Genomic DNA, 115343 nt, shown 5'->3' with positions numbered 1-115343 from the left:
CCGCGGCGAAGGACTCGGCGGTCGCCAGCCCGATCCCCGTGCCGCCGCCCGACACCACGATCCGTCGTCCCATTCCCGGCCTCCCCGTACAACTTGTTGAATTCAAGTCATATTCGTGAACAGACGCTAGGGAGTAAGCCCTTTCCTGTCAATGGCCGCACGGGGCGCGGCCACGACCCGGCATACGGACGGCCCCGCGAACTTTATGGCGGTTCGGGCGTTACCAGGCGACATATCGGGCACTCGGGTTCCGGAGCGAATTGACCGCAGGAGGCGATCATGACAGAACCGACCCATGCGACCATGGAGTCCCATCCGGACATCCTGGCGATGCGGGAGCGCCACACCTGGGCCGAGCAGGCCGCGACCACGCCCGCGGCCCAGGCCGTCGAAGCGATATCCCTGATCACCGGTCTGTACCTCGCCGCTTCCCCCTGGATCGTGGGTTTCAACGGCATGATGACCTTGGCCGTGACCAACCTGATCACCGGAATCGCTTACGCCCTGCTCATGGGCGGCTTCGGCCATGCCTATGAGCGCACCCACGGCATGGCCTGGGCCGCCGCGCTGCTGGGCGTCTGGGCCATCATCGCGCCGTGGGTGGTGTCGGGAAGCGTGGCCACCACGCGCACCATCATCAGCAATGTCGTCGCCGGCGCCGTCGCCCTGGTGCTCGCGCTCGCCGCGAGCTCGATGGCGAAGACGGCCACCCCGGCCCGCCGGAGCTCGGCCGCCCGCCCGGGGCGCTGACGGCCCGGGACAGAACGGAGGCATGCGATGACCGAGCCCTACCGTTCCACCCCGTCCCAGGCGGAAGGCGAGCGCGAGAACGAGGCACCCGGGCGCACGGTCCACCCCGATGTGCCGGTGTCGACCCCTTCACAGGCGGAAGGGGAGCGCGAGGAGGAAGAGAACGAGCGGAAGAAGTAGCAGAACACGAGGGCTGGGATCCCCAAGGCTCGCCCCGGTGCCCGGGCCGGGCCGGTGACGGCGGTCGCCGGCCCTCCTCGACAAGGAGGAGCCGCCGTGGAAATCGGTGTATCGACCTTCGTCACCGACCAGGGAATCGGGCCCGCCCCGCTGGGGCGAGCCCTCGACGAGCGGGGCTTCGACTCGCTCTTCATCGCCGAGCACACCCATATCCCGGCGGACCGCCGTACGCCCTACCCGGCGGGCGGGGAGCTGCCGGAGATGTACTACCGCACGCTCGACCCGTTCATCGTGCTGGCCACCGTCGCCGCGGTCACCGAGCGGCTGCTGCTGGGGACGGGTATCGCCCTGGTGGCACAGCGGGACCCGATCATCATGGCGAAGGAGGTGGCCTCGCTCGACCTTGTCTCCGGCGGGCGCGCCGTCGTCGGGATCGGCATCGGCTGGAACCGCGAGGAGATGGAGAACCACGGGACGGACCCGGCCACGCGAGGCCGTCTGGTGAACGAGCGGCTGCAGGCGATGCGCGAGCTGTGGACACAGGAGAAAGCCGAATTCCACGGGGAATTCGTGAACTTCGACCCGGTGTACCTCTGGCCCAAGCCGGTGCGGCGTCCGCACCCGCCGATCTATGTGGGCGGGGGCGAGGGCGCCTTCGAGCGGATCGCCGCCCTCGGGGACGGCTGGCTGGCCAACGCGTCGTCGCCGGAGCAGCTGGCCCCGCAGATCGAGCGGCTGCGGAGCGTGGCCGGCCGGGACGTGCCGGTGACGGTGTACGCGGTGCCCGCCTCGCCCGAGGTGGTCGAGGGATACCAGCGGCTCGGCGTGGAGCGGGTCCTGTTCTATCTGCCGACCGTGCCGGAGCGCGAAACACTCGGCCATCTCGACACGATGGCCCAGGTCGCCGCCCGGTTCCGGTGAGCCGCCCGGAGTCGCGGTGCCCACGATGACGAGCGCCGGTGCGCGGGAGCGCTTCGCGCGGACCAGGGTGGCCCGGCTGGCGACCGCCGGCGCCGGGGGCCGGCCGCATCTGGTGCCGGTGGTGTTCGCGCTGACCGGTGACACGGTGGTGACGGCGGTCGACCACAAACCGAAGCGCTCGCAGCGGCTCAGACGCCTGGACAACATCCGGGCCAACCCCGCCGTGTGCCTCCTGGTGGACGGCTATGACGAGGACTGGGACCTGCTGTGGTGGGCGCGGGCCGACGGCAGGGCCCGCGTCCTGCCGCCCGCCGAGGAGCCCGCCGCCTCCGCTGAGGAGTCCGCCGCCTCCGCCGCGTACGTCCGGCTGCTGGCCGACAAGTACCCGGCGCAGTACGCGGACCGGCCGCCGCGGGGGCCGGTCGTGGAGATCGCGGTCGACCGGTGGAGCGGCTGGCAGGCCACCGGGGGCGGTTCGGCCTGAGGCCGCCCGAGAACACCAGCGCCACCAGCGCCGTCGGCGCCACCAGGCGAAGAGTCCCGTCCGGGGAGAGGATGGTGGTGTCGGGTACGGCCTTCGGTTCCATCGAGGAGGTGGACGGCCATGAGTTTCTCCTCCGACGACGCACACGGCCCCGAGCAGCGGCGCGAGCAGCCTTACGGCGCCGAGCCGCGGCGCGAGCAGCCCTACGGCGCCGAGCAGCGAGGTGCGGAGCCCTACGGCACGGCTCAGCGAGGTGAGCGGCCTGCGGAGGCCGAGGCCCCGTTCGCCGGTGCCCTGGGGATGTTGTCCAATGCCGCCTGGCAGGTCCTGGTGACCACGGGCCTCGTCGCGATCGCACTGGGCGTCATGGTGCTGGCCTGGCCGGGGAGCACCCTGGCGGTGCTCGGCGCGCTGTTCGGTGCCTATCTGCTGATCACCGGGATCTTCCAGCTGGCGGGGGCCTTCGGCGCCCATGTGCCGGGGCATCTGCGCGTGCTGAGCTTCATCAGCGGCGCCCTCGCCGTACTGCTGGGCCTGCTCTGCTTCCGGGGACCGGCGCAGTCCATCCTGCTGCTGGCCCTGTGGATCGGGTTCGCCTGGCTGCTGCGGGGCGTCATGCTCACCGCCGCGGCCGTCTCCCACGAGGGGCTTCCGGCCCGCGGCTGGCAGATCTTCTTCGGTGTCATCAGCATGCTGGGCGGCATCATCCTGATCGTCGCGCCCTTCGGCTCGATCGCGGCGCTCGCCGTGGTGGCCGGCATCTGGCTGCTGGCGCTGGGAGTGATCGAGGTGTTCCACGGGGTGCAGCTGCGGGTCGCGCTGGGCCACCACCCCCCGCGCGAGGCGGAACGCCGCCCGCACTTCCCGCGGTTCCGGCCGCATCCCCAGCCGTAGCCCTTGTCATGGCTCTCCCCGCGCGTCTCCCCCGCTGTTAGCCTCTGAGGCAGCAACCGGTTGTCATGCGGTGACCGGATCGGGGGCACAGCGAGGGGTGGGCCATGGTACGGAAGGGCGGCGGCAACGGCGGGGGACGCAGCACGATCCGGGATGTCGCGGCCCGCGCGGGGGTGTCCGCGTCCACGGTGTCCCGGGTGCTGGGCGGTGTGTACCCGGTCAGCACGCAGACGCGCGCCCGGGTGATGCGGGCGGTCCGCGATCTTGACTATGTCGCCGACGCCCACGCCAAGGCGGTGGCGGGCGCCGGCACCCCCACGCTCGCGTTCGTCCTCGACGACATCACCGGCCCGTCGTTCGCGCACATGGCACACGGCGTGGAGCGCGAGGCGGCCCGGCTCGGCCATCTGTGCCTGGTGTGCAGCACGGACGGAGACGCCGACCACGAGCTGGAGTTCATCGAGATGATGCGCGCCCAGCGCGCCGCCGCGGTGATCCTGGTGGGCGGCGCCGCGGACACCCCCGACTACCGCCGGCGCATGGGCCGTATCGCCGAGTCGCTGGCCTCGGCCGGCTCACGGCTGGTGCTGTGCGGGCGGCCGCCGCTGGACCCCGGCACCCCGGCGTCGGTCATCGAGTACGACAACGAGAGCGGGGCCTACGCGCTGTGCTCCCACGTCCTCGCCCAGGGCCACCGGCGGGTCCTCTTCCTCGGGGGCGGACCGGAGAACACCGCGGCCCAGGGGCGCGAGCGCGGCTATCTGGCCGCGCACCGCGCCCGGGGCCTTGATCCGGACCCTGCGCTGCGGCTGTCCGGCGACTTCACCCGTGACTCGGGCCACCGTCTGATGCGCGGGGCCCTCGATACGGGGCTGGAGTTCACCGCCGTGGTGGCCGCCACGGACATGGTCGCGGCGGGGGCGCTCACCGCGCTCCACGAGGCGGGGCTGCGGGTACCCGACGAGGTGTCGCTCGCCGGGTACGACGACATCCCGTTCGCCCGGGATCTGCACCCGCCGCTGACCACGGTCCATGTGCCGTACGAGGAGCTGGGCCGGCTCGCCGTCCGCACCGGCCTGGGCAGAACACCGGACACCCCGGACGAACACCTGCTCCTGGGCACCCATGTGGTGATCCGCGACTCGGTGGCCCCGCCGGCGAGGGCGGCGCTGTGACCGCCCCCGCGCACGGGGGCCGCCCAGGCACCCGCTCCACCCTGATGTCCCGTGCCCTGCGCTGGTTCGAGTACCCCGCCCACCTCGCGGTGCTGAACCTGTGCTGGCTGCTCGCGTCGCTGCCCCTCATCACCTCGTACGCCGCCGGAATCGCGCTCCACTCGGCCCTGCGGGCGTGGCACGAAGAGGGTGAGAACCGAGTGGCGGCGTTCTTCTTCCGGGAGTGGCGGCGAGTCCTCCGGGGCTCGTTGCCGCTGGCGGCTGCCGGGCTGGTGTCGCTCCTCGGGCTGTGGCTGTCCGGCTCGTTCTGGCTGGGCGCTCCCGGGCCGTTGCTGGTGTTCGCGACCGCGGCACTGGTGCCGGTCGCCATCGTGGTCACGGCCGTGCACATCACCGTGTTCGAGGTGGCGGCGCGGCGTCCGCAGGCGCCGCCGCGCGACTGGGTGCTCGCCGGTCTGCGCCTGGCCGTGACACGGCCGGGCCGCTGCGCCTGTGCGGTGCTGCTCTGCGCGACCTGGGGGGCCGTACTGTGGCGGCTGCCGACGCTCGCCGCCCTGTGGGGGATCAGCGTGCCCGCGCTGGTGCTGCACCGGCTGTTCGCCGGGATCCCGACGGATCATCCCGGCTGGTCCCGCAGCGCTTAGAAAACGGTTGCCGAAATCCCAGGCAGGCCTCTTGTCCTACTACTGAGTTCTTTTTATGCTCGCCGCGACAACCGGTTTCTATCCCTCATCCCCTAGTACGCGGAGGACACCGCTATGCGCAACGCAGCGCGAGCGCGGCGGGCAGCTGCGGCGCTTGCGGCCCTCATGGGGCTGCTGGGCGGCCTCACCGGATGCGCCGACCGCTCCACCCCACCGGGCCGCTTCAAACCCGATCGCGATCCGGCCCAGGTGACGGGCACCCTGCGGTTCCTGACACCCGGCTATCCCACGACGCCCGCCGGCAAGGCGGCTCTGCAGAAGGTCATCGACACCTTCCACGAGACCTATCCGAAGGTGAAGGTGGAGACCGACCTCGCCTCCTGGCTCCACCTCAACGAGAAGGTCACCACGTCCGTCGCCGCCGGGGACCTGCCCGATGTGATGGTCACCGGGGTCGGCTGGATCCCGCCGTTCGCCGACAAGGGCGCCTTCGCCGACCTGGGCTCGTTCGGGCTCACCCCCAGAACACTGGCCCAGCGGGTACGACCGGGCTTCGTCCCGCCCGCGGTCCACGACGGAAAGGTGTACGGGGTCCCCAGCATCGGCGGCGCCAAGGTCATCGCTTATCGCAAGAGCATGTTCCGGGCGGCGGGGCTCGACCCCGCCAAGCCGCCGACGACGATCGCCGCACTGCGCGCCTACGCGAAGAAGCTGACCGTACGCAAAGGCGGCAGGCTGGTGCGCTCGGGGTTCGACTTCTGGGTGAACCCCACCCAGCACCAGTACACCCAGGACTATCTGACCTTCCTCAAGGCGACGGGCGGATCCCTCTACACCGCGGACGGCTCCGCGGCGTTCGACGGCTCCAGGGGCGTGCGTGCCCTCGAAGCCATGGACGACCTGATGAACACCGACCGAGCGCAGGACTTCGCCACCGGCGCCACGGACGGCAGCCCCATGGTCCTTTCGGGGCGGGCCGCGATGGGCTTCATGGGCGCGTACGTCGACTGCGACGACAAGACGGGTGTGGGCCGGAAGGTCTGCGACGACCTCGGGTTCTTCAACATCACCGACGCCGAGCAGGCCATGTTCATGGGCGGCCAGATCGTCTCGATCTCCTCGCGCACCCACCTCCCCGGCGCGGCCTACCAGTTGCTGAAGGTCCTCACCTCCCCCGAGGCGGAGCAGGACCTGGCCAAGCTCAACCTGGCCATTCCCGCGTCCCGGGCGGCGCAGGGCTCCGCCGTCGAGAGGTCGAATCCGGCGAGCCGGTTCGCCGGCCGGAACACCGCGTACTCGGCGTACGCCGGCGGCGCTCCCAACTGGCTGCAGCTCCAGGACGAGTTCGCGCCCGCGCTGGACGAGGCGCTGCTGCGCCGTCGCTCGCCCAAAGAGGCGCTCACGTCCCTCGCGGAAAAGGCAGGTTCGATGTGACCCGGATCGATATCGGCGCCGTCCCCGGCACCGCGCAGCGCTCCCGCCCCTCGCCGGCGCGCGCCCCACGCTACGGCACGGCGTCCCGGGCGCTGACCCGCGGCCAGCGCCGCGCCGGCTGGCTGCTGCTCACCCCCGCGCTCGCCCATATGAGCGTCTTCATCGCCGTACCGGTGCTGATGGCGCTGGGTTTCAGCTTCTTCCGCTACGACTTCCTGCAGGCTCCCGAGTGGGTCGGGCTCGACAACTACCGGACACTGCTGGACGACGACCGCTTTCACACCGCGCTGTGGAACACCACGCTCTACACCGTCGTCGTGGTGCCCGTCGGCATGGCCCTGGCCCTGCTCATCGCGCTCGGACTGGACCAGAAGATCAAGGCCCGCGGCTTCTTCCGCACCGCCTACTATCTGCCTCATATGACGGCGACGGTGGCGATCGCCGTGGTCTGGTTGTGGTTGCTCGATCCGAACCTCGGTGCGCTCAACAACTTCCTCGCCCTGTTCGGCATCGCGCGTACCAACTGGCTGGGCTCCACTGAATGGGCGCTTCCCGCGATCATGATCCTGGGCATCTGGCAGGGCCTGGGCACCAAGATGGTGATCTACCTCGCCGCCCTGCAGACCGTGCCACGCGAGCTGAAGGAGGCGGCCCAGCTCGACGGCGCGAACCGCTGGCAGGTCTTCCGCGCGGTCACCTGGCCATCCATCGCCTCCGCGAACCTGTTCGTGCTCGTCACCTCGGTCATCTTCTCGTTCCAGGTCTTCGAGCAGGTGTACGTGATGACGCGCGGCGGCCCCATCAACAGCACCCTCGTCCTGACGTACGACATCTACCTGAACGCCTTCACGCGGCTGAAATTCGGCTACGCCTGTGCGGAGACCGTGGTCTTCGTGCTGATCATCGGCGTCGTCACGGCCGTCGTGATGCGACTGGCCAGGGGAGCCCGCGATGACTGACCCGACCGCCGCGCCCACCGCGCGGTCATCCGCACCGACCATGCCGCCGCGGGCGCGCACCACGTGGATCCCGCGCGCCGTGCTGTACACCGTCCTGTCGCTGGGCGCCGCCGTGATGCTCGTCCCGTTCCTCTGGATGATCCTCACCGCGCTCAAGCCCGCCTCCGAGCTCGGCAAGGGGACGTGGCTGCCGCACGACGTGCGGTGGGAGAACTTCGTGGACGCCTTCAAGGCCGCGCCCTTCGACGTCTACTTCCGCAACAGCCTGATCATCGCCGTCGCCCAGACGCTCATCACCGTCGTCCTCGCGACCGCCGCGGGCTACGCCCTGGCGCGCACACCGATCCGCGGGCGTACCGTCATCTTCGGGCTGACGGTAGCGATGATCATGGTCCCGGTGTACGTGATCCTGATCCCCCGTTTCCTGATCGTGCGGTCGATCCCGTTCTCCGGCGGCAACGACTGGCTGGGACAGGGCGGCATCGGCTGGCTGGACAGCTGGTGGGCGCTGATCGTGCCGGGTGCGCTGGCACCGCTGTACGTGTTCCTGGCCCGCCAGTTCTACGTGGACCTGCCGGCCGAGCTGGCCGACGCGGCCCGCCTCGACGGGCTGTCGGAGGTCGGCATCTGGGCCCGTGTGATGACGCCGCTGATCAAGCCGGCGGTCATCACCATCGCGGTGTTCCAGTTCCAGTCGTCCTGGAACGACTTCCTGTGGCCGCTGCTGGTCACCCGGACCGATGAGATGCGCCCGATCCAGCTCGGCCTGGCGGTGTTCAGCCACGCGGACATCGAGGTGCAGTGGAACTTCCTGATGGCGGGTACGGCCCTGGCCACTCTGCCGATGATCGCGCTGTTCCTGGTGGCCCAACGGTACTTCGTCGAGGGCATGGCCTCGGCGGGGTTGAAAGGCTGACGGCTGGGGGGCCGTCAGGACGCGCCGACCCGGGCGGCCCAGCCGCCCGGGTCGCTCGTCCGAGCGCTCAGCGCGCCGTGCCACCGATCGCGGAACTGGGTCCGGAGCGGGACTTCACGATCGACGGCACCTGGGCGGCGGGGTCGAGTGTGTAGTGGTAGTACGTCTTCGGGTCGAAGGCCGTTCCGCCGCTTTCGTTGCGGCCGGTGGTGTTCGCGAAGACGCTGCCCCGTTGGACCAGGGAGGCGGTGGCGTCCTTGATCACCGGGTTCTTCATGCCCTCGAAGTAGCTGTTCTCCAGCACCATCTTCGTGTTGCCGCGGGCGTAGTTGCCGTACGAGGAGTTGATGGTGGTCCCCGGATCGTCCTGCAGGTAGTTGTTGTACAGATGCGCGTGCGCGACGTTGTCGGTGGACGGGTTGCGCTGTTCGGTCTCGTGGAACCAGTTGTGGTGGATCGTGATGTCGGCGGTCGTGTTCTCCGTCCAGCCGATGCCGAACGCCTTGTTGTGCTGCTGCAGCCGGTTCCATGACACCGTGAGGCAGGTGGTGTCCTTACGGCTGTCGATCAGGCCGTCGGCCATGTGCCGCAGGTCGTTGTGGTCGATCCACACATGGTGGGCGCCGTCCATCTGGATGGCGTCCCAGTCGTGGTCCTTGTCGTTCCACGTGCCCTCGTAGGAGTCGCGGATCGTCAGGTTGCGGATGATGACGTTGTGCACGCCCTGGCCGAGGAAGAAACCGCCGCCGACGATCTGGCCCGCGGTCCCCGAGCCCACGATCGTCTTGTTCGAGGCGACCTTGATCTCCTTGCCCTTCGGGTCCATGGTGATCGCCCCGGCCACCACGATCACATACGGCTCGGCGGCCGTCGCGTACTTCTCCAGATCGGCGAGCGTACGGACGGTCACGGTCGCCCCGCCCCGGCCGCCGTAGGTGCCGTTCTGTCCCAGCGCGTTGACCGAGGCGAAACCGTCGGCGGCGTCATCGGCCCACGCCGCCGCGCTCGTCGTCAGCTCCGCCCGCGCCCCGGCGTCGGCCCGTGCGAAGGCCCGGCCGTCCGCGAGACCGGCCGCCGCGCCCAGGGCCAGGGCCAGTCCCGCCGTCAGGCCGAACCTGCCCCAGACCCTGCCGCGCCGCGCGTTGTGCCGCTCGGCTTCCATGGCCACCTCTTCCACAGCTCGGGGGATGTCGTCCATGCCCCTGTCGCCGCCGCGGGCCGAGAGGTTGCCCCATCGCGTCATCGGGCTACTCCGCGTCGGGGGGCTGCCATTCGATCATCAGAATCGTGGCGTCGTCGCTGAGTTCGTTCTTCCCCTGGTCGAGGATGGCGTGGATGAGCAGGCGCAGCACTTCCGAGGCGGTTTGCCCCGCGGCCGTCGACCGGATGACGTAGTCGGTGAAGCGCTCCAGGCCGAACTGTTCGCCTCCCTCGTCGCGCGCTTCGACGACCCCGTCGGTGTAGAGCAGGATCTGGTCCCCGGGTTCGAGCGCCGTCTCGTGCACCTGGCGGCGGTCGCCGGACATGCTGGCGGGCAGGCCCAGCGGCGGTTCGGGGGGCCGTGCCAGCGCCTTCTGGTGCAGCCGGTGGCGGCGGATGAGCAGCGGCGCCGGATGGCCGCAGTTGCACCAGCGCAGCACGCCGGTGGGCATGTGCAGCTGGGCGAAGATGCCGGTGCAGAACTGGTCCGGCAGCCACCGTGACAGCGCCTCGTCCACGCACGTGACCAGCCGCGCCAGGTCCGCGCCGGTGCGCCGGGCGTTGCGGCAGCCCGCCATGGCCACGGAGGTGGTGAGGCCGGACGCCAGATCGTGGCCCATGGCGTCGAGGATCGTGGCGTGCAGGATGTCCTCGGTGAACGAGTGGTCGAAGGCGTCGCCGCCCAGCTCGTACGCGGGCTCCACGACCGCGGTCGACACCACCCGGCCGGTGCCGATCGAGCGCGGCGGCAGAAACGCCCGCAGCATCTCCGTGTGCAGTTGCATGGGCCGGGTGCGGGTGCGCTGCGCGATCGTGTCGATGTAGGTGCGCTTGGAGATGACGATCAGGGCGAGGAGCGAGGCCAGCGCCCGGCACCGCCAGAGCCTGTGCCCGTCCAGGGTCTTCATCGAGAAGCGCACGAGGCCCAGCCGCTCCCCCGCGTTGATCAGCGGCAGCCATACGACCAGACCGCCCGCACCGTCCTCGGCCACCCGCAGGGAGTCCGTACGGTACGCCCAGCCGGCCAGGGTGCCGTCGACCTCCAGCTCTTCTTCGCCCTCGGCCAGCGGCAGCAGCCGCCTTTGCTGGAGATCGATGAGAAACACGACGACCCGGCCCAGGCCCATGGCCGTGACATAGCGGTCCAGGACCTCGGGGAGCTCCGCGGGGGACGCCTCCTGGGAGGTCCTGACCAGCTCTTCCAGCAGGGCTTCCGCGGTTCCGGCCGATACCGACGCTTCCGCGCCCACCATAGGGTCAACTGTACGGAATCCCGCTCAGGCGGGCAGGCGCGGCACGCTGTCGACGAGGCGGCGGGTGTACGCGTGCGCCGGGTCGCCCAGCACCTGCGCGGTGTCGCCCTGCTCCACGATGCGGCCGCGCTCCAGGACCGCGGTGCGCTCGCACAGGGACGCGACCACCGACAGGTCGTGGGAGACCATGACGATCGTCAGGCCCCGCTCCTGCTGCAACTCGGCCAGCAGGTCGACGACTTTGACGCGGGTCGTGACGTCGAGCGCGCTGACGGGTTCGTCGGCCAGCAGCACCCGCGGGTCGCACACGGTGGCGCGGGCGATCGCGATGCGCTGGCGCTGTCCGCCGGAGAACTCGTGCGGATAGCGCCGTGCGGCGTCGGCCGGCAGCCCGACCCGCTCCAGGGCCTCGGCCACCTTGGGCACCGCCGTACGCCTGCTGTCGATGCCGAGCGAGCGCAGCGGCTCGGCCACGGTGGCGCCCACGCGGCGGCGGGGGTCGAGCGAGGAGTACGGGTCCTGGAAGACGCACTGCACGCCGGCTCGGAAGCGGCGCATCAGCCCGGTGTCGCGGGGGCGCAGCGCCTCGCCGTCGAAGCGCACGGTGCCGGAGGTGGGCCGGGCGAGCCCGAGCAGCAGGCGCAGCAGGGTCGTCTTGCCCGCGCCCGACTCGCCGACCAGGGCGAGGCTGTGGCCTTCCGCCACGGCGAGGGACACGTCCTCGACGACGGGGGCGGCGCTCCCCCGGTAGCGCAGCGCGACGTCGTCCAGTTCCAGTACGGGGGTCGTCGCGTCCACCGCGGGGGTCATCGGGCGCTCCTCGGGGCCAGGGCCGACTCCAGCCGTCGGGCGCTGGTCACCAGCGCCCTGGTGTACTCCTCGCGCGGCGCCCGGACGATCTGGTCGACGGTGCCCTCCTCCACGGCGCGGCCGTCCTTCATGACCAGGGCCCGGTCGGTGACCTTGGCGACGACGGCCAGGTCGTGGCTGACGAACAGGACCGCCATCTCGTGTGTCCGTACCAGGGTGTCGATCAGGGCGAGCATGTCGGCCTGCACGGACACATCCAGCGCGGTGGTCGGCTCGTCGGCGATGAGCAGCTTGGGCTCGCAGGCCAGCGCCATGGCCAGCGCCACGCGCTGGCGCTGGCCGCCGGAGATCTCGTGCGGGAAGGCGCGGGCGATGCGGTCGGGCTCGGGCAGCCGCACCTGCTCCAGCGCCTCGGCGACGGCCCGTTTGAGGGCGCCGCCGGTCAGTCCCCGCCTGCTGCGGAGCGGTCCGGCGATCTGCCGGCCCACCCGCATCAGCGGGTCGAGCGCGGTCAGCGGCTCCTGGAAGACGATGGCGGCGTCCCGGCCGCGGATGCCGGTGAGCCGTTTCTCGCTCGCGCCGACGATCTGGGTGCCGCCCAGCTCGACGCTGCCGGTGGCGGTCATGCCCTCGGGCAGCAGCCCGAGGACGGCGAGGGTGGTCAGCGACTTGCCGGAGCCCGACTCGCCGATGACGCCGAGCCGTTCGCCGGGGGCGATGGACAGCGAGAGGTCGTCCACGAGGGTGCGCCCGTCCGCCGTGCGGACGGTGAGGCCGCGTACGTCGAGGAGGGTCATGCGCGCCTCCGCCGGGTCGCCGGGTCGAGGGTGTCGCGCAGGCCGTCGGCGATGAGGTTGACGCCGATGACGAGCAGCACGAGCAGGATGCCGGGGGCGAGCGCGCCCGCCGGGGCGGTGGTGAAGGTGGCCTGGGCCTCCTGGAGCATGCGGCCCCAGGAGGCGCTGGGCGGCGGGGCTCCCAGGCCCAGATAGGAGAGCCCGGCCTCGGCCAGGACCGCGAGCCCGAACTGCAGCGCCAGGTTGACCACGAGGGTGGGCCAGATGTTGGGCAGGACGTGTCCGGCCACGATGCGGGGCCAGGAGGTGCCCGAGGTGCGGGCGGCCGTGATGTAGTCCTGCGCCAGGACCCGTTTGACCAGGATGCGCACCAGGCGGGCCACGACCGCGCTCTGCGCGATGCCGATCGCCAGCACGGCCGACCCCAGGGTGGCCGAGCGGGCGGCGACGATCAGCATGGCGAGCAGCAGCGTCGGGAAGGCGATCAGGATGTCGAGGAAGGCGGAGAGCGTGTCGTCGAGCCAGCCCTGGGCGAACGCGGTCAGCACGCCCAGGGTGACCCCGGCCGCGGCGGCGATGAGGACGGAGCCGAGCCCCGCCTCGACGGCGATCCGGGAGCCGGTCATCACTTGCGTGAACAGGTCGCGGCCGAGCTTGTCGGTGCCCAGCAGGTGATCGGCGGCGGGGCCGGTGAGCCGTCCGCCGGAGGTGTCGTCGGCGGCGTACGGGAGCCAGAACAGGGAGACGAGGGCGAGCAGGAAGATCAGGCCGGCCAGCGTGCAGCCCACGATCAGGGTGGAGGACCGCTTGGCCGGGGGCTTGGCCGGGGCCTCGGTCGAGACCCTGGCCGGGGAGGTCGTGTGCGTCATCGGGAGCCTCCCGAGAGCCTGCCCCGCAGCCGCGGGTCGATGATCCGCTGGACGAGGTCGGCCGCGAAGCCGATCAGCAGCACCGCGAGCGTGGAGACGAACAGCACGCCCTGGATGACCGGGTAGTCGTGCTGGGCGATGCCGGTCGCGAGCATCGAGCCCAGGCCCGGCAGCGCGAACACCGACTCCACGACGACCGCGCCGAGCAGCGTGGACGCCAGCTCGATGCCGAGGATCGAGATCACCGGCACGGAGGCGTTGCGCAGCCCGTGCCGCCACATGGCACGCCCGAACGAGGCGCCCAGGGCCCGCGCGGTCCGCAGATAGTCGCTGCCCAGCACGTCGAGGGTGGCCGAGCGGACGTACCGGGTCAGCGAGGCGCCCATTACCAGCGCGATCGTGACGACCGGCAGTACGAGCGAGCGGATCGCCTCGGCGGGCTCGGCCCAGCCGTCCTGGGGGAAGCCGCCCGCGGGCAGCCATCCGGCGTTCAGGGCGAAGACGGCGATGAGGATCATGCCGAGCCAGAACACCGGGACCGCGATGCCCAGCTGCGACACCCCGCTGAGCAGCGCCCCGTACCAGGTCCGCCGCTTGTACGCGGCGATGAACCCGGCCGGCACGGCGATGAGCACCGCCAGCACGAAGGCCGCGAGCGTCAGCGGGATGGTGACGTTCAGCCGCGAGGAGACCTCGGGCCCCACCGGCAGCGAGCTGACGAACGAGGTGCCGAGGTCGCCCCTGGCCAGCTGCCCGATCCAGTGGGTGAACTGCTCGGGCAGCGGCCGGTCGGAGCCGATGGAGTGGCGTGCCGCCGCGATCTGCTCGGGTCCGGCGCCCACTGAGGTGAGCGCGTTGGCGGGGTCCCCGGGCAGCAGGCGCAGCAGCACGAACAGCACCACGCTCGCGAGCGCCAGCGACACCAGCAGGAAGGCGAGGCGGCGCAGGAGGTACCGCGCCATCAGCCCTTCTTCTTGATGTCGTAGGCGAAGAACTGCGAGTTGAGGCCGTTGACGGGGTAGCCGGAGAGCTTGCTGTTCGCGACGACGATCTGCGGGTACAGGTACAGCCAGTCGCTCGCCGCGTCCTCGGCGGTCTTGCGGTTGACCTTCTTCAGCAGCTCGGTCTGCGCGGCCGTGCTCGGCGCCTCCTCCGCCTGCTCCACCCAGCGGGTGACCTGCTTGTTGTCATAGCCCCAGTAGAAGTCGGGGTTGCCGTACCAGACCAGGTCGCGGTCGTTGACGTGCTCCTGGAGGGTGGCGGTGAAGTCGTGGTTCTTGTAGACCTTCGTGTACCACTCGTCGGGCGTGATGGTGTTGATCTTGACGGTGATGCCGACCTTGGCGAGCTGCGACTTGATGAAGGTGGCCGCGGTCGGGTGCGGGTCGTAGTTCGGGGTGTCGAGGGTGAAGGTGAAGCCGTTCCCGTAGCCGGCCTCCTTCAGGAGCTTCTCGGCCCGGGCGGTGTCATACGCGTTGACCTTGGTGAGGTCTTCGTACCAGGGGTCGGTGGGCGGCACCATCGAGCCGATGAGCTTGCCGTACCCGCCCCAGACGGACTCCAGCAGCTTCTTGTCGTCGATGGCGGAGGACACCGCCTGGCGGACCCGGGCGTCGGTGAACGGCTTGGCCTTGTCGTTGAAGGCGAGCAGCAGCTTGGTGGTCGAGTCGCCGTCGTTGACCTTGTAGTTCTGGTTGTTCTTGAACTGGTCGAGGGCGTCGGGCGACTGCTCGCTGGTGACCACGTCAACCGCGTTGGTCAGCAGCGCGTTGTTCAGCGCCGAGGCGTTCTTGTAGTAGTGGAAGACGACGGCCTTGTTGGCGGCCGCGCGGCCCCAGTAGCCGGCGAACCGGTCGAGGCTGAGGGCCGAGCCGCGGGTCCACTTGTCCAGCGTGTACGGTCCGGTGCCGTCCTCGTCCGTCTTGAGGCCCTTCGCCTCGGAGTTGACGATCCAGACGTAGGAGAGGTTGTAGACGAAGGAGATCGACTTCTTCGAGAGCGTGACCTTCACGGTCTTCGCGTCGGGCGTGGCGATGTCCTTGATGACCTCGAGGTTGGACTTGCGGGCGGACTGCGAGTCCTTCGCGAGCACCTTCTCCAGGCTGTACTTGACGTCCTGGCTGGTGAGCTTCTTGCCGCTGTGGAACGTCACGCCGTCGCGCAGGGTGAAGGTGTAGGTGAGCCCGTCGCCGCTGACCTTGTAGTCCCGGGCGAGCAGCTTCTCGACCTTGCCGTCGTCGGTGAGCCGGAACAGCCCTTCGTAGACATTGCCGGCCAGCGCCTCGGTGACGCCCTGGCCGCCGCCCGCGGTGTTGTCGAGGTTCTGCGGTTCGTAGAGCGAGCCGACGTTGACGGTGGCGTCCTTGTCGTACGCCCCGCCCGAGGCGCTTCCTCCGTTCGAGCCCCCGCCGCAGGCGGTGAGGGTGAGGGCGAGGGTGGCGGCCGTGGCACCGCCGTACAGGGCGGACTTGGTGATGTTCATGGAGGGGTGTGCTCGTTTTCTGCGGAGGTGTGCCGCGGAGGTGTGTGCCGCGGAGGGGATCAGTGCTGCGCGGGGAAGCCGTCGCGGAAGACCGGGCGCTGCTCACCGGCCTCGACGGGCAGGTGGAAGCGGTTCTGCCGCGGCGGCATCGGACAGTTGTACTGGTCGGAGAATCCGCAGGGCGGCACGAAGGCGCGGTTGAAGTCCAGGCGGACCCGGCCCGGGTCGGCGGTGCGCTCCACGAAGAGGAAGCGCCCGGCGCCGTAGGTGGTGTCGCCGTTGGTGGGGTCGCCGAAGACGAGCAGCAGGGTGCCGTCGTCGTCGAAGGCGCTGAGCGTGTAGTCGCGGCCGTCCACGGTGAGCGCGATATCGCCGGGCACCACCAGGTCGCGGGTGCCTCCGTTGTCCCGGATGTGTTCGAACGCGACGCGCCGGGCGCCCGGCACCGGGTGGTACGAGGCTTCGAGGACCCACGCCGGGTCGTACGGGAAGGCGTCGATGCGCTCGAAGTGGCGGATGGCCGGCGACCGGGCGTCCCAGAAGCGCAGGCCGTGCTCGGGCTCGCCGGTGACCAGGTCGGTGCGGGCGAGGGTGGTGACGGTCACCTGCTCCGGCTGTCCCGCGCGGGCCGCGTCGAGGTCGGGGCGCTCCCCGGCCGGCAGCCAGCGGGTCTCCACGAGGGCCAGGTTGCCGGTGGCGGAGGTGACCGAACTCCGGCGCCGTGCGCGCCAGGCGTCCCAGTCCGCGGCGGGGTCCGCGGACGGCTGGTCGGCGGTCGGCTGGTCCGGGGTGGCGGAGGTGCGGGTCACAGCGGGTGGCTCATTCCGGAGTGTGTCACGCCTCGATGATCACGCTGCGTGAAGAATCCAAAGGAGCTTCTTTATGGCCCATAAGTCTGCCTAATGTCAAATTCACGCCACATGGCGAGATCACCGCGGCGCGCACGGCGTGCGGACGGCGAGATCGGCGAGGCTTTGTCCTGGAACAGGAGAAAGTCACCGGCGATTCCAGCGTAAGTTCTTCCCACGCCGGACAAGCACTGCTACGTTCCCCGTGAAAGCCCGGACAATGGCATGCCGATGACGGCGGGAGGGGCAGTGTGAGGCGCATGACGGCACGACCCGCGAACGCCCATCAGGCGCGTCTGCTGCGCCTGCTGCGCGACGGGGGACCCACCTCCCGGGCGCAGCTGGGCGACCGGATGGACCTCTCGCGCTCCCGGCTGGCCGTGGAGGTCGACCGGCTGCTCGACACCGGGCTGGTGATCGCCGACGGGCTCGCCGCCTCCCGCGGCGGGCGCCGCTCGCACAACATCCGCCTCGCCCCCACGCTGCGCCTGCTCGGCGTCGACATCGGCGCCACCTCGGTCGACGTGGCCGTCACCAACGCCGAGCTGGAGGTGCTCGGCCACCTCACCCAGCCCATGGACGTGCGCGAGGGCCCGGTCGCGGTCTTCGAACAGGTCCTGGCGCTGGCCGCGAAGCTGCGGGCGTCCGGTGTGGCCGAGGGGTTCGACGGGGCCGGGATCGGGGTCCCTGGCCCGGTGCGCTTCCCCGAGGGGGTGCCGGTCGCGCCGCCGATCATGCCCGGGTGGGACGGCTTCCCCGTACGGGAGGCGCTCAGCCAGGAGCTGGGCTGCCCCGTCATGGTGGACAACGACGTGAACCTGATGGCGATGGGAGAGCAGCAGGCGGGCGTCGCACGCTCCGCGAAGGACTTCCTCTGCGTCAAGATCGGCACCGGCATCGGCTGCGGCATCGTGGTCGGCGGCGAGGTCTACCGCGGGACCACCGGCAGCGCGGGCGACATCGGCCATGTCCAGGCCGAACGCGACGGCCGGCCGTGCGCCTGCGGCAACCGCGGCTGCCTGGAGGCCTACTTCGGCGGCGCGGCGCTCGCCCGTGACGCCGAGGCGGCCGCGCGGGAGGGCCGGTCCGCCGAGCTCGCCGCCCGGCTGGAGGCCGCCGGGAGCCTCGCCGCCACCGATGTGGCCGCCGCCGCCTCGGCCGGCGACGGCGCCGCGCTCGACCTCATCCGCGACGGCGGCACCCGCACCGGCCAGGTCCTCGCCTCGCTCGTCAGCTTCTTCAACCCCGGCCTGGTGGTGATCGGCGGCGGGGTGACCGGCCTCGGCCACAACCTGCTCGCCGCCATCCGCACCCAGGTCTACCGCCAGTCACTGCCGCTGGCCACCGGCAACCTCCCCATCGTGCTGGGCGAACTCGGCGCCGTGGCCGGGGTCATCGGGGCGGCCCGCCTGATCAGCGACCACCTCTTCTCCCCCGCCTGACCCGACGCACCACCCGCACCCCGAGCACCACCCGCACCCCATAGCACCGCACGCGCGCGCGTGAACCGCGCGAGCGCCACGTCCCGTACGACGCACCACGCGCACCACCCAACCCCCCGCCGTTCCGCGCTCAGCCCTGCCCACTCACCGGCGCACCGCCGAGGAGGCCCGCCATGGCACCGCCCGAACCGCCACCACTGCTCACCATGTCCGCCATCGCCAAGTCCTTCCCCGGCGTACGGGCCCTCGACGGGGTCGACCTCGACGTCGAAGCGGGCGAGGTCCACTGTCTGCTCGGCCAGAACGGCGCGGGCAAGTCCACCCTGATCAAGGTGCTGGCCGGGGTCCATCAGCCCGACCACGGCGAGATCCGCTGGCAGGGCCGCCCGGTGCGGCTCAAATCGCCGGTCGCCGCCATGCGGCTGGGCATCGCCACCATCCACCAGGAACTCGACCTGGTGGAGGGGCTGTCCGTGGCCGAGAACGTCTTCCTCGGCCACGAGCTCGCCACCGGGGGCTTTCTGCGCCCCCGCTCGGCCCGCGCCGCCACCGCCGGCCTCCTCGCCCGCCTCGGCCACCCGGAGATCGCCCCGGACGCGCTGGTCGGCACGCTCTCCGCGGCCGGACAGCAGATCGTCTCCATGGCCCGCGCCCTCTCCCACGACGTACGCCTGATCGTCATGGACGAGCCGTCCGCGGCCCTCGACCCCGACGAGGTGGACAACCTCTTCCGCATCGTCGGCGACCTGACCGGGGACGGCGTCGCCGTCGTCTACATCTCCCACCGGCTGGAGGAGATCCGCCGCATCGGCGACCGCGTCTCCGTCCTCAAGGACGGCCGCGTCGCCGCCCGTGGACTGCCCGCCCGCACCACCCCGACCCGCGACATCGTCGCCCTGATGACCGGCCGCGACGTCGAGTACGCCTTCCCCGAGCGGGCCGCGGGGGCCGCGGACCCCGGCGGCGGCCCGCCCGTGCTGCGGGTCGAGGGGCTGGCCAGGGCGGGCGAGTTCGAGCCGCTGGACCTGGAGCTGCGCCCCGGCGAGATCGTGGGCCTGGCCGGCCTCGTCGGCTCCGGCCGCTCGGAGATCCTGGAGACCGTCTACGGGGCCCGGCGGCCGACCGCCGGCCGTGTCCTCGTCGACGGGCGCCCGCTGCGCCCCGGCAGCGTCACCGCCGCCGTACGCGCCGGGCTCGGCCTCGCCCCCGAGGAGCGCAAGGCGCAGGGGCTGCTGATGCTGGAGTCCGTCACCCGCAATGTCTCGGTCTCCTCGCTGGCCCGCTTCTCACGCGCCGGATGGCTGGACCGCGGGGCCGAACGGGCCGCGGCCCGCGAGGCCGTACGGGATCTGTCGCTGCGCCCGGACGACCCCGAGCGCCCGGTGCGCACCCTCTCCGGCGGCAACCAGCAAAAAGCCGTGCTCGCCCGCTGGCTGCTGCGCGGCTGCCGCGTGCTGCTGCTGGACGAGCCCACGCGCGGGGTCGACGTGGGCGCCCGCGCCGAGCTGTACGCCCTGATCCGCCGCCTCGCCGACGACGGCGTGGCCGTCCTGCTCGTCTCCAGCGAACTGCCCGAGGTCCTGGGCCTGGCCGACCGGGTGCTGGTACTCCGCGAGGGCCGCGTCGTACACACGGCCCTCGCGCGGGATTTGGACGAATATCGCGTCCTCGACCTCGTGGTGACTCCGCTCCCCACCTGAAGGAGGGGGCTTCCAACCCGAAGGTTGCGGTCCAGCCCGAACCGTCCCCTCACGGGGCGTAATTATCCTATCACAGACGGGAGCCCGTCGTGCTGAACCAGCCCGGGGGACGGCCGGGGTCCGCCGCCCCCACAGACTCCGTCCCCGAGTCCACCGCCACGCTCACCAAAGAGAGCCCGCCGGGAGCAGCGGCCCGTCCGCCGGCCCGCCGGCCCGCCGGGGGCGGCCGGCTGCGGGCGCTCGTCGATCTGCGCAATCTGTCCCTGCTCGGGGTCCTCGCGGTGCTGGTGGCCGTGGGCGGCTTCACCAAGCCCGACGAGTTCCTGACCACCGGCAATCTGCAACTCGTCCTCACCCAGGCGTCCGTGATCGGCGTCGTCACCGTCGGCATGACCTTCGTCATCACCAGCGGCGGCATCGACCTGTCCGTGGGTGCGATGGTCGCCCTGGCCTCCGTCTGGGCCACGACGCTGGCCACCCAGGACTTCGGGCTCGGCGGCATCCTGATGTGCGCGGTCCTGGTCGGTCTCGGCTGCGGCCTGGTCAACGGCGTGCTCGTCGCGTACGGCGGCATGGTCCCCTTCATCGCCACGCTCGCCATGCTCGCCTCCGCCCGCGGCCTCGCGCTGCATCTCAGCGACGGCAGGACGCAGGTGGTCACCGTGCAGCCGGTCCTGGACCTGGGGCTGCCCGACTCGTATGTGCTGGGCGTCCCGCCGCTGGTGATGATCTTCGCCCTGGTCACCGTGGTCGGCTGGCTGGTGCTGAACCGCACGACCTTCGGCCGGCGCACCGTCGCCGTCGGCGGCAACGCGGAGGCCGCGCGGCTCGCGGGCATCGACGTCAGGCGGCAGCGCCTGCTGCTGTACCTGCTGTCCGGACTGTGCTGCGGCATCGCCGCGTTCATGCTGATCGTGCTGACCGGGTCCGGCCAGAACACCAACGGCAACCTCTACGAACTCGACGCCATCGCCGCCGCGATCATCGGCGGCACGCTGCTCAGCGGCGGCCGGGGCACCATCACCGGCTCCGTCCTCGGCGTCCTCGTCTTCACCACCATCACCAACCTGTTCGCCCTGAACAACCTGCAGAGCGATGTCCAGCAGATCGCCAAGGGCGCGATCATCGTCGCCGCCGTCCTGGTCCAGAAGGGTCGTACGAACCATGAGGGATAACCCGCGCACTCCCGCCAACTCACCGATGAGCACCAGCCGGAGAAACCTGCTGTTCGGCACCGCCGCCGCGGGGGCCCTCTTCGCCGCCGGCTGTACCAGCAACGAGAACAACGACGACAACGACAACAGCAGGCAGGCCGCGAACGCGGCCGACACCAAGCCCGGCAAGAAGGTCACCATCGGCTTCGCCGGCCCGCAGGCCGACCACGGCTGGCTCAACGCCATCAACCAGCAGGCCAAGCGGCGCGCCAAGGAGTACGAGGACGTCACCCTCCAGACCACCGAGGGCTCCAATGACACCGCCCAGCAGATCGGCCAGATCGAGACGCTGATCAACAAGAAGGTCGACGTCCTGGTCATCCTGCCCGCCGACGGCAAGGCGCTCACCCAGGTCGGGCTGAAGGCGATGAGGGCGGGCATCCCCGTCGTCAACCTCGACCGGGTCTTCGCCTCCCCGCAGGCGTACCGCTGCTGGATCGGCGGTGACAACTACGGCATGGGGCTCAACGCGGGCCGCTACATCGGCGAGCAGCTCAAGGGCAAGAAGAACGCGAAGGTCGTCGAGCTGGCGGGCCTCGACAACCTGGAGCTGACCAGGCAGCGCACCAAGGGGTTCGACGACGCCCTGAAGAACTACCCCAACATCGAGAAGGTCGGCCGCCAGGCCGCCGAGTTCACCGTCGAGTCGGGCCAGGCGAAGATGGCCCAGCTGCTGCAGGCGCATTCGAAGTTCGATGCGCTCTGGAACCACGACGACGACCAGGGCGTGGGCGCCGAGCGCGCCATCCAGCAGGCCGGTCGGGACGACTTCCTCATGGTCGGCGGCGCGGGTGCCAAACGCGCCATGGACGCGATCAAGGCCGACAACACCGTGCTGAAGGCCACCGTCCTCTACCCGCCGACGATGGCCGCCTCCGCCATCGACCTGGCCCGCGCGCTCGGCCAGGGCAAGGGCGTCGGCGGACTGGCCGAGCTGGAGATCCCGGCGTCCCTGACGCTCTACTCCGCCGTGGTCACCAAGGACAACGTCGACGACTACCTGCCCACAGGTTTCAGCTGACCGGCCCCGTCGGCCTGAACCGACCCCTGATCTGACCCCTGATCCCCCAGAGAAGGACCCCAGAGAAGGAGTCCCATGCAACATCCTGCGGAAACTACGAAGCCCACTCTCGGCGTCGGCATGGTGGGCTACGCCTTCATGGGCGCCGCCCACTCCCAGGGGTGGCGCACCGTGGGCCGCGTCTTCGACCTGCCCCTGCGCCCGGCCATGTCCGCCGTCTGCGGCCGCGACCCGGACGCGGTGCGGGCCGCCGCCGACAAACACGGCTGGGCCGCCGCCGAGACCGACTGGCGCGCCCTGATCGCCCGCGACGACGTACAGCTCGTCGACATCTGCACACCCGGCGACAGCCACGCCGAGATCGCGATCGCCGCGCTGGAGGCGGGCAAGCACGTGCTGTGCGAGAAACCCCTCGCCAACTCGGTCGCCGAGGCCGAGGCCATGGTGGCGGCGGCGCGGCGGGCGCGGGAGCGCGGGCAGGTCGCGATGGTGGGGTTCAACTACCGCCGTACGCCCGCGATCGCGCACGCCCGCCGCATGGTGCAAGGCGGGCGGCTCGGGGTGCTGCGCCACGTACGGGTGTCGTATCTGCAGGACTGGCTCGTCGATCCGGAGTCCCCGCTGGTGTGGCGGCTGCGGCGGGAGCACGCGGGCTCCGGCGCCCTCGGCGACCTGGGCGCCCATATCGTCGACCTGGCGCAGTATCTGGCGGGCGAGCCGCTGGTCGGGGTCTCGGCGCTGACCGAGACCTTCGTACGGGAGCGGCCGCTGCCCGCCGGGACGGCGACCACCGGCCTCGGCGGCCGGGCGGGCGACGGGGCGCGCGGGCCGGTCACGGTCGACGACGCGGCGCTGTTCAGCGGGCGGCTGGCCTCCGGGGCGCTCGCGTCCTTCGAGGCCACCCGGTTCGCGGCGGGCCGCAAGAACGCGCTGCGGATCGAGCTCAACGGCGAACGCGGCTCGCTCGCCTTCGACCTGGAGCGGCTGAACGAGCTGCACTTCCACGACCACACCGAGCCCGCCGCCGACGCCGGGTTCCGCCGGATCCTGGTCACCGAGCCGGAACACCCGTATCTGGAGGCGTGGTGGCCGGCCGGCCACGGCCTCGGTTACGAGCACACCTTCGTCCACCAGGCGCGCGACCTGGTGCTGGCCGTCGACGCGCGGTCCGAGCCCGAACCGTCCTTCGCGGACGGGCTGCAGGTGCAGCGGGTGCTCGCCGCGGTCGAGGAGAGCGCCCAGAAGAACTGCGTCTACACGCCGGTACCCGCCTGAGGAGGCCCCGCATGCCCCGACAATTCACTCTCTTCACCGGACAGTGGGCCGATCTGCCACTGGAGGAGGTCTGCCGGCTGGCCCGCGACTTCGGCTACGACGGACTGGAACTCGCCTGCTGGGGCGACCACTTCGAGGTGGACCGGGCGCTCGCCGAGCCCGGCTATCTGGACGGGCGGCGGCAGCTGCTGGAGAAGTACGGGCTCCAGTGCTGGGCCATCTCCAACCACCTGGTCGGCCAGGCCGTGTGCGACTCCCCCATCGACGAGCGCCACCAGGCCATCGTGCCGGGCCGGATCTGGGGCGACGGCGACCCGGAGGGGGTGCGGCGGCGGGCGGCGGCCGAGATGGCGGACACCGCGCGGGCCGCGGCCGCCTTCGGGGTCCGAACCGTCGTCGGCTTCACCGGCTCGTCCATCTGGCATCTGGTGGCGATGTTCCCGCCGGTGCCGCCGCACATGATCGACCGCGGCTACGAGGACTTCGCCGAGCGCTGGAACCCGGTCCTGGACGTGTTCGACGCGGAGGGGGTGCGCTTCGCCCACGAGGTGCACCCGAGCGAGATCGCGTACGACTACTGGACCACCCACCGCGCGCTGGAAGCGGTCGGCCACCGCCCCGCCTTCGGGCTCAACTTCGACCCCAGCCACTTCGTCTGGCAGGACCTCGACCCGGTCGGCTTCCTGTGGGACTTCCGGGACCGGATCTACCACGTGGACTGCAAGGAGGCGCGGAAGCGGCTGGACGGCCGCAACGGCCGGCTCGGCTCGCATCTGCCCTGGGGCGACCCGCGGCGCGGCTGGGACTTCGTCTCGGCCGGGCACGGGGACGTGCCGTGGGAGGACGTGTTCCGGATGCTGCGCTCCATCGGATACGACGGGCCGGTGTCGGTGGAGTGGGAGGACGCCGGGATGGACCGGCTGCAGGGCGCGCCCGAGGCGCTGAAGCGGCTGAAGGCGTACGACTTCGACCCGCCGGCGGCCTCCTTCGACGCGGCCTTCGGCGGCGGGAACGGCTGAGGGGCGGCCCGGGGGCGTCGGGGGCAGGGTGGGGCCAGGGTGGGGAAGGGCCGCCCGTGCGGGGGGCACGGGCGGCCCTGAGGCCGTTCCTCAAGTCCGATGGCTCACCATGGTGACAGCGGCCGGACGCTGTGCCGCCGCGCCCCTGCGCCCCCGAGCCGGAAGAAGACCGCGCCCCATGACCATCCGCGTCCTGCTCGCCGACGACCAGACCCTGCTGCGGGCCACCTTCCGGATCCTGATCGACTCGTGCGAGGACATGGAGGTGGTGGCGGAGGCCGCCGACGGCGGCCAGGCGGCCACGCTGACCCGTGCGCACACCCCTGACGTCGTCGTCATGGACATCCGCATGCCCGGCACCGACGGCCTGGCCGCGACCGCCACGATCTGCGCCGACCCGGCGCTGTCCGCCACCCGGGTGCTCATCCTCACCACCTTCGAGACCGACGAATACGTGGCGCGGGCGCTGCGCGCGGGCGCGAGCGGCTTCCTCGGCAAGGACGTGGGCGCCGACGAACTGCTCGCCGGCATCCGCACCGTGGCCTCCGGCGACTCCCTGCTCTCCCCGGTGGCCACCCGCACCCTGATCACCCGCTTTCTCGCCGCCCCCGACCCCGAACCGCCGCTGGCGCCGGGCGAGCTCCTGGCCTCGCTCACCGCCCGCGAGCGGGAGGTGATGGCGCTGGCGGCCGAGGGGAAGTCCAACGCCGAGATCGCCGAGGTGCTCGTCGTCAGCCCGCTGACCGTACGCACCCATGTCCAGCGGGCCATGAACAAGCTCGGGGCGCGGGACCGCGCCCAGCTGGTCGTCATCGCCTACCAGTCCGGTCTTGTGCGTCCCGCGCCGCCGCGCGAGGGGTGCTAACCGTTCAGGCCGAAGAAGGTGATGGCCCGGGCGGCCATGCCGGGGAGCGGGAGGTTGTGTGCCCCGTTCTGGATGCTGATGGCCTCGACGGGGGCCCGGTCACCGGTGGCCCCGTAGCGGGTGCGGGTCCAGTTGGTCTGCGGACTGTCCGTACTCGCGGGTGTCTGGCTCACCCCGAGGACATTGGTCCACTGCTTGATCTCCTCACCGAAGTTCGGGTAGCGCAAGGTGGTGTCCGCGGTGCCGTGCCACAGCTGCATCCTCGGCCGGGCGCCGGTGTACCCGGGGTAGGCGCCGCGGGCCTGATCGCCCCACTGCTGCGCCGTCTTGATGATGGTGCCGTTGGCGCAGGCGGTGTTCCAGCCCGATCCGTCCGTGGTGGCGAAGCAGCCGAAGGGCACGCCCGAGAACGCGGCGCCCGCCTTGAACACGTCCGGGTAGTCGCCGAGCAGGACGTTGGTCATCATGGCGCCCGAGGAGGCTCCGGTGACATAGACCCGGCTGGGGTCGGCGTTGTTGTGCTGCAGGACGTAGCGGACCATCGACACGATGCCCACCGGGTCGCTGCCCCCGTCGTGGCGCAGCGCCTGCGGCGAGGAGACGTCGAAGCAGGAGCCGCTGCGGGTGGCGGACGGGTAGATGACGATGAAGCCGTAGCGGTCGGCCAGGGAGGCGAACTCGGTGCCCGAGTAGAACGCGGGGCCCGAGCCCGTGCAGTAGTGCACCGCGACGAGGACCGCGGGGCGCGCGGCGACGTTGTTCGGCACGTACCGGTACATCCTGAGGTTGCTCGGGTTGTTGCCGAATCCGGTCACCTCGGTGAGCGAGGCGGCCGCCGCGGGAGTGGGCGTCAGCAGGAGCAGCGAGGCGAGCAGCGGCAGGATGCCGCCGAGTAACGCCGCGAGCACGGACCTGGGTGTTCTGCGTCGCCTTCCGGCCGTGCCGGTGGTTCCCGCCGACGCGGGGCTGTTGGTCATGTCCCTGTCCTTTCTAGACTGGTGGCTGTGAAGGGCTTGCTGCTGCGGCTCTCGGCGCTCGACGCGGATGCCGCCACCGCGGTTCGCGTGATCGCCCACTTCGAGGCGCTGCTGGGCAGCGGCGCCCTCGACGCGACATCGCTGGCCCGGTCCACCGCGGGGCTCGCGGAGTGCGCGGCGGGCCTGGAGCTGCCCGACGGCCGCAGGGCCCGGTTCGGGCCGGGCGGCGCCGCCCTCCCGGGCGAGCCGGAGGTGGTGTCCCAGGGCGTGGAGCTCGGCTTGTCCGGGCGGGTGTGGCTGGAGCGGCCGGGGCCGCCGGGCCCGTTCGACGAGCTGATCCTCGAATGGATGGCCATTGCCGCACGGACGCTGTGCGGCAGCCCGGCGCCACCGCGTACGCCCTGCGCGCCGCCCGCCCCGCGCACACCCGGCTCGCCCGATGTGGCCGATGCCGCGCTGATGGAGCTGGTGCTGTCCGAGCGCGAGTCCGACCACGACCGGGCCCGCGCGCTACGGCTGCTGGGCCTGGCCCCCGAACTGCCGCTGCGGATGGTGGCGGTGCGCGGCGACCCGGCCACAGGCGCGGGGCTGGATGCGGTCGCGCTGCTCGCCCGCGCGGGGCTCACGGCCGTCGTCCGGGTCACCAGGACCGGCCCGTGGGGCACGGTCCTGGTGCAGCCGGCGGACGCGGCGGCCGACTCCCCGGCCGCGGCGCTGCGCGCCGCCGTGGCCGACCCCCTCCGCGGCCCGGACGTGCCGCGCGACGCCGCGCGCCGGCTGCGGATCGGTGTCGGCGGCCTGGTCCCCGCGCTGGCGGCCCGCGACTCCTGGGCGCAGGCGTGCACGGCGCTGCGGTTCACGGTGGCGGGCAGCCCGCGGGAGGCGGTGGCCGACCATGACGCGCTCGGCCCGGTCGCCCTGCTGGCCGACATCCCGGCGGAGCGGCTGGGCGCGCTGCCCGAGGCGCGGCAGCTGGACGCGGTGGCCGCCCAGCCGAACGGGGACCTGACCCTCGCCGCGCTGGCCGCCTTCTGCCGTACCGGCTCGCTGCGCCAGGCCGCCGCGGAGCTGCATCTGCACCACAGCTCGGTTGCCGCGCGGCTGGCCCATGTGGAGGCGGCGCTGGGCTGGCGGCTGCGCGACCCCGAACATCGCTTCCACGCCCAACTCGCCCTGTACGCACGGCGATTGGCGGCCACGGCAACCTGAGTCGGGGCCGGCGCGGCGGTCATCGGCCCAGCGCTCGCCGCAGGACCGCGACCGTCTCATCGCTCATGCGCCGCACCACCCCGGCGTACTCCACCGCCGCCGCGCCGTGGAAGGTGCCCGGGAAGAGGTGCAGTTCGGTGGGGACACCGGCGGCCAGCAGGGCGCGCGCGTAGTCGATGCCCTCGTCGCGCAGCGGGTCGAACTCCATCACCGCGACATAGGCGGGCGGCAGCCCCCGCAGCTCGGCCACGCCGGCCCGGGCGGGCGCCGCGTACGGCGACACCTCCCCCGTACCGGGCACCCCGGCCCCCAGATACGCCTCCCAGCTCTGCCGGGCGAGTTCGCGGGTCCATACGGGCGTGTCGGTGAAGGCCCGCGCGCTCGGCGTGTCCAGCCGGTCGTCGAGCGCGGGGCTGCCCAGGAACTGGAAGCGGATTCCTGGGCCGCCGCGGGCGTGGGCGAGCATCGTCAGGGCGGCGGCCATGCCCGCCCCCGAGCTGTCGCCGAGGACCGCGATCCGGTCGGCCGCCACGTCCGGAACGGCGTCGCCCTTCGCCAGCAGGCACAGCCCGGCGTAACAGTCCTGAAGGCCGGCGGGGAAGGGGTGTTCGGGCGCCAGCCGGTAGTCCGGTGAGACCACCACGGCGTCGAGCTCACGGCACAGCCACAGGTTGAAGGCGTGGTCCACATCCGGCGAGCCCACCATGAAGCCGCCGCCGTGGATGCTGTAGACGGCGGGCAGCGGCCCGGTGGCGCCCCGCGGCCGGTAGGTGCGCAGCGCCACGTCCGGCGCGCCCTCCCACCCGGGCGCCACCGCCTGGCCGACCTCCACCCCCGCACCGTCCACGGCCGCGAGCCGCCCGGCGACCTCCCGCGCCTGCGCGGCCCGCGCGGCGGCCAGGTCACAGAGGTCGACCGGGGGGATCAGGGCGACGGCCGCGGCGAGTTCGGGGTCGAACGGGTAGTCGTGGGCCATGTCCCACACCGTGCCACGGGGCGGCCGCGCGGGTCATCAGACAGGCGTCGGGACAACAGCCCTCGTCACCCGACTTCCGTGCGGCCCCATGGGCCACTCGCGTCCCATGCGTTCAGGGGTCGGCGCTTGGCCGGCCACCCCGGAAAACCATCGGCGCCGGCCCCGCCGATCAGGCACCATGGCGCGATGACCAGCAGCTCCCCGACACACACGGCTCCCCTGGAGCGGTTCGAGGCCGTCCTGTCCGGTCTCTCCGAGGCCACGGAGGGGTCCGTCGACGACCTGATCGCCGCCCTGGCGCACCTCGACGCGGCCCATGAGGCGAGCGGTGACGGGGCCGGCGCGAGGGCGGCGCTGCGCATGCTCGGCGAGCGGCCGGGCGTCGTCCTGCGGCTTGACGGGCAGGTGCGGTGGGCGCTACAGCGCGCGGAGTGGTCCACCTCCGTGGACCCGAAGGCGCCGACGCCCGCCCCCGCGTACGACCGCCCCGTGGCGCTGGCGTTCGCCTGCTCGCACAGCGACGGGCGGGTCCGCGAGCGCGCGGTCCGCCGGCTCCTGGACCGGCCGAGCCCCGAACTCATGCCCTTTCTGGTGCTGCGCACCGGGGACTGGGTCCGTCAGGTGCGCGAGCGGGCCCGGGCGGGCCTGACGGACCTGTTGCAGCGGGACCCCGCGCGGTACGTGCCGGCCGCCGCGCCGACCGCGCTGCTCGCCGACCGCCGCCGGCGCGGCGACTTCGCCCGCCGGCAGCTCCTCGCCGCGCTGCTGTCCACCCCCGGAGCGGCCCTGCTGGAGGGGCTCCTCGCCGCACCGCTGCGCGAACAGCGGCGGTTCGCTCTCGAGGTGGCGGGCCAGGCGGGCCGCCTTGCTCTGCGGGCGCTGGTCTCCCTGGCGGAGGGCGACACCGATGTGCGGATACGGGCCCGGGCGGCCGAGGCTGCGGCCCGCGAGGCGGTCTGGACCGACCGGGCCGATCAGCTGCGGCGGCTGGCCGGCGCACGCCATCGCGAGGTGCGGGCCACCGCCCTGACCGGGCTGATCCGCGCGGGACACGCCGAGGAGGCCACGGGGGCGCTGGACGACCCGGCGGGCCTGGTCCGCGCCGTGGCCCGGGACGCCGCCCGCCGCACCGGCGCCGACCCGCTCGCCCACTACCGCGCGGCGGTGAGGGCCCCGCAGCCCCCTGCCGGGGCCGTCGACGGGCTCGCCGAGACCGGGAGCGCCGCCGACGCCCCGCTGCTGCTCCCCCTGCTCGACCACCCACGGGCCCCGATCCGCTCCCACGCGCTGCACGCGCTGCGGGCCCTCGGCGCCGCACCGGCCGACCGCGTCATCCCGCTGCTGCGCGACCCGTCGGCCAAGGTGATCCGCGAGGCCGCCGCCGCGCTGCGCCCGCGGGCCGCGCGGCTGCCGCGCGAGCTGGCCGCCTCGCTGCTCACCGACGACCGGGCGGCCGTGCGCCGCGCCGGCTACCGGCTGCTGCCCGAACCGGAATCCGGGCCCGAACCCGCACCCGTGGCCCGGCTGCGCACGCTCCTGCCGCTGGCCGCCGACCCCGACCCCCGGCTGTCCGCCCGCGTGGCCGCGGACATCACCGCCCTGGCCCACGGGCTGCACCCGACGCCGGGGCGCGGGATGTGGTCCCTCGACACCACGGCCGAACAGCGCGCCGATCTGCTCGCCCTGACCGACGCGTCCGCGCCCGCCCTCCCCCACCGCACCCGCCAGCTGCTGTACGAGGGTCTTGACCCGACCTCGTGGACGGCGGAACTGCTCAGGGCCCGGCACGGCCCGCACCCCGACACGGTCAACCCGCTCCTCGAGCTGGAGGCCACGTACACCTCCCAGGATCCCCGCGCCACGGCCGAGCTGATCCGGGAGGTGCTGCTCGTCGTCCTCGCACACGCCACGGCCCCCGACGGGAGCTGGCCGGCCGACGAGGAGTGGCCCGCCCTCCTCCCCGAGTGGTTCGTCCGGCGCTGCGCCCCCGAGCCCCCGCCCTCGCCGGGACGGACGGATCCGGCCACCTGGCTCGCGCGGTGGCGCGGGCTGACGCAGCGTCAGCGGCAGGCCGAGGCGATCGCCGACGCCACGGCGGACTGGCGGCTCGCCGACTGGCTCGGCCTCTTCGAGCCCGAGGGGCTGGCCGACTCCCGCAGCTGGCGCTTCTGGGACGGCGGCACCACCACAGCGACCACCGGCTGGGTACGGGTGGGCGTGGACGGCCACCCGTACGGCGGCCGGAGGGCGCTGCTGTGGCTCATCGAGGCCGCCGGCGGCTACGACATCGACCTGCCCTGACCGCATCGGCCCGCGCGGCCCGCCGCGGCCTGCGCTGACGGGGCGCCGGTCAGGGTCCACGCTCGCGGTCCTGATCTAGTAGGCCCGAGCGGAGTAGGCCAACTCGAGGCCGCATGCCCAACGGACATGCCCGTGTGGGGGTCAGGAGGCGGGCGCTCGCACCACGGCGACCTCCCGCGGCCGCAGGGTGAGCGAGCCGTCGGCCGCCGTGGCGCCGCCGGTCAGCGGCTGGCCGGTGAGGCCTCCCAGGCTCACCTGCTCGTCGGTGCGGTTGACAAGGAACAGATAGCGGGCGTCGGCGGTGCTTCGCACCGTCAGCTCGACCCGCCCGCGCACCTCGGCGGGCAGCTCGCTGTGGATTTGGGCGCCCTCCAGCAGGCCCGGCAGAAGGCGGGCGAGCCCGTCGGGGCCCAGCCGGGTGGAGACGTACGCGGCCGAGCCCTGGCCCGCCGCGCGGCGGGTGACGGCGGGGCGGCCGGCGTAGGTGCCGGAGCGGTAGTGGGCGAGGGTGTGCACCTCGGGGTCGGTGACGGTGATCTGGTCGGTCCACAGGGTGCCGGTGACCGAGGCCTCCCCGCCGTCCGGGCCGTCCAGTTCCACGGTGTCCTCGGCGAGGAGCGGGCCGAACTCCTCGATGCGGATGCCCAGCAGCTCGCGCAGGGCCCCGGGGTAGCCGCCCAGCCAGACGTGGTCGTTCTCGTCGACGACGCCCGAGAAGTACGTGGTGACCAGGTGGCCGCCCGACTCCACGTACCGCGTGAGCTCCTTGGACAGCGCCTGGGGCACCACATGCAGCACGGGCGCGATCAGCAGCCGGTACTCGTCGAAGTCGGCCCGGGTGGTGATGACGTCGGCCCGGATGCCCAGCGCGAGCAGGGCGGAGTACCAGTCAAGCGCCTCTTGCCGGTAGTTGAGGCGGGAGCTGGGGTGGGAGTCCTGCTCGCTGGCCCACCACGAGTCCCAGTCGTAGACGATCCCGACCCGCGCCCGCTCGCGCTCGGCCCCGGCGACCGGCGCCAGCGCCTGAAGGGTGGCGCCCAGCTCGGTCACCGCGCGGAAGACATCGCTGTCGGCCCCGGCGTGCGGCACCATCGCCGAGTGGTACTTCTCGGCCCCGGCCGCCGACTGCCGCCACTGGAAGAAGCAGACCGCGTCGGCGCCGTGCGCGACATGCAGCAGGGAGTCGCGCGCGAGCTCGCCCGGGCGCTTGGCCAGGTTGATGGGCTGCCAGTTGACCGCGCTGGTGGAGTGCTCCATGAGGAACCACGGGCGCCCGCCCGCGATGCCGCTGGTGAGGTTGGCGGAGAAGGACAGCTCGTCGCGGTCCTGGGGGCCGGGGAGTACGTAGTGGTCGTTGGAGACGAAGTCGATCTCGTCGGCCCAGTCGGGGTAGTTCATCCCCTTGGTCTCGCCCATCACCATGAAGTTGGTGGTGACGGGCACCCCCGGGGTGATCTCGCGCAGGATGTCCCGCTCCGCGCGCAGGTACTCCTTCAGCGCGTCGGAGGAGAAGCGCTTGAAGTCGAGCTGCTGGGTGGGGTTGGGGTGGGAGGCGGCCAGCCGGGGCGGCAGGATCTGCTCCCAGTCGCTGTAGCGCTGGGACCAGAAGGCGGTGCCCCAGGCGTGGTTGAGCGCGTCCAGCGTCCCGTAGCGCGCTCGCAGCCAGTCACGGAAGGCGCGGGCGGCGTCGTCGGAGTAGTCGTAGATGTTGTGGCAGCCCAGCTCGTTGGACACATGCCAGGCCACCAGGGCGGGGTGGTCGGCGTAGCGCCTGGCCATCTCGGTCACCAGACGCAGCGCGTGGTCGCGGAAGACCGGCGAGGTGGGGCGCCAGTGCTGGCGCGCCCCCGGCCACACCGTCTCACCGGAGGCGGTGACCGGCAGGATCTCCGGGTGGGCGGTGGTGAGCCAGGGCGGCGGGGAGGCGGTGGCGGTGGCCAGGTCGACCCCGATGCCGCCCGCGTGCAGGAGGTCCATGGCCTCGTCGAGCCACGCGAAGTCCCACCGGTCCGCTGTCGGCTGGAGGCGGGCCCAGGAGAAGATCGCCAAGGAGACGACATTGACTCCGGCCCTGCGCATCAGCCGGATGTCCTCCTCCCACACCTCGCGCGGCCACTGCTCGGGGTTGTAGTCGGCGCCGAAGAGGAGGCGGGGTGAGGCGGGGTCACCGTCCGGCCCGTGCGGCAGCCGGGAGAGGAGGGTGGAGATCATGGTTGTCCTTCCGGTGTACCGCACGGGACGGCGCGGCGTTGGTGCTGGTGGCGCCGGCGGTGCTGGTGGCGCTGGTGGTGCTCAGGGCGTGCGGCAGCAGGGCCCGCGGCGTCGCGGTCCCTGCTGCCGTGCGCGTCCTACTGCGAAACCGTGAAGCCCTGCTCCTCGCCGTACTTGACGGAGGCTTCCTGCCAGGCCTTCAGCCCCTTGGCCAGCGGGGTGTTCGAGACATACGCCTTGCCGACGCTGTCGTTGAAGATCGAGTTGGCGTACACCTGGTAGGGCAGGTACGACCAGCCGCTGCCGACGTTCGCGGCCGACTCGGCGAAGATCTTGTTGGCCTTCTGCCCGCCGAAGTACGGGAACTCGGTGTTCTGGAACGCGTCGGACTGGAGGTCCGCCGTGGTGGCCGGGAAGGCACCGCCCTTGAGGCGGGTCTGCACGCCCTTGCCGGCGTTGGCGTACTCGACGAAGGCGTAGGCGAGCTCCTTGTTCTTGCCCGCCGCGGGCAGGGCCAGCGAGCTGCCGCCGTTCTCCGCGGTCGTCTTGTCGCCCTTGGTCCACTGCGGAAGCGGGGCCACGCGCCAGTCGCCAGAGGCGTTCTTCACACCGGAGACGAAGTTGGCGGGCATCCAGGCGCCGGTGGTCAGGGTGGCGATGCTGCCGTCGCCCAGCCCCTTGTACCAGTCGTCGGTCCAGCCGCTGACGGGCGACAGGAGCTTCTCGTCGATGAGCTTCTGCCAGGTCTTGGTGTAGGTGACGGCGCCCTTGTCGGAGAAGTTGATCTTCACCTTGGTGCCGTTGTCCTCGACCTTGTACGGGCGCGAGCCGGCCTGCCACAGCAGGCTGGTGGTCATGCCCGCGTCGCCGGTGTCGCTGGTGATGTAGACCTTCGGGTCGGCCTTGTGCAGCTTGCGCGCGGCGTCGACGTACTCGTCCCAGGTGGTGGGCACCGCGACCTTGTACTTGTCGAAGACCTTCTTGTTGTAGAACAGCGCCATCGGGCCGGAGTCCATGGGCAGGGCATAGACGGCGTCGCCGGACTTCACCGAGTTCCACGGGCCGGGCGAGTAGGTCTTGGAGAGCTTGTCGGCGCCGAAGCCGGACAGATTGTCCAGGGACTTGGTCAGCGCGAACTGGCCGAGCGCGTAGTACTCGATCTGCGCGACGTCGGGGACGCCCTTCTTCGCCGCTATGGCGTTCTGCAGGGCGGTGTACTGGTCCTTGTTGGTACCCGCGTTGACGAGGTTGACGTGGACCTTGGGGTGTTCCTTCTCGAAGTCCTTGACGACCTGCTTGAGCGTGGGCTCCCAGGCCCAGACCGTGATGGAGCCGCCCTTCTTCAGGGCCGCCTGGATGTCCCCGGCGGACACCTTCTTGTCGCTGGAGCCGCCGTCGTCCGAGCCGCCGCAGGCGGTGGCTCCCAGGGCGAGGGCGCAGACGAGGCCGATGCCGCGCAGCAGGCGGCGGGTGTTGTTGGACATGGAGGTGCTTCCACTTCTTCGTGGTGGGGTGAGGGTTATTCCTTGACGCTTCCGGCGGCGAGTCCGGACTGCCAGTACTTCTGCAGCAGCAGGAAGGCGGCGATCAGGGGGATGATGGTGATCAGCGAGCCGGTGATCACCAGATTGAAGACGGCTTCGCCACCGGCCGTCTGGGCCTGGGCGTTCCAGCTGTTCAGCCCCAGGGTCAGCGGATACCAGTCCGGGTCCTTGAGCATGATCAGCGGCAGGAAGTAGTTGTTCCAGGTCGCGACCATCGTGAACAGCAGCACGGTCACGATGCCCGGCGCCAGCAGCGGCAGGCTGACCCGGAAGAAGGTGCGCAGCTCGCCCGCGCCGTCGATGCGGGCGGCCTCCAGCAGCTCGGTGGGGATGGCCTCGGTGGCGAAGACCCACATCAGATACAGGCCGAAGGGCGAGATGAGCGAGGGGACGATCACCGCCCACGGGGTGTTGGTCAGCCCCATCTTGCTGAACATCAGGAAGGTGGGGACCGCCAGGGCGGTGGTCGGCACGGCGACGGCCCCGATGACGACGGCGAAGATGGCGCGCTTGCCGGGGAAGGTGAACTTCGCCAGGGCGTAGCCGCCCAGGACCGCCAGGAAGGTGGCGCCACCTGCGCCGAGCCCCACGTACAGCAGGGTGTTCAGCAGCCAGCGGACGAAGACGCCGTCGTTGTAGGTGAAGGTCTCACGGACGTTGTCCCACAGGGCGAAGTGGTCGGCGAACCACAGTCCGGAGGAGTCGGCCAGCCCTTGCTGGGTCTTGGTGGAGCTGATGACCAGCCATACCAGCGGCACCAGGGAGTACAGCAGGACCAGACCGGTCAGCACGGTCAGCAGCACACTGCGGCGGGGGCGGCGCCGCTCGGCCTTCCGGCGCGGCGCGCGCAGCCGGGGCGCGTGGCCGGAGGTTCCGGCGCGTACGGGTGTGGGCTTGGAAGCGGTGGTGGCGGGGCTGCTCATGGTTCACGCTCCCTTGCGCATACCGCGCAGCTGGACGACATAGGCGATGACCATGGTGATCAGCCCCATGACGATGGCGACCGTCGCGGAGTAGTTGTGCTGCTGGCCATTGAAGGACAGCGTGTACGTGTAGTAGTTGGGGGTGTAGTCCGTGGTGATCGCGTTCGGCGCCAGGGGCTTGAGGATGCTCGGCTCGTTGAACAGCTGGAAGCTGCCGATGATCGAGAAGATCGTCGCGATGACGAGGGCGCCGCGGATCGCGGGGAGCTTGATGGCGGTGATGACGCGGAACTGTCCGGCGCCGTCGATCTCCGCGGCCTCGTACAGGGAGTGCGGGATCACCCGCAGCGCCGAGTAGAAGATCAGCATGTTGTAGCCGACGAACTCCCAGGTGACGATGTTGCCGATCGACGCCAGGATCAGGTCGGGCGAGAGCGGATCGGGCAGCGAGACACCGAAGGTGTCGTTGATGTCCCCCACCAGGCCGAAGCGGGTGCCGTACATGAAGGCCCACATCAGCGTGGCCACCACGGCGGGCACCGCATAGGGCAGGAAGATCGAGATCCGGAAGAAGTCCCTGCCGTACAGCCGCCCGCTGTCCAGCGCGAGCGCCACCAGCAGGGCGATGCCCAGCATGATCGGCACCTGGACCGCCAGGAACAGCCCCACCCGGGTCACCCCGGCCCAGAACTGGTCGTCCTGCAGCGCCTGCTGGTAGTTGTCAAGACCCACGAAGGTGTTGCCGCCGATCAGCCTGTCCCGGAAGAGGCTGAGGTAGATCGAGTACCCGATGGGAGCAAGGAAGACAAGGGCGAAGACCGCCACGAAGGGGCCGATGAACCCCCACCCCGTCCAGGACCGTCGGTCCCGTTTCAGCGAAGCCCGTGCCGTACGGCCTGCGGCCGCCGGTGGTTGCAGCGTCGTCATGTCGATCCTCGTTCATCCCTCTCGGAGCCGGAGGCCCGGCACCCCGGCAATGTTCACGTAAACACCGCATCCTGGAAAAGACCTTGATGGGTGTTATGTTTACGTAAACATCCAGTGGCGGCATGTCTACACTGCCCGAATGTCGACGGTCAAGGGTCGTCAGACGACGATTCCGCAACACTGCGGATGAAAGGGGGCATGAGTGGACACAACGGACAGCGAGTCGGCGAGTACACCGCAGGCCCGGGCGGGGGCCGGGACGACACGCGCCGACCGACGGGTCCAGCGCGCTTCCATGGCGGACGTCGCCCGCCTGGCCGGTGTCTCCTCGCAGACGGTCTCCCGGGTCTCCAACGGCTACTCGGGGGTGACCGAAGAGACCCGGCGACAGGTGCTCGCGGCGATGAAGGAGCTGGGCTACCGGCCCAACAGCGCCGCCCGGGCGCTCAAGCGCGGCGAGTTCCGCACCATCGGCGTCATCACCTTCTCCCTCGCCACGACCGGCAATGTGCGCACCCTCGAGGCGATCGCCACCTCCGCGGCCCACGAGGGCTACGCCGTGACACTCCTGCCCGTCGCGGTCCCCACCCAGGACGAGGTGCGCGGCGCCTTCTCCCGGCTCGGGGAGCTCGCCGTCGACGCCGTCATCGTCATCATGGAAGTGCATCTGCTCGACGCGGCCACCGTCTCCCTGCCGCCAGGCGTCCAGGTGGTCGTGGCCGATTCGGACGCGGGCGACCGCTACAGCGTGGTCGACACCGACCAGGCCGGCGGGACCCGCGCCGCCGTACGCCACCTCCTCGACCTCGGCCACCGCACGGTGTGGCACCTGGCCGGCCCGCAGGAGTCCTTCGCCGCACAGCGCCGCGCCGACGCGTGGCGCCTCTCCCTCACCGACGCGGGGTGCGCGCCACCGCCCCTGGTGCGCGGCGACTGGTCGGCGGAGTCCGGCTACCGGGCCGGACTCCGCCTCGCCGACGAGGCCGACTGCACGGCGGTGTTCGCCGCCAACGACCAGATGGCGCTCGGCCTGCTGAGGGCGCTTCACGAACGCGGCAGGAAGGTGCCCGAGGACGTCAGCGTCATCGGCTTCGACGACATCCCCGAGGCCGGCTCCTTCCTGCCTCCCCTGACCACCGTCCACCAGGACTTCGCGGAGGTGGGGCGGCGCTGTGTCGAGGGGGTGCTCCGGCAGATGCGGGAGGCTGTGACGGAACACGGCACCACGCTGGTCCCGACCCGGCTCGTGGTGCGCGGCAGCACCGCGCCACCGCGGTTGGGCTAGGACCTGTCGTCAAAGGGGGCGTCCGGCGGCGAGCGGTGTCGGGTGCAGGCGCCGAGGCGGGCCGCCAGCCGGGTCAGGGTGGCGGGGGCCACGCCCGCGTAGTCGAGCAGCAGCCCGGTGGCGGCCGGCGGCCCGTGCCAGTAGGCGCTGAGCCGGTCGACGAGTATCCCCTCCCGCAGCAGCGCGTCGGCCCACTCGGCCTCGGCCCGTGCGTCGGCGGTGTCGAGCAGCATGTGCAGACCGCCGTTCAGCCCGCGCGGCAGCGGCGGGTGTGCCGCCGCGCGCAGCGCCGCCCGCTGTTCGGCCACCAGCCCGCGCGCCCGCCGCAGCTGGCGGGTGAGCTCACCGGTGGTGAGCAGTTCGGCGACGGCATGCTGGACGGGGAGGCTCGGATACGAGTCGGTCTCGCCGCGCAGTCTCGCCACCGCGGCCGCCAGGGGGCGCGGCGCCACCAGGTAGCCGGTGCGCAGCGACGGCGCCAGCAGCCGCGAGAGGGTGCCGACGTAGGCGACGACGCCGTGGTCGTCGCAGGCGGCCAGGGCGGGTGGGCCGGCCGCGGCGAACTCGCCGCCGTAGTCGTCCTCGACCACCAGCACGCCCTTCTCACGCGCCCAGGACAGCAGTTGCCGCCGCCGGTCGCCCGACAGCGGCGCGGTCGTGGGGAACTGGTGGGCGGGGGTGAGCAGCAGCATCCGCGGTGGCGGGTCGAGGCGTCGTACCAGCTCCGCGCGGATCCCGTCGCCGTCCACCGGGACCGGCACGACGGCAGCGCCCCGGTCCCGGGCCATACGGGTGAAGGGCGGATAGCCGGGCTCCTCGACGGCGACCCGGTCCCCCGGCCGGATCACCGCCCGCAGCAGCAGGCCGAGCGCCTCGGCGGCGCCGCCGGTCACCACCACATCGGCCGGTGCGGCGGCCACGCCCCGGCCGGCCACCAGGTAGTCGGCGAGCGCGGCGCGCAGCCGGCGGTCCCCGGCGGGGTCCCCGTAGCCGCTCGGCAGCCGCCGCTGGGCCGCGGCCTGCCAGGCCCGGCGCCAGACCGCCGTGGGCAGCACCGCCGCAGGACGGGCGCGCAGCCGCAGGTCGAGCACCGCCTCGGGGCTGCCGGGCCCTTCCGGTGCCGGGGTCAGCCGGTCCAGCCAGGGCGCGGTGTCCGCCACCGGCCGGGCCCGGCGCGGCCGGCCGTCGGCCCGTACGTAGCTGCCGCTGCCGTGCCGGCCGGTCGCCAGACCGCGTTCGGCGAGCACGGCGTAGGCGGCGAGCACCACCGTGCGGGAGACGCCGGCCGCGGCGGCCAGCGCCCGGGAGGACGGCAACCGGCTGCCCGGCGCCAGCCGTCCGCTGTCGATCGCGGCGGCCAGCAGTCCGACGAGGGAGTCGGCCAGGTTGTCCGCTCCGCCCCGGGGCAGCGGCAGCGGGATACCGGCGGCCACCACCGACTCCAGGCCCCGCTCGACGCGGGCCCGCCCGCGCTCCACGGCAACCTCCCGGTGAGTGGTCTGCCAGGTCCAAGGCCAAGTGGCTCTGTCGCAGCGTACCGGCCCGGCCGAGACTGAACGCGCCACCTCACCCCGCCACCCGGCCCCGCGACCGACGCGGCATCAGCACAGAACGGACACCCGCATGACGAGCACGACGACCGCCCCCTCGCCCTCCGCACCGCCGGGTCCGCGGTTCGTCGTGCTGGCCGACGATCTGACCAGCGCGGCGGAGGCGGCCGGCCACCTCGCCGACACCGGGCGGGCCGCCTCGGTGGTGCTGGACCTCGACGACCCGTCCGCCGTCGACGGCGGCGGATGGGCGTGTGCGGACCTCGACAGCCGCCATCTGCCGCGGGTCGAGGCCGCCCTGCGCCACCGGCGGGCGACCGGCCGACTGCTCGACCGGGCCAGGAGCGACACCGGTCCCGCCGGCCCCATCGCCCTCTACAAGACGATGGACAGCTCCCTGCGCGGCAACTGGCCCGCCGAACTGGCCGCCGTCATGCGGGCCTCCGGCCGTGGCGTGGCCGTGGTCGCGCCCGCGTGCCCCGCGTACGGCCGGCACACGGTGGGCGGCCACCAGTACGCCGACGGCGTCCCGGTGCACCGGGGACCGGCCGGCCGGGACCCGGTGCGGCCCGTGACGGACTCCTCGGTGCTCACCCCGCTGACCGAGGAGGGGATATGTGCCACCCCCGTCGCCCCCGGCCGCGAGGACCTGACCGCGGCCCTGACCACGGCCCTGACCGGCGTCCTCGCCCCGCCCCCGGCACCACCCGGTGGCACCATGCCGCTGCGGGCCCTCGTGGTCGACGCCGCCGGCGGAGAGGACCTGGACCGGATCGCCGCGGCGGTGGCCGGCCACCTGGACGATGTGGTGCTGTGCGGCAGCCCCGGCCTGTGGGAGGCGGTGGTTCCGCCGGGTCCTGACCGCTCCCCCGTATCCGCCCCCATATCCGCCCCCGGCACCGCTTCGGCGACCGGCTCCCCCGGCCGGGCACTCGTCCTCGTGGGCAGCCGGCACCCCACCACCCGCGAACAGCTCGCCCGGCTGCGCGAGGACGGCGTGCCCGTCCTCGCCGTCACGGACTTCGCCGGAGACGCCGACCCGGTCGGCCATCTCACCCGCCTCCTCGACACACGGACCGCCGTCGCGCTCACCACCCCCGAGGCCCTGGAGGACGACCGCACGGTCGCGGCCCGGCAGTTGCGGGACCTCGCCTCCCTGGGGGCCGCCTGCGCGGGGGCGCTGCCCGGCCTCGGGCTCGTCCTGACCGGCGGGGACACCGCGCGCGCGTTCTGCGCCGCCCTCGGCGTCCCCGCCCTTCACGCCGTCGGCACCGTCGCCCCGGGCGTCCCGCTCGCCACCCTGAGCGGCGCCCGGCCCCATCGCGTCATCAGCAAGGCCGGCGGCTTCGGCGACCCGGAGAGCCTGGTCGCCGCCGTCGCCGCGCTCACCCGGAGGACCGCACGGTGACCGCGATGACGGAGTTCGTCTTCATGCTCACCCGCGACGACCGCACCGTCGCCGACGCCCACGCGATCCTCGACAAAGCGGGCGGCCTCGGCCTGCGCCACATCGGTTTCAAGGACGTCGGCCTGCCCTTCGGCGAACTGCGCGCCCTCGCCGACCGCGTCCACGAACTCGGCGCCCGCGCGTACCTGGAGGTCGTCAGCGTCGAGGCCGCCGACGAACTGCGCGGCCTGGAGGCCGCGGTGGACCTCGGTGTCGATGTGGTCCTCGGCGGCACCCATGTCGCCGAGGGCGTCAAGGTGCTCGCCGGGGCGCCCGTCGAATACTGGCCGTTCCCCGGCCGTGTCGAGGGCCACCCCAGCGTGCTGCGCGGCACCGCCGCCGACATCGTGGCGAGCGCCCGGGAGCTCGCGGGGACACCGGGGGTGCACGGCCTCGACCTGCTCGCCTACCGCTTCGCGGGCGACGCCGCCGCCCTGGCCGCCGCGGTGGTCGCCGCCGTCGACGTGCCCGTCCTGGCCGCGGGCAGCGTCGACCGGGCCGAACGGATCGCCGCACTCCGCGCGGCGGGCGTCTGGGGTTTCATGGTCGGCACCGCCGTGCTGAACGGCGATTTCCGCATCGATGCCGCCTCGCGCCGCGTCGAGGACCTGCTGCGGGCCGTGCTCGACGCGAGCCGGCCCGGCTGACGCCCGGGCGCCCCGCTGAGGAAGCGGGGCGCCCGGGTCGCCGCGCTCAGCCCTCCGGGCCGTCCAGGGCCCGGCTCACCTGGTGGGCCAGGGCCGAGGCATGGGGCTCGGTCAGCATGGTCCAGTGCTTGCCGGAGCACGGCAGGACGGTCAGCCCGCCGGGGTGCAGCGCGCCCAGCCAGGTGCGCAGCCGCGCCTCGGTCCGGTGGGTGAGCCCGGCCTTGAACAGCACCGTACGGCACGGCACCGGCCTCGGCCGATAGCGCAGCATGGCCCGCAGATAGGCCCGGAAGACCCGGCTCACCCCCGGCACCGACCGCACCGCCCGGCCCGCGGGCCCGATCTGGAGGGCGACCAGCGCCTGGTGCCACAGGCCCGCGGCGAGGTGCTGGGGAGCGGAGCCCAGGGGGCGGCCGCCGCTGTCCGGCGCGAAGCCGTCCAGGAACAGCAGCAGTTCCACGCGCTCGCCGGCCCGCTCCAGCTGCGCCGCCATCTCGTGGGCCACCAGACCGCCCACCGACCAGCCGCCCACCGCGTACGGGCCGTGCGGCCGCACCGCGCGCAGCACGCGCACGTGGTGGGCGGCCAGGTCCTCGACGCGGTCGGGGGTGGGGGCGCCGCCCAGCAGCCCCGGGGCGTCGATCCCGTATACGGGCCGGTCCCCGCCGACGGCCCGGGCGAACTCCCGGTAGCACAGCGCGCTCCCGGCCGCGGGGGCGGCGAGGAAGAGGGGTGTGCCCCGGCCGCCCTCCTGGAAGCGGACCAACTCGCGGGGCGCGGCAGGGGCCCGCTCCGGTCGGGTGTCCCCCGTCTTCCCCACCGCCCTGGCGCCCTGGGCGCTCCGGGCCAGCGCGGCCAGCCGGCCGAAGGTCGGCTGATTCAGGAACTCCGCCAGGGGTACGGCGATGCCCAGGTCTTCGTGGACGCGGCCGCGCAGCCGTACGGCCATGAGCGAATCACCGCCCAGGGCGAAGAAGTCGTCCTCGTCGTGTGCGGAGGACGTGCCCAGGAGCTGGTTCCAGATGGCCGCCAGCCCCGTCTCCGCGCCCGGGACCCGGGCAGTCGACACCACCGGCGGACCCTGGACGGCGGAGGGGACAGCGGAGGCCGGCGGGGCCACCGCCTCGTCGACCGACGCCAGCAGGACCGCGTGGTCCGCCGAGGGCCGCTGCGCCACCGCGACGTCCGAGAACCCGGCGTCCTCCAGCGCGCGCCGCCAGCCGTCGGCGGGCAGATGGACGGAGTCGGTGCGCAGGTCGTCCGCGAAGTCCCACCAGCCGGGCGCCAGGCCCCACATGAAGTGGGTCCACAGCGCCACCCGTGTGACCTCGACGGCCCCCAGCCAGCCGCCCGCCGTGAGCAGCCCCCTCAGCCGGCGCAGCGTCGCGGGCAGATCGGGCACCACATGAAGGGCGTTGTAGGCGAGCACGATGTCGAAGCCACCGGCGGGGAAACCTTGGGCGCCAAAGTCCTTGCCGAGGTCGAGCCGGGCACACCGGACCTGCCCCCGCCCCAGCTCGGCCACGCGGTCCCGGGCACGGCTCACGGCCAGGGCGCTGATGTCAGTGAAGGTGTAGAGGTCGTGGGGGCGGGCCGGCCAGGGCTCCAGCACCCGCCAGGTGAGCTCCCCGCTGCCGCCGCCGACCTCCAGCACGCGCAGCGGCCGGTCGGCCTCGCGCGGCCCCCGGCTCGCGGCCATGGCCACGGCCGCCGCCAACTGGTCCAGACAGGGCCCCGCGTCGGCGACATCGACCGTGTTGTCCGTCAGGCAGGCGCGCAGAAACGTGTCGCTGCCGTCCGGGTAGAGCACGGAGACCGGCTCGCGGTCGCCGGCCAGCACCTGGGGGTACGCGTCCGCGCAGTGGTCGAGCATCCGGCGCAGCCCGCGCATCTCGTCGAGCCGGGCCGGGTCGAGCGCGGAGCGCAGCCGCTCCTCGATGTCGTCGGGGACCAGGAGGCGGTGGCCGCCCGGGGCCGCGTCCGTCGGGCCCTGGGTGAGGAAGCCGTGTTCGGTCATGGCCCGGACCATCAGCCGGGCCGGGCCGGTCAGCTTGCCGTCTCCGGCCAGGCGGTCCGTCAGTTCCGCTCCGTCCACGGCGTCACCGGGCGCGAGGCGGCCGATGCGCAGCCCGAGGCGGGTGGCCAGGGCCGCGGTGTACGCGTCGAGCCGGTGTATCAGGTCGGGCCGTTCGGACAGGGTGGGCCGGTCCGCGGTCGGCGGGGCCTGCAGGCCCTCGGCGATCCGCCGCGCGGTCGCCGTGTGCGCCGTCGCCGCGTGTGCCGTCGCCGCGTGTGCCGTCGCCGCGTGTGCCGTCGCCGGGTTTGCCGTCGCCGGGTGCGCGGCGGGCTGCGGCGGGCGCGCCGGCGGTGCGGCCGTGGCCGATACGGCCGGAGCCCGTACGGCTCGGCCCGCGGGCCGGTCGGTGCCGGTGCCGCAGGGCCTGGAGTCCAGCGGGTGGGGCGGCAGCGAGCAGCGCTGCCGGGACCCGCCCGCGAACTGCCCGACCTCGACGCTCAGCCCGGCCTCCCAGAGCCTGCCGACCGCCTCCAGGACCCGCGCCTCGGCGTCGTCCGTCGCGCCGTCGAGCAGGGGGACCGTGAGATGGCGCGCGGTGTGGCGGGGGTGGTCGCGCACCGCCCGGCTCATGGAGGCGCCCGGACCGAGTTCGACGAACATCTCGGCGCCGCCCGACAGCAGCGTGTCCAGGCCCTGCCGCAGCCGCACGGTGTCCGTCAGCTGGGCGGCCCAGTAGTCGGCCGACGCCACCTCCTGGGGGGTGGCCCAGCCGCCGGTGACGTTGGACACCAGGGGTGTCCGCGGTGCCTTCGCGGTCAGCCGGGCCACACGGGCGCGCAGCGCGTCGGCGGCCGGGGCCATCTGCGGGGAGTGGAAGGCCCTGCGGGTCTCCAGCAGGCGGACGGGCCAGCCGTCCAGCCGCTCGGCGAGCTCCTCGACCGCCTCGGGCGGGCCGGAGAGGACCAGGCGGTCGTGGCCGTCCACGGCCACCGCGGGCCGGGGCTCGGGCAGTCGCGCCAGCGCCTGGGTCACGGCCTCGCGGGCGCCGTCCCGTACCAGCTCGACGGCGAGCATCCGGCCGGGGGCGGTGTCCCGGGTGGCCTGCGCCCGGGTGTGCACCAGGCGCAGCGCGTCGGGGAGTTCCCACACCCCGGCCGCCAGGGCGGCCGCGTACTCGCCGATGCTGTTGCCCATCAGGGCGCTCGGCCGGATGTCCCAGCCGGCCAGGGTGCGGGTGAGGGCGTGCCCGAGGGCGAAGAGACCGAGCTGCTGGTGGACGGGGTCGTGGTACCACTCCGGCGGGGTCCGCGGGTGCAGCAGTGGCGAGAGGTCCGTGCCGGCCTCTCCCCGGGCCCAGTCGCGCACCTCGTCGAAGGCCTCGGCGAACGCGGGCAGCACGGCGTACGCCCCAGCGGGGGCTCCGCCCGGGCGCAGGGTGCCCTGCCCCGGGTAGAGGAAGGCGACGCCGGTCGGCGCGGGTGTCGCCGGGCCGTCCGGCTGGGGCTCCCCGAGCGCTTCGGCGGCCCGCGCCACATCGCGGACGACGACGGTGGCGCGGTGTGCGTAGCGGCGCCGGCCGTCGGCCAGGGTGCGCGCCACCTCGTCCAGGCGCGGGGCCCGGTCGTCGCGCAGCCGCCGGGCCAGATCGCCGCGGGCGGTGCGCAGCGCCTCGGGGGACGCGGCGGACAGCGCCAGCAGGCGCGGGCCGTGCGCCGCCGCGCGGGTGGCGCGCGGTTCGGGGGCGGCCTCCAGGACGGCGTGCGCGTTGGTCCCGCCGACGCCGAAGGAGCTGACGCCGGCGAGCGCCGGGCGGCCCTCGGGCCAGGGGCCGTGGCGGTCGGCGACGGTGAACGGCGTGGTTTCGAGCTTCATCAGCGGGTTGGGCCGCCGGAAGTGGGCGGTCGGCACCAGCTCCCGGTGGCGGAGCAGCAGCGCCGTCTTGATCAGGCCGGTGACGCCGGATGCCGAGCCGGTGTGTCCGATGTTGCCCTTGACCGCGCCCAGGACACAGGACCCGACCGCGTCCGTGGTGGTGCGGAACGCGGCGGTGAGCGCGGCCACTTCCACCGGATCGCCCAGCCGGGTGGCGGTGCCGTGTGCCTCGACGTAGCCGACGTCCGCCGGGTCGACGTCGGCCCGGCCCAGGGCCGCCAGGATGACATCGCGCTGCCCGCCGGGCGAGGGCGCGGTGAACCCGGCCTTGTCTCCCCCGTCGTTGTTGACGGCCGTGCCACGGATGACGGCCACCACCGGGTCGCCGTCGCGCAGCGCGTCCTCCAGCCGGCGCAGCACCACGACGCCCGCGCCCGAGCTGGAGACGGTGCCCGCGGCGTCGGCGTCGAACGGGCGGCAGTGGCCGTCGGGCGACAGGATGCCGCCCTCTTCGTACACATAGCCCGTCACCTGCGGGAAGAAGATCCCGACGCCCCCCGCGAGGGCGGCGTCGCACTCGTATCCGAGCAGGCTCTGCACCGCCTGGTGCACCGCGACCAGCGAGGTGGAGCAGGCGGTCTGCACCGTCAGCGCGGGCCCGGTGAGCCGGAGTTTGTACGCGGCCCGCGTCGCCAGGAAGTCCTTGTCGCGGCCGAGGGTCTGGCTGACGAGCTCTTCCTGAGAGGCGCCCAGGGGCACGGCGTCGCATCCGGCGAACACCCCGATCGGGCCCGGGAAGCGGTGCGGGTCGATGGCCGCGTCGTCCAGGGCGGTGCTCGCACACTCCAGGAACACCCGCTGCTGTGGGTCGATGCCCCGGGCCTCGCCGAGGCTGTAGCCGAAGAACGACCAGTCGAAGCGGTCGGCTCCGGCCATCACTCCGCGCGCGGCCACGAAGTCCGGCCGCTCCGCGAGCCGTCGTTCGACGCCCGCGGCGGTGAGCTGGTCCGGGGTGAAGCGGGAGACGGTGTCCCGGCCGGCCACCAGGTTGTCCCAGAACGCACGGACATCCCCGGCGCCCGGCAGTCGGCAGGCCATGCCGACGATGGCCACGGCGTCCTCATGCATCGTTCTCCTCCTTCCGGCCGGTCGCCGGGCGTCGGTCGCGCTGTCTGGCCCGGCGTCCCTTCCGCGCCCGCTCCCGGAAGTCCTCCGCCGCGGACGCCGCGTGTTCGCGCTCGTCAGGGCCGTCGATCGCGCGGGCCATGGCGTGGACGGTGGCGTGTTCGAAAAGCCGCTGGACGGGCAGCTCGATGCCGAAGGCGCTCTCCAGCCGGCGCTGCAGGGTGGCCAGGCGCAGCGAGTCGCCGCCCAGGTCGAAGAAGTTGTCGTGGACGCCGACGGTGTCCACGCCCAGCACCTCGCGCCACAGGGCCGCGATGCGCCGCTCCCGGTCGCCCTGGGGCGCCACGGCCGGGGCCGCGCCCACCAGGTCCGCGCGCCCGGGCCGGGGCAGGGCCGCGTGGTCGACCTTGCCGTGCGGGGTGAGCGGCAGCTCGTCGAGCCACACCAGGGCGTCCGGGACCAGTGCGGCCGGCAGCGTCTCGCGCAGCGCGGCGAGCACCGCCTGGGTCTCTGTCGCGGTCATGGCCGCGCTCGCGGGTGCGGTCCCGGAAGCGCTCGCGGGTGGCGCGTCGGCGCTCTCGGGTGCCGTGTCGGCGGTGCCGGGCACCGCGTACGCCACCAAGCGCGCGGACGCGGTCTCGAAGGCGCGTACGGCGGCCTGGGCGACCAGCGGATGCGCGGTCAGCCGGGCCTCGATCTCCTCCGGCTCGATGCGGTGTCCGCGCACCTTGAGCTGGCGGTCCGCCCGGCCGATGAACTCCAGTGTCCCGTCGGGCAGCCAGCGCCCCAGGTCCCCGGTGCGGTAGACGGGCCCTGGCGCGCCCTCGGGGCCGTCGGGGAGAAAACGCTCGGCGGTCAGCTCGGGGCGCCGCCAGTAGCCGAGCGCCACTCCGCCGCCGCCGATGAGGATTTCGCCCTTGACGCCGACGGGGCAGCGGTGGCCCGACTCGTCGACCACGTGGACGCGGACCCCGGCCGCCGGGCGGCCGACGCGCCCGGGGCGGAAGTCAGCGTCGCCGGGGGTGACGGTGTGGCTGGCCGCGGTCACGGTCGCCTCGGTCGGCCCGTAGCAGTTGACCAGCCCGTACGGCAGTCCGGGCGGTGGCGCGGAGCCGAGCGCCGCCCCGCCGTAGACCAGTTGGCGCAGGGCGCGGGGCGGCTCGCCGTGTGCCCAGATGGTCTCGGCGAGCGCCGCGGGCACGACGGCCACGGTCACCCGTTGGCTGTCCAGCCACCCGGACACCTCGCCGGGGAACACGGTGCCGGGGTGCGGGACGAGCGCCGCGCCCGCGGTCAGGGTCGGCCAGATCTCCGAGACGGCGGCGTCGAAGCCGACGTTGACGAGCTGGCTCACCCGGTCGGCCGGTCCCAGGGCGAGCAGGCCGGCGAACCACAGGGCGTGCTGGGCGAGGCCTCCGTGGCGGACGACGACGCCCTTGGGCAGGCCGGTGGAGCCCGAGGTGTAGACGACATACGCCGGGTCGTCGGCGCCAGGCGGCTCGGGCGCCGGAGGGTCGCCGTCAGCCGTGTTCCGGACCGCCTCGGCCACGTCGAACGCGGCGACCGCGTCCGGCAGTCGGCGTGTCCCGTCGGTGAGGACCACCCGGGCGCCCAGGTCGTCGAGGACGTAGGCGACGCGCTCGGCCGGGTATCCGGGGTCCACCGGGCAGTACGCGCAACCGGCGTACCACGCGGCCAGCATCGCCACGACCAGGTCGGGGCCGCGGTCGAGCAGCACGGCCACGACCGGTTCCCCCCGGCGCGCCGGTGGCCCGATGCGCGCCGCGAGCCGGCGGGCGCGTGCGTCCAGTTCGGCGTAGCTGAGCGGGCCCTCGGGGGTGTCGACGGCCGTGGCGTCCGGAGTGGCCCTCACGCGTGCGGCGATCAGGTGCGGCACCGTGGTGGGCGGCGCGGCGGCGGGCCCCGCCTCGAGCGCGGCGAGCGCGGCGCGCTCGTCGGCGCCGACGCGGGGCAGCGAGGCCAGCGGGCGGTCGGGCCGGTCCACGAGGTCGGCGAGCACCGCGGCGGTGAGGGCCGCCAGGCGCTCGGCCTCCGCGCGGGCGATGCGGTCGCCGCGGTAGGCCAGCAGCCCGCGCAGGCCGCCGTTCTGCTCCTGGAAGGACACCGTCACGGCGCCCTTGGCCGCCCAGTCGGCGCCTTCGCCGCTCAGCGCGAACCGCCGCAGGCGGTGGCCGCCGAGCGACGGGGCCCGGGTCTCGGGGACGACGGGGGTCAGGGCGAGGTCGGCGTAGGGGGTGACGCCGTAGCGGCGTTCGGGATTGAGCGCGGCGACGACCTGGTCGAACGGCACATGCTGGTCCTCCAGCGCCTCCAGCACCCGCTCCCGCATCCCCCGCAACAGCGAACCCACCGTCGTGTCCCCGTCCACCACGGACCGGATCACCACCGTGTTCGTACACGGCCCCACCACCGAACCGAAACGCTCACCGGCACGGTTGGCCACCGGACACCCGAACGTCACATCCCGCTCACCACTCCACCGGTGCAACGCCCCCGCGAACCCCGCCGCCACCGCCATGAACCACGACACGCCCTCCCGCTCCGACACCCCACGCAGCCGCTCCAACGCCCCATCGGCCAGGGGAATCCCGACCACCCCCGACGGCTCCGCCACCGCGGGCTCGGGCCACGACACATACGCCGGCGCCCCCGCGAGCCGCCCACACCACCGCTCCACCCCCGCACGACCCACCGCCGAACCCGCCAACTCACCCTGCACCCGGACGAACTCCCGATACTGCACCGCCCCGGCGTCACCCTCCTGTCGGAGCACGGGGGTGGGCACGGCGTCGGCCAGGGTGGTCAGCAGTTCGCGGAAGATCCCGGCAAGCTCCTCGGCGTCCCGTCGGCTCAGCCGGTCGCCCCGGTACGACAGACCCACGCGGTCCCGCCCGTCCTCACGGAAGACGGTGACGGTGACCGGGAACTTCTGCTCCGCGGCGAGCTGACTGCTCATCACCGGGGTCAGGACGGTGCCGCCCAGGGGGTAGCCGTCGTCCAGCGGTGCCAGGTTGAGGACCGTCTCCGCGTAGGGGGTGCTGCCGTAGCGGCGTTCGGGGTTGAGCGCGGCGACGACCTGGTCGAACGGCACATGCTGGTCCTCCAGCGCCTCCAGCACCCGCTCCCGCATCCCCCGCAACAGCGAACCCACCGTCGTGTCCCCGTCCACCACGGACCGGATCACCACCGTGTTCGTACACGGCCCCACCACCGAACCAAAACGCTCACCGGCACGGTTGGCCACCGGACACCCGAACGTCACATCCCGCTCACCACTCCACCGGTGCAACGCCCCCGCGAACCCCGCCGCCACCGCCATGAACCACGACACACCCTCCCGCTCCGACACCCCACGCAGCCGCTCCAACACCCCACCGCCCAACGGAACCTCCACCACCCCCGACGGCCCCGCCACCGCGGGCTCCGGCCACGACACATACGCCGGCGCCCCCGCAAGCCGCCCACACCACCGCTCCACCCCCGCACGACCCACCGCCGAACCCGCCAACTCACCCTGCACCCGCACGAACTCCCGATACTGCACCACGTCAGCGCCCAGTCCCGCACCCCCGTACGCCGCGTCCATGTCCTGGACGAGGGGCACCAGGGACGGGCCGTCGCACACCAGGTGGTGCAGGCACAGCACGAACAGCTGGCCGTGGTCGCCCAGGTCGATCAGGGCGGGCCGCAGCAGTCGGCCGGACGCGGGGTCGAAGGGCGTCCCGGCGGTCTCGCGGACCCACTCCCGCCACCGCGCGTCCCGCTCCGCCGGGTCCACACCCGACAGGTCCACCTCTTCCAGGGGCGGCGACCAGGGTTCCCCGATCCGCTGCCACAGCCGGCCGCCACGCTCCACGAACCCGGTGCGCAGCGCCTCGTGGCGGGCCACGACGGCGTCCAGGGACCGGCGCAGCCGGTCGGGGTCCAGGCGTCCGCCGCGCACCCGCCACACCAGGGGCATCGCATAGCGGTCGGGGCCGGAGGACAGCTGCTCGTCCAGGGCGATACGGCGCTGGAAGTCCGACGCGGGCACGAGCACCCCGTCCACCGGGGCAACCGCGTCCGCCGAGCCGGAAGTGTCCGCCGGGTCTGAAGTGTCCGCCGCGTCCGAAGCGTCCGCCGGCCGTTCCGTACCCGGCCCATCGTGGGGCGCTAGCCCCGCCCGGCCCGGGTGGCGGTCGCCGCACGCCGCGACCGCCTCGTCGATCCGGTCCGCCAGGTCCCCCAGCCGCGGGTTCTCGAACACCGTGCGCACCGGCAGGTCCACGCCGAACCGCGCCGACACCTGGGACAGCAGGGTGGCGGCCAGCAGGGAGTGTCCGCCCGCCTCGAAGAAGGAGGTGTCGGCGAAGATCTCCGGCACGGGCAGCAGATCGCCCCACAGCGGGGCGAGGGCCCTGGCCGTCTCGGTGCGCGGGGCGCTGCCCGCCCCGTCCGTGAGCACGGTGCTGCGGGCGGCCAGTTCGGCGAGGTCCACCTTCCCGTTGACCGAGAGGGGGATGCGGTCCGCCACCATGAACACCGAGGGCACCATGTACTCGGGCAGCCGCTCGGCGAGCCGGGCGCGCAGCTCTCCCGCGCTCGGCACGTTCGTGGGGCACCAGAGGTGGGCCACCAGGCGGTCGCCGTCCGCCCCGTCCGCGGTGACCACGGCCTGCGCGACGTCGGGGTGCCCGGTCAGGCAGGTCTCGACCTCGGCGGGCTCGATGCGGTAGCCGCGCACCTGCAGTTGGTCGTCCATCCGCCCCAGGTACTCCAGCGTGCCGTCGGGCAGATAGCGGCCCAGGTCACCGCTGCGGTAGAGGCGGCCGGGGCCGTACGGGTCGGGTACGAACCGCTCGCGCTCCAGCTCCGGCCGGCCCACGTACCCGGCCGCCACCCCCTCGCCACCGACGCAGATCTCCCCCACGGCGCCGACCGGCAGCAACCGGTGGCGTCCCGTGGTGGGGTGCGGGTCGAGGAGGCGGACGGTGGTGGTCGGGAGTGGCGTGCCGATGGGGCTGCGGTCGGCCGCGATGTCCTCGGCGGTGATGGTCCGGGCGGTGACGTGCACGGTGGTCTCGGTGATCCCGTACATGTTGACCACCTCGGTGCCGGGGTGTCCCGCGGGCCAGTCGCCGAGGGTGGCCGGGGCGAATCGGGCCCCGCCGAGGATGACGTACCGCAGGCTCGCCATGCGCCGCTCCTCGGTGTCCGTGACCCGGACCAGCTGCGCGAACATGCCCGGGGTCTGGTTGAGGACCGTCACCTGGTGGCGGCGCACCAGCTCCGCCACGCCCTGTGGGTCGCGCAGCTCGTCGCCGTCCGGCACCACGAGCCGACCCCCGTGGACGAGGCAGCCGAAGATCTCCCAGACGGAGAAGTCGAAGGCGTAGGAGTGGGCGAGGACCCATACGTCGTCGGGCCCGAAGTCGAACGGCAGCCGGTCGCCCGTCACCAGCCGCACCACATTGCGGTGGGTGACCCGCACCCCTTTGGGGCGGCCGGTGGTGCCCGAGGTGTAGATGATGTAGGCGAGGTCGTCCGGGGCGGGCTCGGGCAGGGGTGCCCGGTCCGCAGACGCGGCGGCGTGGGCGCAGTGGTCGATGTCGTCGAGGCGTACGGTCGGGCCGGCGAAGCCGGGGTCGGCGGTGTGGCGGGCGTCCGTGAGCAGCAGGGTCGCCGCGCTGTCGGCAAGGATGAAGGCCGCGCGGTCCGCCGGGGCGGCCGGGTCGACCGGTACGTACGCCGCACCGGCCAGCAACACCGCCAGGACGGCCTGGACCTGCGCGGGCCCCCGCTCGACGCGCAGTCCCACGGTGTCGCCGGGGCGCACCCCGTGGTCGGCGAGGACCCGGGCGATCCGCTCGGCGCGCCCGACGAGCTGCCGGTAGGTGAGCGTGCCGTCGCCGCCGGCCAGGGCCACCCGGTCCGGGTGGTCTGCGGCCCGCTCGCTCACCAGGCGGGCGAGCGTGGTGTGCGGGTAGTCGGCGGCCGTGTCGTTCCACTCCTCGATCTGGCGGTGGCGCTCGACCTCCGTGAGCGGTTCGAAGGCGCCGAGGGGGGTGTCGGGCCGGGTGGTGGCGGCGTGCAGCAGGCGCTGCCAGTGCGCCACGAAGAGCCGCATCCGGGCCGGGTCGTAGTACAGGCCGTTGAACACCAGCCGCCCGCCGACCCCGTCCCCGTCCCCGTCCCCGGTACCGTCTCCTGTGCCGGCCGTGTGGCGCAGCGTCAGGAGCAGATCGCATTTGCCCAGGCCCGTGACGGGGGTGGGCGGTTGGCCTTCGGGCACGTCGCGCTCAAGGTCGAACACCACGTCGAAGAGGGCGGTGCGGCTCATGTCCTTGGGCGGGGCGACACGCCGCGCCACCTCGTCGAACGGGGCGAGCCCGCAGGCGCGCACCTCCTTCAGGCCCGCCTCGCACTCCCGCGCCCAGGACTCGAACGACCGCTCGTGGCCGCCGCGCAGCCGCAGCGGCAGGAAGTCGTCCACCGGGCCCACCACGCGGGCCGTGGCGGTGTCACGGCGCGGGTTCGCCACGCCCACGGTGAGATCGGTCTGCCCCGAGTACCACATGAGCAGCGTGGTGTACGCGGCGAGCAGCGCGGCCTCGGTGGTGACGCCCTCGCGCCGCGCGAACGCGGCGAGGCCCGTCCCGTCCGGGAGGTCGACGGGGAGGGAGTGTTCCTCGTAGACGTGAACGGCGGCCCTGGTCCGGTCCTCCGGCAGCCGCAGGGCCCCGCTCCCGCCGTCGAGCAGTTCGGCGAGGCGGGCCGTCTGACGCTCCTCGGCCTCGGTGTCCCGCGCCTGCCACCACTGGACGAACGAGGGCGGAGCGGGCGGCAGTTGGCCGCCGGCGAGCAGGGTCGCCAGCTCCTGGCCGACGGTCCGCAGCGAGGCCCGGTCGGCCACGGCGAGATGCGCGACGAGCACGAGGGCGCACGCCTCGCCCCCGCCCGGGCCTTGCGGTGCGACCGCGACCCGGAACAGCGGCCCCTCGGCGAGGTGGAAGGGGCGGCGCAGCCAGGCGGCGACCCCGTCGGGCCCGGTGTCCGTCAGGGTGGCGCACTCGACGGGCACACGCTCGTGGACGCGCTGGGTACAGGTCCCTTCGGAGAGCGCCACCGTGGTGCGCAGCGCCGGGTGGCGGTCCAGGACCGCCGCCACCGCCCGGCGCAGCTCGGCCTCGGCGGGGGTGGTGTCCAGGGCGAGCAGCTGGGACACGTTGTGGTAGACGGGGGCGTCCTCGTACACCGTGCCCCGCTCGAAGTGTTCGACGAAGGCCATGCGCTGCTGGTGCGGGGTGGCCGGGTGCTCCTCGTACGGGGCCGCCGGAACGGCCTGCCCCGCGCACTCGGCGTAGGCCCGCTCCAGGTCACGCAGGAAGACCGGTTCGGAGCCGATGTCCCACACCAGGTGGTGCAGACAGCACATCAGCAGCTGGTCCCGGCCGTCCTCCGCCAGGTCCACCAGCATGACGCGCAGCAGCCGGCCCGAGGCGATGTCGAAGGGCCGCTGGGCGAGGGCGTCCAGTGCCGCCCGCGCGTCGGTCAGGCGGGCTTCGTCAGTGGCGCCCTCGGCGACGCGGTGCACCACCTCCGGGACCCACGGCTCGCCGACGACCTGCTGCGGCCTGCCGTCCGGCTCCCGTTCGACGAAGCGGGTGCGCAACGCCTCGTGGCGCGCCACGACCTGGCCGAGCGCGGCGCGCAGGGCGGCCGGGTCGAGACCGCCCCTGACCCGCCAGGCCAGCGGCACGTTGTAGAACGAGCCGGTGCCGCGCAGCCGTTCGTCCAGCCAGATCCGCTCCTGGAAGCCGGACACGGGGAAGCGGTCCCCCGGCTCTTCGGACCCCTCGCCAAGAGCCCCGCCAAGAGCCCCGCCGGGAGCCTCCTCGGACGCCTCTGCCGACATCTCTGCCGACATCTCTGCCGGCACCTCTTCCGGCACCTCGGCGGGGGCGCGGCGCGCGTCGAGCTCCTGGGCCAGGGCCGTCAGGCTCGGGTTCTCGAAGACGGTGCGCAGGGAGATGTCCACGCCGAGCCGCGCCGAGACCCGCGAGACGAGCCGGGTGGCGAGGAGGGAGTGTCCGCCCAGCGCGAAGAAGTCGGGGCGTGCTGCCGGATCGACCTCGGCCCGCAGCAGATCCGCCCAGATGGCGGCGAGCTCCCGCTCGGTGGCCGTGACCTCGACGTCCGCCCCGCCCGCCCGCGCCGTGTCCGTGTCGTCGCCTGCCTCGTCCAAGGCCCCGGCCGGGTCCGCCACTGGTGGCAGCTCGGCCCGGTTGACCTTGCCGTTGACGGACAGCGGCAGGTGGTCGAGCACGACGTACGAGGACGGCGTCATGTAGTCGGGCAGCTCTTGCCGTGCGTACACCTCGACGGCGGCGGCCAGTTCCGGGTGCGGCCGCTGCCGGATCGGCTGGTTGGTGAACGCCTCCGCCGGGGCGTCGGCGGGGGACGTACGGCGCCTGGGGTAGGCGTCGGAGACGAAGTCGGGCGCCTTCGGCCCGGCGCTCCCGGGCAGCGCCGCGGGGTCCAGGAACAGCACGTCGAGACTGCCGTCCGCGGCCGACTCCGCCCAGGTGACCACGGTACGCAGGCCGAGGCCCCGGCCGAGCGCGGCGAAGTCCTCGGGGTCGGGGACTTCGCCGTCAAAGACACCGCTGTCAAAGACACCGCCGTCGCGGGCACCGTCACCGAGGACACCGCCGTCGAGGGCGTCACGGGCCGCGGCCACGCCGGTGCCCGCGCACACCTCGTGCTCGGCCCGCAGCAGCGGGAGCACCCTGGCGTTGGGCACGCCCGCCAGCCGCAGCGCGGACGGCTGCTTGTCCCGCAGATACCGGCCCACATCGGCCAGATCGGCCACGTCGTGACCCCAGCGCGCCACCGTGGCGTCGGCGCACGAATACGGTTCGGCGGCGGCGGACACCTTGCGCAGCACGGCCTCGTAGCGGAACTGGGTGAGCTCGTTGTGCGCACGGCCGCGCTTGATCCGCACATCGACACCGGCGACCTCGGGCAGCGCGCCCAGGTGTTCGGTGAAGAACTCCGGCTCCACGAGGAGTTCCTTCTCGTGCAGCACCGCCCGCTCCACCGCGCGCTTCAGCCCGGCGAGGTCGTCCGGGCCGCCCTCGGCCGCCCCGCGCCGCAGCGCGACTCCGGTGCGGAACTCCCGCAGCAGCCGCCTGGGCCGTACGTCCCCGACGAAGAGGTGTCCGCCGGGCGCCAGGGCCTCCAGGGCGCCGCGCAGCGCTGCGGACAGGTACGCGGCGCTCGGCAGGTACTGCACCACCGAGTTGACGACGACGCAGTCGAAGTGTTCCAGCGGGATGCCCGACAGGTCCCGGGCCTCGCGCCGCAGCAGCCGTACCCGGTCCGCGATCCGCTCGTCCGCGCCCACCTTCGCCGCCAGCCGGGTCACGGCGCGCTCGGAGAAGTCGGTGGCCCAGTACTCCGCGCAGTGCGGGGCCAGGCGGGCGAGGAGCAGCCCGCTGCCGGCCCCGATCTCCAGAACGCGGCGCGGGCGCAGCGCGAGAACGCGCTCGACGGTGCGGTCGCGCCACTCCCGCATCTCGTGCCGTGGGATGGGCGTACCGCGGTAGCTGTCCATCCAGCCGCCGAAGTCCTCGCCGAGGGTGGCCTGGTCGCCCTCGCGGTACATGTCCTCGTACACGTCCTGCCACTCGCGGACGCGCTCGGCCTCGTGGACGTCGTCCCCGTCGCCGATGACCGGCGATGCCGGGTCCTGCTCGGCCAGGTCCTGCTCGGCCGAGTCCTGCTCGGCCGTCGGCACCAGGTAGGCCACCAGGCGCTTTCCGCCTCCCGGGGCGGGCTGGGGCACGACGACGGCCCGCGCCACGTCCGGGTGGCGTTCCAGGCTCAGTTCGATGTCGTGGGGTTCGACCCGGAAACCGCGGATCTTCACCTGGTCGTCGGCGCGGCCGAGGAAGAGGAGGGTCCCGTCGGGGGCCAGCCGCACCAGGTCGCCGGTGCGGTACATGCGGCCGGGGTGGAAGGGGTTGGCGCGGAAGCGCTCACGGGTGGCCTCGGGGCGGTTGACGTAGCCGGCCGAGACATGCGCGCCGCCCACCCACAGCTCGCCCGGAGCGCCCTGGGGCACGGGGCGCCCGTCCGCGTCGAGCACGTACAAGGTGGTGTTGTCCATCGCCCGGCCGATGGGGACCGGGCCGCCCGGCGCGCGGGTCATGCGGTGGCGGGTGGCGAAGGTCGTGGTCTCGGTGGGGCCGTAGCCGTTGACGACGACGATGCCCGGGCAGGTGTCGAACACGCGGGCCACTGCCGTCCGGGACACCACATCGCCGCCGGTCCACACCTCGCGCAGGCCGCGCAGGGCGTCGGGCTCCTCCTCGGCCAGGGCGGCGAAGAGCCCGGCGGTCAGCCACGCCGCGGTCACGCCGTGGCGCGCGATCGCGCCGCGCAGCGTGTCCGGGGTCAGCGCCCCGGGCGGTGCCACGCAGATCCGCCCGCCGGACAGCAGGGGCACCCACAGTTCGTACAGCACGGCGTCGAAGGCGTGCGGCGAGTGCCACAGGACCCGCTGGTGCGCACCGCCCGACCAGCAGCGGTCATGGGCGAGGGCGGTGATGTTGCGGTGGGTGATCTGGACGCCGGAGGGCACCCCGGTCGAGCCGGAGGTGTACATCACACAGGCCGGCGCGTCCGGGGACACCGGCTCGTGCGGCGCGGGCGGCACGGGCGGCGCGGCCCGTTCGAGCTCGGCCACATCGGCGACGGGCAGGCCGGCGGCGGCCTGCTCGCGCACCACGGGCAGCTCGCGCGTGGCGCCGTCGACCAGCAGCAGATCGCCGTCGGTCCCGGAGATCAGGGTGCGCAGGCGGGAGGCGGGCTGCCGTTCGTCCAACGGCACGTAGGCCGCGCCGGACTTGAGGACGGCCAGCAGGGCGACCAGCAGCTCGACGGACCGCTCCATGAACACCAGGACGGTGGAGCCGGGGCGCACGCCCCGCTCGCGCAGCAGCCCGGCGAGCCGGTCGGACCGCGCGTCGAGCTCGCGGTAGCTCAGCTCCGTATCGCCGCCGGCCACGGCGACCGCGTCCGGAGTACGGGCGGCCTGGCGCTGGAACAGCTCGCCCAGGGGCGCCTCGGGCAGGGGCCGGGGGGCCTCGTTCCATACGTCGAGGAGCCGGCCGCGCTCACGGGGGCCGGTGTACTCGAAGCTCGCCACGGGGCGGTGGACGGTGTCGGGGCCGAGCCCGTCCAACAGGGTGACCAGCCGCTCGTGGTGGTCGGCGAGAGCGGCGTCGTCGCACCGGTCGGGGTGCACGTCCAGGGTGAGCCGCAGATCCTCGCTGCCGGTGTGCTGGAAGCAGCACAGGGTGAGGTCTTCGGTCGGCATGATGGAGAGGTTGTGCAGGGTCCCCGACGCGCCGCCGAGGTCGATCGTGCCCAGCGGCGGTATCAGGTTGACCAGCGGTCCCGCGATGCGTCTGCGCTCGGGCCAGCCGAGCTCCCGGCGCAGGTCGTCGCTGCGGTAGCGGTGGTGCGCCACCGCCTGCGCCACGGCCTCGTGGGTGTCGGCGAGCAGCTCGGCCCAGGTGGTGGCGGCCGTGACCCGCAGCCGCAGCGGAAGGGCGTCGGACATCAGCCCGGGGAACCGCTCGGCGGTGGGCGTCGCGCGGCTGCGGCTGGCCAGGCCCACCACGACGTCCTCACGGCCGGTCATCCGGGCGCTGTACGCGGCGACGGTGGCGATGAGCGCCCGGGGGAAGTTGGTGCCCGCCTCCCGCGCCGCCGCGCGCAGGGCCCGGTGCCGTTCGGCGGGCAGGGTGAAGGCCACCCGCCGCACCGCGTGCGCGGCCAGGGCGGTGCCGCTCCCCTCGGTCAGGTCGAGGGGGTCCGGGCGGTCGGCGAAGCGGTCGAGCCAGTAGGACCTGCTGGCCGCATACTCGGGCGAGGTGCGGTGCCGGGCCGCCTCATCCAGGGCCTCGCCGAGGCTCTGGAACCGCGCCGGGGGGACGGGGCCGCCGGCCCGCAGCGCGCGGTAGACCTCGGCGACCCGGTGCGCGATGAGGTTGAAGGCGTATCCGTCGGTGACCATGTGGTGGTAGCGCTGGGCCCATAAGGTGCGCTGCGGGGCGACTTCGAGGATCGCGAAGTCGCTGACGTGGCCCGCCTCCAGGTCGAAGGGGAGACGCAGGAATCGCTGCAGCCAGGTGTGCGCCGCGGCCATGGGGTCCGGCTCGGTGGTGAAGTCGTGCACGGCGACGTGCGGGGCGGTGGGCTCCAGCAGGATCTGCCCCGGCGGGTCCGACCGGCCGTCGAAGCGGACGTGCAGTCCGTCGGCCTCCATGACGACGCGTCTGACCGCGTCGATGAGCAGGGCGGTGTCCACCGCTCCCTGGATGTCGAGGTATTGCAGACAGTTGTAGGCGGGACTGGTCGGATCCAGGTTCTGCGCGTACCAGATGCCGGACTGGGACGGGGACAGGGGGTGGGTCGGGCGGGAAACCATGGCTGTTCCTGCTTCCTCTTCCTGCGCGCCGGGGTGCGGGTGCCGGGATGCGGGGTGCCGGGCCTACCGGTCCGGTTACGACACGCCGGGCTCGGACGTGCCGGGGGCGGACGTGCCGGGGGAAGACGTGCCGGGGGCGGACGTGTCCGGGGCGGGCGTGTCGGCGACGATGTCGTCGAGCAGCCCGCCGTGGCCGTCCCCGGTGATCCACCGCCGGGTCACCCGGCCGGTGTCGGGCCGCTCCTCCTCCCGCGCTTCGCGCGCGTACCCTGCGATCCGGCGCAGGGCCCCGGTGCAGTAGATGTCGGCCAGGTCCTGCGCCTCGGTGTCGTGTTCCGCGGAGCGCCGGGCCGCCCGCGCGAGGGCCAGGCTCGCGGCCATGATCTCGGTGACCCAGCGGGCGACCGCGATCAGCGTGTGCTCCTGCGCGAACAGCGTCTCGTCGTCGGGGTAGGCCTCGGCCAGTGCGGCACAGCGGGCGCGGAACTCCTCGACGGAGTCGTGGAGTTCGGCCAGGTGGCGCTGGTTGCGCGGGGTGAGCGCCGCGGTCAGCCGCTCCCGTGCCTCGGCGGCCTGCTCGGCGCCCTGGCCGTCGTCGAGGGCCCCCGCGCGGTGGTACGAGAAGATCGCCAGCTTGGAGAGCCAGTAGTCCAGCTGGAAGTCCACCCCGCCCGAGATCCGCAGGTTCCTGGCGTCGCGGAAGGAACGCTCCAGGGGTACGGGCGGCGCGCCGCGCGCCGCCTTGCTGGCCGCGGTCTCATAGCCCTCCGCCGCGAACAGCGACATGGTGCGGTCCACGACGCCCCAGCACAGCAGCGAGCACAGGTTCTTGGCCACGGCCTGCTCGAACAGCGGGTTGAGACCGGCGTCCTCGCACAGCAGGCTCCACTCGGCGACCGCTTCGAGGGCGAAGGTGTCGGCGAGGGACTGGCCGATGAGGTGCTGGATCTCCTCGTACTCCCCCAGCGGGACGCCGTCCACGCGGCGGCGCCGCACAAAACCGCGCGACCACTCCAGGCACAGTTTGGCGATCGCCAGGGACGGCGCCGCGATGAGATACATCCGGCCCAGGATCGCCAGCCCCCCGGCCTGGGCGGTGATCCGCACGTCGTGGGCGCTGGGCTTCTCCACGAAGACGTGGTCCCGGGGCACGCGCACCCGGTCGAGGGTGAACCCTCCGTTGGGGAAGCCCTTGATGCCCATGAACTCGTGCTCGGCCGACCGCCGCACCCCGGGCGCGTCCGGGTCGACGACCACCAGTCTGCGCATCTCCCGGCCGTCCTCCTGGACGGTGGCCACCACCCCCAGCAGTTCCGCGAAGGGCGCGTTGCCGCTGAACACCTTTTCGCCGCTGACCAGGTAGGCATGGCCGTCCTCGGTGGGGACGGCGACGGTCTCCCTGCGGTGATTGGCCGCGCCGGAGGGTTCGGTATCGGCGAAGGCGGATATCAGTCCGCGCGCGACGCGTTCACTGAGCATGTCGCGCAGCGGGCCCTCGGGAAGAATCTGGACCAGGGGGGCGAAGCCGATCGAGTTCTGTACGGCGACCACCAGACCGAGCGGAAGCGACCAGCTGGAAATGGCCTGAATGACGCGGAAGGCATTGAGATCGGACAGGGCGAGGCCGCCCAGCTGCCGGGGACTCTGCAGTTTCAGGTAACCGCTCTCCCGCAGCCGTTTGATGGCCTCCCGGGGCAGTTCTCCGGTCTTCTCCACAAGGGCGGGATCCACTAACCCGCGGGCGAACTCCTTGGCATCGGCGACCAGCGCATCGCCCTGTTTACGGTCGCTCTCGGGCTGTAGCGGAAACGGATGAACGAGATCCAGTCGCAGTGAGCCGCGGAAGATCTCTTCCAGGAAGCTGGTCCTCCCCGGCACGTTCATGCCGTTGATCGGACGAGACATGAGGCATCCCTCCTGCGAAAAGACAAAATCAGGCCAGCGCGCGGGCGCGCGCTCGACGACGTGATCAGGAGTAAGAAGAAATTGGGAAAGGGATCGCAGAACCGGACAGGGGTACGCGCATCGGGAACCGGCGCGGTGGGCGACGCTCAGCCCGAACCGGCACCTCCCGGGCCACGGGCGACGCGTCGGCCCGGGGGGCCGCTACGCGGCGACAAGAAGGCCGTCCAACACGCCGGACAGCGGGCCGGATAATGGGCCGGACCTGGGGAAACGCAATGCGACATGCGCAGCCGACGTGCCACAGCCTCCCCCTCGTGCCGGACTTCGGAAATCACCCACACCCTCATACGGCCGGGCGCCCGAGGTCAACACCTCGGGGTGGCAGCCAAATGACAGCTTCCCCCGACGGCCCCGTCCCTCGGCAGTATTTTTCGGGCACAACTACCGTGAGTCTCTTCACGGATTGCCCGGGGCGGGGGTGGGGTAATGTGCGGCAAGCAGGAGCCGCCGACGCCTCTCGGGAAGGAACGTGCATGACCTTCGACGCGCGAATGAACGGCGGCCTGCCGCCCGCTTTCCTGGCCGCCGAGACCTCCTCCTTCCTGGATTTCCTGAAGGCACAGGCTCCCGAGCTCCTGCCGGCCAAGCGTCAGCTGCCGCCCGCCCGGACTGACTTCGAGGCGCCCCACGGCACGACCGTCATCGCGGCGACCTATGCGGACGGTGTGCTGGTGGCCGGCGACCGGCGCGTCACGATGGGCAACCTGATCGCCCACCGGGAATACGAGAAGGTCTTCCCGGCCGATGAACACTCCGCGATCGCCATCGCCGGCACCGCGGGCCTGGCGGTGGAACTCGTCAGGCTCCTGCAGCTGGAACTCGAGCACTACGAGAAAATAGAAGGCACGGCCCTCTCCCTGGACGGCAAGGCCAACCGGCTGACCAGCATGGTCCGGGACAATCTCGGCATGGCCATGCAGGGCATGGCGGTGGTTCCGCTCTTCGCGGGCTACGACGTGCACAGGGGCGTCGGGCGTGTCTTCTCCTACGACGTCACCGGCAACCGCTCCGAGGAGCGGGGCTTCGCCACCACCGGTTCCGGTTCGGTCCACGCCCGGGGCTCGCTGAAGAAGCTCTACCGCGAGGGCATGCCGGAGCGCGACATCGTCACCGCGGTCGTCCAGGCGCTCTACGACGCCGCGGACGAGGACTCCGCCACGGGCGGCCCCGATCTCACCCGGCGGCTGTTCCCCCTCATCGCCCTCATCACCGAGGACGGGTACCGGCGGCTCGGCCAGGACGAGGTCGCGGCGGTCGCGCAGGCCGTCGTCGAAGGGCGCCACACGGCGCCCGACGGTCCCCAGGCACCGGTCCTGTAATCCGCACACGTCCCCACACGTCCGCACACGTCCGCGCCGCAGCGGCCGTCCGCACCGGTCGTCCGCACAACCGCGCACACCGCGATTCGGCGGTGGTCCCGTTGCCGTTGCGGTCACCGCTTGGGTTTCACACCGCCTTGGTTTCGTACGCCTTGATGTCACACCGCGAGGAGATACCAGCATGTCCGGGGTCAACCGCCGTCAGTTACTGCGGACCGCCACCGCCGCCGCGTCCGGGGTCGTCGGGGGGCTGTCCCTGGACACCCCGGCCAGCGCGGCCGAAAGCGCCGCGGCGGCCGACTGCACACCGCCGCTCGGCCCGGTCAAGGCCGGCCCCGACGACGCGCGCTACGCGTATCTGGTGCGGCGCGGCCAGAGGCGCTGGGTGGGCACACCGGACCACGCATGGGTGGTCGGCTCGACCGAGCAGGTCGTGAAGGCGGTCCAGGAGGCCGTGGACTCCGGGAAGCGGATCGCCGTGCGCAGCGGCGGACACTGCGCGGAGGGGTGGGTGGACGACCCGGCCGTGCGGGTGCTGATCGACATGTCCGGGATGACGCAGGTGTCGTACGACCCGGCGCGCCGCGCCTTCGCCGTGGAGCCGGGCGCCACGTTGGGTGAGGTGTACCGGCGGCTGGTGCTGGGCTGGGGTGTGACGATTCCGGGCGGGTGGTGTCCGGGCGTCGGGGCCGGCGGCCATGTCTGCGGGGGCGGCTACGGTGTGCTGTCCCGCGCCATGGGGCTGGTCGTGGACCATCTGTACGCCGTCGAGGTCGTGGTGGTCGGCAAGGACGGCAAGGCGTCGGCCGTGGTCGCCACCCGGGAGGCGAGTGACCCGAACCGCGAGCTGTGGTGGGGCCACACCGGGGGCGGCGGCGGAAACTTCGGCGTGGTGACCCGGTACTGGCTGCGCACGCCGGGTGCGGAGGGCTCCGACCCCGGGCAGCTGCTGCCGCGGGCGCCCAAGAGCGCGATCGCCTTCTCCACCCAGTGGCCCTGGCAGGCCCTGAAGCTGGACGAGACGAAGTTCACCCGGCTGATCCGCAATCACATGGACTGGTGCGAGCGCAACAGCGCGGTCGGCGCGGCGGCCACCCGGCTGTACGCCGATCTGACGGTGGGCCGCAGGGCCAACGACCTCAACCTCGCCAGCGGCCAGGTGTTCGGCCCCGACGCCGCCGAGCTGCTGGACGACTATCTCGCCGCCCTGGGCGCGGGGGTGGGCACCCCGGTCAATGTGGTCAGGACCGAGCAGCCCTGGCTGGCCGCGGCGCTGGACGGCCCGAACTCGGACATCTACCGGCTCAAGATCAAGTCGGGCTATCTGCGCAAGGGTTTCTCCGACACCCAGCTCGCGGCCATCTACGAGAACCTGACCCGTGAGCAGGACCCGAAGCTGCTCTTCGGCTCGGTGGGCATCGCCAGTTACGGCGGGCAGATCAGCGCGGTGGCCCCGGACGCCACGGCGTTTCCGCACCGCGACGCGGTGATGCGGGTCCAGTACACCGCGGCGTGGGACGACCCCGGCCAGGACGCCACCTATGTCGAGTGGCTGCGGAGGCTGTACCGCGAGATCTACGCCGATAGCCACGGGGTGCCGGACCCGAAGGACGGCGCCTACATCAACTACCCGGACGACGACTTGGCGGACCCCGCCGTGAACACCTCGGGTGTCCCCTGGTCCACGCTGTACTTCAAGGACAACTACCCGAGGTTGCAGAGGGTCAAGGCCGCCTGGGACCCGAAGAACATCTTCAGCCACACACTGGGCATCCAGTCCCCGAAAGCCACCCGCTGACCGCCAGACGGGGACCGAGACGCCGGCGCCCACGAGGTGCGCGCCGGCGTCCGCCGGCACCGCTGAGCGGTTCAGTGGTTCAGTGGGTCAGTGGTTCAGATGCAGTGGATGTGACGTACGGCCGGACGCAGCGTCGATCTCTCCGTGCGCCTTCTCCAGCAACTTCGCCGCCAGCTCGTTGAGCGCCCTGGCGCCCGCGATCTCCTCGCCGACCCGCGGCTGGTTGGTGTCGGCGGGGGCCCGGCTCGCGGCCCCGTGGCCCCGCACCTCGCTCCCGTCCGCGAGCCGGACCAGGGCGGCGGCGCGGGTGTGGCGGCTGTCCTCGTCAAATTCCAGTTCGACATGCCAGCCCACGGTGGTCTGTGGCATGACGATCACCTCCGGAATCGCTCCTGCCAGCAAGTATCCACTCCCAGCGTGCATCCACTGCCCCACGCCCGCACCACCTGGCGGCGTTCCCCCGATCAGGTGGCGAAGGCCAGGTGGCGAAGGCCAGGTGGCGAAAGATCAGCCAGAGCTGCTGCCTCCGCGACTACGCCTGCCACGTCCGTGTGCTCACGCCCCGGCCCGTGCCATGGCCGCTGGTGGCCATCCCCGGGTACGGCGCGGCCGTGGGCGCCGTCACCTCGCTCGCCGAGGCCCTGACCGGCTGAGGCAGGTGGCGGTGGCGGTGGCGGTGGCGGCTGGGGTCATGCTCGGGAACGACCTGGTGGGCGCCGTGTACTGCCATCTCAGTACCCGCGATTGTCGGCAGCCGCACGACGACGGAAGGGCCGCGCGCCGGGAGCCTGGAGAGGTATCCCGAGTTCAGATGCGGAGACCTCCGTCCCATGGCTGCTTTTCTCTTTTCGCTGGGCCGACTGGCCTTCCGGCAACGCCGGTGGGTCACCCTGCTGTGGGTGGCCGTGCTGGCCGCCGTCGGCTTCGGCGCGGTCAAGGCGCCCGCCGCTCCCGACACCGGGGACTCGATGCCCGGCATCGAGTCCCAGAAGGCGTTCGACCTGATGGACCAGCGCTTCCCCGGCGCCAAGGCCGACGGGGCGAGCGCCCGGATCGTCTTCGTCGCCCCGGACGGGCAGAAGGTCACCGCGTCCGACAACCGCTCGGCCGTCGAGAAGGCCGTGCACGAGGTGGCCGGCGGCTCGCAGGTCGCGGGCGCGGTGGACCCCTTCCAGGCGCGGGCGGTGAGCAAGGACGCGGGCACCGCGTACGCGACCGTCACCTACAAGGTGAAGGCCGACGACCTCACCGATGCGTCCAAGAAGACCCTGGAGGACGCCGTCCAGCAGGCGCGGGACGCGGGGCTGACCGTCGAGGTCGGCGGCAACGCGCTGGCGAGTCAGCCCGCGGCGGGCGGGGCGGCCGAGGGCATCGGCATCGCCATCGCCGCGGTCGTGCTGCTGATCACCTTCGGCTCGCTGGCCGCCGCCGGGCTTCCGCTGCTGACCGCGGTCGTCGGCGTCGGCATAAGCATCGCTGCGATCATGGCCCTGGCCAGCACCTTCGGTCTGTCCGGCACGACCGGCACGCTCGCCTCGATGCTGGGGCTCGCGGTCGGCATCGACTACGCCATGTTCGTGGTCTCCCGCTACCGCGAGGAGCGGGCCCGGGGCCACGAGCCCCAGGAGGCGGCCGGGCTGGCCACGGGCACGGCCGGGTCTGCGGTGGTCTTCGCCGGGCTGACCGTCGTGATCGCGCTGGCCGGGCTGTCGGTGGTCGGCATCCCGATGCTGACCAAGATGGGCCTGGCCGCCGCGGGCGCGGTCGCCATCGGTGTCCTCATCGCGCTGACCCTGGTCCCGGCCCTGCTCGGCTTCTTCCCGCGGGCCGTGCTGTCGCGCTCCACCCGGCGGGGCAGGAAGGTCAAGAAGGCCAAGGAAGGCGGCGAGCACAACGGGGGCAGCCGCTGGGCCCGGTTCGTGCTGCGCCGTCCGCTGCCCGTACTGCTGGCCTGTGTGGCGGGGCTCGGGGCGATCGCGATACCGGTGACCGGTCTGCAGCTGGGCATGCCCGGGGACGAGGCGAAGTCCACCTCGACCACCGAGCGCCGCGCCTACGACGCGCTGGCCGAGGGCTTCGGCCCCGGCTTCAACGGACCGCTGACCATCGTCGTCGACGCCAAGGGCAGCGAAGACGCCAAGGGCGCCGAAGACGCCAAGGGCACCGGAGACGCCAAGGGCACGGGAAGCGCGGGCACCGCGAGCGCGAAGGCCGCCGCGCGCACGATCGCCGACCGGATCGGCGCCACCAAGGGGGTCGTGTCCGTCTCGCCGCCCCGGTTCAACGCCGCCGGCGACACCGCGGTCTTCTCCGCCACCCCGGCCACCGCCCCCACCGACGAGAAGACCAAGGACCTGGTGCGCACCATCCGCGCCGAACGGCCCGCGCTGGAGTCCGCCACCCGTGCGAGCTTCGAGGTCACCGGCTCCACCGCGGTGAACATCGACGTCGCCCAGAAGGTCCAGGACGCGCTGATCCCCTATCTCGCGGTCGTGGTGGGCCTCGCCTTCCTGTTGCTGCTGGTGGTCTTCCGGTCCCTCCTCGTGCCCCTCAAGGCGGCCGCCGGATTCCTGCTGTCGGTGCTCGCGGCCTTCGGCGCGGTGGTCGCGGTGTTCCAGTGGGGCTGGGGCGCCGGCCTCCTCGGCGTCGAGCAGACCGGCCCGATCATGAGCCTGATGCCGATCTTCCTGGTGGGCATCGTCTTCGGTCTCGCCATGGACTACGAGGTCTTCCTGGTCACCCGCATGCGCGAGGCGTACGTCCATGGGGACCGGCCCGGCCAGGCGATCGTCACCGGGTTCCGGCACAGCGCCCGGGTGGTGGTGGCCGCCGCGCTGATCATGATGGCCGTGTTCTCCGGGTTCGTGGGCTCCGCCGAATCCATGATCAAGATGATGGGCTTCGGTCTGGCCACGGCCGTCCTGTTCGACGCGTTCGTGGTCCGCATGGCGCTCGTACCCGCCGTCCTGGCCCTGCTCGGCGACCGCGCCTGGTGGCTGCCGCGCTGGCTGGACAAGGTGCTGCCCGACATCGACGTGGAGGGCGAGGCGCTCAGCCGCCGGCCCCCCGTCGCCGCGGTCCCGGCGCCGGACACCACGTCGGAGCGGCAATCGGCACACGTCTGACCGACACCACCCCGCCCATGAGGGCCGCCCGTGGTCGCGTCCCCGGGCGGCCCTGTCGGCCGTACGCACGCGACGTCGGCCACCATGGAGCCAGACCCCGACCGAAAGACCCCCGATGACCAGCAGCCTGGAGCGCTATACGGAGCGCCATCACCTCATCTTCGACCTGGTCGTGGCCGGGGTGCTGTTCGGCTTCGTCGTCCTCGGCGCCGCGCTCAGCACGCCGGGCGGCACCTCGCCGACGTCGGGCCCGGCCCTGCTCGTCGCGGGCTTCTCCTGCGCCGCCCTGGTGGGCTGCCGCAGCCACCCGCGCACCGCCGTCGCCGTGACGGCGGTGTGCGTCTCGGCGGCCAGCGCGGTCGGCTATCTGCTCACCCCCCTGTTGCTGGCCCCCGCCATGGCGGCGCTCTACTGGCTGGCGACGCTCACCGAGCGGAAGGTCACCTACGCCTACTGCCTGGCCACCATCGCCGCGCTGGTGACCACGGCGATGATCGCCGACCCCGGCCACCACGCGCTGGTGCTCAAGACCATCGGCCCGGCCGTGTGGCTGCTGCTGCCCGTCGCCGCCGGCCGCGCGGTCCGCATCCGGCGCGCCTATACGGAAGCCGTCATGGAAGCCGCGCAGGCCCGCGCGGAACACGCCGAGCGCACCCGCGAGGAGGAGGCGCGACAGCGGGTGGCCGAGGAGCGTATGCGCATCGCCCGTGAGCTGCACGACGTCGTCGCCCACCACCTGGCGCTGGCCAACGCCCAGGCGGGCACCGCAGCACACCTCGCCCGGAACAACCCCGACCAGGCCCACAAGATCCTCACCGATCTGGCCTCCACCACCTCTTCCGCGCTGCGCGAGCTCAAGGCCACCGTCGGCCTGCTGCGCCGGACGGACGACCCGGACGCGCCCCTGGAACCCAGCCCCGGCCTCGACCGGCTCCCCGAGCTGACCGACGCCTTCGCCTCGGCCGGGCTCCCGGTCACGGTCACCACGCGCGGCGAGCCCCGGCGGCTCTCCCCGGGAGTGGATCTGACCGCGTTCCGGATCGTGCAGGAGGCCCTGACCAACGTCACCAAGCACGCCGCCGCACACGCCGCACAGGTGCGGCTCGGCTACGCCCGCGACCGGCTGACCATCAGCGTCACCGACGACGGAACCGCCGCGGCCGCCGAGGCACCGGCGCCCGGACATGGCTTCGGCCTCATCGGCATGCGCGAACGCGCCCATTCGGTGGGGGGCGCTCTCAGCGCGGGCCACCGCCCGGAAGGCGGCTTCGAGGTCACCGCCGAACTCCCCCTGCACCCCGACGGGCCGGAACCCGCGCCGGACCCGGGGGCGCGGGAGGCCTGAGCGGCCCTTCGGCCGTCTCCCGGGCATTGCGCGCTGGGTCAACGACTGTGCGCTCGCCGTCAATGCCTTCCGACCGGCCCTCCGGCAGACTCGACGCACCCTTCGTCACCTGACCCACCCTGGAGTGACTGCGCGGTGCGGATCGTCTACGCCGACGGCAAGACCGAGCGGGAAATGGAACTGCGCGTCGGCCGGCCGAACGCCACACTGGCCGACCTCGCCGCGGCCCTGGACATCCCGGCCAGCGGACTGAGCATCGACGGCCGGACCGCGCCGCCGGAGACGGGCCTTGGCGAGTCCGGCCTCGCCCATGGATCGCGGGTGGCCCGCGCGGGCTGGGGCTCCGCGGGCGGGCCGCGGGTGGCGGCCGCCGTACTGCGGGTGGTCGGCGGGCTCGAGGCCGGGCGCAGCGTTCCGCTGCGGGTGGGCCGGACGGTCATCGGCCGGGGCGCCGAGGCGGATGTGCGGGTCGTGGCCACGGGGGTGTCACGGCTGCACGCCGCCCTGGAGATCTCGGCCGACGGGCAGGTGCACATCACCGACCTGGACACGGTCAACGGCACCGACGTATGCGGCGAGCGGATCTCCAAGGCCGTCCGGATCCAGCCCGAGGACCTGATTTCGCTCGGTGGCGAGGTGATGGTGCGCGTCCTGCCGCCGGACCGGCTCGGCGCCGTGCAGCGGGTCAACCCGGTCCGGGAGGTGGGGCCCGGTGGCACCCTTCCGTTCAACCGCCCGCCGCGCGGCGGCAGTCCGGGCGAACCGCCGCGGATCGCGGTGCCCGCGCCGCCGCCGAACGCGAACAAGGCCCCGTTCTCCATCTCCAGCATGCTCGGCCCGCTGGTCCTGGCCGGTGCGATCGTCGCCCTCACCCACGACGTCCGCTACGCGGCCATCGCGGCGCTCACCCCCCTGATGTTCGTGGGGAACTTCCTGGAGGAGCGGCTGCGGGGCCGCTTCAGCTTCCGGCGCGGAATGCGGGACCACACCGCCCGGGTCGCGGAGTTCGAGCAGACCGTGGCCGCGCGGCACGCCGCCGAGATCCGTACCCGCCGGGCGGCCCACCCCGACCCCGCGGAGGTGGTCCACCGGGCGACCGCGCCGGGCATCACCCTGTGGGAACGGCGTCCGGGCGCCCCGGACTTCCTCAAAACGGTGGTCGGCACGGCCGACCTGCCCTGGAACCCGCCGCTTGAGACCAGTTCCTCGGGGCCGGCGCCGGAGGTGGCGGACATCGTGGGCGCGCGGTGCGTGCTGCCGCAGGTGCCGGTCGTGGTCGGGGTGTCGGCCGGTGAGGCGGTGGGGTTCGAGGGGGACCGCCGGGCGGCCCTCGCCGTCGCCCGGTCCCTGCTGTGCCAGGCGCTGGTGGGGAGCGGGCCGGCCGATGTGACGCTGGCGGTGTTCGCCGACCCGGAGCGGCTGGCCGACTGGGACTGGACGAAGTGGCTGCCGCACGGCGCGGACCCGCAGTCGGGGACGTCGCGGCTGGTGGCGGTCGGGCCTGAGCAGTCCGACGCGCTGGCCCGCGGCCTGCTGGCCGCGGCGCCGCGGCGTACGGAGGGCGACGCCGGACCGGTGCTGCTGGTGGTCGTGGACGGCGCCACGCTGCTGGAGGGCCGGCCCTGCCCGCTGCGGGACCTGCTCGCCGACCGCACCCTGCGCTGCGGTGCCCTGGTGCTCACCACCCGGCTGCCCGCCCTGTGCACCTCGGTGGTCACCGCCACGGCGGAGGGCCGGGGCCAGGTGCGCGATGTGGCCCCCGACGAGGTGGTGTCGGATGTGCTGCTGGGTGGCATGCCGGTCGACGAGGCGCGCGCCACCGCCAGGGCGCTGGCCCGCTTCGAGGACCCGGAGCTGCGGGTCGAGGGCGCGGGGCTGCCGGACCGTATCTCCCTGCTGCCGCTGCTGGACCTGGCCGCCGTCTCCGGGGCCGAGGTCGGCCAGCGGTGGAAGACGCGGGCCCCGGCCCTGCGGGTGCAGGCCGTGCTCGGGGTCAGCGAGCGGGACCTGTTCACCGTGGACCTCGACGACGACGGGCCGCACGCGCTGATCGCCGGGACCACCGGCTCCGGCAAGAGCGAGCTGCTGCGCACCCTGATCGCGAGCATGGCCACCGACGCCGACCCCGAGCATCTGACCTTCGCGCTGGTCGACTACAAGGGCGGTGGCGCCCTGGACGAGTGCGCCGAACTCCCGCACACCGTCGGCCTGGTCACCGACCTCGACGAGCAGCTGAGCGAGCGCGCCCTGCGCTGCCTGGAGGCCGAGATCCACCACCGCGAGCGACTGCTGCGCGAGGTGGGGCTCGGCCACATCCGCGACTACCAGCGCATGCGCGACAGCGGACGCGGCGATCTCGAGCCGATGCCCCGGCTCGCCGTGGTGATCGACGAGTTCGCGACCCTGGTCAAGGCGTTGCCGGACTTCGTGGATGCGCTGGTCTCCATCGCGCAGCGCGGCCGCAGCCTCGGCGTCCACCTGATCATGGCCACCCAGCGGCCCGCAGGCTCGGTCAACGACGCCATCAAGAACAACGTCAAACTCCGTATCGCGCTGCGTCTGGAGTCCACCCAGGACTCGCAGGACGTCATCGACAGTCCGGCGGCGGCCGGGATCGGCACCCGTCAGTGGGGACGCGCCTACTACCGGCTCAGCGCGCGCGAGGTGCTGCCGGTGCAGACCGCGCTGTCCACCGGCGTCACCCCGCAGGCCGCGGTGACCGCCCCGGTGACGATCGCACCGTTCGTCCTCGGCATGCCGGCCCCGACGGCTGCCACCGACGGCACGGAGGGCGAGACCGACCTGAGGCGGCTGGTCGCGGCCGCCCGCCAGGCCGCCGACCTCTCCGGATTCGCCCCGCCACGGCGGCCGTGGCCCGATCCGCTGCCCGAGGTCCTGCACCGCGCCGACCTCCCCGCGGTCGCCCAGCAGGGCCTGCACACCGAGGCCACCGGCCTGCCCGCCTGGGCGCTCGCCGACGACCCCGACCGGCAGCGGCAGTACGCGGTCGGCTGGGACCCGGCCGCGGGAAACGTCCTGCTCTACGGGGGCGGCGGCGCGGGCACCTCCACCGCCCTGGCCGCGCTCGCCCTGGCCGTCGCCGGCTCCTGTCCGCCCGACCGGCACCACCTGTTCGCCCTCGACCTCGGCGCGGGCGACCTGGCCCCGCTGGCCGCGCTCCCGCACACCGGCGCCCACATCGGATCCGGTGAGCGCGAGCGGCAGATCCGACTGATCAAGCTGCTGCGCCGGGAGCTCGACGAACGCAAGGCCCGCGGCCCGGCCGGCTCCCCGGACTGGCTGGTGCTGCTGGACAACCTCGGCGCCCTGATCGCGGACTTCGACAAGGACGTGGCGGGGATGAACATGATCGACGAGCTCGCCCGCGTCTACGCCGACGGCCCCGCGGTCGGCATCAGGTTCGCGGTCAGCGCCGACCGCCAGGGCGCCGTACCGTCGGCCTGGTCCGCCCTGACCCAGACCAAGCTGCTGCTGCGGCTGGCCGACCCCGGCGAGTACGGGTACTTCGACGTGCCGCGCAACGCGGTCCCCACGTATGTGCCGGGCCGGGCGATCGTGGCCGCCAACCGGCAGGTGATCCAGATCGGCTGGCCGGGCGAGGACCTGGCGGCGGCCGTCACCGAGACCGCCGCCCGGTGGAACGGCGCCCGGCGCAGCGCCCCCGAGGTCGGGCTGCTGCCCACCGACGTCCCCGCCACCGCCCTCACGACGCCGGCCCAGACCGCCACGGACCCCTGGTGGCTCCCGGTCGGCCTGGACTCCGACACCCTCGGCTGCGCCGGACTGCGGCTGTACGAGCGCGAGCACGCCCTGGTCGCCGGCCCGCAGCGGTCCGGCCGCAGCACGGCCCTGTGCACCGTCGCCCGTCTCGTGACGGCCCCGGCGGCGGCAGGTGGCGACGCCCCGATCACGGTCGTCGGCTTCGCCCCGCGCCGCTCCCCCCTGCGGGACCTGCCCGGCCTGGCGGCCCTGGTCACCACGTACGACGACCTCGAACAGACGCTCACGGCCCTGCCCCTCGACCGGCCCGCCCTCCTCTTGGCCGACGACGCCGACACGGTGGAGGACGAACGCGGCTTCCTCGAACAGTGGCTGTCCTTCCCGGCCACCGCCCACCACCTGATCGCCGCCTGCCGCGCCGACACCCTGCGCCGCTCCTACGGCCACTGGACCCAACGCGCCCGCGACAGCCGCTGCGGCATCCTCCTGTGCCCCGACCACGACCTCGACGGCGACCTCCTGGGCACCGAACTGCCCCGCCACGACCGCATGGCGCCCCTGCCGGGCCGCGGCTACCTCGTGGTGGACGGCGTGGCGGCGGGGGTTCAGGTGGCGAACTGACGTGGCTCCACTGTCATATGACGCCTTGCACTGAGTGCACATGGACTGTGCGCCCCAGGTCAATGACACGGGGAAGGCCCGGGACGGAGAATTCATGCGTGAGCCACACAGGGGGAACTGACTGATGCCGCCGAAGTACGACTTCGCCGCCGCGGAGCGGCTCAGTCAGCAGCTTTCCCAGCTCATCCAGAAGCTGGACTCGTTCATTTGGCTGCGCCTGAGCAAGAAAGATTCTCTTCTCGGCGATCAGCACAGTGACAACTGGCAGGGCAAGAAGCGCGACCGTTTCCAAACCGACTTCTTGCGCCAGCATGCGGCGCTCACCGAAGTCAGGAACGCGGCTATCAGGGTCCAGTCACAAGTGACCCAGGCGACGGAGGCGGCGCGCGCCGCCGAGAAGAACAAGCGGTAGGTACGACTGCGACATGACGACTGTGTCCGCGATTCCGGAAAACCTCTTCGCGTATTCCGATGCGTGCGCCAACGGTGCCGAGCAGGTGCAGACCTGGGTACGCAATGTGCTGACTCCCGCGCTCACGGCATACCAAAATGGCGGGGGGTGCGTGAAAGCCATTGACGTGGACGTCGCCAAGCAGCTGGCGACCGCTTATTACACGGACCGGGACGTGAGGACCGTCGGCCAGGCGTTCCTGCAGGCCGGAGGCGTTACCGTACGGGGGCGGAACCAGCCGATCCGCGCCAACGAGAAAGCTGTCAACGCAGCCTTCTCGAAACTGCAGACGGAGGCCGCGCGCCAGCAGGCGGAGGCCGCGCACAAGGTACAGATCAGCGCGGGGGCCGCACTCGCCAAGCGCCTGATGAACGCCAAGCCCACCGAAGTCTCGGGCATCATCAAGGAACTCGCCAAGCACGGCAAGGACCCCTACTTCAGCGCGGGTTTTTACAACAGCCTGGACGAGCAGCACATCGAGACCGCGATGGCGCTCGGAGGCATCCCAGCGCTGGTGAGCGCCTACTCGAGCGGCGTGCTGGACAAGAAGGTCCATGACAGCGTTGCCGCACGGCTCGCCAGACCCATCCAAGATGTCCGCTTCCCCGTGAACCTCCAAGACCACTACATGACCGCGGCCCAGAAGCTTCAGTTCATCAACGCCATCGGCGCCAACCCGGCGGCGGCCCGGAACTTCGCGGACCATCTGACGTCCGGGCAGCTGCGGCAGCTCTTCTACGGCCCCGCGTCAGAGATCCCCGGGCTGCGCGGCAGCCTGACCAAGGCGCTCACCGTGGCCATGTGGCAGCAGTCCGGTCAGCCGCAGGCCCGGGCGCTGATGCACAAGGTCTCGGACGGGCTGTTCGGCGATGGCGCACCGAAACTGACCCACAACCAGATGCAGCAGCTGATCGGCCCGCTGATGGAGTTCTATTCGGCGGGCATCACGCAAAGTCAGGTCCCTCCGCCAGGAGATGACCCCATCGCCCTTCGACGCTGGGCCGAAGGGCTGGGCAGGCAGAACGGCCAGGACCTCGGTCTGTTCCTGAAGGCGGCGAACGAGACCGGTGACGAACACGAGCTGATGAAGAGCATGATCCAGGGCGGCTACGTCAACGTGCTCTTCATGCCGACAGGGGTTCTCGCGCCGGAACTGCTCGTCGGCAATATCGCCTTCACCGCGGGCGTGGGGGCCATGCAGAGCCTGTATTCGTCGGCGGACCCAATGACGGGCCTGCTGGACAAGCTGTTTCCCGGTGGAAGTCATGCGAACACATCCTTGCTCAATGACCGCCTCGCCGTCGGCGGGCTTTCCCTCGCCGTCAGTTCATTGATCTCTCAAGGTCTCGTCCACCCTGTGGGATCGGACGTTCCCGTGAAGTTCGGCAGCGACCCTGCCGCCAACGCCGAGCTCGTCAGAAAGATCATGCTCCATGGGGACGACTACGCCGCGGGCAAGAAGGACTTCCAAGGCCATCAGCCGCCGTCCATCACCGACCTGACACACGGCTACCGGGATCTCGAGCTCGGCGAAGTCAACGACGCACTCGGAAATCCCGACTACGAGCCACCGGAGTAGGCCCCGAGCCGACCCCGGCGCACCCATCACCATCACCAAGAAATACAGGAGAAACACCATGGCAGGCACGGTCAAGGTCGACGACGCGGCACACTCCGCGAGCCGCAAGTTCCTCAGCATCATCGACGGCGGTTTCCAGCAGTCGATCAGCCAGCTCTCCGCCGCCGGGAACATCCTCAGCGACCAGAGCCACTGGGACGGCAAGCACGCCGCCGAGTTCCGCTCCGCCTGGAGCGGCGCCCAGGCCGACCTGAACAAGATCAAGCAGTCCCTGGACGAGTTCCAGCGGAAGTTCGACGCGGTCCTGAAGAACATCTCCACGGCCGGCGGCAACGGCTGACCGCGCCCCAGCGCGTCACAGCAGGAACTCCCTAAGGAAACTCCCATGTCTGAGAGGGACCCGGTCCACCCCTGGACCGGTGAGCTGAGCAGCGCCGACCTCGAACGCCTCGGCGCGGAACCGCTGCGGCGGTCGGACCCAGTGGCGATCGGGCCCTACCGGGTGCTCGCACGCCTGGGTGGCGGGGGGATGGGCCGGCTCTACCTCGGGCGGGAAGCGGGCGTGGAGGGGGAGGCCCCGGCTCCGTACGGGGCCGGGGCGCTGGTGGCCGTCAAGGTCATCCGGCCGGAGCACGCCGAGGACCCGAGGTTCCGGCGCCGCTTCGAGCGCGAGGTCGAGGTCGTACGGCGGGTCCACGGGAAGTACACCGCGGGGCTGCTCGCTTCGGGCTTCGACGAGGAGGAGCGGCTGTGGATGGCGACCGCGTACGTCCCGGGGCCCAGCCTCGACGACACGGTGCGCCGCTTCGGCCCGCTCCCCGCTGCGGTCGTGTGGCGGCTGGCGGGCGAGATCGGGGAGGCGCTTGCCACGCTCGCCGCCGCCGGGATCGTCCACCGCGATCTCAAGCCGTCCAACGTCCTGCTGGGCGCGGACGGGGCGCGGGTCATCGACTTCGGGGTCGCCCACACCACTGACGCCAGCGTGCTCACCATGACGGGTCAGCATGTGGGCACCCCGGCGTTCATGTCCCCCGAGCAGGCCGACGGCCGGGAGGCGGGCACCGCTTCCGACGTCTTCTCGCTCGGCTCGGTGCTGGCGCACGCGGCGACCGGCAGAACGCCGTTCGGCGAGGGGTCGACGGCCGATGTCATCCACCGCGTGGTCTACTCGCCGCCGAGCGCGGATGTGCTCGCCAAGGTGACGGAGGCCGATCCGGCCCTGGCCGAGTTGATCGGCCGGTGTCTGGACAAGAGCGCGGAGGCGCGGCCGAGCCCGCAGGAGGTCGTCGACACGGCGCGGCAGCACACACCGGCCCCGAACTGGCCGGCGTCGCTCGCGGAGCTGATCGGGGCCCGCTCCGAGTGGAGCGGGCTCGCCGCCGCGGTGTCGCCGATGGATCAGCTGACGATCCTCCGCCGCGGCGCGCCGGAGCGTACGCTCAAGCCGGCACCGCCCAAGAGCCGCCGTGGCCTGGCGTGGGCCGCGGCCGCGGCGGTCGTCGCCGTGGCCGTCGGAGTGGTGGCCTTCGTCGTACCGGGGACGGGCTCGTCGGACGACGGCAAGAAGGAGGTCGCCGCGACGGCGTCGAAGTCCGCACACCACCCGCGGACGTCGAAGTCACCCGCGGCGAAGCACTCGCCGAAGGCGTCGCCGAGCGCGACGTCCGCCCCCGCGGACCCTTCGGGCGGTGGCGGCGGTGACGGTGGCGGTGGGGGCGGCGGGTCCGAGGAGAGCCAGGCCCCTCCCGAGCAGAAGCAGCCGAGCGTCACCATCACCATCACCCAGGTCCCGCCCGCGCAGACGCATACGCAGACGCCGCCGAAGACCCCGGCGCCGAAGCCGTGGAAGTCCTGCCAGTACTACTCCGGCACCGCGCTCACCATGCAGGGCAGCAGGGGGCCTGCCGTACGCCAGGTGCAGTGCATTCTCAAGGCCCGCAAGTACGACATCGGACCCCACGGCATCGACGGGCAGTTCGGCCCCGACACCAAGGCAGCGGTCGTAGCCTTTCAGAAGCGTCACAACCTCAATCCCGACGGCAAAGTGGGAGAGGACACCTGGCCGACGCTCCGCGCCTGAGCACAACCGCCATCGAACACTACGGCTGAGCCGGCGGTCCCCCGCCGGCTCAGCCACAGCGCCACTGACGACCGCTCCCGTTACCGGCCCCCCACGGGCACACCCTCGCGCCTGCGGTACTCGCCGGGTGTGATCCCGTACTCCTTCTTGAAGGCCCGGTTGAACACCGCCGCGTCCTGGAAGCCCCACCGCGCCCGGATCACCGCCATGCTCTGCCCCGCCAGACACGGGTTGGTCAGATCGGCCCGGCAGCGCTCCAGCCGCCGCTCCCGGACGAAGCCGCCCACCGTCTGCTCGTCCTGCCGGAACAAGTGGTGCAGATAGCGGACCGAGATGTGGTGTGCCGCCGCGATCGTCGTCGGCGACAGGTCGGGATCGCCGAGACTGCGGTCGATGTACGTCTTGATCTCCCCCAGGAGCGCCACCTGCCGCGGCAGCCCCGCCGCGTCGTCGTGTACGTCGGTCAAGCTGCTGAGAAACGCGACCGTCAGGTCGACCGCCGCGCGCCCCACCCAGGTCGCCTGCGGGACCTCCACCGCCACGGCCGGTTCGGCCAGCCCCTCCAGGAACCGCGCGAGGAGGGCCGCCGGGCCCGCCTCCGAGGGCACCGGCCGTGCCACCATGCCGCGCAGCACGTGGTGCGACAGCGACAGCGCGGTGCCCGGCAGATGCAGGACCAGCGCCCGGGGCGGTCTCGCCCGGTCGGCCGCCGCCGCGTGGAACGGCTCCCAGGGGTCCCACAGCACCAGTTGACCGGGGTCCAGACGGGTGGCGCCGGGCCCCCGGCCCAGCATCAGCGGCCCGTCGGCCACCAGAACCAGCAGCCACTCCCGCGGCTCGCCGCCCCGGACGGGCCGGCCGGTGTGCGGCGGGCTCGGTGCGGCCGGCGGAGACAGCGCGGGAAAACGCAGCACGGACATCCGCACCGGCCCCAACTCCAGCTCGGCGCGGTGCCCGGGCCGGCCACGGTCGCTTGTCGAGATGGCAGTCGCCGTCGGCTGCCGTGAGCACAAGAGCGATTGCAATGTAATGGTGTACCTTTCCCCTATTTTGTCCCGCCCGCTGCGGCACGCTCGGCGGCCCGCCAGGGCACTCGGTCGAGGGGGCCGTGGGCACCGGGCCCCGGTGTGCGCCGGGCGATGTGCCGCAGGGGCGCGGCAGGCGCGGCATGAACACGGCGCACCGAAGGGGCGCGCCGACACCATTGCCTGCTCAACGAGTCTGCCGAGGCGGTGCGGGGCCTGTCCTTAGCACTGGGCGCCAGCCGCTGAGCGCTGGACGCCAATTGGGTCGCTCACCCGGCTACCGCTGGGTAAGGACGCCTCCCGGTCGAAGGCTGGAAGGTGCCCCCGGCCCCCTGGGCGAGGTGCCGGAAGTCCTTGGGCGCCATGCCGTACGCGGCACGGAAGGCACGGGTGAAATCGGCCGGCCGGCGAAACCCCCAGCGGGCGGCGATCGCATGGATGGGCCGCGTACGCAGCGCCGGATCGGCCAGCTCGCGGCGGGCCCGCTCCAGCCGTTGGTGACGGATGTAGGCGGAGGCCGTGGTGTTCTGGTGACGGAAGAGACGGTGCAGGGAGCGGACGGAGATGTGCTGGGCCGCCGCGATCCGCTCCAGGCTCAGCTCTGGGTCGGACAGGTGCTGGTGGATGTAGCCGCGGACGCGCATGGCCAGGGCGTGCTGAAAGGTCTCCGGCTGCGCTTGGGTGCCCCGCCGCTGGGCGAGCAGGGCGGCCGCCAGGTCGAGCACGATGACGCCCAGCCGTGCGGAGTCCGACGGCCCGTAGGGCGTGGAGTCGGTGACCAGGCCGGTGAGGAACTGGACGAGCAGAGCGCCCATTCCGGCTCGCCCCGGTAACCTCATCGCGACCTGCCGGTCGGCGAGGCCGCCGGATATCGGCAGCAGCGCCCGCGGAATCAGTACCTCCGCCGCCGAGACCGTGCCGTCCGCCGCGTCCAGTTGGCCCCGATAGGGGTGCGAACTGCCCACCAGCACCAGATCACCCCGCCCGACCAGGATCTCCTGGTCGTCCTGCACGACCCCCATGCGCCCCGACAGCGGCACCGAGAGGTAGTAGATCTCGGGATCGGACTGCCGGATCAGCGCCGGAGTCCGGGCGGACTCCAAAGGCGGGCACGAGAAGACGGAAACCTGGACGACGCCGAGGTCCAGCACCCGCAGGGTGCCGTGGAAGTCGGCCGCGTGTTCCGTCCGGATGACATGGGGCGAGTGACTCGCGAACGCCAGATCGCGCCAACTCTCGAACCGCTCCGCGACCGGCAGATCATCACTCCGGAATAATGTCTCGATCACTCTCCGTACCTCCCCCGCAGGCCCTGCTGAGTCGGGCCGTCGTGTGTCTGACGACTGACGGCCTGGTTCCGACTCATGGCGAGTCTGAACGGCGAGCGAGTTGTTGCGCAGCCCCGATTCGCCGCGCGCAACAATCCTGACCTCGGCCGATCACGCCGAAGAGTGGCCGGTACCCTCATCCGGAATGCCATGAGGTCGTGGGACGGGGGTGACTGCGCGTGGGGCTCGGGGATTTCGTTCCGGACGGCGTCGAGGACTGGGTCGAGGACCGGGTCGAGGACGTCGGCGGGGCCATCGATGTCGCGGGGGACTGGACGGCGGACCGGCTGGATGACGTCGGCTGGAACAGCGGTGCGGACTGGGTGCGGGACAAGTCCGATTCGGCGGCGAACGCGCTGGGGGCGGATGTCGATGAGATGCAGCTGGGGGAGAGCGAGGATGCCAAGAAGCTGATCCATGGCAGTCCGTCCAAACTGCGCTCGACGGCCGGCCATCTCACGGACTTCAAGACCGCGTTCAACAACGTGGGCAAGGGGCTGCAGGGGCTGGGTTCGCGGTCGTTGAAGGGGAAGGCGGCGGATGCCTTCCGGGAGAGCGTGTCGGTCGAGCCGAGGAAGTGGTTCACGGCGGCGGACGCGTGTGAGAAGGCGTCGGGGGCGCTGGAGCGGTTCGCGGGGACGGTGGAGTGGGCGCAGGGTCAGGCCCAGGAGGCGATCCGGCGCTACAAGAAGGGCAAGAAGGCCTCCGAGGACGCCCGCTCGGCGCACAACGACAAGGTGGGTGCGTACAACAAGGCGGTGGACGCGTACAACGCCCTGCCTGAGGACAAGCGGGACCCGTCCTCGCTGCCGGACAAGCCGGGTGCCTTCCATGACCCGGGGACGGCGGACATCAAGGCCGCTGAAGAGTTGTTGGCGGAGGCGCGGCGGCAGCGGAACGAGGCGCATGGGGTGGCCAAGACGGCGGTGGAGACGGCGCGGGACGCCGCCCCGAAGAAGCCGTCGTATGCCCAGCAGGTGGGCGACGGGCTGGAAGGGCTGTCCCTGGACACCAGCCATTTCCTGGGTGGGGTGGTCAAGGGGACAGCGGGGCTGGTCAATTTCGCCCGGCAGGTGAACCCGCTGGACCTGTACAACATCACCCACCCCGCCGAATACGTCACCAACCTCAACAACACCGCTGCTGGTCTGGTGCGGATGGCCAATGACCCGGGCGCGGCGCTCAAGGGCATGTGGGACGCCTTCCAGAAGGACCCGTCGGAGGGTCTTGGCCGTCTGGTGCCGGAGTTGATCGGGACGAAGGGGCTGGGGGGTGCGAAGGCGGCGGTCACGGCTGCCGAGCGGCTGCCCGCCACGGTCGCCAGGACCGAGCGGTCGGGGTTGCAGACGCTGGCCAAGGACGGTCCGGCCCCCCACGCCACGCCGGATGCGGCGCGGACCGCCGGGGGCACGGATCCCGTGGACCTGGCGTCGGGGCGGATGTACCTGCCGCAACAGGACGTGGTGCTGCCAGGGGCCCTGCCGCTGGTGTTCGTACGCCGGGTCGAGTCGGGGTATCGGGCGGGCCGGTGGTTCGGGCCGTCGTGGTCGAGCACGGCCGATCAGCGGCTGGAGATCGGTGCGCGGGGTGTGGTGTTCGTCGCCGAGGACGGGCTGCTGCTGTCGTATCCCCACCCGGCCCCCGGCCTGCCGACGCTGCCGGAGCTGGGCCCCAGGTGGCCGCTGGAGCGCACCGTGGAGGGCGACTACACGCTCACCGACCCGGACACCGGGCGCACCCGGTACTTCACCGGACCGCGGGGCGGGGGCGACGGCGAGGCGCCGCTGGCCGAGATCAGCGACCGCAACGGCCACCGCCTGACTTTCGAATACGACGCCCAAGGCGCCCCCACCGGGATCGTCCACAGCGGCGGCTACCACCTCGACATCGCCACCGACAACGGCCGCATCACCGCCCTCCACCTCGCGGGCGCCGCACCCGACGGCACCGACCAGGAACTCATCCGCTACGCCTATACGGACGGCAACCTCACCGACGTCACCAACTCCTCCGGGCTGCCACTGCGCTTCGAGTACGACGCCGAGCGGCGGATCATCGCGTGGATCGACACCAACGGCCGCCGCTACGACTACGTCTACGACCACAGCGACCGAGTCATCGCCGAGGGCGGCACCGAAGGACACATCTCGGTGCGTATCGACTACGGCCCCACGGACGAGCGGACCGGCCACCGGGTCACCACCGTCACCACACCCGAAGGCCACGCCACTCGCTACCTGGTCAACGACCGCTGTCAGGTCATCGCCGTCACAGACGCCGTCGGCAATGCGGTCCGCACCCGGCGGGACCGCTACGGCCGCGCCCTGTCCCGCACCGACGCCCTGGGCCGGACCACCCGTTTCGGCTACGACCCGGCCGGCCGGCTGACCTCCATAACCACCCCCGACGGACATCAGCGGACCGCCACATACAACGCCCTCGGCCTGCCGGTGGAGGTCGTCCATCCGGACGGGGCCACTTGGCGCTACGCATACGACGAGCGCGGCAACCGCACCACGGTCACTGATCCGTTGGGCAACACCACTCGCTACGCCTATGACGACCACGGCCATCTGACCTCGGTCACCAACGCGCTCGGCGACACCACCCGGGTGCGCTGCGACGCGGCCGGGCTCCCCGTCGAGATCACCGACCCGCTGGGCGCGGCCACCACCTACCACCGCGACGCCTTCGGCCGCCCCACCACCATCACCGACCCGCTCGGCGCCACCACCCACCTGCAGTGGACGGTGGAAGGCAAGCTGCTCCGGCGCACCGCCCCCGACGGCACCCAGCAGACCTGGACCTACGACGGCGAAGGCAACCTCACCGCCCACACGGACGCGAGCGGCGGCCTGACCCGTTACGAGTACACCCACTTCGACCTGCTGGCCGCCCAGACCGGCCCCGACGGAACCCGCCACGAGTTCACACACGACACCCAGCTGCGCCTCACCCAGGTCACCAATCCACAGGACCTCACCTGGACCTACACCTACGACCCAGTCGGCCGGCTGCTCACCGAGACGGACTTCGACAGCCGCACCCTCACCTATGAGTACGATGCGGCGGGCCAACTGGTCTCCCGCGCCAACCCGCTGGGCCAGACAGTCTCCCTCGAACGCGACGAGTGCGGCCGGGTGGTGCGCAAGGACGCCGATGGCCGGATCACCACCTTCACCTACGACCCGGCGGGGCGGCTGACGGAGGCCGTCGGCCCCGAGGTGTCGGCGGTGTTCAGGCGGGACCGGATGGGCCGGGTGACGACCGAGATGGTCGACGGCCGGATTCTGACCCACGCCTACGACGCGCTGGGCCGCCCCGTGCGCCGCACCACCCCGTCCGGCGCGAAGTCCACGTTCGCCTACGATGCGGCGGGCCGCCGCACCACGCTGACCACCTGCGGCCACACCCTCGACTTCACGTATGACGCGGCAGGCCGGGAAACCGCCCGCCGACTTGGGCCCAACGCCGCACTCGCGCAGATCTGGGACCCGGCCGGACGGCTGTCCGAACAGACCCTGACCACCGGCCCGGCGGACGACATCGCCCAGCACCGCGCCTACACCTACCGCCCCGACGGCCACCTGACCGCCATCGACGACCAGTTGCGCGGACCCCGCGCCTTCGACCTGGACGACGCGGGCCGAGTCACCACCGTCCGCGCCCAGGGCTGGACCGAGAGCTACGCCTACGACGAGGTGGGCAACCAGACCCACGCCACCTGGCCCGACAGACACCCCGGCACCGACACCACCGGCCCCCGTGCGTATACCGGCACCCGCATCACCCGTGCCGGACGCGTCCGCTACGAACACGACGCCGCAGGCCGCCTCACCCTCCGCCGGAGAACCCGGCTGTCCGCCAAGCCCGACACCTGGCGCTACACCTGGGACGCGGAGAACCGCCTCACCGCCCTCACCACCCCCGACGGCACCCACTGGCGCTACCTCTACGACCCCCTCGGCCGCCGCATCGCCAAACAACGCCTCGCCGGCGACGGCGAAACGGTCCTCGAACAAGTCGACTTCACCTGGGGCGGCCACACCCTCGTCGAACAGACCACCACCGCACCGGACCTCCCTGATCCGGTGACCCTGACCTGGCATCACGAGGGTGTTCGGCCGGTGGCGCAAACCGAGCGCATCACCGACGCCACCAGCCGGCGTGAGATCGACCGCCGGTTCTTCGCCATCGTCACCGACCTCGTCGGCACCCCCACCGAACTCGTCGACGAGTCCGGCGACATCGCCTGGCGGACCCGCACCGCCCTCTGGGGCACCACGACGTGGGGCCGCGGCAGCACCACGTACACCCCCCTGCGCTTCCCCGGCCAGTACTTCGACCCCGAAAGCGGCCTCCACTACAACCACCACCGCTACTACGACCCCGAGACCGCCCGCTACACCACGCCCGACCCCCTCGGCCTCACCCCAGCCCCCAACCCGGCCGCCTACGTCCCCAACCCCCACCTCTATATCGACCCCCTGGGGCTCTCCCCCTGCACCATCCCCAGAGGCGCCGAGACCCGTAGCCCGAATTCCGGCGGCTGGGCCGAACCGAGTTCGGCGGATGACGTGGGTGAATTCGCGCAGGACTTCAACGTGTTCGGCCGCCCGGACAACGAAAGGGTGTTCGCCGGTCATGGCGGTATTCGAGCGGGCGACACCAGCATGGCCACGGTGCCCGAGGGCACGAGTGTCGCCACATACAGCAGGCACGGCGAGGACATCACCAACGAGCTGGGCAGCATGATCGAAGAAGCCAACCCCACCCCGACCAGGGTCTACGGGCCGGGAGAGCAGTTGCCGGACTACTCGCTGTTCCCGCCGGGACGTTGGGGTACCTCTCCCACGAGTACGGCCGTAACCGAAGAGACCCGTCTTTCCCAACTGCTCCAGCCGAACATGGGCCGGGTACACTGGGCCGCTTGCCGCTCGATCATCTGAGAACCAGGAGTCCACTGCGGTGACCCACTACGCGGACCTGTCCCCCTACGCGTACCCGGCAGGATCGGTCCCCGAGGGAGTCGAGGCGGTGAATGTCGGGTGGCTGGAGCCGGGCGAGGAATTCCCCCGGGGCGCGGTTCCGGAGCAATTCGTCCATGCCCTTGCGCTGCTGTGCCGGGACGACCCTCAGATGATGATGCGCGGGTGGCACCGCTGTGGCCTCCCGCACCCGGGTGGAGAAGTGGCGTATCCGGTGGTCATTCACGTCGGCCAGGACCGGGTGCCCCTCGGCGACGCCGAGGTGCGGGTGGTAGGCCGTGACGGCAGGTGGCTGGTCGCGCCCAACCTCGTCCACCACTACGTCACGGCCCACTCCTACCGCCCGCCGGAGGAGTTCATCGAGGCGGTCATGGCCCGGAGGACCGCCGTACCGCGAGTCTGACGCGGCCGGGTCGGCTCAGCAGCGCCGGGGCTTGGTCCAGGAGCACTCCAGGTCGGTGGCCCCGGCCCGCTTCGGTACGGCACTCGGCCGGACAGCAGTGGTCCGGTCCGCCCCGGACTTCGCGAGCGTCACCACGATCGCGTCCTCCAGGCCCTTCACGGACGGGGCGAGGAAGTTGTTGAGGACGACGCTGTAGACCAGCTCCCTGCCGTCCGCGTCCGTGACATACCCCGACAGCGCGGAGGCGCCGGTCAGCGAGCCCGTCTTGCCGCGCGCGTTGCGCGCCGCCGGGGTGCCGCACATCCGGGAGCGCAGGGTGCCGCCCACGAACCGGTCCGGGGCGCAGGCCACCGGCAGCGAGGCGTACCAGTCGGCGTACCAGGGCTCGTCGCGCACCGACAGCAGCAGTTCGGCCAGGCGCCCGGCCGCGATGTTGTCCATCCGGGACAGCCCGGAGCCGTCGACCTGGCGCGCCGAGCCGATGTCCACGCCCTGCTTCTTCAGCCAGCCGGAGACGGCGGCGAGGCCCGCGCTCCAGGTGCCGCGGCCCGCCGTCTCGTAGCCGATGGTCTTGGTGAGCACTTCGGCGTGGATGTTGTTGGACAGCTTCATGAAGGGGATGAGCAGCTGCTTGAGCGGCATCGACTGGTGCGAGGCGAGCGACCGCGCGTCCGGCGGGGTGGCCCGCCCGAGGCGGGTGGCTCCGGTGACGTGGACGCCGTGGCGGGCCAGCGCGTCGGCGAACACCGAGGTGGCGTAGCCGGTGGGCTCCCAGACGCTGACCCACTCCTTGGCCGGGCCGCTTCCCGCGGGGACGGCGCCGCTGACGGTGATGGTGTTGGAGCCGTGCTGCCGCTCGACGGAGAGGGTGGAGCCGCTGCCGGTGGCGGCGGTGGTGGCGCGGTTGTCGATGCGGATGTAGCCCGTCTTCGGTGTGAGCGTCACCTTCGGCTTCTCGCCCGGCGCCGCGCCGGGGGCCGTCTCGACGATGACGCTGCCCGCGTCGTAGTCGGTGTCGGGGGCGAGGGTCAGCGGGGAGATCTGGGCCGCGTAATAGGAGGACTCGTCGTCGGCGGCCCAGGAGCGGCCGACGCGCTGGGTGTCGAACCGGGTGTCGTCGGCGATCAGCCGTCCGGTGACCCGGGTGATCCCGGACTCGGCGAGCCGCGCGGCGAGCCGGTCGTAGTCCGCGGCGAGCATCGTCGGGTCGCCGGTGCCCCGCAGATACAGATCGCCCCGCAGCACCTGCCCCCGGCGGCTGCCGTCGGTGAGCACGTCGGTCCGGTACGTGTAGTCGGGGCCGAGCAGCCCCATGGCGGCGGCCGAGGTGAACAGTTTGGTGTTGGAGGCGGGCATCAGCCGGTCGTCGGGGTGGTGCTGGTAGAGGACGGCGCCGGAGTCGGCGTCGGCGACCACCACCCCCGCCGCGCCGCCCTCCAGCAGCGGGTCGGCGAGGATGGTGTCGAGGGCGGTGTCGAGGCCGGTGCCGAGGCCGGCGCGGGAGGTGTCCGCACCGGCCGGTGAGCTCCAGCTGAGGGTGGCGACGAGGCCGATGACAAGGGGCCAGATCCAGGCGCGCGTACGGCGGTTCACGTGATCCGCAGGTCTACTCATGCCACCGCAGGATCCCGTACGGCGGCCCTCCGCGACAGAGGGCGATGCGCGGGCGCAAGGACTACCGGGGCCGGGCGCCGGCGGGCGGGGGTGCGTGACCGGGGCCGTCGGCCGGCGCGCTGCCCAGCAGAAAGGCGCCCACCGGGATCTCGGTGTGTGCGGCGAGGCCGAAGGCGCGCGCCGGGGTCCCGCTGTCCCCGCCGCCCAGCGCGCAGCCCGACAGCCCCATCGCGGTGGCGACGAGGGAGAGGGTCTGGAGCAGGACGCCGGTGTTCTTCAGGGTCAGGGCGTAGGAGTGCGCCGCGTACTTCCACGACAGCCGCTTGCGGTCCGCGCGGGCTGCCTGGCCCGGGTCCGGGTCCGGGTGGCGGAGGGGGATCGTACGTCCCGTGGGGGGCCGGATGACGGGCGGGGGCGGTGGTTCGGTATCGCGCAGGGGGAAGACCGGCCCGTACAGGCGGTCGCGCGGGCCGGCCCTGGCACCGTCGTAGGCGAGCAGTTCGTGGAAGCTCCAGCCGGACGGGAGGTCAGCCGTGTGCCCGGTGTCAGCGCTGCGCTCGGCGGTGTGCCCGGCGGCATCGGCGGCGGGGTGCAGGCAACCGGGCCGAGTGAGCCGTGGAGCCGTCCGCCGCCGCCCGGTTGCCGGGGGCCGGCCCGGCACGGGCGGATCAGGTGGACAGACCGAGCTTGCGGCGCAGCCCCTCCGCCTTGGACTCGGTGTCGCGGGCGGCGCGGGCCCGCAGGGCCCGGAGGTAGTTCTCGCGTGTCCGCATGATGTGCGACTTGAGGATCTCTTCGAGCTCGTCCATCCGGCCGGCGGCGAAGATCTCGGCGATCCGCCGGTGTTCGTCGAAGGAGCGCGCCGGTTCCGTGGCGGCCAGGAAGGTGAGGTGGACGCGGAGGGCCGAGACGCGGGCCAGGCTCATCTGGTAGGCGTCGCTCAGATAGCGGTTGCCGCACTGGGCGAAGAACGCCTCGTGGAAAGCCGTGTCGGCGGTGTTGTAGGCCTTGGTGTCGTTGCCCGCCAGGGCCTCGGTCATGGTGGCGACGGCCGCGCGCATGGTGGCGAGGGCGGCGTCCGGGTTGCGCTCGAGGGCCAGCTGCGCGGCCCGGATCTCCAGGGTGGTGCGGTACTCGCACAGCTCGAAGATCTCGTCCTCGGTGGGCTGGAAGACATAGGTGCCCGACTTCGGCACGATCTCGACCAGCCCCTGGAGCTGCAGCATGCGCAGCGCCTCGCGGACCGGGGTGCGGCTCACACCGAGGGCGGAGGCGAGAGCGTCCTCGGAAAGGGCCTCGCCCAGGTCGAAGTCGCCGTCGACGATCGCGGCGCGGAGCCGCCGTGCCACGTCGGAGGCCAGCGACGAGGACCGTCTGCCGCTCGTCGTGCGTGCCATGCCCCTCCCAGCGATCGCTGCCACTCCGTCCGGCGGATATCCCAAACGCTACCGTATCGCCGGATCCGGCCCGCCCAGCGGCGTCGCGGGGTGGACATCGTGGTTGACCAGGTAGGTGGGCAGCCGCCCCTGGGCGACCTCCACCACGTTGCGGGCCGTCTTCGTACGGATCTCGATCTCGGAGTCCTCCGAGTACCAGGCGGTGTGCGGGGAGAGGACCACGTTCTCGCACCGCGTCAGCGGGCTGTCGGGCCCGAGCGGTTCGTGTGCGAAGACGTCCAGACCGGCGCCCGCGATGCGTCCGGTCCGCACCGCCTCGATCAGCGCGGCCTCGTCCACGACCGGTCCGCGCGCCGTGTTGACCAGGCAGGCGGTGGGCTTCATGGCGGCGAACTGCGCGCGCCCGATCAGGCCCTCGGTCTCCGCGGTGAGCGGGGCGTGTACGGACACCACGTCGGACGTTCGGCAGAGGGTGTCGAGGTCCACGAGCCGTACGCCGAGCGCCGCCGCGCGGGAGGGGTCGGCGAACGGGTCGTGGGCGAGGACCGTCATCCCGAAGCCGGCCATCTTCTCGGCGAGCAGCCGCGGGATACGGCCGAACCCGACCAGCCCCAGCGTGCGTCCGCGCAGCCGGCGCAGCGGTGCCGCGACGGTGTAGTCCCAGGCGCCGCGGCGGACCGCGGCGTCGTAGCGGTGCAGCCCGCGGGCGAGGGTGAGGATCAGCGCGGCGGCGTGGTCGGACACCTCCTCCAGGGAGCCGTCCGGCACATTGGCGACGACGATGCCCGCCTCGGTCGCGGCCGGGACATCGATGGTGTTGAGCCCGATGCCGTAGCGGGAGATCACCCGGCAGCGGGCGAGGCCGCGGATCACCTTGGCCGTGACGGGCGCGTACTGGTTGATCAGGGCGTCGGCGTCGGCGCAGAGCTCGATCAGCTCGTCCTCGGTGCCGGCCTGTGCCGGTACGAGGGTGAGTCCCGCCGCTTCCAGGACCTGGCGTTCGGGCTCCAGGTCGGCGAACTCGTAGTCGGTCACGACCACCTTGAAGGTGGCGGCCTGGGACACGGGGGTTTGGGACACGGCTGCTCTCAGTTCCCGAAGCGGTGGTCGAGGTCCTGGTGGAAGCCGAGGTCGACGAGGTCGCAGAACTCGGCGTAGGTGTGCTGGGCCGGGCCGCCCGCGGGGGTGCCGGCCGCCCGCAGGTGGTCCAGCGCGTCGGCGACCGCGCGGGTGGCGGTGAACAGCGCCGTGACCGCGTAGAACACCATCGAGAACCCCATCTCGGCCAGGTCGCCGGCGGTCAGCCGGGTCGTCTCGTTGCCGTCCACGATGGAGACGACCTTGGGTCCCGCGACGGCCTTCGCGACCGCCTCCACCTCCTCGATCCGCTTCATGCCGTCGACGAACACCAGGTCGGCGCCGGCGTCCTGGTAGCGGCGGGCGCGGCGTACCGCCTCCTCGATCCCGGCGGCGGGCAGTGCGTCGGTGCGCCCGATGACCAGCAGGTCGTCCGCGCCCCGGGCATCGACGGCGCAGGCGAGCCGCGCGGCGCTCTCGTCCACCGGCATCAGCCGGATGCCGCTCATCTGGCCGCACCGCTTGGGGGCCACCTGGTCCTCGAGGTGGATCGCCGCCACCCCGGCCTGGATGTACTCGCGCACCGTGCGGTGGATGTTGGACGGGCCGCCGTATCCGGTGTCCGCGTCCGCGATGACCGGAATGGCCACCGCGCGGGTCATGTTGCGGGCGTGTTCGGTCATCTCGGTCTGGCTGAGCAGTCCGATGTCGGGCGTGCCGAGTCGGCTGGCCGTGGCCCCGAAACCCGTCATGTAGACGGCCGGGAAACCGGCGGCCTGGACGAGGCGGGCGGTGATGGAGTCGGGCGCGCCGGGGGCCTGGACGATGCCGGGGCCGTCCAGGAGGGACGCGAGTGAGGTGGCGGCTGACAAGTCGGCTCCCTGTCGGGTGAGTTGGGGTGCGTCAGCGGGCGGCGGGCGCGTCGGCCGTCGGCGCCGGGGCGGGTTCGGCGCCCGGCTGCCGGGCCGGGCTGCGCCACAGCAGGATCAGCACGGTCGACACGGCCAGGGAGGCGACGGGGATCAGCAGGCCCGCGGTGACGGTGGAGCCGTCGGTCTCCTTGCCGACGATGTACGGGCCGACGAACCCGCCCAGGTTGCCGATGGAGTTGATGGTGGCGATGCCGACAGCGACATGGGTCCTGGAGATGCTGTCAGTGGCCAGCGACCAGAACGGCGGCAGCCAGGCGAAGGCCCCGACCCCGGTCACCGCCAGCGCGACCACCGCGGGCCCGGGGTGGTGGCGCAGCGCGATCACTCCGGCGAGGCCCGACGCGGCGAGGGCGAGCGGCACGGCGACCAGGTACTTGCGCTCGCGGGCCCGCTTGGACAGCTGGGCCGTGACCAGCAGCCCGATCGCCGCGCAGATGTAGGGGATGGCCGCGATGAAGCCGATGTTCGTGGCCGAGTAGTCGGGGTTGATCTGTTTGATGATCAGCGGCAGGAAGAGGTTGAACCCGTAGGTGCCGATGGCGAGCGCGAGATGGGTCGTGGCCAGGTGCAGCACCCGGCGGTTCTTCAGGGCGGCGAGCTGGGCCCGTACGCCCTCGTCGTGGCCGGTGCCCTGCTCGGCGTCCAGGGAGGAGCGCAGCCAGTCGCGGTGGGCGGGGTCGAGCCAGCGCGCGGTCGCCGGGGAGTTGGGGAGGAGGACGAAGGTCACGACCGCCATCAGGACCGCCGGAATGCCGGTCAGGATGAACAGCCAGCGCCAGCCCGGCAGCCCCCACCAGCCGGTGTGGTCGAGGATCAGCCCGCCGAGGAGCCCGCCGCAGATGAACGAGATCGGCTGGGCCAGCACCAGCCAGCCCAGCGCGACGGCCCGGTCGCCCGAGCGGAACCACATGGTCAGGTAGACGATGATGCCGGGGAAGAAACCGGCTTCCGCGACGCCGAGCAGAAAGCGCATCACGTACAGCATCTGCACATTGGTGGTGAACCCGGTGATCACCGTGATGATCCCCCAGGTCGCCATGATGCGGGCGAGCCAGGCGCGGGCGCCGAAGCGGCGCAGCAGCAGGTTGCTGGGCACTTCGAAGAAGAAGTAGGCGATGAAGAAGATCGAGGCGGCGAAGCCGTACGCCGCGGCCTTGATGCCCAGGTCCTCGCCCATGCCCAGCTGGGCGAAGCCGACGTTGGTGCGGTCGATGTACGCGATGACATAGCCGACGGCGATGAGCGGAAGGATGCGCCAGGAGATGTGCGAGACGGCTGCCCGCTCCCCGGCCTCGTCCAGAGTCGCGGTGGGGGGCCCGCTTGGTGCGTGTGTCATGTGCTTCCTCGGTCCGGCGGGGATGAGCGGTTCCGGCGGGGGTGGGGGGCGGGGATGAGGGGTTGCGGGGGTGAGGGGGTTGCGGGGGGTGGCCGGGTGGGGAGGCCGGCTCAGCTCATGATCAGTCCGCCGTCGATGTTGATGGCCTGCCCGGTCATGTAGTCGGAGTCCGGTGAGCAGAGGTAGAGGGCGAGGCCCGCGACGTCGTCCGGCGTCTGCGGGCGGCCCAGCGGGACGACGGCGGTGCGCCGCTTCCACGCCTCGCCCTCGCTCCAGCCCTCGGCGGCGGCCCACTCCTGGTCGATCTGGCGCCACATGTCGGTCCCGACCAGGCCGGGGCAGATGGCGTTGACGGTGATGTCCGGGGCCAGCGCGTAGGCCGCGGTCTGGGTGAGGCTGATGACCGACGCCTTGCTGGCGCGGTAGTGGGGGGTGAGGGGTGCCATCGGGCCGGCGCCGTACCGTCCGGCGATCGACGACATCGTGATGATCTTCCCTCGGGGGCGGTCGGCGGCCAGGGGTTCCTGGGCGCGCATCCGGGCGGCGGCGGCCTGCATGGTCAGGAACGTGCCCTTGACGTTGACCGCGAAGGTGGCCTCCCAGTCCTCCTCGGTGATCTCCAGGAACGGTTTGACCTGCACGATGCCCGCGTTGCAGACCATGACGTCGAGCCGCCCGAGCCCGTCGGCGGTGCGGCGGACCATCTCGGCGCAGTCGGCTGCCCGTGTCACATCGCCCCCGACGGCGAGCGCCGGCCGGCCGAGAGCGGACACCTCGTCGCGTACGGCCTCGGTGCGGGAGGCGTCGCGGTCGATGACGGCCAGGTGCGCGCCCGCCGAGGCGAGCCGCAGGGCGATCGACCGTCCGATGCCGCGCCCGGCACCGGTGACCGCGACACAGAGACCGCTGAGGTCCGCCACTCTCGTCCCTTTCGTCGCTGCGCCCGGCGGCGTCGGCCGAGCCGGTTCGCTCTGGGACACTAGGGAACGGCAATCTTGGATACAAGACTTGTGTACTGGATATTTGGCCACGCCCCTGAGGCGATCGCATACGGCGGGGCATGACCGGGCTCGGCGGGTACCCGTATCACCCGTATCACCGGGATCGCGAAGGAGACGAGCCGATGACGACATGGACGAGCGACGAGCTCAGCAGAATCGCGGCGGCCGACGAACTGGAGATGGCTCCGCTCCGCGGCGACGGCACACCGCGCCAACCGGTGCCGATCTGGGTGGTCCGCGACGGCGACGACCTGTACGTCCGCTCCTACCGGGGCAGCGAAGGCGCCTGGTACCGCGCCGCCCGGGCCAGCCACGCGGGCCACATCGCCTCCGGTGGCGTCGACAAGGACGTCACCCTCGTCGAGGCGCCCGACCCCGGCGTCAACGAGCGCGTCGACGCCGCGTACCGCTCCAAGTACCGCCGCTACAGCGGGGAGTACGTGAGGCCCATGGTCGCCGACACGGCGCGCGCCACGACGCTCAAGCTCGTACCGCGCTGACCCCTGGCCGGCCCGGCCGAAGCGCCGTGGTGGAAATCCGCTCGCCTTCTCGACGACGACGGCTACCGTGGTCTCATCCGGGAGGGTGCCCGGTGCGCAGGCAGCGGATACTTCTGGATCAGCGATCCTCGCGGGTTCGAATCCCGCCACCGGCCTTATGGCCGGCGTGGCCGAGCGGCCGAAGGCAAAGGCACCGCAGCCGACTCCTGACCTCGGGCACCCTCCCTCATGCCGGCCCTCTCCCCTCCCGGCGGGGTCTGGCCTTCGATATGAGCCAGATGCACCCGCTCGGGGGTAAACGCCCTTGCGGGGGGAAATGCTCTGACGAAGTGCGGTAGTCGAGTCACCGCGAAGGTCCGCGAAGGTCCGGGAAGGTCCGGGAAGGTTCGACGGTTCAGGGGGGAGGCGACCGCGGCATGGGCGGCGCCTTGTACCTGGAGCCGCGGTTGGGGCCAAGGCTCGGGTCGCTGCTGGGGTCGGACCGCCTTCTGCACACCCTCGTCGACGCGCTCGGTTCGCCGCTGGGCGTGGTGCTGCCGGAGCAGCTCGCCGACAACGTGGAGCGGTTCCGCTCGGTGTACCGCGGCCATCACCTCGCGGGCCAGATCTTCCTGGCCCACAAGGCGAACCGTTCCAGTGCCCTGCTGCGGCGCCTCGCCGCCACCGGCGCGGGGGTCGACGTCGCCTCCCTCGGCGAGCTGCGGCACGCCCTGGGCTGCGGGTTCGCCCCGTCCCTGATCACGGCCACGGGGCCCAAGGAGCCGCGGTTCCTGTGGCTGGCCGCCCGGACCGGGGCCACCGTGAGCCTCGACTCCCCCGCCGAGCTCGACCAGCTCGCCACTTTGGCGCGCGCCCACGGGCTGCCGCGCGTCCGGGTGCTGCTGCGGCTGTCGGGGTTCGAGGGGGCGGGCGTCAAGGTGCTGACGCGCCGCAGCCGCTTCGGCACGCCCGTAGCGGAGCTGGACGCCGTACTGGACACCATCAAGCGGTGCGAGGACGCGGTGGAGCTGACCGGCGTCGCCTATCACCTGGACACCACGTCCCCCGCCGAGAAGGCGGTCGCGCTCGAGGGCTGTCTGCTGGCCCTGGAGGAGTGCCGCGGCCGGGGCCTGACACCGCGGGCCGTCGACATCGGCGGCGGATTCGGGGTCAACTACCTGGCCGACCGTACGCAGTGGGAGCGGTACACGACCGAGCTCGCCCAGGCCGTCCTGGGCACCCGCCCGCCCCTGACCTGGGGCGGCCACGGCTATGGGCTGCGCGAGGACGGCGGCACGCTGCGCGGCACGCTCGGGGTGTATCCGGCGTACCGTCCGGTGGCCGGTGAGCGGTATCTGGACGATCTGCTGTCCCGCCCGGCCACCGCCTTCGGCAGCCGCCCGCTGGCCACCCTGCTCCTGGAGCACCTCTACGACCTCCACACCGAGCCCGGCCGCGCCCTGCTCGACCAGTGCGGGGTGACCCTGGCGAGGGTGCTGGAGACCCGGGAGGCGGGGGCGGGCCCGCTGTGGGTGCGGCTCGCGGCCACGGCGGGCGACATCGGCCTTGAGGAGCACGGCATCCTCATGGACCCCGTCCTGCTGCCGCGCGAACCGGGCGCGGCCGGGGCCGCCAGGGACGCCGGGGACGCCGGGCCCGTGGAGACGTATCTGTTCGGAAGTCTGTGCCTGGAGTCCGATCTGATCACGCGGCGGGCGGTGTTCCTGCCGCGCCGCCCCGCGCCCGGCGATCTGATGGCCTTTGTGAACACCGCCGGGTACTGCATGGACTTCCATGCCACGCGGGCGCAACGGCACCCCGTCGCCCGCAAGGTGGCCGCCTGGCAGGACCGCGCCGGGTGGCGCTGGTGCCTGGACGAGGAGTACTGGCCGATCACACCTCCTGGGGGACAGCAGTGAGGTACGACAGCATCACCGGGGCCATCGGGAACACCCCGCTGGTCCGCATCGACCCGGCCGTGCACGGACTGCGCCATATCGACCTGTACGCCAAGCTGGAGCTGCTCAACCCCTTCGGGTCGGTCAAGGACCGGGCCGCATGGCACATGGCGCGCCCGCGTCTGGCCGCCGCGGTGGAGGCCGGCAGCCAGGTCGTCGAGCTCTCCAGCGGAAACACGGCCAAGGCGCTCGCCGTCATCGCGGGTATGCACGGGCTGTCCTTCAAGAGCGTCACCAACCGGATGCGGGTGCCGGAGATCAAGGACCTGCTCCTGCTGCTGGGTGCGGAGATCGAGGAGTTGCCGGGGCAGAGCGAGTGTCTGGACCCGACGGCGACGGACGATCCGCTCACCGTCTTCCACCGCACGCTCGCCGCCTCCGGCAGCGCCTATCTGCACACCGACCAGTACTTCAACGCCCGCAACACCGAGGCCCATGTCACCGGCACCGGGCCGGAGATCGTCAAGGATCTGGACGGCAGGGCCCCGGATTGGTTCATCGCCTGTGTGGGCACCGCCGGGTCCTCCACCGGCGTCGCCCGCGTACTGCGCGAACACGACCCCGGGGTGCGGGTCGTCGGCCTGGTGGCGGCCAAGTCCGACTTCATCCCGGGCATCCGCACCCTCGACGAGGTGCACGAGGTCGGGCTGTTCGACCCGGACACCTACGACACCATCGAGTCCGTCAGCGCGGACGAGGCCATCGACGGACTGCTGACCCTGAACCGCCGCTGCGGCATCCTGGCGGGGCCCACCGGTGGCGCCGCCTATGTCGGGGCCGTGCGCCACCTGCGCGCACACGACGAGACGGCGCGCGACGAGCCGCCGTCGGAGCCGGGCGGGCGCAGGACCGCGGTGTTCATCGTCTGCGACCGGGTGGAGAGCTATCTGAGCTATGTCCGGCAGCGGCGCCCGGAGTTGCTGGGCCGCCCGCGCCGGAAGCACTCGGCCGCCGGCCTGTCCGACGCCGAGGTGCGGGCCGCCCCGTCCATCCCGGTCCCCGACGCCCTGGCGTGGATCGACCGGGAGGGGCCGCTGGTGGTCGATCTGCGCAGCCCGTACGCGTACGCCGCGCTGCACATCGACGGGTCGGTGAACATCGTGGACGAGCTGTTCGAGGAGTTGGTCCACGGCGGCCTGCCCTTCAGCCGCAGCCGGCCGGTGCTGCTGGCCTGCCCGGTGGGCGAGAAGTCCGCCCGGTACGCGGCGCTGCTGACCCGGATGGGCCACCCCGATGTGCGCAGCCTCGAGGGCGGCATCATCGCCTGGCGCGACGCGGGCGCACCGCTCGTACGGGACTGACATGGCCGGCACACCGACAGAGCCGACAGAGCCGGCCGAACCGGCCGAACCGGCCGAACCGGCCGATCTGCGGGAGTGGCAGAGGCGGCTGCGCGCCCAGTTCCCGATCGTCACGGGCCACCCGGACCTGGTCTACCTGGACAGCGCGGCCACCGCGCAGAAGCCGCAGGCGGTGCTCGACGCCGTGTGGGCCTACCTCACCACCACCAACGCCAACGCGGGGCGCGCCACCTACCCCTGGGCCAACCGGACCACGGCGCTGGTCGAGGAGGCCCGGGACCGGATCAAGGAGTTTCTGCACGACCCGGCGCCCGACCGGTCGTGCACCCACTTCACCAGCGGCACGACCGAGGGGCTGCGGACCGTGGCCCGCGACTGGCTCCCGGGGTATCTCGCCGACGGGGACGAGATCGTCGTCCCCGTGGCGGACCACCGGGCGAACATCTCCCCCTGGCTGGAGGCCCAGCGGCTGCTGGCCCGCCAGGGTGTCCGGGTGTCTGTCGTCGAGATGCCGTACCAGAAGGGCTCCGGCGACTACGACCACCGCGCCCTGGCCGCACTCGCCGGGCCCAGGACCCGGTTTGTCGCCGTCACGCATGTGCACCACGTCTACGGCGCGGACATGAACGTCCACCGCGTCCGCCGGGCCGTCGGACCGGAGGCGGTCATCTGTCTGGACGCGGCCCAGAGCGTCGGCCATCTGCCGGTCTCCGTGGCCGATCTCGACGTGGACTTCGTCGCCTTCTCCGGGCACAAGGCCATGGCCCTGCCGGGCTCGGGCGCGGTCTGGGCGCGGCAGGCGCGCGGGCCGGCGTTCCGGCCCGGCGGCTGGAGCGGCACCCCGAACACCGCGGGCATCGTCTCCCTGGCCGCCGCGCTCGACTGGCTGGACGCGGCGGGCCCAGGCCGGATCGAGCGCTGGACGGTGGCCCTGGCGGCCCGGCTCACCGACGGGCTGCGGCAGTTGGGCGCGTACGAGGTGCTGGGCTGCCAGACCAGCCTCGCCGCGGACTCGACGGTGCAGCGGCGCCAGGGCATCGTCGCCTTCCGGCATCGCGACATCGACTCGGGCGACCTGGGGTTCATCCTCTTCAGCCATGGCTTCATGGTCCGTTCCGACAGCCACTGTCAGGGCAGCGCGGGTGAGCGGACCGGGTCGGTGCGGGTGAGTCTGCACCTCCACAACACCCCTGAGGAGATCGAGCGGCTGCTCAATGTGCTGCGCGGTCTTCAGTGAGACTCGGGGATGAAACTCGGCGAATCGGGTGAATTCCCGGGGCAGATGTGAATGGGAACCGTTTCCATCTGTAGGCTTCGGGCTCGTTCCGGCCACAGGCGCGAAGAGAAACGGCAAGGTGGTACGTTCCGATGGGGCTGAGCAGGGCCGCGGCCGAGCGGTGGGTAGGGCGCTGGGAGCGGCAGCAGCAGCGCTATGCCGTCGACCGCGAGGAACGGTTCACCGTGATCGCCGACGTCGTGCAGCACAGCACGGCCGACCGGCCGCGTCCGCTGATCGTCGACCTCGGCTGCGGCCCCGGGTCGCTGACCGCCCGGCTGGCCGAGCGGATGCCGGCCGCGGAGATCGTCGCGGTGGACCGGGACCCCCTGCTGCTGGCCCTCGCCCGCACCCGCCACGCCACCGCGGCCCGCTATGTCGAGGCGGTCATCGGCGAGCCGGGGTGGACCGACGCACTGGGCCTGCACGGCCCCTTGGACGCCGCGGTCTCCACGACGGCGCTGCACTGCCTCGCCGAGGAGTCGCTGCGCCGGACCTACCAGCGGCTCGCCGCCCTGCTGCGCCCCGGCGGCGTCCTCGTCAACGCCGACCACTTCCCGCCGGACGACACCCAGCCGGCGCGGATCGCCGCCCATGTCGGAGAGCGGCGCTCCGAGCGGCTGCGCGCCTTCGCCCACGAGGACTGGGATTCCTGGTGGGCCGCCACGGCCGAGGACCCCGAGCTGGCCGGGCTGCTCGCCGAGCGCCACAGGAGCCGGCGGGCAGCACACCAGGGGGGCGCGGGGGTCGGCCACAACGGCCTGTGTCTGTCGCGGCACATCGCGCTGCTGCGACAGGCGGAGTTCCACCAGGCCGGGCCGGTCTGGCAGTTCGGGGACAGCCATGTCCTCGTCGCCGTACGCCGGTGACAAGGGGCGCGGATGCCGTCCGGCCACCGGTCAGTGGCCGCGCCGCGGCGGGGGCCCGGCGACGCTCTCGCGTACGACGATGTGGGTGCCGAGCAAGTGGTGGGCGCCCGCCGCGTGTTCCGGGTCGCGCAGGGCGATGCGTACGGCGGCGCGGCCCAGTTCCTCGGCGGGGGTGCGGACCGTGGTGAGCGGGGGGCTGAAGTCCTCGGCGAGGGGGATGTCGTTGTAGCCGACGACGGAGATGTCGTCGGGAACGCGCAGACCCGCCTCGGCGATGGCGCGCAGGGCTCCCGCGGCGACCATGTCGTCCCCGGCGAACACGGCGGTGAACTGGGGCGATCCTTGGAGGAGTTCGGTCATGGCGCGGTGTCCGGCCGCCCGGCCAAGACCGCAGTCGACGACATGCGCGGCCTCGGGCGGCAGCCCGTGCTGGGCGAGGGCGGCCCGGTAGCCGGCGACGCGGGCGTCCAGGGCGGTGTTGCCGGGCAGCCCGCCGAGGAAGACGATCGCGCGGTGGCCGGCAGAGAGCAGATGTCCGGTGATGGCGTGGGCCCCGGCCTCGTTGTCGAACTCCACGACGAGCGCGGGGATGTCCGGGTCGGGCGCGGGCCGTCCGCACAGCACGAGCCGGGCGCCGGAGGAGTCGAGGGCCTGCGCGTAGTGGGCGACCCGCTCGCGGTAGGCGTCGTCCTCGACCACCCCGCCCACCAGGATCACCAGCCGTGCGCCCTCCTCCCGCATGAGCTGTACGAACTCCAGCTCCCGCTGCGGATCGCCGCCCGTGGTGCCCACCAGGCACAGCCAGCCGCGCGCGGCCGCCTCCGCCTCCACGCCTTCGGCCACCTGGGCGTAGAAGGGGCTGGTGACCTGGCGCAGCACAACGGCGACCATCTTGCGGCCGCCGCCGACCAGGGCGCGGGCATGGGCGTTGGCGACGTAGTCCAGGGCCCGCGCCGCACGCATGACCCGGGTGCGGGTGGCGGGCGGGACCGGGTAGTTCCCGCTCAGCACGCGCGAGACCGTGGCCACGGACACGCCCGCCCGTTCCGCCACCTCGCGGATCGTGACCCGCCCCTTTGCCGCCATCTCGCTACCCGCTCTCCTCGCCGCGTACGTGTCCGCGGCCATTGTGTCGCCCCGTCCCGTCAGCCCAGGAAGCTGAGCCGCACCTGGCGGTCCGGGTTGTCCCTGTTGGTGTCGACGAGGCACACCGACTGCCAGGTGCCGAGCGCCATCCGGCCGCCGATGACCGGGAGCGTGGCGTGTGGGGGGACGAGTGCGGGGAGCACATGGTCGCGGCCGTGGCCGGGGCTGCCGTGGCGGTGGTTCCAGCGGTCGTCGGCGGGCAGCAGATCGTGCAACGCGGCGAGCAAGTCGGTGTCGCTGCCCGCGCCCGTCTCCAGGATCGCGATACCGGCGGTCGCATGCGGGACGAAGACATTGAGCAGCCCGTCCCGGCCCTGGCTCACCTCCCTCAAATACGCCTCGCAGTCGGCCGTGAGGTCGGCGACCGTCTCGGTGGAGCCCGTGGTGATGCGGAGGACATGGGTGCGGAAGGTCTGGGTCATGCCTCCATTTTCGTACGTCCGCTCGTAAAACCGCCGCAACAAAGGTCCGAGTGGCAAGACACCATTGACCGGATCCGGACGCCGTCGCTACGTTCAAGGGCATGCCTACGTCAGCCTTGCTCACCACGCGCGGTCATATCGACCTGCTGCGGGTGGCCTCCGCCGCGTGTCCCGGCGGCTGCTGATCCCCTCACGGCTTCGCGCGTAAGCACGCCCGCTCCTGGGCGTCTTACCGCTTCCCCCACTTCTCCTCCCCCGCTTCCCTCACCTCCCCTTTCGCCCTCCGGCCGCCGCCGTGCACCGCGCGGGCGGGGGCGAGGCGTATCCCCTTTGTGGAGCCTTCATGTCCCCGGTTCTCGAACCGGTCGTTCCGCTGTCCGCGCGCCGCCGCACCGTGCCCCGGTGGCTGCGCCGTACGACCGGGCCCCTCGTCCTGCTCATCGTCTGGCAGGTGTGCAGCGCCACCGGCGTGCTGTCCCCCGACACCCTCGCCTCCCCCGGCACCATCGCCCGTACCGGCTCCGACCTGGTCGGGGACGGCACCCTGCCGCACGCCATGCTGGTGTCGGTGCAGCGGGTGCTGGTCGGGCTGGCGATCGGCGCGGTGGCCGGGGTGTCGCTCGCCCTCGTCTCGGGGCTGTCCCGGCTGGGTGAGGACCTGGTCGACGCGACGGTGCAGATGCTGCGCTCCATTCCCTGGGTCGGGATGATCCCCCTGTTCATCATCTGGCTGGGCATCGGCGAGGCGCCGAAGATCGCGCTCATCGCGCTCGGGGTGACCTTCCATCTGTACCTGAACGTCTACGCGGGCATCCGCGGGGTCGACGCCCAACTGATCGAGGCCGGGACCTCGCTCGGGCTCGGCCGCTGGGGGCTGATCCGCCATGTGGTGCTGCCCGGGGCCCTGCCGGGGGCGATGACCGGGCTGCGGTACTCGCTCGCCACCGCCTGGCTGGCACTGGTCTTCGGCGAGACGATCAACGCCGACGACGGGATCGGCTTTCTGCTCAACCGGGCCCGGGAGTTCTTCCAGACCGATGTGATCGTGGTCTGCCTGATCGTCTACGCCGCGCTCGGTCTGCTCGCCGATTTCATCGTCCGTACTCTTGAGAGGCTGCTGCTGCAATGGCGACCGAGCTTCACGGGCAAATAGGCCCGGTCGAAAAGGATCTGCCCGCCGACCCCGCCGCCGTACGGGTCCACGGGCTCACCCGCGCCTTCGACGGCCGCGCCGTGATCGACCGGCTGGAACTGACCGTGCGCCCGGGCGAGTTCGTGGCCCTGCTGGGCCACAGCGGGTGCGGCAAGTCCACCCTGCTGCGCGTCCTCGCCGGGCTCGACCGGGAGATCGAGGGTGAGGTGCTGGTGCCGCGCGCCAAGGCGGTCGCCTTCCAGGCGCCGCGTCTGATGCCGTGGAAGCGGGTGTGGCGCAATGTGCTGCTGGGGCTGCCCGGCCGCCCCGGGCGGGCGGTCGCCGAGCGGGCGCTGGCGGAGGTCGGCCTCGACCACCGGTCGAACGCCTGGCCGAAGACGCTGTCCGGCGGCGAGGCCCAGCGCGCCTCGCTCGCCCGCGCGCTGGTGCGCGAGCCCGATCTGCTGCTGCTCGACGAGCCGTTCGGCGCCCTGGACGCGCTCACCCGCATCAAGGCCCAGCAGCTGGTCGCCGAGGTGTGGCAGCGGCGCGGCTGCGCGGTGCTGCTGGTGACGCACGACGTCGAGGAGGCGCTGCTGCTCGCCGACCGGGTCCTGGTCATGGACCACGGCGTGATCGCGTACGAGCGGCGGATCGGCCTGGAGCGGCCGCGCGACATCGCCGATCCGCGCTTCGCGGAGCTGCGCACCGAACTCCTGGACCGGCTGGGTGTGGAGGCTCCCGCCGGCACGCCCACGGCATCGCCCCGCAAGGTCGCCTGACACCCCCCGCGCCGAACCACCCGATCGGCACCCTCCCCCCGCACCCCCCCGAACCACCCTCACGAACGGATCTGCCGATATGAGACGGCGTATCGCCCCGGCCCTGCTCCTCCCCTTCGCCCTTCTGCTGGCCGCCTGCACCGCCGCGTCCTCCGCCGACGGCTCGGGCGGTGCGGGCTCGAACACCGACGGCAAGGGCGACCTCACCCTGCGGGTCGGCGACCAGAAGGGCAATGACGAGTCGGTGCTGCGCGCGGCAGGCGAGCTGGACGATCTGCCGTACAAGATCCGGTGGTCGACCTTCACCTCCGGGCCGCCGATCCTGGAGGCGGTGAGCGCGAACGCCGTGGACATCGGCGGGGTGGGCAACACCCCGCCCGTGTTCGCCGCGGCCGCCAACTCCAAGATCAAGGTGGTGGCCGCCAAGCACGGCACCTCAGCCGGCGAGGCGCTCCTGGTGAAGAAGGGCTCGCCGCTGAAGAAGGTGGCCGATCTCAAGGGCAAGTCGGTGGCCGTCGCACAGGGCAGCTCGGCGCACTACCAGCTCGTCGCCTCGCTCGCGAAGGCCGGCCTGTCGATCAAGGACGTCAAGGTCACCTTCCTGCAGCCCGCCGACGCGCTCGCGGCCTTCACCCGCGACAAGGTGGACGCCTGGGCCACCTGGGACCCGTACACCTCGCAGGCGCTGCGCTCGGCGGACGCCCGCACCCTCACCACCGGCCAGGGCGTGGTCAACGGGCTCAACTTCCAGGTCGCCAACCCCTCCTCGCTCGACGACAAGAAGAAGGCCAAGGCGATCGGCGACTATCTCAAGCGGCTGCGCCGCGCCCAGGACTGGGTCTACAAGCACCCGGAGGCATGGGCCAAGATCTGGGCGAAGGAGACCGGGCTGCCGTACGAGGTGGCGCTGGACTCGGTGAAGCGGACCAATGGAACCCGGGTGTATGTGGCGGTCGACAAGCCCGCCGTGGCGTCGGAGCAGAAGATCGCGGACACTTTCGCCGAGCTGAAGCTGACCCCGCGCCGGTTCGACTTCGCCGATTACGTCGACACCAGGTTCAACGGCGGGCTGCCGCCCTCCACCACGGCGCCGCGCAGTTACGGAAAGCACTGAGCCGACAAAATGAGAATTCAGAATTCGCCCGCCAAAGAAAGGCCATAGCTTTATCCGGGAAGAATTCTGTTAACGTGCCGTCATGAAGTCGCAGCCCGTGGCCGACGGGCGCGCCGACCCCGCTCGACGCGCCCGTCGCCGTGTCCGTACCGGCGGCCCCGAGGGGCCCGTGTTCGTCGATTCCTCGGGGCGCAGGACCCGTCTGATGCGGCGGGTCGGCGTGGTCGCGGGAATCGCTTCCCTCGGATACGCCACGGTGCTCGCGGCAGCCATCATGGGCGGCACTCCTTTCGCCCCCGAGACGCTGATCCCGGGGAGTGCGGCGGCTTCCAAGGAAAGCAAGCAGTCCGATAAGGGCCGCTCCAAGAAGGATAATTCGGCGTCTTCCACACCCTCCCTGGGACCGTCGGCCTCCACGAGCCGCACCGCCGTCATCGTGCCCACGGCCCGGCCTTCACCCTCCACCAGGAAGCCGACGGCGAGCGGGCGGGCGTCCGGCTCGGCCAAGGCCAGCGCGACGGCATCTCCCCACGCCTCCAGACACCACCCCTCCAAGCCCCACCCCTCCAAGCCCCACGCCTCCAAACCCTCCGCCACGTCCTCGGCCTCGGCTTCGGCTTCGGCGTCGTCCTCGGCATCCTCCTCGGCGCCCCCGAAGGCGACCCCCTCCGCGTCCCCCTCGGCCGACCCCACCGCCACGGACACCCCCGAGGACAGCTCGACGAGCGATCCGGAGGCCGTCGGCTGACGTCCCGGCCCGGTACGCGCCAGAGCCGTTCGTCCGTTCGCACAGGCGCTGCCGTCCCGGGGCAGCGCCGCTCGCGGATCAGCGGACGCCGCGCCGCGTTCCTCGGCGTTTCGGCCAGCACCGGGCACGGGGGCGTCCCCCGCGCCCCAAGGGTGGATGCATCCCACACGCTGTGCGCGGCGCGCTGCGACGCGGAATCCAACCCGTCTGAAACACGTGTGTTCGATACCGTCGTTCCCGTCGTTGGCCCCTGTAGCGCCGATCGTTCGCAACGAGCCTGCAGGAGGACCCAGTTGACCTCAGCTGATGCCCAGGACACACGGGAGACGCGGGACACGCGGGAGACGCAGGACACGCGGGCCGCGACGCCTCCTCCGCCGCCGCCCGCGGAGATCACCTACACGGGGGAATACTCGGTGAACCCGCTGGGCGGGGTGTCCTTCCGCGATCTGTGCGCCCAACTCCCCTCGGTCCTGCGGCGCATCGCCAGGATGTCCTGGGACATCGACCGGCGAGCGGTTCTGCTGCTCCTGGCCTGCCAGTTGGTCACCGGCGTGGCCGCGGCCGTGCTGCTCACCGCCACCGCCGGCGCCATGCGGCCGGTCCTCGGGGGCGGTGCCGTCGGCGACCGGCTGCATCAGGCCCTGCCCGCCCTCCTCGTCGTGGCCGGCGCGACGGCCCTCGCCCGTGGTGCGGGAGCCGTGGCCGACTACGCCCAGCGGCGGATCACGCCCAAGCTCACGACCGCGGCGGACACCGCCCTGGTCGAGGCGGTCTGCCGGGTCGAGGCCGCGGCGTACGCGACGGACGGTTTCGCGGACCGGCAGGAGGCCGCGGAGATGGGCGTGATCCGCACCCATGTGATGGTCGGCGACGCCCAGCGCTTCCTGTCCGCCCTCATCAGGATGGTCACGGCAAGTGGTGTCCTGTCCGTGCTGAACGCGCTGATGCTGCCGCTGCTGCTGCTCGCCGTGCTCCCGGCCGGCGTCGGCGCGGTGCTGGCCGCGCGCGTCGACTACGAGATCCACTACGCCAACGTCGCCGACCGCAATGTGCGCGGCATGATGCGGTGGTGGTCGACGACGCCCAAGTACGGCGACGAAGTCCGCGCCAACGGCATGACCGACTACCTGCTCTACTGGTATCGCTCCCTGTCGGAGCGGGTCGACCGGCGCACCCTGTCGGGGGCCCCGCGGACGCTGCGCATCGCCGTGGTGTCCTCGCTGGTGAGCGGAGTCTTCCTCGTCGCCACCTGGGCGGCCCTCGCCTGGCTGGCCGTGACGGGAAGGATCGCGCTCGCCATCGCCGCCACGGCGGTCGTCGCCGTCCAGACGACGCTGGCCGCCCTGTCCCAGGTCATCACCAGTGGGGCCGCGGTGTTCCACACCAGCCTCTACCTGAGCGACATGCAGGCGTTCCTCGACGACGCCGACGAGCGGGCGCCCAAGCGCGGCCCGCTGCCCGTGGTTGCGCCCGTGGAGGAGATCCGCCTGGAGGAGGTCGTCTACCGGTACCCGGGAAAGGACAAGCCGGCCGTGGACGGCGTCTCCCTGACGCTGCGGCGCGGCGAGATCCTCGCGGTCGTCGGGGTGAACGGCTCCGGCAAGTCGACGCTGACCCGCCTGCTCACCGGGATCTATCTGGCCGACAAGGGCCGGGTGACCTGGAACGGCGCGGATCTCACCGAGGTGGATCCGGCCACCCTGTGGCACTGCACCGGGCTGGTCCCGCAGATCTTCGCGCAGTGGCCGCTCAGGGTCCGCGAGAACGTCACGCTGGGCCAGCCGCGCACCTTCGACGACGGTGCGGTGTGGGCGGCGGTCGACGCGGTCGGCATGCGGGAAGCCGTGGAGGACCTGCCGAGCGGCCTCGACACCCTGCTGGCCCGGGAGGTGTTCGGCGGTGCGGAGCTGTCCGGTGGGCAGTGGCAGCGCCTGGCCTGTTCCCGGGCCCTGTACCGGCGCCCGCCCTTGCTGATCCTGGACGAGCCCACCTCGCAGATGGACCCGCGCGGCGAGCACGGGATCTTCGAGCGGATCAAGGCCATCGCCGCGGACCGCATCACGATCGTGGTGACGCACCGGTTGGAGAACACGAAAGTCGCCGACCACATCGTGGTCATGGAGCAGGGCCGCATCACCGAACAGGGCCGGTACGACGACCTGGTCCATGCGGGCGGCACCTTCGCCGAACTCCTCGCGCTCTCACAGGATCGCTGACGGAAAGCCGTCTTCCCGCACGGCTGCCTTCCCGCACCATGGATATCGGTCGCATACACGGAAAGGATGTCGTGCGTATTCCGTTACTCACGCCTTCGGAGGGGGATGCAGTGCGAGGGCAAGGGCACGGTCACAACGAGCTGAGCGGTACGGTGCACGGACCCGCGGTCCAGGCGGGGACGGTGTACGGCGGCATCCACATCCGCGCCGAGGCCGGCGAGGGGCGGGCCGAGCACGGCAGACCACCGCAAACCCCGTGGCAGCTGCCGCCGTTGGTGCGCCTCACCGACCGCACGGAGGAGCTGGAAGCGCTGGAGCGGCATCGCGACCGCAGTACTCGCGAAGGCTGTCCCACGCTGGCCGCGGTCAGCGGTCTTGGCGGGGTCGGCAAGACGGCGGTCGCGCTGACCTGGCTGCACACCCTGCGCCCGCACTTTCCCGACGGCCAGCTCTACGCGGACCTGGGCGCGCAGTCCCCGAGCGGTCCCGCGGCCCCCGATGAGGTGGTGGGCCGTTTTCTGCGTGCGCTCGGCGTCCCGGCCAAGCAGATGCCGACGGCCCTCGCGGACCGGGCGGCGCTGTACCGTTCCCTGACGGCGAGCAGACGGCTTGTCGTGCTGCTCGACGACGCCGCCACCGCCGCCCAGGTCCGGCCGCTGCTGCCCGGGGGCCAGAGCATCACGGCCGTCACCAGCCGCCAGCGGATGCCGGGCCTGACCGTGGACGGCTGCCACGCACTGCATCTCGAACCCCTCGCCACGGAGGCGGCGGTGGAGTTGCTGGAGGTCACCCTCGCCGACGGCCGGGTGGCCGCCCAGCCCGACGAAGCCCGCGCCCTGGTCGAACTGTGCGCCGGGCTGCCGCTCGCGGTACGTGTCGCCGGCGCCCGGCTCGCGGCGCGCCCACGGCGTCGGATCACGACGATGGTCCGCGCCCTCACCGAGGAGCGCGGCCGTTTGGAGGCGTTGGCCATCGAAGGCGACCACAACGTGAGGGCGGCGCTCGACCTGTCGTACCAGGGGCTGTCGCCCGAGGCCGCCCGCCTGTACCGGCTACTGGGGCTGCACCCGGGACCCGAGTTCGGAAGCACAGTGGCCGAGGCGGCGCTGGTCAGGGACGCGACAGAAGTGCTCGACACGCTCCACGACGCGAATCTGCTCATCGACACCGGGGAAGAGCGCTACCGGTTCCACGATCTGGTGCGGCTGCACGCCACGGCGAAGGCCGAGGAGGAGGAGTCACCCGAGGAGCGCGCCGCGGCGCTGCGGCGCATGGTCGACCACTACCTGGCCACCGCCACCCGTGCCGAGGAGATCATCGACCCTCAGCATCGCACGATGGCCCGCGACTACGGTCCCGGCCCGGTGATCACGGCGGACCTCGGCGACGATGCCGAGGGTGCGCTGGACTGGCTGGAGAGCGAACTGCCCAATCTGATGACCGTGATCCACCGCGCGCGCCCCGCGGGCTTCCCGGCCGTCGCCTGGCAGCTCGCGGACGCCCTGTGGCCGCTGTTCCTGCGGCGCAAGTTCTACGACCAGTGGCGCGCCGCGCACCAGGAAGGGCTGGTGGCGGCGGAGGAGTTGGGCGACACGGCCGCACAGTGCCGGATGCTCACCTCCGGCGGGGTGGGTGAGCTCGGTCTGGAGAGCCACGAACGCGCCCTTGACATGTTCGAGCGAGCGGCGCGGACGTTCCGCGCCGCCGGAAACTCGCTCGGCTACGCACGCACCCTCAACTACCAGGGGCTGGCGCACCAGAGACTCGGCCACCTGGACCGGGCGGCCGAGCTCTTCGAGCGTGCCGCCGCTGAGTTACCGGCGTGCGGCGACCGACGGGCCGGCGGTCTGGCCCAGCTCAATCTGGCCGATGTCGCGCTCACGCAGGGGCGGCTCGAAAAGGCGACCACCGACGCCGAGGCCGCCTGGGCGACGCTGCGGGAGGCGGGCGACAGTTACAACGCGGCACGCGCGGCCACACTGCTCGGCCGCGCGTACCTCGCCCGGGACCTGCTCGACCCGGTGGAAGACCTGCTCTCCACGGCGCTCACGACGCTGCGTGGCATGGCCGCCGACTATGAGACGGCCCGCACCCTGGAGAGCCTGGCCCATCTCGCCGAGCGGCGGGGGTCGCCGGAGCTCGCCCGGGGCCGCTATCAGGAGGCGCTTGATCTGTACGGCTCGGTGGGCCGTGCGGAGTCGGCGGCCGCCCAAGCGGTACGGGCCAGGCTCGCCCAGTGGGAGGACCGCGCCCGGGACTGAACCCCCGGCAGCCGCACCACCGCCGATTCCAGGGCCGTGACCGGGAGTCCGGCCACCAGCCAGGTGTGGGCCAGGGAAGCCCACAGGCCCCAGGGCGGCACCGACGACGGCCGTCGGGCCCGGAGGTCGAGCGTGTGGCCTCCGGGCCCGAGCCACAGCCGGCAGCGGGGACCGCGGTGCACCGCGAGCACCAGCGCGCCCGGGTGGCCGGCCCGCAGCTGGGCGATCCCCTCCTGTCCCTCGCCGGTGGCCAGCAGCACATCGGCAAGCGTCGACCAGCGGTCCGGGGCCGGGAGCTCCACCCGCAGATGCTCGTCCACGATCTCGGCGCCCGATTCCGGGTGGATCAGCACGCCTCGGATGAGGCGCGCCGCCTCCTGTCCTTCGGTGCGCTCGGACACCGCCACCCTCAGCGCGGTCATGACACCACGCTGCCGGGCTCGTCGTAGCGCACCACGAACGGCAGCCGCGCGGGCTCGGCGGCCGGCCGGGCCGCGGGAGCCCGCAGCCGCAGTTTGCGGTACATCAGCGCGCGCATCTTCCGGGCGAACCGCCCCGGCTCCGAGCTGATGCGCGCGGCGACCCGCTGGTGGCGATCCGGCTGGTAAGTGACGGAGCTACGGTGGAGCTGCCTGCGGAGCGGCCGGTCGTCGAGCAGCCTGGGCGCGAACGAGCTCAACTCGGCGAGTGGCGACGCGGGATCGACATGGGCCTCGGGGACGCCGGCCAGCAGAACGGGGGCGCCCGTCATCGCGCCGTACAGCGAGACGGAGCCGTGGTCGCCCACGATGTAGTCCGCGGCGACGAGCGCACCGACCCAGTCGGCGCACTGGCTGACCACGGTGAGCCCCAGGCGGCCGAGGCCGGCCAGCCAGCTTCGGATCTGCCATTCGCCGTGGGCGTTCCACACGTGCGGATGCAACAGCACCGCCACCCGGTACTCCTCGCGCGGCAGCTCGCCGACCAGCCGCGCCAGCAGCGCCTCTCTCCGGGCGAGCAGCGAGTCGGGTCCCCAGGTGGAGCAGGCCAGGACCAGCCGCTGGTGGGCCCGGACGCCCAGGGCCTCCCGGTACAGCGCCCGCGAGGGAAGGCTCGCGGTGATGCGGTCGAAGCAGGGGTCGCCCACGACCTCCGCGGCGGGCAGCGCCTCGGGACACTCGCGGCCGAGCCGGGCGAGCTCCTCCTGATGCGCCAGCACAAGCGTCTCGGGCACCAGCACACCGTCCCGGACGAGCCGCTGCCTGCTCAGGCCGTACACCCCTCGCTGCCCCACCCGGTGCCCCCGGTTCGCCCCGGGGACGATCTTGTTGTGGCCGGCGCCGTGCGGGAGCACGATCACGGGAGCGTGCAGTTCGTGGAGGCTGCCGTGGCCCGCGGCCAGCGCGAGGTCGAACGGCGTCTGCACCGCCTGGCTCCACGGCAGCACCAGCCCCTTGAGCCCTTCCAGGAAAGCCGCCACCCCGTTGCTGAACACGTCAGGGGCCGATGTGAAGAACACCTGCACCCGGGAGTCGCCCTCCAGCAGCCGGACCGCGTCGAGCAGCCGCCGCCCGGCGGTCACGGTGTGCACCACCGCCAGGACCCTTCGGCGGATCCGGCACGTGGCCCACCGCTCGACGTCCAGACGCACCGGCACATGGGGCCCGTGTGCTTCTTGCACAACCACGTTCATCGAAGTCAATCCCCCCGGATTCTTCTTCCGGACCGGTCACCCGGTCCCGTCGGCGGCGACGTTCCGCTGTCGCCACCACTTCGCTGCCCTCCGGGGTGGATGGCCGACTTGCAGGAATCCTGCACTCCACGTGCGGAAATGACCATGGCGCATGTGCGCCCCATCGCGCACCCGTGCGCCTCTGTCCGCTACCCCTGGGTGGACAACGACAGTAAGTTGAGTGCCGCGCGATGGTGCGGGCGCTGCCGGAGGCGGCAGGAAGTAGCACACCCATCGGGGGCGATGGTGGAACTTCTTGCTCTGGGACCCCTTGAACTATGGCATCACGATCAGCAGTACACGCTCGGTTCGGTGAAAGAGCGATGCGTGCTGGCCGTACTGGTCCATGCCCGGGGTGAGCCGGTCACGGCCGAAACGCTGATGGACCGCGTCTGGGACGGCCACCCGCCCCGGACGGCCCTGGACACGCTGCACAGCTATCTGTCACGGCTGCGCGGGCGCCTCAGCAAGGCCGTCGGAGACCTCGCCGAGGTGAAACGGCCCTCCCCCGGGCTCTACCAGCTCCGGGCCGCCCCCGAGGCCATCGACCTGCTGCGCTTCCAGAGACTCCGTACGGAAGCGGGCGCGGCCGCCGAGCGGGGTGAGCGGGGGCGGGCCGTACGTCTGCTCCATGACGCCGAAGCCCTGTGGCGGGGCGAACCGTTGACGGAGTTCGGCTGCGCCTGGGCGGCCTCGGCCCGCGCCCGGCTCGTCGAGGACCACCGCCGGGTGCGGGAGGAACGGATCCGCCTGGAGCTGGAGTTGGGGCGGCACGCGGATCTCGTGGGCGAGCTCCAGGAACTCGCCGCACAGAATCCGCTCGCGCAGAAGGTGATCTGCCACCTCATGCTGGCGCTCTACCGCTGCGGCCGGGACGACGAGTCGCTCACCCTGTACCGGAACACCCGCCGGCTGCTGAAGGACGACCAGGGAATCGAGCCGGGACCGGAGCTCCGGGAGCTCCACGAGCGCATCCTCAAGCAGGATCGTGCGCTCCTGGAGACGCGGCGCGACACCGAACCGGGCACCGCCGCGGCCCCCAACAACCTTCCGCGCGCCACCCGGGACTTCACGGGGCGGGTGGCCGAACTGCGCATCCTGCTCGCGGACCAGGCCTCCGCTGACGGCGGCACGGCCTCCCTGCCGCTCACCGTGATCCACGGCATGCCGGGCGTCGGCAAGACCGCCCTGGCCGTTCGCGCCGCGTACCGGCTGCGTACGGCCTACCCTGACGGGCAGTTCTACATCGATCTGCACGCTTACAGCGGCCGCCCGCCGCACGACCCCGCGGAGGCGCTGGCGGCCCTGCTCCAGGCGTCCGAATCGCCGGGGCCGCTCCCCGATTCACTCGACGAGCGGGCTGCCAGATGGCGACAGTGGACGGCCCGCCGTCGCGTGCTCCTGATCCTCGACAACGCCCGTGACTCCGCCCAGGTGATGCCCCTGCTGCCCGGTGCCCCCAGCTGCCGGGTGATCGTGACCAGCCGGAACCGGCTCGCCGGACTGGACGGTGCCACCTCGCTCTTCCTGGACGTGCTGTCACAGGCGGAGGCCGCCGCCCTGTTCACCCGCGTCGCGGGCCCTGCCCGCCTGTCCGTCGACGCCACGGCCCTCAGGGACGTCGTCGCGGCATGCGGCTGCCACCCCCTCGCCCTCCAGTGGCTCGCCGGCCGGTTCCGGCACCGGGACTCCTGGGACCTCCACCACCTCCTCGACCGGCTGACCCAGGCGGCGGACCCCCTCGAGGAGTTCGACGACGCGGTCGCGTCGGCCTTCCGCCTCTCCTACGCCGAGCTCAGCGGTCCGGCACAACGGCTGTTCCGCCTCCTCGCCCTGCACCCCGGCCCCGACATCACCCTCCAGGCCGCGATCGCGCTCACCGGGCTGGACGCCGCGCCGGTCCGCAGGAGCCTGGAGACGCTGTTGGACGGCCACCTGCTGGAAGAGTCCATCCGCGACCGCTACAGCTTCCATGACCTCGGCCGCGCCTTCGGCCTCCAGATCTGCTCCGAGGCGGAGTCGGAAGCCGCCCGCCGCCAAGCGGTCGACCGGCTCTTCGACTACTACCTCACCGCCGCCCACCGTGCCGCCCGACTCGCTCATCCGGCCCGTCGCACGCTGTCCCTGCCACCGGAGCGGGAGTCCGCTCAGGCGCCGCGGTTCACCGACGCCGACGAGGCGGCGGTGTGGCTCTCCCTGGAACGCGCCAACCTCCTGGCCGCCGCCCGCGTGTCCGCCGCCGAGTCGCCGAGCCATGCCGCGCTCTTCCCGCACGCCCTGGCCGCCTCACTCAAGCTGTGGGGCACCTGGGGCATCGCCTCGGAGCTCTACGACGCGGCGGTCCTGGCCCTGCGCGCGCAGGGCGACCGGGCGGCCCTCGCCCGAACCCTCGTGGAGCGCGCGGACATCCTGGCACAGCGACAGCATGACGAAGCCCAGCACTGCGCCACGGAGGCCCTTGCTCTCTTCCAGGAGTTCCACGATCCGCACGGCTGCGCCGACGCTCTCCTGCAGCAGGGCCGGGCCCACCTGGCGGGGGGCCGCGGAGACATCGCCCTGCGCACACTCGACCAGGCGTCGGCGCTGTACCGGACGGTCCGCGATCGGTCCGGAGAGGCGGAATGCCTCAATGTGCAGGGTGCGGCGCTGTGTTACGCGGGTCGCTACGGCGACGCGCTCCACAAGGTCCAGGCCATGCTCTCCCTGCACGAGGCGCTCCAGGACGAGGCCGGGCAGGTGAAGGCCCTCAACAACCTCGGGGAACTCCACTATCTGCAGGGCCGCTACGAGGAGGCCCGCCACTACTACGAGTGCTCTTTGGTGCTCGCCCAGCAGCGTGGCGCCCGCCAGGAACTCGCCATTCTCGACACCAACCTGGGTGCCGTCTACCAGGCGACCGGCCGGACGGACCGAGCGCTCGCCTGCTTCCAGCGTGCGCTCGACAGCCACCGGGCCGGCCACGACGCCTTGGGCGAGGCGAACGTGCTGATCAGCATGGGCACGGCGTACGCCGCGACACATCGCGGGCGCGAGGCCCTGCTGCACTTCACCATGGCCGAAGAAGTCGCCCGCGGCATCGACAACTCCTACGAGCGCCAGCGCGCGTTGCTCGGGATGGCCGAGGTCCAGCGGGAGTCGGGCCGACTCGGCGACGCCCTGACACTCTTCGAACAAGCCTGGGACATAGCTCGGACCGCCGACTTTCCGCTCGGCTCCGCGCACGCCCTCGCCGGGCTCGCCCGCACCGCGCTGCTGTCGGGTCACATCGAGCGTGCCCGCCGCTGTGGCGAGCAGGCGATCGCCCTGTACAGAGGTCTGGAAGCCGAGACGGAGGCGGAAACGCTCCGGTCTCTCCTCGCGGACCAGGGCCTGACCGGCTCCTGAGGACGCTCAGGAGCCGGTTTCGCCGGGCCGGGAACCGGGTCAGGCACCCAGGTGGCCACCCGCGGCCGACGGGATCACCCACATCCACTGCGACATGAACGCGGCAACGAAAGTGGCAGCAGCGACAGACTTGAGAGTACGAAGCACCAAAACCTCTGTGGTGATTGCGGGATTGGGCACCCGAGTGCTTGATCGACACGAGTGTGTTCGGGACTTTACACCCCGTGTCACTGTGTCCAGTAGCTGGACCGCTCGCACCGCCGGGGCCATCGCCGCCCCATCAGCCCAGCGCCTTGCGTACGTTGCTCCGCAACACCTCGACATCGCCGCCGACCGCCGCGTACGTGTCCTCGTGCCGCTGGATGTCCGCGCGCTGACGCTTGGCAAGGGCGGCCCACCACACGCCGAGGGTGTTGTGTTCCCGCTTGCACTCGACATCGGCGACGGCCGTGTCCACCTCCCGCCGGGTGTGGGCGGTGTTGCCGTCCTTGTCCCGCCGCCACGCCTTGGTGCTGTACGCGGCCACCGGATCGGCGAACCGCTTGCCGCCCTTGTGCACGACGCACGTCGACCAGGTGGCGAAGGCCCGGCGCACCTGCCGGTCCTTCGTCACCGCCTTCCGCAGCTCGGCATCGCGTGTGGCGGGAAAGGTCCACAGGCGCCTGGAGTCCGCGATGCCCTTGAGCAGTTGCTCGTTCGCCCGTCCCGAGCACCCCCGCTCGGAGGACTTGCTCCCTCTCGGTGTGGCTCCGCTGGTGGACATGCCGTACAGGGCTGCGTACTCCGCCTGGGTCATCGCCCGTCCGGTCGGCTCCAAAGCCTTACGGCGTTTCGGCTCCCAGCCGTAGCCCCACCGCTTGGCCTGGTCGAGGTCGAACGCGCCCAGCGGTGTCGGCGGGGCGGTGATGACCAACGTCCTTCCCGGGGTGGAGAGAGCCGGAGGCTTGGGGTCGGCGGGGAAGTCGGTGAACCCGAGGCCGACCATGCACCGCTGGGCCAGGAGGCGCTGTGCCTTGCCGAACCGCTTGCTCTCCTCGGTGCTGAGCCGGTAGCGGTCGAGCGGGAGGTCCGGCAGGTCCTTCTCCTCCTCGACCTCCGGCACCCCCTTCGCGCCGGGCGGCGAGGGCGCGTCCGCGCCGGAGCCGCAGCCGGCCACCGCCACCGCGGTCAAAAGGGCGGCGGCCCACCACCGCGCACGACTCGACACTCGCGAAACCATCGAACACCCTCCCGAGGCGCCCCATCAAAGAGGTCGGACCTTATCGTCCCGCCGCGTCCACGACGAAAGCGGCCCGGTGGGAAGATCCGGCCGCAGGCCGTAGTTAGTAGAAACGTGAACGACACAGCTGCGGTGCGCGAGGTGGACGTCGTGGTGATCGGGGCCGGGCAGGCGGGGCTGTCCAGCGCCTACCACCTGCGGCGGGCCGGGTACGAGCCGGGGACCGGCTTTGTGGTCCTCGACCACTCCCCGGGCCCCGGTGGCGCATGGCAGTTCCGCTGGCCGTCGCTGACGTACGGCAAGGTGCACGGGATGTACGACCTGCCGGGCATGCGGCTGACCGGCGCGGACGACAGCCGTCCGTCGTCCGAGGTGATCACCGAGTACTTCGCGCGCTATGAGTCCGCCTTCGATCTGCGGATCGTCCGCCCGGTCGATGTCACGGCGGTGCGCGAGGGGGACGGCGGGCGGCTGCGGGTGGAGAGCTCGGCCGGGGTGTGGTCCACGCGCGCGCTGATCAACGCGACCGGCACCTGGGACCGCCCCTTCTGGCCCCGCTACCCCGGGCAGGCCACGTTCCGGGGGCGGCAGCTGCACACCGCCCAGTACCCGGGGCCGGAGGCGTTCGCGGGACAGCGGGTGATCGTCGTCGGGGGCGGAGCCTCCGGTGTGCAGCATCTGCTGGAGATCGCCGAGGTGGCCGCGGAGACCACCTGGGTGACGCGGCGGCCGCCCGTCTTCCGCTCCGGGCCCTTCGGCGAGGAGCAGGGGCGGGCGGCCGTGGCGATGGTGGAGGAGCGGGTGCGGCGGGGGCTGCCGCCGCTGAGTGTGGTGTCCGTGACCGGGCTGCCGATGACCGAGGCGATGCAGCGGGCCCGTGCGAAGGGGGTGCTCGACCGGCAGCCGATGTTCGAGCGGATCACCCCGGACGGGGTGGTCTGGGCGGACGGGCGGTCCGTGGACGCCGATGTGATCCTGTGGGCCACCGGCTTCCGCGCCGCCATCGACCACCTCGCCCCGCTGAAGCTGCGCGAGCCGGGCGGCGGGATCGCCGCCCGGGGGACGCGGGCGCTCCGCGACCCCCGCGTCCATCTGGTCGGCTACGGCCCGTCGGCCAGCACGGTCGGCGCCAACCGGGCCGGGCGGGCCGCCGTACACGAGATCCGGGAACTCCTCGCGGCCCCCGAGCGCGCCACCGCACCGGCCGCAAAGGCCGAATCGGCCGTGTCCGCCGCGCCGGCCGTGTCCGCCGCGCTGGTGTAGGCGGCTCCGAGCGGCGGGCCCTACGCCCCGCGCCCGGGGCGACCGGCGACCGCGAAGGTGGAGTCGCGGACCACCAGCTCCGGCTGCAGGACGATACGCCGGTGCCGGTGCGCGTCGGCCTCCTCGCCGGTCTCCTCGATCAGCAGCTCCGCCGCCGTACGGCCCATCCGGAAGGCGGGCTGCCGTACGGACGTCAGCGGTACGGCGGCCGCCGCCGCGAACTCGATGTCGTCGTACCCCACCAGCGCCACGTCCCCGGGCACCGACACCCC

The 115343-nt window shown here is 72.5% G+C and carries 82 protein-coding genes and 1 pseudogene (1 of these 83 running past the window's edge); 48 read left to right on the top strand and 35 right to left on the bottom strand.

Annotation, left to right across the window (positions count from 1 at the left end; genetic code table 11):
- On the bottom strand, positions 1–73 hold the 5' end (the start) of the coding sequence (locus ACFZDL_RS28315; protein WP_353591853.1) for an SDR family oxidoreductase. Its footprint begins 671 nt before the window's first position; the window shows 73 of its 744 coding nt (coding positions 1–73); the start codon lies at positions 71–73; its stop codon lies off the left edge, out of view.
- A gap of 206 nt (positions 74–279) precedes the next feature.
- Between ACFZDL_RS28315 and ACFZDL_RS28310 the strand changes: the two genes are divergently transcribed.
- The 10 genes from ACFZDL_RS28310 (at position 280) to ACFZDL_RS28265 (ending at position 8357) form a co-directional block, all read left to right on the top strand.
- The gene (locus ACFZDL_RS28310; RefSeq protein WP_353591854.1) at positions 280–750 is read left to right on the top strand and encodes an SPW repeat protein; all 471 of its coding nucleotides are present in this window, start codon (positions 280–282) and stop codon (positions 748–750) included.
- Positions 751–777: 27 nt separating this feature from the next.
- Entirely contained in the window at positions 778–930 is a 153-nt protein-coding gene (locus ACFZDL_RS28305) for a hypothetical protein (RefSeq protein WP_353591855.1), read from the top strand.
- A 96-nt stretch (positions 931–1026) separates the two neighbouring features.
- Positions 1027–1851, top strand: a complete 825-nt coding sequence (locus tag ACFZDL_RS28300) for an LLM class F420-dependent oxidoreductase (protein ID WP_353591856.1) — start codon at positions 1027–1029, stop codon at positions 1849–1851.
- Positions 1852–1867: 16 nt separating this feature from the next.
- Positions 1868–2335 carry a TIGR03668 family PPOX class F420-dependent oxidoreductase gene (locus ACFZDL_RS28295; protein WP_353591857.1) on the top strand — a complete coding sequence of 156 codons (468 nt, stop codon included), beginning with the start codon at positions 1868–1870 and terminating at the stop codon, positions 2333–2335.
- A gap of 120 nt (positions 2336–2455) precedes the next feature.
- Positions 2456–3229 (top strand): HdeD family acid-resistance protein, encoded by a 774-nt coding sequence (locus tag ACFZDL_RS28290; RefSeq protein WP_353591858.1) that lies wholly within the window; start codon positions 2456–2458, stop codon positions 3227–3229.
- Positions 3230–3333: 104 nt separating this feature from the next.
- Positions 3334–4404: a LacI family DNA-binding transcriptional regulator gene (locus tag ACFZDL_RS28285; RefSeq protein ID WP_353591859.1), complete on the top strand. Its 1071-nt coding sequence runs from the start codon at positions 3334–3336 to the stop codon at positions 4402–4404.
- Positions 4401–5048: a YesL family protein gene (locus ACFZDL_RS28280; RefSeq protein WP_353591860.1), complete on the top strand. Its 648-nt coding sequence runs from the start codon at positions 4401–4403 to the stop codon at positions 5046–5048. The genes ACFZDL_RS28285 and ACFZDL_RS28280 overlap by 4 nt, the downstream gene beginning before the upstream one ends.
- A 114-nt stretch (positions 5049–5162) precedes the next feature.
- Positions 5163–6482 carry an extracellular solute-binding protein gene (locus ACFZDL_RS28275; protein WP_353591861.1) on the top strand — a complete coding sequence of 440 codons (1320 nt, stop codon included), beginning with the start codon at positions 5163–5165 and terminating at the stop codon, positions 6480–6482.
- On the top strand, positions 6479–7441 hold the full coding sequence (locus tag ACFZDL_RS28270; protein ID WP_353591862.1) for a sugar ABC transporter permease: 963 nt from the start codon (positions 6479–6481) through the stop codon (positions 7439–7441). Before ACFZDL_RS28275 ends, ACFZDL_RS28270 begins: the two co-directional genes overlap by 4 nt.
- Positions 7434–8357 (top strand): carbohydrate ABC transporter permease, encoded by a 924-nt coding sequence (locus ACFZDL_RS28265; protein ID WP_353591863.1) that lies wholly within the window; start codon positions 7434–7436, stop codon positions 8355–8357. The genes ACFZDL_RS28270 and ACFZDL_RS28265 overlap by 8 nt, the downstream gene beginning before the upstream one ends.
- A 73-nt stretch (positions 8358–8430) precedes the next feature.
- Here the strand turns inward: ACFZDL_RS28265 and ACFZDL_RS28260 are convergent.
- From ACFZDL_RS28260 to ACFZDL_RS28225, 8 genes and pseudogenes are all read right to left on the bottom strand, one after another.
- Positions 8431–9519 (bottom strand): annotated as a pseudogene (locus tag ACFZDL_RS28260) (polysaccharide lyase family 1 protein); the annotation flags it as partial.
- An 85-nt stretch (positions 9520–9604) separates the two neighbouring features.
- Positions 9605–10810 (bottom strand): PP2C family protein-serine/threonine phosphatase, encoded by a 1206-nt coding sequence (locus ACFZDL_RS28255; protein ID WP_353591865.1) that lies wholly within the window; start codon positions 10808–10810, stop codon positions 9605–9607.
- Positions 10811–10834: 24 nt separating this feature from the next.
- Positions 10835–11620: an ABC transporter ATP-binding protein gene (locus tag ACFZDL_RS28250; RefSeq protein WP_353591866.1), complete on the bottom strand. Its 786-nt coding sequence runs from the start codon at positions 11618–11620 to the stop codon at positions 10835–10837.
- Entirely contained in the window at positions 11617–12417 is an 801-nt protein-coding gene (locus ACFZDL_RS28245; protein ID WP_353591867.1) for an ABC transporter ATP-binding protein, read from the bottom strand. The genes ACFZDL_RS28250 and ACFZDL_RS28245 overlap by 4 nt, the downstream gene beginning before the upstream one ends.
- Positions 12414–13286, bottom strand: a complete 873-nt coding sequence (locus ACFZDL_RS28240; RefSeq protein ID WP_353591868.1) for an ABC transporter permease — start codon at positions 13284–13286, stop codon at positions 12414–12416. The genes ACFZDL_RS28245 and ACFZDL_RS28240 overlap by 4 nt, the downstream gene beginning before the upstream one ends.
- Complete coding sequence (locus ACFZDL_RS28235) at positions 13283–14248, bottom strand: ABC transporter permease (RefSeq protein ID WP_353591869.1); 966 nt, start codon at positions 14246–14248, stop codon at positions 13283–13285. Before ACFZDL_RS28235 ends, ACFZDL_RS28240 begins: the two co-directional genes overlap by 4 nt.
- A complete protein-coding gene (locus tag ACFZDL_RS28230; RefSeq protein ID WP_353591870.1) occupies positions 14248–15768 on the bottom strand; it encodes an ABC transporter substrate-binding protein in 1521 nt (506 codons plus the stop codon). Before ACFZDL_RS28230 ends, ACFZDL_RS28235 begins: the two co-directional genes overlap by 1 nt.
- A gap of 59 nt (positions 15769–15827) precedes the next feature.
- The gene (locus ACFZDL_RS28225) at positions 15828–16577 is read right to left on the bottom strand and encodes a DUF1684 domain-containing protein (protein ID WP_353591871.1); all 750 of its coding nucleotides are present in this window, start codon (positions 16575–16577) and stop codon (positions 15828–15830) included.
- Between the two features lie 299 nt (positions 16578–16876).
- Between ACFZDL_RS28225 and ACFZDL_RS28220 the strand changes: the two genes are divergently transcribed.
- From ACFZDL_RS28220 to ACFZDL_RS28190, 7 genes are all read left to right on the top strand, one after another.
- The gene (locus tag ACFZDL_RS28220; RefSeq protein ID WP_353591872.1) at positions 16877–18058 is read left to right on the top strand and encodes an ROK family transcriptional regulator; all 1182 of its coding nucleotides are present in this window, start codon (positions 16877–16879) and stop codon (positions 18056–18058) included.
- A 173-nt stretch (positions 18059–18231) separates the two neighbouring features.
- Positions 18232–19758, top strand: a complete 1527-nt coding sequence (locus tag ACFZDL_RS28215; protein WP_353591873.1) for a sugar ABC transporter ATP-binding protein — start codon at positions 18232–18234, stop codon at positions 19756–19758.
- A gap of 230 nt (positions 19759–19988) precedes the next feature.
- Positions 19989–20933, top strand: a complete 945-nt coding sequence (locus ACFZDL_RS28210; protein ID WP_353591921.1) for an ABC transporter permease — start codon at positions 19989–19991, stop codon at positions 20931–20933.
- A gap of 25 nt (positions 20934–20958) precedes the next feature.
- On the top strand, positions 20959–21993 hold the full coding sequence (locus tag ACFZDL_RS28205) for a substrate-binding domain-containing protein (RefSeq protein ID WP_353591874.1): 1035 nt from the start codon (positions 20959–20961) through the stop codon (positions 21991–21993).
- 75 nt (positions 21994–22068) lie between these two features.
- A complete protein-coding gene (locus tag ACFZDL_RS28200; protein WP_353591875.1) occupies positions 22069–23268 on the top strand; it encodes a Gfo/Idh/MocA family oxidoreductase in 1200 nt (399 codons plus the stop codon).
- Positions 23269–23279: 11 nt separating this feature from the next.
- Positions 23280–24287, top strand: a complete 1008-nt coding sequence (locus ACFZDL_RS28195; protein WP_353591876.1) for a sugar phosphate isomerase/epimerase family protein — start codon at positions 23280–23282, stop codon at positions 24285–24287.
- A 178-nt stretch (positions 24288–24465) separates the two neighbouring features.
- On the top strand, positions 24466–25152 hold the full coding sequence (locus tag ACFZDL_RS28190) for a response regulator transcription factor (protein WP_353591877.1): 687 nt from the start codon (positions 24466–24468) through the stop codon (positions 25150–25152).
- On the opposite strand, the gene ACFZDL_RS28185 is transcribed toward ACFZDL_RS28190, so the two are convergent.
- Positions 25149–26129, bottom strand: a complete 981-nt coding sequence (locus ACFZDL_RS28185) for a PHB depolymerase family esterase (RefSeq protein ID WP_391192728.1) — start codon at positions 26127–26129, stop codon at positions 25149–25151. The two genes, ACFZDL_RS28190 and ACFZDL_RS28185, sit on opposite strands and share 4 nt — an antisense overlap.
- A gap of 27 nt (positions 26130–26156) precedes the next feature.
- On the opposite strand from ACFZDL_RS28185, the gene ACFZDL_RS28180 reads away from it, so the two are divergent.
- A complete protein-coding gene (locus tag ACFZDL_RS28180) occupies positions 26157–27338 on the top strand; it encodes a helix-turn-helix domain-containing protein (RefSeq protein WP_353591878.1) in 1182 nt (393 codons plus the stop codon).
- 19 nt (positions 27339–27357) lie between these two features.
- Here the strand turns inward: ACFZDL_RS28180 and ACFZDL_RS28175 are convergent, their stop codons facing one another.
- Positions 27358–28314 (bottom strand): alpha/beta hydrolase, encoded by a 957-nt coding sequence (locus tag ACFZDL_RS28175; protein WP_353591879.1) that lies wholly within the window; start codon positions 28312–28314, stop codon positions 27358–27360.
- A 186-nt stretch (positions 28315–28500) separates the two neighbouring features.
- Here ACFZDL_RS28175 and ACFZDL_RS28170 point away from each other — a divergent pair, with 186 nt between their 5' ends.
- On the top strand, positions 28501–30615 hold the full coding sequence (locus ACFZDL_RS28170) for a hypothetical protein (protein ID WP_353591880.1): 2115 nt from the start codon (positions 28501–28503) through the stop codon (positions 30613–30615).
- 141 nt (positions 30616–30756) lie between these two features.
- Here ACFZDL_RS28170 and ACFZDL_RS28165 read toward each other — a convergent pair whose 3' ends face one another.
- From ACFZDL_RS28165 to ACFZDL_RS28150, 4 genes are all read right to left on the bottom strand, one after another.
- Positions 30757–32826 carry a beta-galactosidase gene (locus tag ACFZDL_RS28165; RefSeq protein ID WP_353591881.1) on the bottom strand — a complete coding sequence of 690 codons (2070 nt, stop codon included), beginning with the start codon at positions 32824–32826 and terminating at the stop codon, positions 30757–30759.
- A gap of 137 nt (positions 32827–32963) precedes the next feature.
- Positions 32964–34310 carry a sugar ABC transporter substrate-binding protein gene (locus tag ACFZDL_RS28160; RefSeq protein ID WP_353591882.1) on the bottom strand — a complete coding sequence of 449 codons (1347 nt, stop codon included), beginning with the start codon at positions 34308–34310 and terminating at the stop codon, positions 32964–32966.
- 35 nt (positions 34311–34345) lie between these two features.
- Positions 34346–35293, bottom strand: a complete 948-nt coding sequence (locus ACFZDL_RS28155) for a carbohydrate ABC transporter permease (protein ID WP_353591883.1) — start codon at positions 35291–35293, stop codon at positions 34346–34348.
- 3 nt (positions 35294–35296) lie between these two features.
- The gene (locus ACFZDL_RS28150; protein WP_353591884.1) at positions 35297–36220 is read right to left on the bottom strand and encodes a sugar ABC transporter permease; all 924 of its coding nucleotides are present in this window, start codon (positions 36218–36220) and stop codon (positions 35297–35299) included.
- A gap of 295 nt (positions 36221–36515) precedes the next feature.
- On the opposite strand from ACFZDL_RS28150, the gene ACFZDL_RS28145 reads away from it, so the two are divergent.
- Entirely contained in the window at positions 36516–37505 is a 990-nt protein-coding gene (locus tag ACFZDL_RS28145; protein WP_391192804.1) for a substrate-binding domain-containing protein, read from the top strand.
- On the opposite strand, the gene ACFZDL_RS28140 is transcribed toward ACFZDL_RS28145, so the two are convergent.
- Positions 37502–38983 carry a PLP-dependent aminotransferase family protein gene (locus tag ACFZDL_RS28140; protein ID WP_353591886.1) on the bottom strand — a complete coding sequence of 494 codons (1482 nt, stop codon included), beginning with the start codon at positions 38981–38983 and terminating at the stop codon, positions 37502–37504. The genes ACFZDL_RS28145 and ACFZDL_RS28140 overlap by 4 nt on opposite strands.
- 145 nt (positions 38984–39128) lie before the next feature.
- Here ACFZDL_RS28140 and ACFZDL_RS28135 point away from each other — a divergent pair, with 145 nt between their 5' ends.
- Both ACFZDL_RS28135 and ACFZDL_RS28130 read left to right on the top strand, forming a co-directional pair.
- Positions 39129–40463, top strand: a complete 1335-nt coding sequence (locus tag ACFZDL_RS28135) for a four-carbon acid sugar kinase family protein (protein ID WP_353591887.1) — start codon at positions 39129–39131, stop codon at positions 40461–40463.
- Positions 40460–41149: a hypothetical protein gene (locus ACFZDL_RS28130; protein WP_353591888.1), complete on the top strand. Its 690-nt coding sequence runs from the start codon at positions 40460–40462 to the stop codon at positions 41147–41149. The genes ACFZDL_RS28135 and ACFZDL_RS28130 overlap by 4 nt, the downstream gene beginning before the upstream one ends.
- A 46-nt stretch (positions 41150–41195) precedes the next feature.
- Here the strand turns inward: ACFZDL_RS28130 and ACFZDL_RS28125 are convergent, their stop codons facing one another.
- The 3 genes from ACFZDL_RS28125 to ACFZDL_RS28115 all read right to left on the bottom strand — a co-directional run bounded on the left by ACFZDL_RS28125 (position 41196) and on the right by ACFZDL_RS28115 (position 60567).
- On the bottom strand, positions 41196–46166 hold the full coding sequence (locus ACFZDL_RS28125; protein WP_353591889.1) for a beta-ketoacyl synthase N-terminal-like domain-containing protein: 4971 nt from the start codon (positions 46164–46166) through the stop codon (positions 41196–41198).
- Positions 46159–58662 carry an amino acid adenylation domain-containing protein gene (locus ACFZDL_RS28120; RefSeq protein ID WP_353591890.1) on the bottom strand — a complete coding sequence of 4168 codons (12504 nt, stop codon included), beginning with the start codon at positions 58660–58662 and terminating at the stop codon, positions 46159–46161. The genes ACFZDL_RS28125 and ACFZDL_RS28120 overlap by 8 nt, the downstream gene beginning before the upstream one ends.
- Positions 58663–58737: 75 nt before the next feature.
- Positions 58738–60567, bottom strand: a complete 1830-nt coding sequence (locus ACFZDL_RS28115; protein ID WP_353591891.1) for an acyl-CoA dehydrogenase family protein — start codon at positions 60565–60567, stop codon at positions 58738–58740.
- Between the two features lie 533 nt (positions 60568–61100).
- On the opposite strand from ACFZDL_RS28115, the gene prcB reads away from it, so the two are divergent.
- Both prcB and ACFZDL_RS28105 read left to right on the top strand, forming a co-directional pair.
- Positions 61101–61946: a proteasome subunit beta gene (prcB, locus tag ACFZDL_RS28110; RefSeq protein WP_353591892.1), complete on the top strand. Its 846-nt coding sequence runs from the start codon at positions 61101–61103 to the stop codon at positions 61944–61946.
- A gap of 181 nt (positions 61947–62127) precedes the next feature.
- The gene (locus ACFZDL_RS28105; protein WP_353591893.1) at positions 62128–63744 is read left to right on the top strand and encodes a BBE domain-containing protein; all 1617 of its coding nucleotides are present in this window, start codon (positions 62128–62130) and stop codon (positions 63742–63744) included.
- 87 nt (positions 63745–63831) lie between these two features.
- Here ACFZDL_RS28105 and ACFZDL_RS28100 read toward each other — a convergent pair whose 3' ends face one another.
- Positions 63832–64113 (bottom strand): DUF1876 domain-containing protein, encoded by a 282-nt coding sequence (locus ACFZDL_RS28100; protein WP_353591894.1) that lies wholly within the window; start codon positions 64111–64113, stop codon positions 63832–63834.
- Positions 64114–64226: 113 nt separating this feature from the next.
- Here ACFZDL_RS28100 and ACFZDL_RS28095 point away from each other — a divergent pair, with 113 nt between their 5' ends.
- The 8 genes from ACFZDL_RS28095 to ACFZDL_RS28060 all read left to right on the top strand — a co-directional run bounded on the left by ACFZDL_RS28095 (position 64227) and on the right by ACFZDL_RS28060 (position 76686).
- The gene (locus ACFZDL_RS28095; RefSeq protein WP_353591895.1) at positions 64227–64397 is read left to right on the top strand and encodes a hypothetical protein; all 171 of its coding nucleotides are present in this window, start codon (positions 64227–64229) and stop codon (positions 64395–64397) included.
- A 177-nt stretch (positions 64398–64574) separates the two neighbouring features.
- Positions 64575–66869, top strand: a complete 2295-nt coding sequence (locus ACFZDL_RS28090; RefSeq protein WP_353591896.1) for an MMPL family transporter — start codon at positions 64575–64577, stop codon at positions 66867–66869.
- 115 nt (positions 66870–66984) lie between these two features.
- Positions 66985–68214 carry a sensor histidine kinase gene (locus tag ACFZDL_RS28085; protein WP_353591897.1) on the top strand — a complete coding sequence of 410 codons (1230 nt, stop codon included), beginning with the start codon at positions 66985–66987 and terminating at the stop codon, positions 68212–68214.
- Positions 68215–68349: 135 nt separating this feature from the next.
- The gene (locus ACFZDL_RS28080; protein ID WP_353591898.1) at positions 68350–72576 is read left to right on the top strand and encodes an FtsK/SpoIIIE domain-containing protein; all 4227 of its coding nucleotides are present in this window, start codon (positions 68350–68352) and stop codon (positions 72574–72576) included.
- 124 nt (positions 72577–72700) lie between these two features.
- Positions 72701–72988 (top strand): hypothetical protein, encoded by a 288-nt coding sequence (locus ACFZDL_RS28075; RefSeq protein ID WP_353591899.1) that lies wholly within the window; start codon positions 72701–72703, stop codon positions 72986–72988.
- Between the two features lie 13 nt (positions 72989–73001).
- Positions 73002–74606 carry a hypothetical protein gene (locus tag ACFZDL_RS28070; protein WP_353591900.1) on the top strand — a complete coding sequence of 535 codons (1605 nt, stop codon included), beginning with the start codon at positions 73002–73004 and terminating at the stop codon, positions 74604–74606.
- Between the two features lie 58 nt (positions 74607–74664).
- Positions 74665–74946 carry a hypothetical protein gene (locus ACFZDL_RS28065; protein ID WP_353591901.1) on the top strand — a complete coding sequence of 94 codons (282 nt, stop codon included), beginning with the start codon at positions 74665–74667 and terminating at the stop codon, positions 74944–74946.
- A gap of 45 nt (positions 74947–74991) precedes the next feature.
- Positions 74992–76686 carry a serine/threonine-protein kinase gene (locus ACFZDL_RS28060; RefSeq protein ID WP_353591902.1) on the top strand — a complete coding sequence of 565 codons (1695 nt, stop codon included), beginning with the start codon at positions 74992–74994 and terminating at the stop codon, positions 76684–76686.
- An 80-nt stretch (positions 76687–76766) separates the two neighbouring features.
- Here the strand turns inward: ACFZDL_RS28060 and ACFZDL_RS28055 are convergent, their stop codons facing one another.
- Both ACFZDL_RS28055 and ACFZDL_RS28050 read right to left on the bottom strand, forming a co-directional pair.
- Positions 76767–77606, bottom strand: coding sequence for a helix-turn-helix domain-containing protein (locus tag ACFZDL_RS28055; RefSeq protein ID WP_353591922.1), 840 nt, complete (start codon positions 77604–77606; stop codon positions 76767–76769).
- 374 nt (positions 77607–77980) lie between these two features.
- Positions 77981–79000 carry a helix-turn-helix domain-containing protein gene (locus ACFZDL_RS28050; RefSeq protein WP_353591903.1) on the bottom strand — a complete coding sequence of 340 codons (1020 nt, stop codon included), beginning with the start codon at positions 78998–79000 and terminating at the stop codon, positions 77981–77983.
- 218 nt (positions 79001–79218) lie between these two features.
- Here ACFZDL_RS28050 and ACFZDL_RS28045 point away from each other — a divergent pair, with 218 nt between their 5' ends.
- Together ACFZDL_RS28045 and ACFZDL_RS28040 are read left to right on the top strand one after the other, a co-directional pair.
- Entirely contained in the window at positions 79219–83988 is a 4770-nt protein-coding gene (locus ACFZDL_RS28045; RefSeq protein ID WP_391192713.1) for a putative T7SS-secreted protein, read from the top strand.
- A gap of 19 nt (positions 83989–84007) precedes the next feature.
- Positions 84008–84430: a hypothetical protein gene (locus ACFZDL_RS28040; protein WP_353591382.1), complete on the top strand. Its 423-nt coding sequence runs from the start codon at positions 84008–84010 to the stop codon at positions 84428–84430.
- 15 nt (positions 84431–84445) lie between these two features.
- Here the strand turns inward: ACFZDL_RS28040 and dacB are convergent, their stop codons facing one another.
- The 7 genes from dacB to ACFZDL_RS28005 form a co-directional block, all read right to left on the bottom strand.
- On the bottom strand, positions 84446–86044 hold the full coding sequence (gene dacB, locus ACFZDL_RS28035) for a D-alanyl-D-alanine carboxypeptidase/D-alanyl-D-alanine-endopeptidase (RefSeq protein ID WP_353591383.1): 1599 nt from the start codon (positions 86042–86044) through the stop codon (positions 84446–84448).
- 61 nt (positions 86045–86105) lie between these two features.
- Positions 86106–86705, bottom strand: coding sequence for a nitroreductase family protein (locus ACFZDL_RS28030; protein WP_353591384.1), 600 nt, complete (start codon positions 86703–86705; stop codon positions 86106–86108).
- A gap of 7 nt (positions 86706–86712) precedes the next feature.
- Positions 86713–87441 carry a GntR family transcriptional regulator gene (locus ACFZDL_RS28025; RefSeq protein ID WP_353591385.1) on the bottom strand — a complete coding sequence of 243 codons (729 nt, stop codon included), beginning with the start codon at positions 87439–87441 and terminating at the stop codon, positions 86713–86715.
- A 48-nt stretch (positions 87442–87489) separates the two neighbouring features.
- Positions 87490–88521 (bottom strand): C-terminal binding protein, encoded by a 1032-nt coding sequence (locus ACFZDL_RS28020; protein WP_353591386.1) that lies wholly within the window; start codon positions 88519–88521, stop codon positions 87490–87492.
- Positions 88522–88529: 8 nt separating this feature from the next.
- Positions 88530–89390, bottom strand: coding sequence for an isocitrate lyase/PEP mutase family protein (locus ACFZDL_RS28015; protein ID WP_353591387.1), 861 nt, complete (start codon positions 89388–89390; stop codon positions 88530–88532).
- Between the two features lie 31 nt (positions 89391–89421).
- Positions 89422–90786, bottom strand: a complete 1365-nt coding sequence (locus ACFZDL_RS28010; RefSeq protein WP_353591388.1) for an MFS transporter — start codon at positions 90784–90786, stop codon at positions 89422–89424.
- Between the two features lie 110 nt (positions 90787–90896).
- Positions 90897–91706: an SDR family oxidoreductase gene (locus ACFZDL_RS28005; protein WP_353591389.1), complete on the bottom strand. Its 810-nt coding sequence runs from the start codon at positions 91704–91706 to the stop codon at positions 90897–90899.
- 203 nt (positions 91707–91909) lie between these two features.
- Here ACFZDL_RS28005 and ACFZDL_RS28000 point away from each other — a divergent pair, with 203 nt between their 5' ends.
- The 5 genes from ACFZDL_RS28000 (at position 91910) to ACFZDL_RS27980 (ending at position 97670) form a co-directional block, all read left to right on the top strand.
- Positions 91910–92287, top strand: a complete 378-nt coding sequence (locus ACFZDL_RS28000) for a DUF2255 family protein (protein WP_353591390.1) — start codon at positions 91910–91912, stop codon at positions 92285–92287.
- 416 nt (positions 92288–92703) lie between these two features.
- A complete protein-coding gene (locus ACFZDL_RS27995; protein ID WP_353591391.1) occupies positions 92704–94185 on the top strand; it encodes an alanine racemase in 1482 nt (493 codons plus the stop codon).
- Entirely contained in the window at positions 94182–95525 is a 1344-nt protein-coding gene (locus ACFZDL_RS27990) for a pyridoxal-phosphate dependent enzyme (protein ID WP_353591392.1), read from the top strand. Before ACFZDL_RS27995 ends, ACFZDL_RS27990 begins: the two co-directional genes overlap by 4 nt.
- Before the next feature lies 1 nt (position 95526).
- Positions 95527–96762, top strand: coding sequence for an aminotransferase class V-fold PLP-dependent enzyme (locus ACFZDL_RS27985; protein WP_353591393.1), 1236 nt, complete (start codon positions 95527–95529; stop codon positions 96760–96762).
- A gap of 131 nt (positions 96763–96893) precedes the next feature.
- On the top strand, positions 96894–97670 hold the full coding sequence (locus ACFZDL_RS27980) for a class I SAM-dependent methyltransferase (protein ID WP_353591394.1): 777 nt from the start codon (positions 96894–96896) through the stop codon (positions 97668–97670).
- Between the two features lie 30 nt (positions 97671–97700).
- On the opposite strand, the gene ACFZDL_RS27975 is transcribed toward ACFZDL_RS27980, so the two are convergent.
- Both ACFZDL_RS27975 and ACFZDL_RS27970 read right to left on the bottom strand, forming a co-directional pair.
- Positions 97701–98756, bottom strand: a complete 1056-nt coding sequence (locus ACFZDL_RS27975; RefSeq protein WP_353591395.1) for a LacI family DNA-binding transcriptional regulator — start codon at positions 98754–98756, stop codon at positions 97701–97703.
- 59 nt (positions 98757–98815) lie between these two features.
- Positions 98816–99238 (bottom strand): secondary thiamine-phosphate synthase enzyme YjbQ, encoded by a 423-nt coding sequence (locus ACFZDL_RS27970; protein ID WP_353591396.1) that lies wholly within the window; start codon positions 99236–99238, stop codon positions 98816–98818.
- Positions 99239–99339: 101 nt separating this feature from the next.
- On the opposite strand from ACFZDL_RS27970, the gene ACFZDL_RS27965 reads away from it, so the two are divergent.
- From ACFZDL_RS27965 to ACFZDL_RS27935, 7 genes are all read left to right on the top strand, one after another.
- On the top strand, positions 99340–99423 hold the full coding sequence (locus ACFZDL_RS27965; RefSeq protein WP_353591654.1) for a putative leader peptide: 84 nt from the start codon (positions 99340–99342) through the stop codon (positions 99421–99423).
- A gap of 158 nt (positions 99424–99581) precedes the next feature.
- Positions 99582–100391, top strand: coding sequence for an ABC transporter permease (locus ACFZDL_RS27960; protein WP_353591397.1), 810 nt, complete (start codon positions 99582–99584; stop codon positions 100389–100391).
- Positions 100364–101152, top strand: a complete 789-nt coding sequence (locus ACFZDL_RS27955; protein ID WP_353591398.1) for an ABC transporter ATP-binding protein — start codon at positions 100364–100366, stop codon at positions 101150–101152. The genes ACFZDL_RS27960 and ACFZDL_RS27955 overlap by 28 nt, the downstream gene beginning before the upstream one ends.
- A gap of 79 nt (positions 101153–101231) precedes the next feature.
- Positions 101232–102266, top strand: coding sequence for an ABC transporter substrate-binding protein (locus tag ACFZDL_RS27950; RefSeq protein ID WP_353591399.1), 1035 nt, complete (start codon positions 101232–101234; stop codon positions 102264–102266).
- A gap of 82 nt (positions 102267–102348) precedes the next feature.
- Positions 102349–103014: a hypothetical protein gene (locus tag ACFZDL_RS27945; RefSeq protein WP_353591400.1), complete on the top strand. Its 666-nt coding sequence runs from the start codon at positions 102349–102351 to the stop codon at positions 103012–103014.
- A gap of 491 nt (positions 103015–103505) precedes the next feature.
- Positions 103506–105233, top strand: a complete 1728-nt coding sequence (locus ACFZDL_RS27940) for an ATP-binding cassette domain-containing protein (protein WP_353591655.1) — start codon at positions 103506–103508, stop codon at positions 105231–105233.
- 110 nt (positions 105234–105343) lie between these two features.
- Complete coding sequence (locus ACFZDL_RS27935) at positions 105344–107494, top strand: NB-ARC domain-containing protein (protein WP_353591401.1); 2151 nt, start codon at positions 105344–105346, stop codon at positions 107492–107494.
- Here the strand turns inward: ACFZDL_RS27935 and ACFZDL_RS27930 are convergent.
- A complete protein-coding gene (locus ACFZDL_RS27930) occupies positions 107389–107916 on the bottom strand; it encodes a hypothetical protein (protein ID WP_353591402.1) in 528 nt (175 codons plus the stop codon). The two genes, ACFZDL_RS27935 and ACFZDL_RS27930, sit on opposite strands and share 106 nt — an antisense overlap.
- Positions 107913–109166 (bottom strand): hypothetical protein, encoded by a 1254-nt coding sequence (locus tag ACFZDL_RS27925; protein ID WP_353591403.1) that lies wholly within the window; start codon positions 109164–109166, stop codon positions 107913–107915. Before ACFZDL_RS27925 ends, ACFZDL_RS27930 begins: the two co-directional genes overlap by 4 nt.
- 351 nt (positions 109167–109517) lie before the next feature.
- Here ACFZDL_RS27925 and ACFZDL_RS27920 point away from each other — a divergent pair, with 351 nt between their 5' ends.
- Positions 109518–112589, top strand: a complete 3072-nt coding sequence (locus ACFZDL_RS27920) for a BTAD domain-containing putative transcriptional regulator (protein ID WP_353591404.1) — start codon at positions 109518–109520, stop codon at positions 112587–112589.
- 280 nt (positions 112590–112869) lie between these two features.
- Here the strand turns inward: ACFZDL_RS27920 and ACFZDL_RS27915 are convergent, their stop codons facing one another.
- Positions 112870–113796 carry a hypothetical protein gene (locus ACFZDL_RS27915; RefSeq protein ID WP_353591405.1) on the bottom strand — a complete coding sequence of 309 codons (927 nt, stop codon included), beginning with the start codon at positions 113794–113796 and terminating at the stop codon, positions 112870–112872.
- 144 nt (positions 113797–113940) lie between these two features.
- Here ACFZDL_RS27915 and ACFZDL_RS27910 point away from each other — a divergent pair, with 144 nt between their 5' ends.
- The gene (locus ACFZDL_RS27910; protein WP_391192802.1) at positions 113941–115071 is read left to right on the top strand and encodes an NAD(P)-binding domain-containing protein; all 1131 of its coding nucleotides are present in this window, start codon (positions 113941–113943) and stop codon (positions 115069–115071) included.
- Between the two features lie 20 nt (positions 115072–115091).
- Here the strand turns inward: ACFZDL_RS27910 and ACFZDL_RS27905 are convergent.
- Positions 115092–115343, bottom strand: a 252-nt coding sequence (locus ACFZDL_RS27905) for a substrate-binding domain-containing protein (RefSeq protein ID WP_391192694.1), incomplete at its 5' end; no start/stop codon positions are given.

Origin of the sequence: Streptomyces sp. NPDC007917, assembly GCF_042959105.1 — a bacterium.
Lineage (GTDB): Bacteria > Actinomycetota > Actinomycetes > Streptomycetales > Streptomycetaceae > Streptomyces.
Note: the sequence above shows the minus strand (reverse complement) of the source record. Positions and strands in the feature narration are given on the sequence as shown.

Bases quoted from the DNA above. Each gene is read 5' to 3' on its own strand.
- ACFZDL_RS28310 (WP_353591854.1), top strand. From the start codon at position 280: ATGACAGAACCGACCCATGCGACCATGGAGTCCCATCCGGACATCCTG.
- ACFZDL_RS28305 (WP_353591855.1), top strand. From the start codon at position 778: ATGACCGAGCCCTACCGTTCCACCCCGTCCCAGGCGGAAGGCGAGCGC.
- ACFZDL_RS28290 (WP_353591858.1), top strand. From the start codon at position 2,456: ATGAGTTTCTCCTCCGACGACGCACACGGCCCCGAGCAGCGGCGCGAG.
- ACFZDL_RS28285 (WP_353591859.1), top strand. From the start codon at position 3,334: ATGGTACGGAAGGGCGGCGGCAACGGCGGGGGACGCAGCACGATCCGG.
- ACFZDL_RS28275 (WP_353591861.1), top strand. From the start codon at position 5,163: ATGCGCAACGCAGCGCGAGCGCGGCGGGCAGCTGCGGCGCTTGCGGCC.
- ACFZDL_RS28265 (WP_353591863.1), top strand. From the start codon at position 7,434: ATGACTGACCCGACCGCCGCGCCCACCGCGCGGTCATCCGCACCGACC.
- ACFZDL_RS28255 (WP_353591865.1), bottom strand. From the start codon at position 10,810: ATGGTGGGCGCGGAAGCGTCGGTATCGGCCGGAACCGCGGAAGCCCTG.
- ACFZDL_RS28250 (WP_353591866.1), bottom strand. From the start codon at position 11,620: ATGACCCCCGCGGTGGACGCGACGACCCCCGTACTGGAACTGGACGAC.
- ACFZDL_RS28245 (WP_353591867.1), bottom strand. From the start codon at position 12,417: ATGACCCTCCTCGACGTACGCGGCCTCACCGTCCGCACGGCGGACGGG.
- ACFZDL_RS28240 (WP_353591868.1), bottom strand. From the start codon at position 13,286: ATGACGCACACGACCTCCCCGGCCAGGGTCTCGACCGAGGCCCCGGCC.
- ACFZDL_RS28235 (WP_353591869.1), bottom strand. From the start codon at position 14,248: ATGGCGCGGTACCTCCTGCGCCGCCTCGCCTTCCTGCTGGTGTCGCTG.
- ACFZDL_RS28230 (WP_353591870.1), bottom strand. From the start codon at position 15,768: ATGAACATCACCAAGTCCGCCCTGTACGGCGGTGCCACGGCCGCCACC.
- ACFZDL_RS28220 (WP_353591872.1), top strand. From the start codon at position 16,877: ATGACGGCACGACCCGCGAACGCCCATCAGGCGCGTCTGCTGCGCCTG.
- ACFZDL_RS28215 (WP_353591873.1), top strand. From the start codon at position 18,232: ATGGCACCGCCCGAACCGCCACCACTGCTCACCATGTCCGCCATCGCC.
- ACFZDL_RS28205 (WP_353591874.1), top strand. From the start codon at position 20,959: ATGAGCACCAGCCGGAGAAACCTGCTGTTCGGCACCGCCGCCGCGGGG.
- ACFZDL_RS28200 (WP_353591875.1), top strand. From the start codon at position 22,069: ATGCAACATCCTGCGGAAACTACGAAGCCCACTCTCGGCGTCGGCATG.
- ACFZDL_RS28195 (WP_353591876.1), top strand. From the start codon at position 23,280: ATGCCCCGACAATTCACTCTCTTCACCGGACAGTGGGCCGATCTGCCA.
- ACFZDL_RS28190 (WP_353591877.1), top strand. From the start codon at position 24,466: ATGACCATCCGCGTCCTGCTCGCCGACGACCAGACCCTGCTGCGGGCC.
- ACFZDL_RS28185 (WP_391192728.1), bottom strand. From the start codon at position 26,129: ATGACCAACAGCCCCGCGTCGGCGGGAACCACCGGCACGGCCGGAAGG.
- ACFZDL_RS28175 (WP_353591879.1), bottom strand. From the start codon at position 28,314: ATGGCCCACGACTACCCGTTCGACCCCGAACTCGCCGCGGCCGTCGCC.
- ACFZDL_RS28170 (WP_353591880.1), top strand. From the start codon at position 28,501: ATGACCAGCAGCTCCCCGACACACACGGCTCCCCTGGAGCGGTTCGAG.
- ACFZDL_RS28165 (WP_353591881.1), bottom strand. From the start codon at position 32,826: ATGATCTCCACCCTCCTCTCCCGGCTGCCGCACGGGCCGGACGGTGAC.
- ACFZDL_RS28160 (WP_353591882.1), bottom strand. From the start codon at position 34,310: ATGTCCAACAACACCCGCCGCCTGCTGCGCGGCATCGGCCTCGTCTGC.
- ACFZDL_RS28155 (WP_353591883.1), bottom strand. From the start codon at position 35,293: ATGAGCAGCCCCGCCACCACCGCTTCCAAGCCCACACCCGTACGCGCC.
- ACFZDL_RS28150 (WP_353591884.1), bottom strand. From the start codon at position 36,220: ATGACGACGCTGCAACCACCGGCGGCCGCAGGCCGTACGGCACGGGCT.
- ACFZDL_RS28145 (WP_391192804.1), top strand. From the start codon at position 36,516: ATGGCGGACGTCGCCCGCCTGGCCGGTGTCTCCTCGCAGACGGTCTCC.
- ACFZDL_RS28135 (WP_353591887.1), top strand. From the start codon at position 39,129: ATGACGAGCACGACGACCGCCCCCTCGCCCTCCGCACCGCCGGGTCCG.
- ACFZDL_RS28125 (WP_353591889.1), bottom strand. From the start codon at position 46,166: ATGCATGAGGACGCCGTGGCCATCGTCGGCATGGCCTGCCGACTGCCG.
- ACFZDL_RS28120 (WP_353591890.1), bottom strand. From the start codon at position 58,662: ATGGTTTCCCGCCCGACCCACCCCCTGTCCCCGTCCCAGTCCGGCATC.
- ACFZDL_RS28115 (WP_353591891.1), bottom strand. From the start codon at position 60,567: ATGTCTCGTCCGATCAACGGCATGAACGTGCCGGGGAGGACCAGCTTC.
- prcB (WP_353591892.1), top strand. From the start codon at position 61,101: ATGACCTTCGACGCGCGAATGAACGGCGGCCTGCCGCCCGCTTTCCTG.
- ACFZDL_RS28105 (WP_353591893.1), top strand. From the start codon at position 62,128: ATGTCCGGGGTCAACCGCCGTCAGTTACTGCGGACCGCCACCGCCGCC.
- ACFZDL_RS28100 (WP_353591894.1), bottom strand. From the start codon at position 64,113: ATGCCACAGACCACCGTGGGCTGGCATGTCGAACTGGAATTTGACGAG.
- ACFZDL_RS28090 (WP_353591896.1), top strand. From the start codon at position 64,575: ATGGCTGCTTTTCTCTTTTCGCTGGGCCGACTGGCCTTCCGGCAACGC.
- ACFZDL_RS28085 (WP_353591897.1), top strand. From the start codon at position 66,985: ATGACCAGCAGCCTGGAGCGCTATACGGAGCGCCATCACCTCATCTTC.
- ACFZDL_RS28075 (WP_353591899.1), top strand. From the start codon at position 72,701: ATGCCGCCGAAGTACGACTTCGCCGCCGCGGAGCGGCTCAGTCAGCAG.
- ACFZDL_RS28070 (WP_353591900.1), top strand. From the start codon at position 73,002: ATGACGACTGTGTCCGCGATTCCGGAAAACCTCTTCGCGTATTCCGAT.
- ACFZDL_RS28065 (WP_353591901.1), top strand. From the start codon at position 74,665: ATGGCAGGCACGGTCAAGGTCGACGACGCGGCACACTCCGCGAGCCGC.
- ACFZDL_RS28060 (WP_353591902.1), top strand. From the start codon at position 74,992: ATGTCTGAGAGGGACCCGGTCCACCCCTGGACCGGTGAGCTGAGCAGC.
- ACFZDL_RS28055 (WP_353591922.1), bottom strand. From the start codon at position 77,606: ATGTCCGTGCTGCGTTTTCCCGCGCTGTCTCCGCCGGCCGCACCGAGC.
- dacB (WP_353591383.1), bottom strand. From the start codon at position 86,044: ATGAGTAGACCTGCGGATCACGTGAACCGCCGTACGCGCGCCTGGATC.
- ACFZDL_RS28025 (WP_353591385.1), bottom strand. From the start codon at position 87,441: ATGGCACGCACGACGAGCGGCAGACGGTCCTCGTCGCTGGCCTCCGAC.
- ACFZDL_RS28010 (WP_353591388.1), bottom strand. From the start codon at position 90,786: ATGACACACGCACCAAGCGGGCCCCCCACCGCGACTCTGGACGAGGCC.
- ACFZDL_RS28000 (WP_353591390.1), top strand. From the start codon at position 91,910: ATGACGACATGGACGAGCGACGAGCTCAGCAGAATCGCGGCGGCCGAC.
- ACFZDL_RS27995 (WP_353591391.1), top strand. From the start codon at position 92,704: ATGGGCGGCGCCTTGTACCTGGAGCCGCGGTTGGGGCCAAGGCTCGGG.
- ACFZDL_RS27985 (WP_353591393.1), top strand. From the start codon at position 95,527: ATGGCCGGCACACCGACAGAGCCGACAGAGCCGGCCGAACCGGCCGAA.
- ACFZDL_RS27980 (WP_353591394.1), top strand. From the start codon at position 96,894: ATGGGGCTGAGCAGGGCCGCGGCCGAGCGGTGGGTAGGGCGCTGGGAG.
- ACFZDL_RS27975 (WP_353591395.1), bottom strand. From the start codon at position 98,756: ATGGCGGCAAAGGGGCGGGTCACGATCCGCGAGGTGGCGGAACGGGCG.
- ACFZDL_RS27970 (WP_353591396.1), bottom strand. From the start codon at position 99,238: ATGACCCAGACCTTCCGCACCCATGTCCTCCGCATCACCACGGGCTCC.
- ACFZDL_RS27965 (WP_353591654.1), top strand. From the start codon at position 99,340: ATGCCTACGTCAGCCTTGCTCACCACGCGCGGTCATATCGACCTGCTG.
- ACFZDL_RS27960 (WP_353591397.1), top strand. From the start codon at position 99,582: ATGTCCCCGGTTCTCGAACCGGTCGTTCCGCTGTCCGCGCGCCGCCGC.
- ACFZDL_RS27955 (WP_353591398.1), top strand. From the start codon at position 100,364: ATGGCGACCGAGCTTCACGGGCAAATAGGCCCGGTCGAAAAGGATCTG.
- ACFZDL_RS27950 (WP_353591399.1), top strand. From the start codon at position 101,232: ATGAGACGGCGTATCGCCCCGGCCCTGCTCCTCCCCTTCGCCCTTCTG.
- ACFZDL_RS27945 (WP_353591400.1), top strand. From the start codon at position 102,349: ATGAAGTCGCAGCCCGTGGCCGACGGGCGCGCCGACCCCGCTCGACGC.
- ACFZDL_RS27940 (WP_353591655.1), top strand. From the start codon at position 103,506: ATGTCCTGGGACATCGACCGGCGAGCGGTTCTGCTGCTCCTGGCCTGC.
- ACFZDL_RS27930 (WP_353591402.1), bottom strand. From the start codon at position 107,916: ATGACCGCGCTGAGGGTGGCGGTGTCCGAGCGCACCGAAGGACAGGAG.
- ACFZDL_RS27925 (WP_353591403.1), bottom strand. From the start codon at position 109,166: ATGAACGTGGTTGTGCAAGAAGCACACGGGCCCCATGTGCCGGTGCGT.